This is a genomic window from Novosphingobium sp. FW305-C-30-35, from assembly GCF_058783135.1.
In genome coordinates this window covers 1-113,565 of record NZ_JBYSYJ010000002.1, presented here as the reverse complement: position 1 = coordinate 113,565, position 113,565 = coordinate 1, and the positions used below count along the sequence as shown (strand labels likewise).

Annotated in this window: 105 protein-coding genes (1 of these 105 only partly in view); 51 read left to right on the top strand and 54 right to left on the bottom strand. The window is 65.0% G+C overall.

Annotation, left to right across the window (positions count from 1 at the left end):
* The 6 genes from AC3WLM_RS17350 to AC3WLM_RS17325 all read right to left on the bottom strand — a co-directional run.
* A protein-coding gene (locus AC3WLM_RS17350) for a DODA-type extradiol aromatic ring-opening family dioxygenase (protein WP_231735401.1) crosses the window boundary here: on the bottom strand, positions 1-501 show its 5' portion. Its footprint begins 312 nt before the window's first position; 501 of the gene's 813 nt are visible here — the first part of the coding sequence; it begins with the start codon at positions 499-501; the stop codon falls past the left edge of the window.
* A gap of 64 nt (positions 502-565) precedes the next feature.
* On the bottom strand, positions 566-1,651 hold the full coding sequence (locus AC3WLM_RS17345; protein ID WP_492478219.1) for a DUF1214 domain-containing protein: 1,086 nt from the start codon (positions 1,649-1,651) through the stop codon (positions 566-568).
* 4 nt (positions 1,652-1,655) lie between these two features.
* Positions 1,656-2,408 carry an SDR family NAD(P)-dependent oxidoreductase gene (locus AC3WLM_RS17340; protein ID WP_492478218.1) on the bottom strand — a complete coding sequence of 251 codons (753 nt, stop codon included), beginning with the start codon at positions 2,406-2,408 and terminating at the stop codon, positions 1,656-1,658.
* The gene (locus AC3WLM_RS17335) at positions 2,408-4,789 is read right to left on the bottom strand and encodes a TonB-dependent receptor (protein ID WP_492478217.1); all 2,382 of its coding nucleotides are present in this window, start codon (positions 4,787-4,789) and stop codon (positions 2,408-2,410) included. The genes AC3WLM_RS17340 and AC3WLM_RS17335 overlap by 1 nt, the downstream gene beginning before the upstream one ends.
* A gap of 282 nt (positions 4,790-5,071) precedes the next feature.
* Positions 5,072-7,876 carry a DUF3857 domain-containing protein gene (locus AC3WLM_RS17330; protein ID WP_492478216.1) on the bottom strand — a complete coding sequence of 935 codons (2,805 nt, stop codon included), beginning with the start codon at positions 7,874-7,876 and terminating at the stop codon, positions 5,072-5,074.
* 61 nt (positions 7,877-7,937) lie between these two features.
* A complete protein-coding gene (locus tag AC3WLM_RS17325) occupies positions 7,938-8,687 on the bottom strand; it encodes a 3'(2'),5'-bisphosphate nucleotidase CysQ (protein WP_369820995.1) in 750 nt (249 codons plus the stop codon).
* A 107-nt stretch (positions 8,688-8,794) separates the two neighbouring features.
* Between AC3WLM_RS17325 and AC3WLM_RS17320 the strand changes: the two genes are divergently transcribed.
* Positions 8,795-9,904, top strand: coding sequence for a helix-turn-helix transcriptional regulator (locus tag AC3WLM_RS17320; protein ID WP_492478215.1), 1,110 nt, complete (start codon positions 8,795-8,797; stop codon positions 9,902-9,904).
* A gap of 13 nt (positions 9,905-9,917) precedes the next feature.
* A complete protein-coding gene (locus tag AC3WLM_RS17315; RefSeq protein WP_492478214.1) occupies positions 9,918-10,382 on the top strand; it encodes a nuclear transport factor 2 family protein in 465 nt (154 codons plus the stop codon).
* Positions 10,383-10,384: 2 nt separating this feature from the next.
* Here the strand turns inward: AC3WLM_RS17315 and AC3WLM_RS17310 are convergent, their stop codons facing one another.
* The 4 genes from AC3WLM_RS17310 to AC3WLM_RS17295 are packed head-to-tail and all read right to left on the bottom strand — an operon-like array spanning position 10,385 to position 12,896.
* Positions 10,385-11,062: an SDR family NAD(P)-dependent oxidoreductase gene (locus tag AC3WLM_RS17310; RefSeq protein WP_492478213.1), complete on the bottom strand. Its 678-nt coding sequence runs from the start codon at positions 11,060-11,062 to the stop codon at positions 10,385-10,387.
* A 16-nt stretch (positions 11,063-11,078) separates the two neighbouring features.
* A complete protein-coding gene (locus AC3WLM_RS17305) occupies positions 11,079-11,855 on the bottom strand; it encodes an SDR family NAD(P)-dependent oxidoreductase (protein ID WP_062343292.1) in 777 nt (258 codons plus the stop codon).
* Positions 11,852-12,421: a carboxymuconolactone decarboxylase family protein gene (locus tag AC3WLM_RS17300; RefSeq protein ID WP_039334557.1), complete on the bottom strand. Its 570-nt coding sequence runs from the start codon at positions 12,419-12,421 to the stop codon at positions 11,852-11,854. The genes AC3WLM_RS17305 and AC3WLM_RS17300 overlap by 4 nt, the downstream gene beginning before the upstream one ends.
* 13 nt (positions 12,422-12,434) lie before the next feature.
* Positions 12,435-12,896, bottom strand: coding sequence for a nuclear transport factor 2 family protein (locus AC3WLM_RS17295; RefSeq protein ID WP_492478212.1), 462 nt, complete (start codon positions 12,894-12,896; stop codon positions 12,435-12,437).
* Between the two features lie 410 nt (positions 12,897-13,306).
* On the opposite strand from AC3WLM_RS17295, the gene AC3WLM_RS17290 reads away from it, so the two are divergent.
* The 9 genes from AC3WLM_RS17290 (at position 13,307) to AC3WLM_RS17250 (ending at position 20,879) form a co-directional block, all read left to right on the top strand.
* Positions 13,307-14,518, top strand: coding sequence for an acyl-CoA dehydrogenase family protein (locus AC3WLM_RS17290; RefSeq protein ID WP_492478211.1), 1,212 nt, complete (start codon positions 13,307-13,309; stop codon positions 14,516-14,518).
* Positions 14,519-14,532: 14 nt separating this feature from the next.
* Positions 14,533-15,363 carry an alpha/beta fold hydrolase gene (locus AC3WLM_RS17285; protein ID WP_492478210.1) on the top strand — a complete coding sequence of 277 codons (831 nt, stop codon included), beginning with the start codon at positions 14,533-14,535 and terminating at the stop codon, positions 15,361-15,363.
* The gene (locus AC3WLM_RS17280) at positions 15,350-16,144 is read left to right on the top strand and encodes a fumarylacetoacetate hydrolase family protein (protein ID WP_492478209.1); all 795 of its coding nucleotides are present in this window, start codon (positions 15,350-15,352) and stop codon (positions 16,142-16,144) included. The genes AC3WLM_RS17285 and AC3WLM_RS17280 overlap by 14 nt, the downstream gene beginning before the upstream one ends.
* Positions 16,145-16,155: 11 nt before the next feature.
* The gene (locus AC3WLM_RS17275) at positions 16,156-17,097 is read left to right on the top strand and encodes an acetaldehyde dehydrogenase (acetylating) (RefSeq protein WP_492478208.1); all 942 of its coding nucleotides are present in this window, start codon (positions 16,156-16,158) and stop codon (positions 17,095-17,097) included.
* Between the two features lie 13 nt (positions 17,098-17,110).
* Positions 17,111-18,148, top strand: a complete 1,038-nt coding sequence (gene dmpG / locus AC3WLM_RS17270; RefSeq protein WP_039334695.1) for a 4-hydroxy-2-oxovalerate aldolase — start codon at positions 17,111-17,113, stop codon at positions 18,146-18,148.
* Positions 18,149-18,210: 62 nt separating this feature from the next.
* A complete protein-coding gene (locus AC3WLM_RS17265; protein WP_492478207.1) occupies positions 18,211-18,981 on the top strand; it encodes an SDR family oxidoreductase in 771 nt (256 codons plus the stop codon).
* A 14-nt stretch (positions 18,982-18,995) separates the two neighbouring features.
* Positions 18,996-19,526 (top strand): SRPBCC domain-containing protein, encoded by a 531-nt coding sequence (locus tag AC3WLM_RS17260; protein ID WP_082734451.1) that lies wholly within the window; start codon positions 18,996-18,998, stop codon positions 19,524-19,526.
* Between the two features lie 7 nt (positions 19,527-19,533).
* Positions 19,534-20,067, top strand: coding sequence for a nuclear transport factor 2 family protein (locus AC3WLM_RS17255; RefSeq protein WP_039334544.1), 534 nt, complete (start codon positions 19,534-19,536; stop codon positions 20,065-20,067).
* The gene (locus tag AC3WLM_RS17250; protein ID WP_193828681.1) at positions 20,064-20,879 is read left to right on the top strand and encodes a nuclear transport factor 2 family protein; all 816 of its coding nucleotides are present in this window, start codon (positions 20,064-20,066) and stop codon (positions 20,877-20,879) included. The genes AC3WLM_RS17255 and AC3WLM_RS17250 overlap by 4 nt, the downstream gene beginning before the upstream one ends.
* 9 nt (positions 20,880-20,888) lie before the next feature.
* On the opposite strand, the gene AC3WLM_RS17245 is transcribed toward AC3WLM_RS17250, so the two are convergent.
* On the bottom strand, positions 20,889-21,683 hold the full coding sequence (locus AC3WLM_RS17245) for an SDR family NAD(P)-dependent oxidoreductase (protein WP_492478206.1): 795 nt from the start codon (positions 21,681-21,683) through the stop codon (positions 20,889-20,891).
* A gap of 20 nt (positions 21,684-21,703) precedes the next feature.
* Positions 21,704-24,286 carry a TonB-dependent receptor gene (locus AC3WLM_RS17240; RefSeq protein ID WP_492478205.1) on the bottom strand — a complete coding sequence of 861 codons (2,583 nt, stop codon included), beginning with the start codon at positions 24,284-24,286 and terminating at the stop codon, positions 21,704-21,706.
* A 402-nt stretch (positions 24,287-24,688) separates the two neighbouring features.
* On the opposite strand from AC3WLM_RS17240, the gene AC3WLM_RS17235 reads away from it, so the two are divergent.
* Together AC3WLM_RS17235 and AC3WLM_RS17230 are read left to right on the top strand one after the other, a co-directional pair.
* Entirely contained in the window at positions 24,689-25,540 is an 852-nt protein-coding gene (locus AC3WLM_RS17235; RefSeq protein WP_492478204.1) for a hypothetical protein, read from the top strand.
* A gap of 49 nt (positions 25,541-25,589) precedes the next feature.
* On the top strand, positions 25,590-26,261 hold the full coding sequence (locus AC3WLM_RS17230) for a TetR/AcrR family transcriptional regulator (protein WP_492478203.1): 672 nt from the start codon (positions 25,590-25,592) through the stop codon (positions 26,259-26,261).
* 105 nt (positions 26,262-26,366) lie between these two features.
* On the opposite strand, the gene AC3WLM_RS17225 is transcribed toward AC3WLM_RS17230, so the two are convergent.
* The 20 genes from AC3WLM_RS17225 to AC3WLM_RS17130 are packed head-to-tail and all read right to left on the bottom strand — an operon-like array spanning position 26,367 to position 44,653.
* The gene (locus AC3WLM_RS17225) at positions 26,367-27,134 is read right to left on the bottom strand and encodes an SDR family NAD(P)-dependent oxidoreductase (protein ID WP_062343301.1); all 768 of its coding nucleotides are present in this window, start codon (positions 27,132-27,134) and stop codon (positions 26,367-26,369) included.
* Between the two features lie 29 nt (positions 27,135-27,163).
* Positions 27,164-28,687, bottom strand: a complete 1,524-nt coding sequence (locus AC3WLM_RS17220) for a FadD3 family acyl-CoA ligase (RefSeq protein ID WP_039334535.1) — start codon at positions 28,685-28,687, stop codon at positions 27,164-27,166.
* A gap of 6 nt (positions 28,688-28,693) precedes the next feature.
* A complete protein-coding gene (locus AC3WLM_RS17215; RefSeq protein ID WP_492478202.1) occupies positions 28,694-29,896 on the bottom strand; it encodes a thiolase family protein in 1,203 nt (400 codons plus the stop codon).
* 12 nt (positions 29,897-29,908) lie between these two features.
* Positions 29,909-30,286 carry a steroid Delta-isomerase gene (locus tag AC3WLM_RS17210; protein ID WP_039334531.1) on the bottom strand — a complete coding sequence of 126 codons (378 nt, stop codon included), beginning with the start codon at positions 30,284-30,286 and terminating at the stop codon, positions 29,909-29,911.
* A complete protein-coding gene (locus tag AC3WLM_RS17205) occupies positions 30,283-30,750 on the bottom strand; it encodes a MaoC family dehydratase (RefSeq protein WP_492478201.1) in 468 nt (155 codons plus the stop codon). Before AC3WLM_RS17205 ends, AC3WLM_RS17210 begins: the two co-directional genes overlap by 4 nt.
* 2 nt (positions 30,751-30,752) lie before the next feature.
* Entirely contained in the window at positions 30,753-31,538 is a 786-nt protein-coding gene (locus AC3WLM_RS17200; protein WP_052242381.1) for an SDR family oxidoreductase, read from the bottom strand.
* On the bottom strand, positions 31,535-32,713 hold the full coding sequence (locus tag AC3WLM_RS17195) for an acyl-CoA dehydrogenase family protein (RefSeq protein ID WP_492478200.1): 1,179 nt from the start codon (positions 32,711-32,713) through the stop codon (positions 31,535-31,537). Before AC3WLM_RS17195 ends, AC3WLM_RS17200 begins: the two co-directional genes overlap by 4 nt.
* On the bottom strand, positions 32,710-33,765 hold the full coding sequence (locus AC3WLM_RS17190; RefSeq protein WP_039334523.1) for an acyl-CoA dehydrogenase family protein: 1,056 nt from the start codon (positions 33,763-33,765) through the stop codon (positions 32,710-32,712). Before AC3WLM_RS17190 ends, AC3WLM_RS17195 begins: the two co-directional genes overlap by 4 nt.
* 50 nt (positions 33,766-33,815) lie before the next feature.
* Positions 33,816-34,733: an SDR family oxidoreductase gene (locus AC3WLM_RS17185; protein WP_492478199.1), complete on the bottom strand. Its 918-nt coding sequence runs from the start codon at positions 34,731-34,733 to the stop codon at positions 33,816-33,818.
* A gap of 21 nt (positions 34,734-34,754) precedes the next feature.
* Positions 34,755-35,195 (bottom strand): nuclear transport factor 2 family protein, encoded by a 441-nt coding sequence (locus tag AC3WLM_RS17180; protein WP_492478198.1) that lies wholly within the window; start codon positions 35,193-35,195, stop codon positions 34,755-34,757.
* Positions 35,196-35,197: 2 nt separating this feature from the next.
* Positions 35,198-36,349 carry an acetyl-CoA C-acetyltransferase gene (locus AC3WLM_RS17175; protein ID WP_492478197.1) on the bottom strand — a complete coding sequence of 384 codons (1,152 nt, stop codon included), beginning with the start codon at positions 36,347-36,349 and terminating at the stop codon, positions 35,198-35,200.
* Entirely contained in the window at positions 36,342-37,373 is a 1,032-nt protein-coding gene (locus AC3WLM_RS17170; RefSeq protein ID WP_492478196.1) for an acyl-CoA dehydrogenase family protein, read from the bottom strand. Before AC3WLM_RS17170 ends, AC3WLM_RS17175 begins: the two co-directional genes overlap by 8 nt.
* Before the next feature lie 14 nt (positions 37,374-37,387).
* The gene (locus AC3WLM_RS17165; protein WP_039334518.1) at positions 37,388-38,533 is read right to left on the bottom strand and encodes an acyl-CoA dehydrogenase; all 1,146 of its coding nucleotides are present in this window, start codon (positions 38,531-38,533) and stop codon (positions 37,388-37,390) included.
* Positions 38,533-39,288, bottom strand: coding sequence for an enoyl-CoA hydratase family protein (locus AC3WLM_RS17160; RefSeq protein WP_039334517.1), 756 nt, complete (start codon positions 39,286-39,288; stop codon positions 38,533-38,535). Before AC3WLM_RS17160 ends, AC3WLM_RS17165 begins: the two co-directional genes overlap by 1 nt.
* A 24-nt stretch (positions 39,289-39,312) precedes the next feature.
* Entirely contained in the window at positions 39,313-40,377 is a 1,065-nt protein-coding gene (locus AC3WLM_RS17155) for an NAD(P)H-dependent flavin oxidoreductase (protein WP_492478195.1), read from the bottom strand.
* Positions 40,377-41,276, bottom strand: coding sequence for an enoyl-CoA hydratase (locus AC3WLM_RS17150; protein ID WP_492478194.1), 900 nt, complete (start codon positions 41,274-41,276; stop codon positions 40,377-40,379). The genes AC3WLM_RS17155 and AC3WLM_RS17150 overlap by 1 nt, the downstream gene beginning before the upstream one ends.
* A 13-nt stretch (positions 41,277-41,289) precedes the next feature.
* Entirely contained in the window at positions 41,290-42,084 is a 795-nt protein-coding gene (locus AC3WLM_RS17145; protein WP_492478193.1) for a CoA-transferase subunit beta, read from the bottom strand.
* Positions 42,084-42,965, bottom strand: coding sequence for a CoA transferase subunit A (locus AC3WLM_RS17140; RefSeq protein ID WP_492478192.1), 882 nt, complete (start codon positions 42,963-42,965; stop codon positions 42,084-42,086). The genes AC3WLM_RS17145 and AC3WLM_RS17140 overlap by 1 nt, the downstream gene beginning before the upstream one ends.
* The gene (locus AC3WLM_RS17135) at positions 42,962-43,885 is read right to left on the bottom strand and encodes a VOC family protein (protein ID WP_039334512.1); all 924 of its coding nucleotides are present in this window, start codon (positions 43,883-43,885) and stop codon (positions 42,962-42,964) included. The genes AC3WLM_RS17140 and AC3WLM_RS17135 overlap by 4 nt, the downstream gene beginning before the upstream one ends.
* A 6-nt stretch (positions 43,886-43,891) precedes the next feature.
* Entirely contained in the window at positions 43,892-44,653 is a 762-nt protein-coding gene (locus AC3WLM_RS17130; RefSeq protein ID WP_193828663.1) for an SDR family oxidoreductase, read from the bottom strand.
* Between the two features lie 236 nt (positions 44,654-44,889).
* Between AC3WLM_RS17130 and AC3WLM_RS17125 the strand changes: the two genes are divergently transcribed.
* Both AC3WLM_RS17125 and AC3WLM_RS17120 read left to right on the top strand, forming a co-directional pair.
* Entirely contained in the window at positions 44,890-46,344 is a 1,455-nt protein-coding gene (locus tag AC3WLM_RS17125; RefSeq protein WP_492478191.1) for an FAD-dependent oxidoreductase, read from the top strand.
* Positions 46,345-46,438: 94 nt separating this feature from the next.
* Positions 46,439-47,401, top strand: a complete 963-nt coding sequence (locus AC3WLM_RS17120) for an aldo/keto reductase (protein WP_492478190.1) — start codon at positions 46,439-46,441, stop codon at positions 47,399-47,401.
* A gap of 28 nt (positions 47,402-47,429) precedes the next feature.
* Here the strand turns inward: AC3WLM_RS17120 and AC3WLM_RS17115 are convergent, their stop codons facing one another.
* On the bottom strand, positions 47,430-48,254 hold the full coding sequence (locus AC3WLM_RS17115; protein WP_492478189.1) for a sugar phosphate isomerase/epimerase family protein: 825 nt from the start codon (positions 48,252-48,254) through the stop codon (positions 47,430-47,432).
* Positions 48,255-48,451: 197 nt separating this feature from the next.
* On the opposite strand from AC3WLM_RS17115, the gene AC3WLM_RS17110 reads away from it, so the two are divergent.
* The 5 genes from AC3WLM_RS17110 to AC3WLM_RS17090 all read left to right on the top strand — a co-directional run bounded on the left by AC3WLM_RS17110 (position 48,452) and on the right by AC3WLM_RS17090 (position 54,946).
* The gene (locus AC3WLM_RS17110; protein WP_492478188.1) at positions 48,452-49,144 is read left to right on the top strand and encodes a hypothetical protein; all 693 of its coding nucleotides are present in this window, start codon (positions 48,452-48,454) and stop codon (positions 49,142-49,144) included.
* 16 nt (positions 49,145-49,160) lie between these two features.
* Entirely contained in the window at positions 49,161-50,756 is a 1,596-nt protein-coding gene (locus tag AC3WLM_RS17105; RefSeq protein ID WP_492478187.1) for a GMC family oxidoreductase, read from the top strand.
* A gap of 3 nt (positions 50,757-50,759) precedes the next feature.
* Complete coding sequence (locus tag AC3WLM_RS17100; RefSeq protein ID WP_492478186.1) at positions 50,760-51,848, top strand: zinc-binding dehydrogenase; 1,089 nt, start codon at positions 50,760-50,762, stop codon at positions 51,846-51,848.
* Between the two features lie 111 nt (positions 51,849-51,959).
* On the top strand, positions 51,960-53,135 hold the full coding sequence (locus AC3WLM_RS17095) for a sulfotransferase family protein (RefSeq protein ID WP_492478185.1): 1,176 nt from the start codon (positions 51,960-51,962) through the stop codon (positions 53,133-53,135).
* A 59-nt stretch (positions 53,136-53,194) separates the two neighbouring features.
* Positions 53,195-54,946: an N-acyl-D-amino-acid deacylase family protein gene (locus AC3WLM_RS17090; RefSeq protein ID WP_492478184.1), complete on the top strand. Its 1,752-nt coding sequence runs from the start codon at positions 53,195-53,197 to the stop codon at positions 54,944-54,946.
* A 19-nt stretch (positions 54,947-54,965) separates the two neighbouring features.
* Here the strand turns inward: AC3WLM_RS17090 and AC3WLM_RS17085 are convergent, their stop codons facing one another.
* Positions 54,966-55,619, bottom strand: coding sequence for a TetR/AcrR family transcriptional regulator (locus AC3WLM_RS17085; protein ID WP_492478183.1), 654 nt, complete (start codon positions 55,617-55,619; stop codon positions 54,966-54,968).
* Positions 55,620-55,727: 108 nt separating this feature from the next.
* Here AC3WLM_RS17085 and AC3WLM_RS17080 point away from each other — a divergent pair, with 108 nt between their 5' ends.
* Entirely contained in the window at positions 55,728-56,810 is a 1,083-nt protein-coding gene (locus tag AC3WLM_RS17080) for a hypothetical protein (RefSeq protein WP_492478182.1), read from the top strand.
* 80 nt (positions 56,811-56,890) lie between these two features.
* Here AC3WLM_RS17080 and AC3WLM_RS17075 read toward each other — a convergent pair whose 3' ends face one another.
* The gene (locus tag AC3WLM_RS17075) at positions 56,891-57,211 is read right to left on the bottom strand and encodes a hypothetical protein (RefSeq protein ID WP_322788212.1); all 321 of its coding nucleotides are present in this window, start codon (positions 57,209-57,211) and stop codon (positions 56,891-56,893) included.
* Positions 57,212-57,285: 74 nt separating this feature from the next.
* Complete coding sequence (locus AC3WLM_RS17070) at positions 57,286-57,963, bottom strand: TetR/AcrR family transcriptional regulator (RefSeq protein WP_052242377.1); 678 nt, start codon at positions 57,961-57,963, stop codon at positions 57,286-57,288.
* A 159-nt stretch (positions 57,964-58,122) separates the two neighbouring features.
* On the opposite strand from AC3WLM_RS17070, the gene AC3WLM_RS17065 reads away from it, so the two are divergent.
* Positions 58,123-60,342 (top strand): glycoside hydrolase family 3 C-terminal domain-containing protein, encoded by a 2,220-nt coding sequence (locus AC3WLM_RS17065; protein ID WP_492478181.1) that lies wholly within the window; start codon positions 58,123-58,125, stop codon positions 60,340-60,342.
* A 31-nt stretch (positions 60,343-60,373) separates the two neighbouring features.
* Positions 60,374-63,487, top strand: a complete 3,114-nt coding sequence (locus AC3WLM_RS17060; protein WP_492478180.1) for a family 78 glycoside hydrolase catalytic domain — start codon at positions 60,374-60,376, stop codon at positions 63,485-63,487.
* A 6-nt stretch (positions 63,488-63,493) separates the two neighbouring features.
* Here AC3WLM_RS17060 and AC3WLM_RS17055 read toward each other — a convergent pair whose 3' ends face one another.
* The 3 genes from AC3WLM_RS17055 to AC3WLM_RS17045 all read right to left on the bottom strand — a co-directional run bounded on the left by AC3WLM_RS17055 (position 63,494) and on the right by AC3WLM_RS17045 (position 66,614).
* Entirely contained in the window at positions 63,494-64,459 is a 966-nt protein-coding gene (locus AC3WLM_RS17055) for an acyl-CoA dehydrogenase family protein (RefSeq protein ID WP_492478179.1), read from the bottom strand.
* A 14-nt stretch (positions 64,460-64,473) separates the two neighbouring features.
* Positions 64,474-65,619, bottom strand: coding sequence for an acyl-CoA dehydrogenase family protein (locus AC3WLM_RS17050; RefSeq protein ID WP_492478178.1), 1,146 nt, complete (start codon positions 65,617-65,619; stop codon positions 64,474-64,476).
* Positions 65,620-65,738: 119 nt separating this feature from the next.
* Positions 65,739-66,614, bottom strand: coding sequence for a LysR family transcriptional regulator (locus AC3WLM_RS17045; protein WP_039334498.1), 876 nt, complete (start codon positions 66,612-66,614; stop codon positions 65,739-65,741).
* Between the two features lie 100 nt (positions 66,615-66,714).
* Here AC3WLM_RS17045 and AC3WLM_RS17040 point away from each other — a divergent pair, with 100 nt between their 5' ends.
* Genes AC3WLM_RS17040 through AC3WLM_RS17025 form a run of 4 tightly spaced genes read left to right on the top strand, consistent with a single transcriptional unit; the run spans position 66,715 to position 71,110 of the window.
* Complete coding sequence (locus AC3WLM_RS17040; RefSeq protein ID WP_193828649.1) at positions 66,715-67,521, top strand: crotonase/enoyl-CoA hydratase family protein; 807 nt, start codon at positions 66,715-66,717, stop codon at positions 67,519-67,521.
* Positions 67,518-68,756: a CaiB/BaiF CoA transferase family protein gene (locus AC3WLM_RS17035; RefSeq protein ID WP_492478177.1), complete on the top strand. Its 1,239-nt coding sequence runs from the start codon at positions 67,518-67,520 to the stop codon at positions 68,754-68,756. Before AC3WLM_RS17040 ends, AC3WLM_RS17035 begins: the two co-directional genes overlap by 4 nt.
* Positions 68,756-70,192, top strand: coding sequence for an aldehyde dehydrogenase family protein (locus AC3WLM_RS17030; RefSeq protein WP_492478176.1), 1,437 nt, complete (start codon positions 68,756-68,758; stop codon positions 70,190-70,192). Before AC3WLM_RS17035 ends, AC3WLM_RS17030 begins: the two co-directional genes overlap by 1 nt.
* An 18-nt stretch (positions 70,193-70,210) precedes the next feature.
* Positions 70,211-71,110 carry an NAD(P)-dependent oxidoreductase gene (locus tag AC3WLM_RS17025; RefSeq protein WP_062343335.1) on the top strand — a complete coding sequence of 300 codons (900 nt, stop codon included), beginning with the start codon at positions 70,211-70,213 and terminating at the stop codon, positions 71,108-71,110.
* A 49-nt stretch (positions 71,111-71,159) separates the two neighbouring features.
* Here AC3WLM_RS17025 and AC3WLM_RS17020 read toward each other — a convergent pair whose 3' ends face one another.
* Complete coding sequence (locus tag AC3WLM_RS17020; protein WP_492478175.1) at positions 71,160-72,014, bottom strand: SDR family NAD(P)-dependent oxidoreductase; 855 nt, start codon at positions 72,012-72,014, stop codon at positions 71,160-71,162.
* Between the two features lie 21 nt (positions 72,015-72,035).
* Positions 72,036-72,497 carry a VOC family protein gene (locus tag AC3WLM_RS17015; RefSeq protein WP_052242373.1) on the bottom strand — a complete coding sequence of 154 codons (462 nt, stop codon included), beginning with the start codon at positions 72,495-72,497 and terminating at the stop codon, positions 72,036-72,038.
* Positions 72,498-72,600: 103 nt separating this feature from the next.
* Here AC3WLM_RS17015 and AC3WLM_RS17010 point away from each other — a divergent pair, with 103 nt between their 5' ends.
* The gene (locus AC3WLM_RS17010) at positions 72,601-73,596 is read left to right on the top strand and encodes an alpha/beta hydrolase (RefSeq protein ID WP_492478174.1); all 996 of its coding nucleotides are present in this window, start codon (positions 72,601-72,603) and stop codon (positions 73,594-73,596) included.
* A 27-nt stretch (positions 73,597-73,623) separates the two neighbouring features.
* Here AC3WLM_RS17010 and AC3WLM_RS17005 read toward each other — a convergent pair whose 3' ends face one another.
* The 3 genes from AC3WLM_RS17005 to AC3WLM_RS16995 form a co-directional block, all read right to left on the bottom strand.
* Positions 73,624-74,736: an acyl-CoA dehydrogenase family protein gene (locus AC3WLM_RS17005; protein ID WP_492478173.1), complete on the bottom strand. Its 1,113-nt coding sequence runs from the start codon at positions 74,734-74,736 to the stop codon at positions 73,624-73,626.
* Between the two features lie 213 nt (positions 74,737-74,949).
* Positions 74,950-77,418 carry a TonB-dependent receptor gene (locus AC3WLM_RS17000; protein WP_492478172.1) on the bottom strand — a complete coding sequence of 823 codons (2,469 nt, stop codon included), beginning with the start codon at positions 77,416-77,418 and terminating at the stop codon, positions 74,950-74,952.
* A 395-nt stretch (positions 77,419-77,813) separates the two neighbouring features.
* A complete protein-coding gene (locus AC3WLM_RS16995; RefSeq protein ID WP_492478171.1) occupies positions 77,814-79,244 on the bottom strand; it encodes an NAD-dependent epimerase/dehydratase family protein in 1,431 nt (476 codons plus the stop codon).
* A 135-nt stretch (positions 79,245-79,379) separates the two neighbouring features.
* Between AC3WLM_RS16995 and AC3WLM_RS16990 the strand changes: the two genes are divergently transcribed.
* Together AC3WLM_RS16990 and AC3WLM_RS16985 are read left to right on the top strand one after the other, a co-directional pair.
* Positions 79,380-81,305: a flavin-containing monooxygenase gene (locus AC3WLM_RS16990; protein WP_492478170.1), complete on the top strand. Its 1,926-nt coding sequence runs from the start codon at positions 79,380-79,382 to the stop codon at positions 81,303-81,305.
* Positions 81,306-81,370: 65 nt separating this feature from the next.
* Complete coding sequence (locus AC3WLM_RS16985; protein WP_193828639.1) at positions 81,371-82,024, top strand: TetR/AcrR family transcriptional regulator; 654 nt, start codon at positions 81,371-81,373, stop codon at positions 82,022-82,024.
* Between the two features lie 27 nt (positions 82,025-82,051).
* Here AC3WLM_RS16985 and AC3WLM_RS16980 read toward each other — a convergent pair whose 3' ends face one another.
* On the bottom strand, positions 82,052-82,828 hold the full coding sequence (locus tag AC3WLM_RS16980; RefSeq protein WP_492478169.1) for an SDR family NAD(P)-dependent oxidoreductase: 777 nt from the start codon (positions 82,826-82,828) through the stop codon (positions 82,052-82,054).
* Between the two features lie 282 nt (positions 82,829-83,110).
* Here AC3WLM_RS16980 and AC3WLM_RS16975 point away from each other — a divergent pair, with 282 nt between their 5' ends.
* The 5 genes from AC3WLM_RS16975 to AC3WLM_RS16955 are packed head-to-tail and all read left to right on the top strand — an operon-like array spanning position 83,111 to position 88,585.
* Positions 83,111-84,019: a ThuA domain-containing protein gene (locus tag AC3WLM_RS16975; protein ID WP_230487936.1), complete on the top strand. Its 909-nt coding sequence runs from the start codon at positions 83,111-83,113 to the stop codon at positions 84,017-84,019.
* Positions 83,979-85,349 carry an MFS transporter gene (locus AC3WLM_RS16970; protein ID WP_193828873.1) on the top strand — a complete coding sequence of 457 codons (1,371 nt, stop codon included), beginning with the start codon at positions 83,979-83,981 and terminating at the stop codon, positions 85,347-85,349. The genes AC3WLM_RS16975 and AC3WLM_RS16970 overlap by 41 nt, the downstream gene beginning before the upstream one ends.
* A 3-nt stretch (positions 85,350-85,352) precedes the next feature.
* Complete coding sequence (locus AC3WLM_RS16965; RefSeq protein WP_492478168.1) at positions 85,353-86,210, top strand: sugar phosphate isomerase/epimerase family protein; 858 nt, start codon at positions 85,353-85,355, stop codon at positions 86,208-86,210.
* A gap of 60 nt (positions 86,211-86,270) precedes the next feature.
* Positions 86,271-86,885 (top strand): gluconate 2-dehydrogenase subunit 3 family protein, encoded by a 615-nt coding sequence (locus tag AC3WLM_RS16960; protein WP_492478167.1) that lies wholly within the window; start codon positions 86,271-86,273, stop codon positions 86,883-86,885.
* A 14-nt stretch (positions 86,886-86,899) separates the two neighbouring features.
* Complete coding sequence (locus AC3WLM_RS16955; protein WP_492478166.1) at positions 86,900-88,585, top strand: GMC oxidoreductase; 1,686 nt, start codon at positions 86,900-86,902, stop codon at positions 88,583-88,585.
* Positions 88,586-88,638: 53 nt separating this feature from the next.
* Here AC3WLM_RS16955 and AC3WLM_RS16950 read toward each other — a convergent pair whose 3' ends face one another.
* Both AC3WLM_RS16950 and AC3WLM_RS16945 read right to left on the bottom strand, forming a co-directional pair.
* Positions 88,639-89,418: an SDR family NAD(P)-dependent oxidoreductase gene (locus AC3WLM_RS16950; protein ID WP_492478165.1), complete on the bottom strand. Its 780-nt coding sequence runs from the start codon at positions 89,416-89,418 to the stop codon at positions 88,639-88,641.
* Positions 89,419-89,456: 38 nt separating this feature from the next.
* Complete coding sequence (locus tag AC3WLM_RS16945) at positions 89,457-90,536, bottom strand: 3-ketosteroid-9-alpha-monooxygenase, oxygenase component (protein ID WP_039334652.1); 1,080 nt, start codon at positions 90,534-90,536, stop codon at positions 89,457-89,459.
* 324 nt (positions 90,537-90,860) lie between these two features.
* Between AC3WLM_RS16945 and AC3WLM_RS16940 the strand changes: the two genes are divergently transcribed.
* The 10 genes from AC3WLM_RS16940 (at position 90,861) to estDL136 (ending at position 99,374) form a co-directional block, all read left to right on the top strand.
* Positions 90,861-91,622 carry an SDR family NAD(P)-dependent oxidoreductase gene (locus tag AC3WLM_RS16940; protein WP_492478164.1) on the top strand — a complete coding sequence of 254 codons (762 nt, stop codon included), beginning with the start codon at positions 90,861-90,863 and terminating at the stop codon, positions 91,620-91,622.
* A gap of 13 nt (positions 91,623-91,635) precedes the next feature.
* A complete protein-coding gene (locus AC3WLM_RS16935) occupies positions 91,636-92,364 on the top strand; it encodes an EthD domain-containing protein (protein ID WP_492478163.1) in 729 nt (242 codons plus the stop codon).
* A gap of 23 nt (positions 92,365-92,387) precedes the next feature.
* Positions 92,388-93,263 (top strand): SDR family NAD(P)-dependent oxidoreductase, encoded by an 876-nt coding sequence (locus AC3WLM_RS16930; protein WP_492478162.1) that lies wholly within the window; start codon positions 92,388-92,390, stop codon positions 93,261-93,263.
* Between the two features lie 295 nt (positions 93,264-93,558).
* Positions 93,559-94,977 (top strand): cytochrome P450, encoded by a 1,419-nt coding sequence (locus AC3WLM_RS16925; RefSeq protein WP_492478161.1) that lies wholly within the window; start codon positions 93,559-93,561, stop codon positions 94,975-94,977.
* 10 nt (positions 94,978-94,987) lie between these two features.
* Positions 94,988-95,320: a 2Fe-2S iron-sulfur cluster-binding protein gene (locus AC3WLM_RS16920; protein ID WP_039334472.1), complete on the top strand. Its 333-nt coding sequence runs from the start codon at positions 94,988-94,990 to the stop codon at positions 95,318-95,320.
* A 117-nt stretch (positions 95,321-95,437) separates the two neighbouring features.
* Positions 95,438-96,310, top strand: coding sequence for an SDR family NAD(P)-dependent oxidoreductase (locus AC3WLM_RS16915; protein ID WP_052242363.1), 873 nt, complete (start codon positions 95,438-95,440; stop codon positions 96,308-96,310).
* A complete protein-coding gene (locus AC3WLM_RS16910; RefSeq protein ID WP_492478160.1) occupies positions 96,307-96,732 on the top strand; it encodes a nuclear transport factor 2 family protein in 426 nt (141 codons plus the stop codon). The genes AC3WLM_RS16915 and AC3WLM_RS16910 overlap by 4 nt, the downstream gene beginning before the upstream one ends.
* Positions 96,729-97,535 carry an SDR family NAD(P)-dependent oxidoreductase gene (locus AC3WLM_RS16905; protein ID WP_492478159.1) on the top strand — a complete coding sequence of 269 codons (807 nt, stop codon included), beginning with the start codon at positions 96,729-96,731 and terminating at the stop codon, positions 97,533-97,535. Before AC3WLM_RS16910 ends, AC3WLM_RS16905 begins: the two co-directional genes overlap by 4 nt.
* Positions 97,535-98,434, top strand: coding sequence for an NAD-dependent epimerase/dehydratase family protein (locus AC3WLM_RS16900; protein ID WP_492478158.1), 900 nt, complete (start codon positions 97,535-97,537; stop codon positions 98,432-98,434). Before AC3WLM_RS16905 ends, AC3WLM_RS16900 begins: the two co-directional genes overlap by 1 nt.
* Before the next feature lie 13 nt (positions 98,435-98,447).
* Entirely contained in the window at positions 98,448-99,374 is a 927-nt protein-coding gene (gene estDL136 / locus AC3WLM_RS16895) for a chloramphenicol hydrolase (protein WP_039334463.1), read from the top strand.
* 3 nt (positions 99,375-99,377) lie between these two features.
* Here the strand turns inward: estDL136 and AC3WLM_RS16890 are convergent, their stop codons facing one another.
* The 4 genes from AC3WLM_RS16890 to AC3WLM_RS16875 form a co-directional block, all read right to left on the bottom strand.
* A complete protein-coding gene (locus AC3WLM_RS16890) occupies positions 99,378-101,348 on the bottom strand; it encodes a putative bifunctional diguanylate cyclase/phosphodiesterase (protein ID WP_492478507.1) in 1,971 nt (656 codons plus the stop codon).
* Between the two features lie 195 nt (positions 101,349-101,543).
* Complete coding sequence (locus tag AC3WLM_RS16885) at positions 101,544-102,314, bottom strand: TIM barrel protein (RefSeq protein WP_492478157.1); 771 nt, start codon at positions 102,312-102,314, stop codon at positions 101,544-101,546.
* Positions 102,315-102,317: 3 nt separating this feature from the next.
* Positions 102,318-103,316 (bottom strand): sugar phosphate isomerase/epimerase family protein, encoded by a 999-nt coding sequence (locus tag AC3WLM_RS16880; protein ID WP_039334458.1) that lies wholly within the window; start codon positions 103,314-103,316, stop codon positions 102,318-102,320.
* Positions 103,317-103,332: 16 nt separating this feature from the next.
* On the bottom strand, positions 103,333-103,719 hold the full coding sequence (locus tag AC3WLM_RS16875) for a C-glycoside deglycosidase beta subunit domain-containing protein (RefSeq protein WP_039334456.1): 387 nt from the start codon (positions 103,717-103,719) through the stop codon (positions 103,333-103,335).
* Between the two features lie 121 nt (positions 103,720-103,840).
* Here AC3WLM_RS16875 and AC3WLM_RS16870 point away from each other — a divergent pair, with 121 nt between their 5' ends.
* The 3 genes from AC3WLM_RS16870 to AC3WLM_RS16860 all read left to right on the top strand — a co-directional run bounded on the left by AC3WLM_RS16870 (position 103,841) and on the right by AC3WLM_RS16860 (position 106,903).
* Positions 103,841-105,460 carry a GMC family oxidoreductase gene (locus AC3WLM_RS16870; protein WP_492478156.1) on the top strand — a complete coding sequence of 540 codons (1,620 nt, stop codon included), beginning with the start codon at positions 103,841-103,843 and terminating at the stop codon, positions 105,458-105,460.
* Between the two features lie 205 nt (positions 105,461-105,665).
* Positions 105,666-105,965 (top strand): hypothetical protein, encoded by a 300-nt coding sequence (locus AC3WLM_RS16865; protein ID WP_492478155.1) that lies wholly within the window; start codon positions 105,666-105,668, stop codon positions 105,963-105,965.
* Between the two features lie 53 nt (positions 105,966-106,018).
* On the top strand, positions 106,019-106,903 hold the full coding sequence (locus AC3WLM_RS16860) for a hypothetical protein (protein WP_492478154.1): 885 nt from the start codon (positions 106,019-106,021) through the stop codon (positions 106,901-106,903).
* 77 nt (positions 106,904-106,980) lie between these two features.
* Here AC3WLM_RS16860 and AC3WLM_RS16855 read toward each other — a convergent pair whose 3' ends face one another.
* Both AC3WLM_RS16855 and AC3WLM_RS16850 read right to left on the bottom strand, forming a co-directional pair.
* On the bottom strand, positions 106,981-107,883 hold the full coding sequence (locus tag AC3WLM_RS16855; protein ID WP_492478153.1) for a PRC-barrel domain-containing protein: 903 nt from the start codon (positions 107,881-107,883) through the stop codon (positions 106,981-106,983).
* A gap of 248 nt (positions 107,884-108,131) precedes the next feature.
* On the bottom strand, positions 108,132-109,379 hold the full coding sequence (locus AC3WLM_RS16850; RefSeq protein ID WP_492478152.1) for a S8 family serine peptidase: 1,248 nt from the start codon (positions 109,377-109,379) through the stop codon (positions 108,132-108,134).
* 86 nt (positions 109,380-109,465) lie between these two features.
* Here AC3WLM_RS16850 and AC3WLM_RS16845 point away from each other — a divergent pair, with 86 nt between their 5' ends.
* The 3 genes from AC3WLM_RS16845 to AC3WLM_RS16835 all read left to right on the top strand — a co-directional run bounded on the left by AC3WLM_RS16845 (position 109,466) and on the right by AC3WLM_RS16835 (position 111,719).
* Positions 109,466-109,954, top strand: coding sequence for an RNA polymerase sigma factor (locus AC3WLM_RS16845; RefSeq protein WP_039335753.1), 489 nt, complete (start codon positions 109,466-109,468; stop codon positions 109,952-109,954).
* Positions 109,951-110,658 carry a hypothetical protein gene (locus AC3WLM_RS16840; RefSeq protein WP_492478151.1) on the top strand — a complete coding sequence of 236 codons (708 nt, stop codon included), beginning with the start codon at positions 109,951-109,953 and terminating at the stop codon, positions 110,656-110,658. Before AC3WLM_RS16845 ends, AC3WLM_RS16840 begins: the two co-directional genes overlap by 4 nt.
* 101 nt (positions 110,659-110,759) lie before the next feature.
* The gene (locus AC3WLM_RS16835) at positions 110,760-111,719 is read left to right on the top strand and encodes a hypothetical protein (RefSeq protein WP_492478150.1); all 960 of its coding nucleotides are present in this window, start codon (positions 110,760-110,762) and stop codon (positions 111,717-111,719) included.
* Positions 111,720-112,173: 454 nt separating this feature from the next.
* Here AC3WLM_RS16835 and AC3WLM_RS16830 read toward each other — a convergent pair whose 3' ends face one another.
* Positions 112,174-113,364 (bottom strand): replication initiator protein A, encoded by a 1,191-nt coding sequence (locus AC3WLM_RS16830; RefSeq protein ID WP_492478506.1) that lies wholly within the window; start codon positions 113,362-113,364, stop codon positions 112,174-112,176.
* Positions 113,365-113,565: the final 201 nt, after the last annotated feature.

Here is a 113,565-nt window from a genome sequence, read left to right as displayed (position 1 = left end):
CTCCTCGCGTAGCGGCGCAAGGAGGCGGCCCATGGCGATGTGTTCGGCGGCGTCGAAACTGGTCAGCACTGAAAGCTGGACAACTGGAATGTCCGCCTCGGGCCGGATCGGCTGCATCATCGAGAAGGTGCCGTGATCGAAGCCGCGCTTCGCGTCCCCGCGACAGTCCATGCCCCCGGCGCGTAGCAACTGGCTGACTCGACCGGCTAGCTCCGGACTCCCGGGAGCGGGATAGCGTATGCGATAGGTGTGTTCTGGGAAGCCATAGTAATCATAAAGCATCGGTGGCGCCGCGTTGGTCGAAACGTGCGGCACCGCCTCTTCCCAGTGTGCCGAAACCACGAGGATGGCCTTGGGCATGGCCCCCAAGGATGGGATGACAGCCTGCAGCGAACCTTCAAGCTGGTCGTATGCCCGGCGCATCGGGCCGTCCATCCATGGCCACGGGCCGCCGCCATGGTTGAGGAAGAACGTCGGAAGGCGGTCTGCAGTCTGGGTCAATTGTCATTCCCGGCGGTGTATTCAGTGGCCGAGATGGCACCTGCTGGGGCGCCCGACAAGATCGTCAGAGCTTCACCACCCGCATCCTGGGCACCACGTTCTCGGCTGCGTTGAACCAGCGCCACAGGCCTGTGCCGGAACGATGCCCGGCAAGATCGACCCAGTTGCCGAACCCCGGATCAGCATCGGCACAAACCACGATCACGCTGCCGTCCGGCTCCAGCCTGGCCATCGAATTGTTGAGCCACACCTTCTGGTGAACGTGGTCGAGCGATTCCATCCACCAGTTGTCGATCTGGACGTTCCACATGCGGCAGTCCGGCACCGGTGTTTCGATCACCAGCGCCTCGCCCGGCTGGAGGTCGAAGTAGAAGTGGCCGTACCAGATATTGGGATCGCCGCCCGCCTTCCAGAAAATCTCCTGCGGCGCATCGTAGAACTGGTTGGGATGCGCCTTGAACCATTCGGACCAGTTGGCGAAGGTATTGGCCGTGCCCCGCGCCCATGCGGCAGAGGCCATGAGTTGCTGTTCGATCAATGCGGGCGTGAGCAGCGCGGGCGCTGTCGGTCCATCACTGATCCGTTCCACCTTGATGTCGGCAGGGGTCTGCGTCTGCTTGTCGTCAAAGGTCTGGCGCACGATCAGCAAGGTGGTGTCGACTGCCATCGGCAGCCAGTTGCCCGGCTGCGGATCGCGGCTGACCACGATCTCGAAGGTGCCGTCAGGCCCGAACTCCATCTGCGCGAATTCGATCTCGCCAGTCGAAGCCATCGTCCCGTCGATGGCATAGCGGTTGGCCTTGCTGCCGATCGAGAAGTAGGGGACCGTATTGCGCTTGCCGGTGATGCGATAGGTACGATCGCCCCGCACCACGCACTGCTGGTAGAGGTTGTCGGGGTTGTCGGCGCCGATCTTGATCTTGTCGTCGCACAACAGGAACAGGCGCGGAAAATCCGGGTCCGCGCTGTCGACCAGCATGTTGAGCGCGGTGCGCGCCAGACGGCTGAGATACCGCAGACCCTCGGCCTGATCGAGTGCGCTGGTCGGGCTCGATGGGCGTGCCAGAACCTCCCCCGCCTCGGCCAGTTCGCTGCAGAACCGGCGCCAGACGTGGCTGAGGTTGCTGGCTTCGGCGGAAAGGTCTGTCATGCTGTCATCCTGCCAGTTGTCCGCCGTCGACGGTAAACAGCGATCCGGTGATCTTGCGCGCCTTGTCGCTGGCGAGGAAGGCGAACATTTCCGCGATGTCTTCTGGCGCGCACGAACCGTCGAGCAACTTGGGCGCGTTGCGCATCATCAGCGCCCAGTCCACGCCCTCGGGCGGAGGGGTGTTCTCCGTCATCGGCGTGATCACATGGCCGGGGCAGATCGCATTGATGCGAACACCTGCGGCAGCATATTCGATGGCCAGCCCCTTGGTGATCGCCGCCACCGCGTGCTTCGAGGCCGAATAGGCAGCGTTGTAGGGCTGGCCCTGCAGCGCGGCGGTGGACGCGGTGTTGACGATGGTGCCCTTGCTCTTGAGCAGGTGTGGCATCGCCGCCTGGCAGATCACGAAGACGCTCGTCGCGTTGACGTGCATGAGCAGGTCGAAGTCCTCTGCCGCAAAAGTCTCGGAGCGCCCCCACTTCAGCAAGCCAGCGATGTTGCAGACGATGTCGAGCCCTTCGCGCGCGGCGGTGTCCACCAGCGCGCGGCACGAGGCATAGTCGGTGGCGTCGTAGGCCTGCACCACCGGCGCCGTGCCCGAAGCGGCGGCGATCATCGCGGCCGTTTCCTCAAGCCCCGCAAGATTGCGATCACCGATGGTCAGCGACGCGCCCTCGGCAGCGAAGCGGATAGCGGTGGCGCGGCCGATGCCCGATGCCGCACCGGTTACCAGCGCCTTTTTCCCTGCGAACAGCATCAGAACTTCACGCCCAGCGTGAGGCCGTAAGTGCGCGGATCGGGGAAATACCCGACCGTCAGGCCGCCAAAGCCCGGGCCGAAGTCGATGAAGTTGGAAGGATCGCGCTCCTTGGTCAGGTTCTTGACCCACAGCGCGAGTTCAGCCTTCGCCCCGCCCAGCGGCACTTCGGAAACTGCGGCGCGCAGGTTCACGATGGTGCGGCCCCTGGACTTGGTGTTGTTAGCGTTCTGGTCCGAAGGGCTCGGCGGCACCAGAGCATAAGGGAAGGTAAAGTAGCTGGAGACGTAGTTGATGTCGCCGTTGATGTTCAAGCGACCCCAGTCACCCTGCGCCACGCGGAGATCGACGCCGGCCGCTGCGGTGGTCTTGGGTGTGTGCGGGAAGGCGCGGTTGTCGGCGACGTTGGTATCCACACCGCCCACTGCCTCGATATAGCTCTTGTACTTCGGGTCAAGGAAGGCGAGCGAGCCGTTGATCGTCAGAACGTCGACCGGACGGATCACCGTCTCGATTTCCAAGCCGCGGATGCGCGCGGCAGCTGCGTTCTTGACGACCGAGGCTGCCGCACCGTTGGCGGTGAAGACCGAAAGCTGGATGTCCTTGTGCTCGTCCCAGAAGCCGGCGACGTTGAAGATCACCTTGCCATCGGCCAGCTTGGTCTTGATGCCGACTTCGTAGCTGTCGACCGTTTCCGGGCGATAGGGGTTGCACAGCTCAAATGCGCCGGTCGGGCAAGCCGCCGTCGGCTGGCGGAAGTCGTTGGTTTCGCCATTGAAGCCGCCCGACTTGAAGCCTTGCGCGAAGCGAGCGTAGAGATTGATGTTCTCGTCTGCCTGATAGGCCAGCGTGATCGCCGGGTTGAAGCGGTTGTACTTGGCATCGGGCACGCCGCCATAGGGGATGTTCGCCGCGACGAACGGGGCGAAGATGCCGTTTGCCGGATCGAAGTTGATGCGCAGGAAGCGGCGCACATCCTTCTTCTCGTGCGTGTAGCGCCCGCCGAGCGTCAGCTTCAGGGCATCAGTGATGTCGTAATCGACCTGCGCGAATACGGCGAACGCCTCGGTGTTCGATCCGTAGTCGGACTGGTAAGACGCACCGCCGCCGAAGAAGCTTTGCGGCCCGAGCGTTTCGGCCTTTTCCTTGTAGTAGAACACGCCCGCGACGTACTTGAGCTTGTCGCTCATCGTCTGGCCCGAAACCTGCAGTTCCTGGCTCCAGCTGTGGAAGCTGGTATCGCGCTGGGTCAGCGCCACCGGCAGCGGCGAGCCATCAAGATCGAGCGAGTCCGCCCACTTGAGATTGCGGTAGGCGGTGATCGACTTGACCGTGGCGCCGCCGAGGTCGAGCGTGAGGGTCAGCGCGTGACCATAAGTGCGCGAACGTTCGTAAAGCGGGTTGGCGTCGAGCGATGCGGTCGACTGGCGGTCGGCCCGGTCATAGAGGTTGAGCGGGAAGAACGCTCCGCCGTTGGCATAGCCGGGCGAGTTGGGATCGAAGATGTCCTGGGGAAGGCCATTGCGGTTGACGCGGACCAGCTGGGCATAGTCCGGGCGCTGATCGAACTTCGAATAGTCGAACATGTAGTCGGCGGTGAAGTTGCTGCCTTCAGGCTTGAAGCGCAGCTGGACCATGCCGCTCTTGCCGTCGAGGTCGTTGGTGCGACCGGTGCGCGCAGGGCCCGCGGCTACCGCCTGGGGATAGGGATTGGGCGTCAGCCTGATGAAGCCGTCACGCTTCTGGATCTGGCCCGAAAGCTTGAGCGAGAAGGGCCCCATCGCCGGAAGATCGACCACGGCGCGCCCCTTCCAGTAATCGTAGTTCCCATAAGTCAGCTCGCCCTTCACGCCCAGTTCGCCGCTCGGCGCCTTGGGCACGAGATTGACGGCACCGGCCAGCGCGTTGCGGCCATAAAGCGTGCCCTGCGGACCGCGCAGGATTTCAACGCGCTCCAGGTCGGCCACGTCGAAGATCGAACCCTGCGCCTTGGCAATGTAGACGCCGCCCAGGTAAAGGCCGACGGCAGGTTCCCAGGTCACGGCCGGGTTGATCGTCACCGATCCGCGGATGGCGATCTGCGAAATCGTCTTGTTCGATGGCGCACGTTCGAACTTCACGTTCGGCGCGATCGAGCCGAGGCTGTCGATCGAGGTGATCCCGCGCGTCTCGAGGAACTGGCTGCTCACCGCCGAGATGGCGATCGGCACGTTCTGGATGTTTTCGGCCCGCTTCTGCGCAGTGACGACGATCTCGCCGATACCCGAGGTATTTTCGGCAGCAGTGTCTTGCGCGGAATCCTGCGGCAAATCTTGCGCGAATGCCGGTGCTGCAACAAAGGCGAGCGAGCTCAATGCCGTAGCGGCGAGCAGTTTCCTCACGATGTCCTCTCCCTCTCCAGGATACTTTCCGATGCGCTTTCGCGCAATCAATTCGGACTTAATCTACGCATATGCAGCGAGGATGGCAACTGGAAACTCTGTATTTCGGCAAAATGCGTCGCACTCGCTGGCGAGTGTTGCGCAAAGCACGCATTTTTGCAGTTCACGGCTTGCCCTACGTGCACGCGCGGTGACGCGCAGCAGCACTGCCGCTTTTCAAGGAGAAACGTAGGGAGGACTGCGCCTTGCCGGCATGACGCGGCACGGGGACAGGCTTGCGCGTTACTTCAAGCCGTAGCGCGCGTAATCCTGCACCAAACCCGGCGCGACCTTGCGAAAGTAGGCAAGATCGGCCTTCGCATCCGGCTTGCCCATGGCGTTGCCGATCCAGGCCCTCAGATAAAGCGACGCGAGTTGGGACGGCGAGATCTTCAGAGCAGCTTCGACGTCGGCCAACGCGTTTTGCAGGTTGCCTTGCGCCAACCAGGCCAGTGCCCGGCTGTCCAGCACGGCGGCAGCATTGGAAGCCCGTTCGACCGCCTGGTTGCAAGCCTTGATCATACCGTCGGAATCCACCCGGAAACGTGCCCGATACCAGCAAGCAGCATTGAGCAGCGACGTGTCTCCGGGCTTCTCCTCGATCAGCCCGTCGATCTCCTTCAAACCATCCGCCCCCTTCCCTGCGAAAGCCAGAATGTCCGCACGGGTCAGGACGACGCCGGTGTGTTCGTCGCCCATGTCGTCGTATTCGGTGAGCAGGGCCAGCGCCTCGTCAGTCTTGCCTTCGCGGCCGAGGGCACCAGCCAGTGAGATGGCGTTGGAGACCGATGGTGCCAGCTTCAACGCCTCACGATGATCCGCGATCGCATCGGCCCAACGACCCATCTGCCGCTTGGTGAAGGCGCGCCTGCCGTAGGTCCAGGCATCGGGCGCCATAGCGATTACCTTGTCCCAGTCGGCCAGCGCCCCATCCAGATCTTGCACGGATTCCCGCAGATCGGCACGGCGCGCCAAGGGATCGCTCTGCGCATCGCCGGTTTCCCGCGCCAGCGCCTTTTCGTAGGCTGCCTCGATCGGCGCGATGCGCGCCTTCAGCGCTGGCTGCTGATAGCGCCATGCGCGGGCTGCGGTCACAGGGGCAACAAGGAATGGCACCGTGTTGCGCAGGCGCAGCGCCTTTGCCTTTTCCACGGGTATTTCCGAAGCGGGCAGTTCACCGCCAAGCGAGGCGCGCTCTTCGCTGATGGTGAAGCGCTGACCTTCGAGCGCCCCCTTCCGGGTCACGGTCGTTCCAGCGAAAGTTGCCTCGTATTCGGCCCTTCCGCCCAACTTGAAACCCGGCTCGTCAGCCGGGAGCAGAACTTCGATCTCCTCTCGCACTCGTTCCGCGCGGCCAAGGTTGACGGGGATCGCCTTCCAGTTTGCCCGGCTGCGATCGTGGTCGAAGGAGGCGCTGGCACTGCCCAGGCCGCGCATGTCCATGCGCTTGGTGCCATCGCGGTCCAGGAAAAGGGAAATGACCATGCCATCGATGGTAACGGTGGCCGTCCCGGTCTCGCTGTCGAACGCGGTTGTCCCGCCAGTGATGATGCCGCCGTCGTCGGTCAGGTCCTTGAAGATCGAGTCCGCCAGGGATTTGATCATCTGCTTCTTCTGTTCTTCGCTGGCCTGCCCGAACGCGGCACCAAGGTTGCTGCCCAGCATCCCTGAAAAAGTCGAAGTCGCCGAGATCAAGGCCGGCATCTCGACCCCGGCGCGCTGATCGATCGTGATCTTCACGGAGGCCATCGGTGCCTGGGGCACGCGCGGTTCCATCGCCACGAGCGTTGCGCCTTCAGCCCGAATCGGCAGCGCATGACGGAACGGAGGGACATCGGCCAGCGTCTGCAGCCGCGTGCCGGTTGCAGTACCGTCGAGCCAATAGGTCGTCCCTGCGATCTCGGCGCGCACGATGACATGGTCGAACGCTGCGGGCATCGGCAGCGATTCCGGCACGGCATCGCCCGTCTGGCTATTGACGGCAACGACCTCTGCCTTGATCCCCAAGGCTTCAAGCAAGGAGAGCAGGAGCAGGGATTTCGCCTTGCAATCGCCGTAGCGCGAGGTCCAGGTCAGCGAAGGGGCTTGCGGCACGTAGTTCCCGCCGGCCATGCCGTTCAGCAGATAGCTGACCTGATCCTGTACCAACCGTGTGGCCAGAGCTGCGCGGGTCAGCGGGTCCGCGCTCTGCTTCTCGATCTTGGCGACTTCTGCTGCCAGCGGGCTGCCTGGCGCAATCGCGTCCTTCGTAGAATAGAGCGGTGCGAACACCCGCGAGACTTCTTCCCAGCTGCCGAACGTGGTGGCTTCCAGCGTGGGCGGCCGGGTAAAGCGCGATGGCACGCCTTGCGGCATCTCCTCTCGCTTTGCCAGTGGCAGCGCCACGTTCACGGTGTGCCAGCCGTCCTTGACACTTTCGGTCGGGCTGCCGGCCGACGGGCCCGCCTGCCACTTTACCGCGAGGCCTTCGGGCCAGGAAACGCTGGTGCGTGCAAAGCCTGCCTCGAGCGGCAGGGTCAAGAGACCGCTGTCGATCTGCACTTTCCCCTGCAACGCCTTGTCGCGCATGGTCTGGCTATAGGCAATCCGCACCACATCGCCGACCTGCAGCCCGGGAACGGCGAGAGTGGCGGTCAACATGCCGTCGATCTGGCGCTGCTCCAGCCCTCGCTCCCGTCGCAACACCTGATAGCGCGCGCCGCCCTTGAGCACGTCGATCACCTTGCCCGCGCGGAGAATCTCGACGCGATGAACTGTCAGATCGCCCTTGTCGGGCATCCACACCGCTGAACTCGTGCCGCTCTGTGTCAGCGATTCCGGGCTCCCCAGCTTGAAGGCCTGATCGACATAGACTCGCAGCGTCTCGCCTTCGATACGCTGCTGCACGTCGAGCAGGGCGATCGGGGTATTCGCCGCGGTGTCGATCTTTGCAGCATCGCGCACTTCGGCCCATTTCGGCGCTGGGCCGTAAAGGACGGTCTCTCCGGCAAGTGCCGGTGCAGTAGTGGCAAGAAGACCGACAACGAACAGCGCGAATCTATTGCGCACGCAAACCCCCTGAAATTGAGGGGATTACCTGCCTTCTATTTGGATGTCTGGCAATTGCCCATCAAGCGCGCTGAACAGCCTTTATCCGGGATAGGACCATTTCGGCATGTTCCTTACGGCAGATCAGCAGGTCAGGCATGTATGTGTCAGCCTGGTTGTAGACGAGCGGGCTTCCATCGATGCGGCTGCAATGCAGGCCATGCGCCAAGGCGACTGCGACGGGCGCGCAGGAATCCCATTCGAACTGGCCGCCCGAATGAAGATAGATATCGGCATCGCCAAGGATAACGGCCATCGCCTTGGCCCCGGCGCTGCCCATCGGCACGAGCTCGGCCCCGATGGCCTCGGCCACGGCCACCGCTTCGTGCGCCGGGCGCGTGCGACTGACGACCATGCGCAAGGTTTCGGGCGCGGGCGGCACTTCGCGAGGCTGGTCGGTGCGCAGGACGATCCCGGCCCCCCCGTTGGCGCCTGGCAACGCCACCGCGCCTGTGCTTGCCACGCCGTCAATGGCCAGGCCGACATGCACCGCCCAGTCGGTCCGCGCCTCGCCATATTCGCGCGTGCCATCGACCGGATCGACGATCCAGGTGCGCGAATACTGCAGCCGGTCAAGGTTGTCCTTTTCCTCCTCCGAAAGCAGGCCATCTTCCGGCCGCTGTTCGCGCAGGGCGTGGACGAGGAACTGGTTGGCCGTGGCATCGCCGGCCTTGCCCAGCTTCTTGAGGCTGAGCATTCCGCTTTCGCGCACCGTCAGCAGCAGCTTTCCCGCCACTTGGGCAAGATGGGCTGCAAGTTCTGCATCGGTCATCGCGGCAGAAGGCGTCACGGCATCAGTCATTCGGAGAAGCTCCCTCAGGCTCGGCTTGCAATTCAGCCCTTCGCCCCTAAACCAAAGCTCCCATATGGGAGGAAACGGTGGCATTCACGCATACGGACCAGCAGGAGCTTTTCCTGCCGCTTGTCGAGGGTGTTCACGAAACGCCGCCGTGGGGCGCGTTCATGCGCAATCTCGTCGCCCGCACATATGCGCGCCGCGCTTTCCTCATCATTACCCTGGCCAATGCCATGCCTTCGCAGGAGCCGACCGTCATCCATGTCACCGCGCCCCGCGCGGTGAGGGAGCGTCAACTCGACTTCCGCCGCATCAACGCACTCGGCCTGCACCCTTATGGCCAGCTGCGGCCAGGCCGTGTCTATGCGATCGACGAGATGCTCGATTTTGACGATCCCGCGCGCCTTGCCCTCCAGCGCAGCGCTCTGGCCGAGATGGGCATTCGCTACGGGCGCTGGCTCCGCGTAAGCGCCGGCGGTGCGGCCGATGCGTGGCTGCTGCTGGTGCGCGAGCGTGAGGATTTCAGCTCTGCTGCCGTTTCCACCCTTGCCGCCATCGGCCCGCACCTTGCCGCTTCGCTGCGCACGCTCGCCGCACTTGCCGAACAGCGCTTGCAGACCGCGATGGCACAAGCAGCCCTTGCTCGGCTCGGCGCGGGACAGCTGGCGTTCGATCCGGGCGGGCGGGTCATGGCAACCGACCCACAGGCCGAGCGGATGCTCACCTTTGCCCCTGCCCCGGATCCACGTGGTGGGCGACGGCTGCAGCTCCTGCCCGCTGCCAGCAGCGCGCTCGAAAAGGCTTGCAGCGCAATCGCCGAGGGCCATATCGAAGCGACCGCGATCCTGCTTGATCCTGCGCGTGACCTGCACATGCTCCTGCGCAAGTGCGACCTTGCCCTGCCCGAACCACACGCCCTGCCCGCCGTGATCGGTACGCTCCGCACCTCCGTCCGCGAGGATGAGCGCGCGGGAACCCGCATCCTGCGTGAACTGCACGGCCTGTCCGACCGCGAAGCCGCGCTTGCCGAGAAGCTTAGCCGTGGCGAGACGATCATCGAAGCGGGGCGTGCCCTGCGCCTGACCGACGAGACCGCACGAAACTATTCCAAGCGCATCTACGCCAAGACCGGGACGCGCGGACAGGGCGACCTTGTTCGCGAGGTGCTCGGCGGCCTCACTCCGTTTGCCTGAAAGCACCAAGCCAATGCCGGAAGCCACCGATTTCTCTGCCCGCCTCACTGCTCTTGAAGATCGCGAAGCTGTGCGAGAGCTTATCGCGCGCTACGGACCGCTTGCCGATGCAGGCGATGCCCAGGCCCTTGCCGAGCTGTGGACCGAGGATGGCGAATATGTCGTCACCGGCTTTGCCACGGCCAGGGGCCATGCCGAAATCGCCGCGCTGATCGAGGGCCCGGTCCACCGCCAGCTCATGGCCGATGGTTGCGCCCATCTCCTTGGCCCTGCTGCCGTCACTGTCGCAGGCGATGTCGCCACTGCGCGCTGTCATTCCTTGGTGCTGCGCCACGAAGCAGGCAGCTTTGTGGTCCACCGCGTCTCGGCCAACCGCTGGTTGTTCCGCCGCACCGCGAAGGGCTGGCGGGCAGTGCGGCGCGAAAACGCCCTGCTCGATGGTGCGCAGGCAGCCCGCGCACTCCTAGAGGGCGCGTAGGGTTAGCCCCCGCGCGATACCGGGATCAGGGCCCCGCTCAGGTTGCGTGCGCCGGGCGATGCCAGGAACACGATGACCTTGGCCAGCGAAGCCGGCTGCACCCACTGCGAAAAGTCGGCGTCGGGCATGTCGGCCCGGTTGGTCGGCGTGTCGATGATACTCGGCAGCACGGCGTTGACCGTGCAGTCCGTCCCGGCAAGCTCGGCGGCAAGGCTCTCGGTCAGCTTGTGGACGGCCTGCTTGGATGCGGCATAGGACCCCATCCCGCCGCCCGCCACCAGCGCGCTGCCCGCGCCGATGTTGACGATCGCCGCGCCCGGTGTCGCGCTCAGCGTGGGCAGTGCAGCCTTGGTCATGGTCACGCAGGTGGTCGCGTTCATTGCAAACATCCTTGCCCAGGTCTCGGGCCCACCATCGGCGAGCGTCTGCCAGACGAAACCGCCCGCCACGTTCACCAGAACGGCAATGCCGCCCAGCGCCGCCTTGACTTGCTCTACCGCCGCCGCTGCGGCAGCGGCATCGGTCAGGTCCACACCGCCGATGTCGAGCCCGCCAGGGTTCGCGTCCGGCGCCGAGGGCGCAAAATCGATCCGCGCCACCTTGTCGCCATTGTCGCGGAACGCCTGCGCCACGGCGCGCCCCAGCACGCCAAAGCCACCTGTAACGATTACCGAACGCATCGTGTCAAAAACTCCTTCAAGGCCGTTGCGAATGGCGGATGCCACCATCGACGACAATCTCCGTGGCGGTGATATAGCTGGCTTCATCCGACAGGAGAAAGCGGATCGTCGTCGCGATCTCTTCGGGCTTGCCGAACCGGCCAGGGAATATGCGCGGACCGTAGATCTGCGCCATCCCGTCTCGCATCTCGCCAAGGATCGGCGTGTCGATCATGCCGGGGCTCAGGGCGTTGATGCGGATGCCATCGTGCGCAAGCTCGTCGGCCATGGATCGCACCAGCGATATGACCGCGCCCTTGGCCGCCGTATAGATCGGGATCATTCCGTTGCCGAACCATGCGTTGATCGAAGAGATCGCCACCACCGCGCCGCCCGGATGCGCCTTCAGGTCATCGCGGAAAGCCTGCACCAGTTCGATCACCGCGCGCACGTGCAGCGCCATTCCGGCGTCGAAGTTCTCGGGCGTGACCCCGCCAATTCCGGTCTGCACCGCCGTGCCCGCACCGTGGACGATACCGCCGACGTTTCCGATCGCAGCGCGCGTTTCGATTGCGGCCGGGGCAACCCCCTGCGGATTGCGCAAGTCCACCGCGAGCCCCACCGCCGCCACGCCATATCGCGCCGCGATGTCGGCCGCGGCAGCCTGGGCGCCTTCGGCATTGATGTCCCACAGCGCCACCGGGCGCCCCACTTCGGCCAAGGCATGGGCGGTGGCCAGGCCGATGCCCGATGCCCCGCCGGTGATCACCACACCCGTCCCGGGCGTGCCCAGCCTCTCGTCACTCACGCTCATGCCGATTCCCTGCCTGATGGATTTGTGGCCAGGCACACCGTGTCAAACCCCAGGACATGCGCCACGCGGCCAAGACCGACCCATGCCGCCACGCAATGCGCCAGATCGACGATCTCGCCATCGCTGAAGGCTTCGTGCATCCCGGTCCAGAAATCCTCGTCCGCCGCCAGTCCTTTCGGGTCCGTGCCGAAGCGCTCGGCAAAGGCGATGGCCAGCCGCTCCCGCGGTGAAAACAACCCGGAGTCCTGCCAGTTCTCCACCGCCGCATAGAACGCCTCGTCGGGCGCCGGGCCGTTTGCCGTCACCAGCCGCTCGGGCGTCTCGCCACCAACCGAGAAGGTGATTTCCGCATCGCGCGCCGCGCGGAAGTCCTGGCAGATCATGCAACCGTTGATCTGCGCCGTGCGCATGCGCGCCGCCTCGAACTCGCGTAGCGAGAGCCGGGTCTCGCGATAGACGGCAAAGGAGAATCCGGCTGCAGCGGCCATGATCTCGCGCGCATGGGTTCGCGCGGCATGGCCATAGGGATCGCTGGCCGCTTCGGCGGGCACGGAAATGCGCAACATCGGCAGGCGCTCCTCAGTTTGCAGGGATCTCGGGCACGGGGCCCATCGGCGGCACGCTGTGCGACCACGCCATGTCCTCGTGGCGCTCGGCAATGCGCCAGCCATCGGGCGTGCGGACCAGCCTGTCACGATACCAAAGACCGATGAAGAAGACCTGCTCCTCGCCCACCGCGCTGCGATGGACCATCGGGTTGAACAGGATCGTGCGCGCCCGGGCGGTGTCGCCGTCAAGGTCAAGCTTGGTCGTCGCCACCATGTGCTGGAACATCGGAAAGCGATCCAGCGCCACCGGCAACCACGCCTTGATCTGCGCGAAAGTACCCGCGGCGCCTCCGGTTTCGGAGTAATCGATCTGCGCGTCTGGCGTGAACACACGGTCAAGCGCGTCCCAGTCCCGTTCGTCGATTGCGAAGCAATAGCGCGCGAAGAGGTCCTGTATTTCCAGCCTGTCCGAGATTTCCTGAAGCGACATCATCGCGCTGCCCCTCTCCGCCTTGCTTTTGGCTGCGAATCATACGCAACTGCTTTGCTGTTGAGATCATGCATGGCGCTTCTCGCAAAAATTATCTACATTGTCTGCGCAGTTTGTGTTGGTTGAGAAGGTCCATCGGCCGTCGGGCACTGGCAAGGCGGGGAGGGGCATCAGGAAGGACGTCTGCGGCCACAGCGCGACCTGGCACACACTTCCCGAGGTGATGCCCATGCACGCACGCCGTGTGGATGTCGCAAGTCCTCCATGTGCAATGAGCCGCAATTTTATCAATATCAAAAGCCGATATGCTTTTTGATTGACGATTTGCGTATCTGTTGCGATATCTTTTTACGAATGCATTGCCACGTAAAGCAGTGCGTGAGTCGAAAGTCGTACCGGAGGAGAGGCCGCTCATGGCCAGCGCAGCTGCAATTTCGCTCGAAAGCTCGATCCCGTCGGGCGAAGAGCTCGTCGCCCGGGCAAGGGCCATGATCCCCGCCTTGCGCCAGCGCGCGGCCGAATGCGTCGCCGGGCGTGACGTTCCGGCGCAATCCATTGCCGAATTCCAAGAGGCTGGTTTCTTCCGCATCCTTCAGCCCAAGCGCTGGGGTGGCTACGAAATGCACCCCAACGTCTTCTACGATGTGCAGCGGGCCCTTGCCGAAGGTTGCATGTCCACCGGCTGGATGTACGGCGTGGTCGGCTGCCATCCTTATGAAATCGCGCTCTTTCACGAAGAAGCGCAGGCCGAGGTCTGGGGCGAGGACACCTCCACCCTCGTGTCCTCCTCCTACCAGCCTGTCGGCAAGGTGACCCCGGTCGAAGGCGGTTATCGACTCTCGGGCCGCTGGGGCTTCTCGACCGGCTCCGTCCATTGTCAGTGGGTCGTATTGGGCGCGATGGTCCCGCCGCGCGAAGAAGGCGGCGTGCCCGACATGCGCGCGTTCCTGTTGCCCCGCGCCGACTATGCGATCGACACCGACAGCTGGCACGTCTTCGGTTTGCAGGGTACTGGCAGCCATGACATAATCGTCGACGACGTGTTCGTCCCCGAACACCGTACTCACCGTTCGATCGACGGATATCTCTGCACCAACCCCGGCCAGCAGACCAACACGGGGCCCCTCTACACCCTCCCCTGGGCCCAGGTTTTCATGCGCTCGGTCTCGACCGCTGCCTTCGGCGGCGCGCGCGCGGCGATTTCTGCCGCCATGGACATTGCCCAGAACCGCGTCTCGACCAACACCGGCAAGGCTTCCAAGAACGATCCGTTTCTTCTTGCCGCCATCGCCCGTGCGCAGGCCGAAGTGACGGAGATGGAGCAGACCCTGCGCCTCACCTTCGATGAATTGATGGCCCTGGCCGAAGCAGGCGAGCCGATCCCGATGGAGAAGCGCACCCTGTTTGCCTACAACTCGGCCAGCGTGGTGCGCCGCATGGCCGATCTGGTCGACGACATGGTCAAGCTGCTGGGCGGTCGCGCGATCTACACGTCCAGCGCGATCATCCAGCCCTGGCTCGATCTCAACGCCGGCCGCGCACACGTCGCCAATGACCCGGCCAATCGTACGCTCGACGTGGTCGGCGCGATGCTCGGTCAGGAACCGACCTTCACCTTCCTCTGATGGGAGCGCCACCCTTGGCTAGCCTGACCCAGACCACGCATCGCGTCTCCGGCGGATACGAAATTGTCATTGCCGAAGCGGGCGATCCTTCCGCGCCTGCCGTCGTCTTCCTGCACGGCAGCGGCCCCGGCGCCTCCGGTGCGTCCAACTTCCGCCAGAACATCGATGCTTTTGTGGACGCCGGTTACCGCGTGATCCTGCCCGACCTGATCGGTTATGGCGGCTCGTCCAAGCCAGAGGGGCTGGACTACACGCTGCAGCTCTTCACCGACACCGTGTACGAAGCGCTCGTCGCCCACGGCGTGACCAGCGCCAGCCTCGTCGGCAATTCGCTGGGCGGCGGCATTGCCCTGCTGATGACGCTCGACCACCCCGGCTTCACCCGCAATCTGGTGCTGATGGCCCCTGGCTGCGTGGCCGAGCGCGAGGCCTACTTCGTGATGCCGGGCATCACCAAGATGGTCTCCAGCTTCGGGGGGCCGGACTTCAACCTGGCCGAGCAGAAGCGCCTCGTCTCGAACCTCGTCCACCCGGACTTCGCCCCCAAGATCCCGGATGCCCTGGTGAAGGAACGCTTCGCCGTCGCCCGCACCCAGCCCAAGGACGTGCTGGTGCGCATGCGCACGCCCGACCTCTCGCCGCGGCTGCCGGAAATCACCCAGCCGGTCTTCGTGCTGTGGGGTCTGAACGACGAGTTCTGCCCGGAAGCCCACGCGCGCCTGTTCCTCGACCATTGTCCCGATGTCCGCGCGATCACTTTCGGCCGCACCGGCCACTGGGTCCAGGTCGAACGCGCTGCCGAGTTCAACGCCTTTGCCATCGAGTTCCTCAATGCCCGCCGATAAGATCCAGCACTATGGCGCGGCGCTTTACGAAGCCCTGCGCACCCGCAAGACCATCGCCCCGCTGATCGAGCAGGATCCCTCGCTGACGCTCGACGATGCCTATGCCATCAACCTCGATTTCCTTTCGCGCCGCGTCGCCGATGGCGAGAAGGTCGTCGGCAAGAAGATCGGCGTGACCAGCAAGGCCGTGCAGGACATGCTCGGCGTCCACCAGCCCGACTTCGGCTTCCTGACCGACTGGATGAATGTCGAAGGTGACATCGACATCGACGCCAAGGCCCTGATTGCTCCGCGCGCCGAGGCCGAGATCGCGTTCATTCTCAAGAGCAGCCTCAATGGCCCCGGCGTCACGGCCGCTGACGTTCTTGCAGCCACCGAAAGCATCGCCCCCTGCTTCGAGATCGTCGACAGCCGCATCGACAACTGGAACATCAAGATCGTCGATACGGTGTCCGACAACGCCTCATGCGGGGTCTATGTGATCGGCAAGGAACGTCTCGACCCCGCCGGGCTGGACCTGCCCAATCTGCACGTGGCCGTCACCAAGAACGGCGAACCGCTGTCCGAAGGCTATGGCCATGCCGTGCAGGGCGATCCGGCACAGGCGGTGGCTTGGCTCGCCAATACGCTCGGCGCCTATGGCGTGACGCTCGATGCGGGCGACGTGATCCTGTCGGGTTCACTCGTCCCGCTCGCGCCCGCCGTGAAGGGCGATCGCTTCGAAATGACACTCAGCAACGCTGCAGGGCCACTCGGCACCTGCGTCGCCAACTTCGTTTGAGGAATACCTGAATGGCACGCGTCAAGGCCGCGATCATCGGTTCGGGCAATATCGGCACCGACCTGATGATGAAGATGATCAAGTACCCGCAGAACATGGAACTGGCGATCGTTGTCGGCATCGACGAGAAGTCCGAAGGCCTGGCCATGGCGCGCGAGCACGGCATCGCCACCACGCACGAAGGCCTCGACGGCCTGCGCAAGCATCCGCTCTACAAGGACATCGGCATCGCCTTCGACGCGACCAGCGCCTACGCCCACAAGGTCCATGACGAGGCTCTGCGCGCCGATGGCATCCAGGTGGTGGACCTTACCCCCGCGGCCATCGGTCCCTTCACCGTGCCGCCGGTCAACATGGGCCAGCACCTCGACCAGCCCAACGTCAACATGGTGACTTGCGGCGGTCAGGCGACGATCCCGATGGTCGCCGCCGTCGCCCGCGTCTCGGACAAGCTCCACTATGCCGAAATCGTGGCGTCGGTCTCCTCGCGCTCGGCCGGACCCGGCACCCGCGCCAACATCGACGAGTTCACCCGCACCACCGCCCGTGCGATCGAACAGGTGGGCGGCGCCGCCAAGGGCAAGGCGATCATCATCCTCAATCCGGCCGAACCGCCGATGATCATGCGCGATACCGTGTTCACCCTGTCCGAAGGCGGCGATGAGGACGCCATTCGCCGGTCGGTGGCCGATATGGTGGCCGAAGTGCAGAAGTACGTCCCCGGCTACCGGCTCAAGCAGGAAGTCCAGTTCGAACGCTTCGGCGACAACAACCGCCTGAAGATTCCGGGGCAGGGGGAATTCACCGGCATCAAGTCGATGATCATGCTCGAAGTCGAGGGCGCAGGCGACTACCTGCCCAGCTACTCCGGCAATCTCGACATCATGACTGCCGCCGCCAAGGCCACCGGCGAACTGCTTGCCGCGCGCCGCATGGCCGCTGCTGCCGCCTGAAGGAGATCGGACGATGACTGCCACCTTCAACGTCGAAGCCGGCGACAAGCTCTACATCCAGGACGTGACGCTGCGTGACGGCATGCACGCGGTTCGGCACATGTACGGCATCGACCACGTCCGCGCGATTGCCTCGGCCATCGAGAAGTCGGGCGTCGATGCCATCGAGGTCGCCCATGGTGACGGCCTTTCCGGCGCCAGCTTCAACTACGGCTTCGGCGCGCACACCGATTGGGAATGGCTGGAAGCCGTGGCCGACGTGCTCGACAAGTGCGTGCTGACCACGCTGATCCTGCCCGGCGTGGGCACCGTCGAGGAACTGCGCCGCGCCTATGACATCGGCGTCCGCTCGGTCCGCGTCGCCACGCACTGCACCGAGGCCGACGTCAGCAAGCAGCACATCGGCATCGCCCGCGATCTTGGCATGGACGTCTCGGGCTTCCTGATGATGAGCCACATGATCGAGCCCGACGCCCTCGCCCAGCAGGCGCTCCTGATGGAAAGCTTCGGCGCACAGTGCGTCTATGTCACCGACAGTGGCGGCGCGCTTGACATGGACGGCGTTCGCGCGCGCTTTCAAGCCTATGACCGCGTGCTGAAGCCCGAAACCCAGCGCGGCATGCACGCCCACCACAACCTCGGCCTCGGCGTCGCCAACTCGATCGTTGCCGCGCAGTGCGGCGCGGTGCGCATCGACGCTTCGCTGACCGGCATGGGCGCGGGCGCGGGCAACGCCCCGCTCGAAGTCTTCATCGCCGCCATCGATCGCAAGGGCTGGAACCACGGCTGCGACGTGATGATGCTGATGGACGCTGCCGAAGACCTCGTCCGCCCACTGCAGGACCGCCCCGTCCGTGTCGATCGCGAGACGCTCGCACTGGGCTATGCCGGGGTCTACTCCAGTTTCCTGCGCCATGCCGAAAAGGCTGCCGAGACCTACGGCCTCGATACGCGCGCGATCCTCGTCGAACTCGGCCGCCGCAAGATGGTCGGCGGACAGGAAGACATGATCGTCGACGTCGCGCTCGACATGCTGAAAGCGCAAGCCTGACCTGAAAAACAAACGGCGAGAGGGCGATAAGACCCCCGCCCAACCCCCCGGGAGAAAATGCCATGATCCTCAAGGACAAGGTCGTCATCATCACCGGCGCAGGGCCCGGCATGGGCCAGGCCGCGTGCCGGGGTGCGGCGAAGGAAGGCGCCAAGGTCGTCGTCACCGCCCGCTCGAAGCAGGCCATCGAGGAAGTGGCGCACGAGATCGTCGCGGCAGGTGGCGAAGCCATCGCCGTGCCGCTCGACGTGACGCAGATGGATCAGTGCCAGGCCGCAGCCAAGGCCGCGCTCGACCAGTGGGGCCGCATAGATGGTCTGGTCAATTCGGCCTACTATCACCCTGATTGGGGCCCGCTGATCGAGCATGACATCGACCAGGTGCTGCAAGCGTTCGATGTCGGCGCGGCAGGCGCGCTGCGCATGGCCATGGCCGTGTTTCCCACGATGAAGGCGCAAGGCGCTGGCTCCATCGTCAACATCTCCACCCTCTGCACCCGCAAGCCGATGCCCGGCGAAGGCGGTTATGGCATGGCCAAGGGCGCGCTCAATCACATGACCCGCCACCTCGCGGTCGAGTTCGGCGGCACCGGCGTGCGCGTGAACACCGCGCTGATGGGCTGGATGATGGGCGCTCCATTGGAAGGCTTCATCCAGGGTCTCGGCGAAGGCGCCGAAGCGTTCCGCAAGCAGCGCGCCAGCGAGATCCCGGTGGGCCACATCCCGCCCGACGCGGATTGCGCCAAGGCGGTCTACTTCCTGCTCTCTGACTACGCCTCGGAAGTGACCGGCGCCATGCTCGACGTCAACGGCGGCGACTGGGTCGCGGCATAAGGGAGGGCACGGTCATGTTGCTTGACTGGATGAAGAGCCACCCCACCCTTGCCGACGATCCGGTTTCGGGCTTCGATCCCGATGCCGTGACCGTCAGCGAGACGGTGGAGATCGCAGCCCCCGCCCGCGTGGTCTGGGCCGTACTCACCGACATGCCGCGGTACAGCGAATGGAATCCGTTCTGCGTGCGCGCTTCCTCCACACTCGAAATGGGCGCGGCGGTCGACATGACGCTGGTCAACTATGCCGTGCCCGGCACGCTCGTGCCCAACTGCGAATACATCTGCGCTTTCGAGCCCGAGCGCATGATCTCGTGGGAGATGGTCCACTCCGATTTCTGGCCCTACCCCGCCCGCCGCGATCAGGTGATCGAACCGACCGGCGATGCATCATGCCGGTACTTCTCGACCGACGCCTTCCTTGGCGCCAATGGCATCCACGTCTTCCGCTTTGCCGGACCGTGGGTAAAACGTGCGTTCGACGATAGCGCCCGCGCGCTCAAGGGCCGCGCCGAAATGCTCTACGCACAAGAACAGAAAGCCTGATCCCGCAATGCCTTACACGCTCCAGCAGCTCTCCGACATGGAAGAGATCAAGGTGCTCAAGCACCGCTACTTCCGCGCTATCGATACCGGCGATTTTGCTGCCCTGCCGGCGCTGTTCACGGCCGATGTCGCCTGCACCTACAATGGCGGCACCTACAAGGTCTCGCTGTCAGGGCGTGACGCCATGGTCGAGTTCCTGTCCAATTCTTTCCACTCGGGCGCGCTGGCCATGCACATCGGCTCGATGCCCGAAATCAGCGTGACCGGCGACAACAGCGCCACCGGCCTGTGGTATCTGCAGGACGTGTTCATCGACCTCGAGAAGGACGCCCACACCTTCGGCACGGCGATCTATACCGACGCCTATCGCCGCGAAGGCGGGGTGTGGAAGATCGAGTCCACTTATTATGATCGCGTGATCGAAGTCTTGCGCAAGTTCAGCGAGATGAAGGGCAAACCTTCCGTCCAGCGCCTCGCGACCACCGGCCGCAAACCGCACGAACGCACCGACATCAGCCACCTCATCCACTGGGACGAATGAGCACTGCGCCGGTCAAGGTCATCGCCCTGCTCCGCAAGAAGGAGGGCCTTAGCCGCGAGGCATTCATCGCCTATTACGAGACGCGCCACGCCCCGCTGATCCGCTCGCTGCTGCCACACATTGCCGACTATCGGCGCAACTACGTCGACCGCGACGGCGCCTTCAGCAGCGCCGTTGCCGCAATCGACCTCGACAGCGTGACGGAAATGCGCTTCGCCAGCCGCGCGCATTACGACGCTTTCCTCGCCGTCGCGTCGGACCCGGAAGTTGCCGCCCGGATCGCGCATGACGAGGAGAACGTCTTCGACCGCGCCGCCACGCGCATGTTCGTTGTGGACGAGGTTCCGGCTGCGCCCCCGGCATCGGGAACCCTGGCTCAACTGACGGCCGAGCGCGCGATCCGTGAAGGCCTCGCCCGCTTCGCGCGCGTGATCGATGCAAAGCAGTGGGACGCCTTGCCAGATATCTTCGCCACTGACCTGACCTTCGACTACGGCCTGGGCGAACACTCCGGGATCGCCGCGCTGGAAGCCAACATGCGCCGCTTCCTCGATCTCTGCGGGCCAAGCCAGCACCTGATCGGCAGCATCACGATCGACGTTGCGCCCGGCAGCCTGACCGCAACCAGCCGCGCCTATGTCCAGGCCCGCCACCAGCGCCCCGGTGACACGGGCGGTCCAGTATTCGACACGAACGGCGAATACATCGACCGCTGGACCCTGCGCCCCGAAGGCTGGCGCATAACGCGCCGCGATGCCCTGTGGCACACCAACAGCGGGGACGCGGCAATCATCTGGAGTGGCGCCGACTGAGGCGACGCTTCAGTCGTCCCCGAAATCCGGCACCCACGGCACGCCATTGATATGGCCGCCACCGTCTACGAACAGGGTATTGCCGGTCAGATACCGCGCGTCCTCGCTGGCGAGGAACAGGGCGACGCCGCCGATGTCCGCCTCCGGATCGCCCATGCGACCCATCGGGTTTGCGGCGGCAGTCGCCTTCGCCACGTCGGGCGCCATTTCCGCAAAACGGCGATAGGCGGCCGAGACCGCTGCCGGGCAGATCACGTTGACGCAGATGCCATGGGGCGCCCATTCCCGCGCCGCCGTGCGCGAATAGGCCCGCACCGCTTCCTTGGCGACGTTGTAGTCTGCGCTGCCCATGTGTGCGTTGACGCCATTCAGCGACGCCATGTTGATCACGCGGCCCCAGCCCCGCGCCTTCATGTGCGGCAGTGCCCGCTCCATCGCCCACTTGGTCGCATAGAGGCACATCTTCAGCGCATCGTCGAAGCGCGCGTCGGTCTTGCGCTCGATCCGCACCGGCCCCTCACCGCGATAGGCGTTGTTGACGAGGATATCGACCGCACCGAACCGCTCGGCACACAGGTCCACCGCCGCGAACACATCGTCACGGGAAGAGACATCGCACTGGATGAAGACCGCCTGAGCCCCGCCTGCACAAATCTGCTCGACCACCGCCGGACCGCGCTCGACATCGTAGTCTGCGACGACCACGCTCGCCCCTTCCCTGGCGAAGCGGCGAGCAATGCCTTCGCCGATGCCATCGGCACCGCCGGTAATGACGGCGGCGCGCCCAGAAAGTCTTCCTGTCACGCCGCCGTCTCCTTCTCTCGTCAGTTGCCGAAGCTGTAGCGCAGGCGCAGGCCGAACATGCGCGGCTCGCCATAGATCACGCTCTGCGCGCCGATCGTCTGGAAGATGCCGGTGTTCGAGATGATGTAGTTCTTCTTGGTGATGTTGGTGGCGAACAGGCTCAGGTCCACCGGCGCGCCCATCACGCCCTTCCAGTCGATCGTGGCGTTGAGCAGGCCATAGCTCGGCAGCAGCACGCCCGGTTCGTTGATCGTCCCATCCGGGAAGCGCTCGGTCGAAAACGGCGCCGTCGGCTGCTTGTCGGTCCAGTTGTAGCTGAGGAACAGGCTGAAATTGCCCACATCTTCCGAAACCGGCAGCGAGAAACGGCCATAGACCGACAGGATGTTGGGCGAGAGGTACTGCAGTGGACGGCAGGTCATGTCCGCCCCGGCAAAGACCTTGGGCGAAGTGATCGACTGCGCGGTACAATCCCACACGCCGGAGCTCGAATCGAACTTGAAGGATTTGTACTTGGCGCTGAGGTGGCTGTAGTTGCCGCCCAGTTCGATGTTCTGCGTCGGCTGGATCATCGCCTCGACTTCGACGCCCTTGATCTCGGCCGAAGCGTTGTTCAGCGTGATCGCGCCATTGCCGCCGGTTGCGCGGTTGAAGTCCCCGGCCGCGCGCTGGATGTTCTTGTAGTCCAGCCAGAAGCCGTTGACGTTGAACCGCCCGCGCATGCCACCGGCGTTGAAGTCGGTCTTGAAGCCTGCTTCGTAGTCAGTAACGGTCTCCGGCCCGAAGGTGCGGGTGTTCTCGAACACGGCATAGCTGTTGAAGCCACCGGCCTTGTAGCCGCGCGTGACCTTGCCATAGACCATGATGTTGTCGTTCGGGCGGTAGTCGAGCCCGATGGTCCAGTTGGGCGACGAGCTTTTCAGCCTTGCACCGAACAGGCAGGTGTTGAGCGGATCGGCGATCGGCTGCGTGGGATTGGGATTCGATTTCCACGAACACGCCGTGACATACTTCGCCCCACCCGGCAGCGGGACATAGCTGAACGATGTGGTCGATCCGTCCACGGTGTCCCAGGTATAGCGATAGCCCGCTGTCAGTCGCAGGCGGTCAAGCGCAGGCGAAAACGCGCCGAAATCGAGCGAGCCCTGCGCATAGAGCGCCTTGGATTCGTTGGTCACGCTGATCTGGCTCTGGCCGATGGGGCAGCCCGTGACCGACTGCAGGCCGCAGACGTTGATCGAATAGGACACCATCGTGCCCCGGGGGCTCTGCTTGTAGTAGAAGCCGCCGACCGTATAGGTCAGCTTGTCGTTCAGCGCCGTGCCCTGGAACTGCAGTTCCTCGGTCACCTGCTTGTACCAGTCACGGGGGGCGGTGCGGCTCTCTACGGTCACGCCGGTATCATAGACCGGAGCGATCGTGCCATCCTGGTCGTTGGCGTAGTACGACTTCAGTTCTGCATAGCTGAAGATGTTGCGCAGCTTGAGAGTGCTGGAAAGTTCGATGTCGGTGGTGTTGTTGATGCCCCAGGATTCCAGCTTGGCGAAGCTGTCCATGCCATGCGCTGTCTGGCGGATGCCGCGCGCGTTCTGCTGATTGAGCAGGTTGGTGTAGTAGCTGCAATTGGCAGGGCCGGTCCCTGCACCGCAGAAATTGAAAGTCGGAGCGATTGCGCCCAGTGGCAGGGATACGCCCGGTGCAACCAGGATCGGCCGCGTGGCGAGGCCAACGAAATAGTTGGTATTGAAGTTCTTGGCGATCGAACCCGTGCCATTGCTGTGCGACTTGCCATAGTAGCCCAGCGTATAGTTGGTGACGCCCTCCACCGGCTCGATCCACAGCCCGACGCGGCCCATGCGCCAGTGCTGGTCGTCGCGATCCTTGTTCCAGTTCACATCATGCGTGAAGCCGTCACGATCGCGTGAGGCTCCGACAAGCCGCAGGCGAACCTTGTCCGAGATCGGCAGGTTCAGCACCGCTTCGGTCTCGACCATGCTGTAGTTGCCAAAGCCGGCCTGGACATAGCCTTCGAGCTTGTCGGTCGGCTTGGCCGGCGTCAGCAGGATCGCGCCACCAGTGGTGTTTCGTCCAAACAGCGTGCCTTGCGCGCCGGCCAGAACCTGCACGTTCTGCAAGTCGACGAAACTGCCGGGGCCACCCTGGCCGGAAAGCGTGATCGCCGAAACCAGCGGGACTTCGTTCATGTAGACGACGACCGCGGGCGATCCCTGGAACGATGCGCTCTGCCCGCGGATCGATGGCGACATCACGTCGCGCGAAGCCTGCCCGTTCGGGCCGACGACCAGCGACGGCACGGAAGCCTGCAGATCCTGCAACTGGGTAAGCCCGCGTTCGCGGATGCTTTCTGCGCTGATCGCGGTGATCGAGATCGGAACGTCCTGTGCGCGCTCTTCGCGGCGGTTGGCCGTGACGATGATTTCCATGTTGTTGGGCACGCTGTTTTCCGCAGCCTGCTCATCCGCAGCATCTTCTGCAGCAAAAGCGATCTGCGGCGCAGCAAAGCTGCCCAGCGAAACGCTTGCCAGCAACGCCCAAGCGACCCGTCGTCCCGTTTCCGAGCGTGCACGCATTGTGTCAGACATCGTTCTCTCCCTCCAAGATCGCACTTCCCATGCCTCTGCGGCGAAACACGGATCGACAGGATGAGCGGCATCCCCGCGCACGCCCCAAGCATGCACGACGACAATTCGCAGAAAGGCAGGGAGGCCCCTCATCCCGGTTTTCTTTTTCTCTATGAAGCAGCGTATCAACTACGCAAAATAAGTTCAAGAGACGATTTTAGCATCATGTTGCGTAGCCAAGGGCACATCTTTGCGCTTATGTGGGCTTGACGAATTTTTCTGGAAGTCCTCCTTTGGCGATGCACCGGACAATGCGGCCACACCGATTCTGCAATCGCCAGCGAACCCAAGGCGCGGCACGAAGTGACTGATTTTCAGGAACCTTCCACTGCGCACCGCTCAGAAAAGCAACAGGAGAAGTCGATGCCTGACCTGCCCTATCTCGCCCGCGGCGTCATGCCGGTCGAAACGCCGTCGAGCGTGCTCGTGTCCTCGTCGAAGTATCTCAACAACCCCCGCCTGCGCGATTGGCTGGCGATGATCCTCCTGCGCCGCAACGGCCCGGACCTGCCCCCGCCAGCCGAGATGTACGAGTTCCTGCCGATTCTCGAGGAACTGCGCGATCACGATGCCATAGAGGAGATGTTCACGGCAGAACGCCGGATCAATCCCGAACTCGATGCCTGGCTTTCCGAGGGCTTCTACTCGACCTACTCGATCGACGATTTCGCGCAGTACGCGCCAGGCTCGCTCGGCGGAATCTTCTACCAGTGGATCACCGAAGGAAACTACGAGATCCAGATCACGCCCTGGCGCGAACCGAAAAGCCAGCTGGAGTTCTACAACCTGCGCTCAGGCCAGACCCACGATTTCGAACACATCCTGTGTGGCGGCGGGTTCAACTTCATGGGTGAGCTCGTACCTTACTGGTACCGCCTGACCAACGTGTTCAAGCACATCCGCAATCCGGAACTGGCAGCCGAATTGAGCCTGATCCAGATCTTCGGATCGCTCCGCTACACCGTGCGGACGATACTGCATTATCCGCAAGTCTGGAACACCTGCACCGACGCTATCCAGCGCGGCATGGCGGTCGGCAAGGCCAGCGACGCCTTGTTCATGAAGAGGCTGGAGCCGTGCTTCCACCTCCCATTGGCCGAAGCGCGCGAGGCCTTGGGCGTGCGCGGCGCAGTCGATGTCGATACCGATCTCGAAGGCGCGTTCTGGGCGGAGCGGGTTCCCGCCTCGGCGCTGGTGAGGCCGGAACTGCAATAGCCTCGGCCCGATGATTGACTCACTCCGTCTGCCAAGTAAGTGAGTGATCATGACAAGGACCCGTTTACCGGGCGTGCAGCGCCGAGGCCAGATCGTTGCCGCCGCACGGCGGGTCTTTTCACAGCACGGCTATGACGGAGCCAAGACCCTGCAGATCGCGCGCGAGGCGAAGGTCTCGGAGGCGCTGGTGTTCCGTCATTTCCCCAGCAAGCTCGCCCTCTACCGCGCGGTCCTGCGCCAGGTATTTCTCGAGCAGGACGAGCGCTGGCGCGAACAGGGCGTGCACGGCGAAGGTGCGCGGGGCCTCGCCAGTGCGATCCACACTTTCATCTCCGCCTGCGCGACCGATGCAGATGATCCTGCCCGTCATGATACGCATCGCATGACCCTGGCCAGCCTTGCAGGCGATGGCTCCTACGCCAGCCTGATCTATCGCCGCTCGCAGCGGCGCAACGGGGCTGCCATGGACGCGGCCTATGCCTCTGCCCGGGCCGAGGGTGGACTTGAGGGCGAGCCTCTCGACGTGCCCGCCGCTGCCATGTTCGTCGAACATGTCGGGACGATGATGGCCGCAATCGGGGGATTGCCTTTGGCGGCAAGGCCTTACGGAGTCGCGGGGGATAATCTTGTCAGGCAGGCGACGTGGTTCTGCCTGCGTGGCATCGGCATGCCGGACAGGATCATTGCCGATTACTTCGCCTCCCTCGCTTCAGACACGTAAGGCAGATCAGCTGAATGATGGCTTCCGCAAGACCTATCGCTCGACCGGCAGCCCATGGTTCGTGCCGCTCAACAGGCGGCGTAATGGCCTGCGTGCCGGTCTATCTCACGGCCCGATGGGCAGCATCACCGGCGCGAAGGTCGAAAGCAGTCCCGCGTCAAGCACTTGCGCCTGGCCGGTGATGAAGCCCGAGGCCGGGCTGCACAGCCACAACGCCACTTCGGCAACATGCTGCGCCTGTCCCATGCCGCGCAAGGGCACGCGCGGCAGCTCCTGCCCATCAACGATCTCGACATCCGGCGCGCCGATCAGGGGGGTCTCCACTCCGCCCGGGCACAGCGCATTGATCCGGCAGCCGCGCGCCGCGAAGGCATCGACGCAGGACTTCACCAGCCCGACCACGCCATGCTTGGCAGCACTGTAGGCCGGGTTCGCCGGATGGCCGACCACGCCGGCCGCCGAAGCCGTGACCACGACCGCGCCGCCCTGCCCGATCACTGGCTGCACCGCCTTGATCCCGTTGAACGCGCCCTTGAGATTGACCGCGACCAGCTTGTCGAACAGCGCCTCGTCAACCGTGTCGAGGCCTTCGGCGGCGCCATAGAGCCCGGCATTGAGGAAGGCGAAATCCAGCTTTCCGGCTACGGCCAGAACTTGCGCCACCATCTCCTGGTTGCTGGCATAGTCGGCCACGTCGACCTTCACGGCGCTTGCGCGCTGACCGATCTCGGCCACGACGGCCTGCGCCGCCGCAAGGTTGAGGTCAGCGCAGAACACCCTCGCGCCTTCCTGCGCAAAGCGGATCGCCGCGGCGCGGCCGATGCCGGATCCTGCTCCGGTGACGAGGGCAACCTTGCCGACAAATCGCTGCATTACTCTCTCCGAAATAGCCCTCGCCTTGATCAGCGAAGTTCTGTCTTCAGCACCTTGCCCGCGGCATTGCGCGGGAGATCCTCCACGAGCACGAAGCTGCGCGGCACCTTGTAATTGGCCATGTTCTCGCGCGACCACGCGATCAGCTCGGCCTCGCTTGCGGTTGCACCGGGACGAAGCACCACGAAAGCGCGGCCCACTTCGCCCAGGCGCTCGTCCGGCACGCCGACGACGGCGGCCATGCCGATCGCCGGATGCTCCGCCAGCAGCTTCTCGACTTCGGCGGGATAGACGTTGAACCCGCCCGAGATGTACAGGTCCTTCATCCGGTCGGTGATGCGCACATAGCCGCGCTCGTCCATCGTGCCGACGTCGCCTGTGTGCAGCCAGCCATCGGCGTCGATGGTCTCGGCCGTGGCTTGTGCGTTGTCGAGATAGCCAAGCATGACGCCCTGCCCGCGCACCTGCACCTCGCCGGTCTGCCCGCGCGGCACTTCGTTGCCTTGCGCGTCGGCGATGCGAACTTCGTTGCCCGGAAAAGCCTTGCCACAGGTGCGGGCAATAGTTTCAGCGTCGTCTCCCGGAACGCAGGTCGTGATGTTCACGCACTCGGTCATGCCATAGGCGGTGATCAGATCCACCATGCCAAGGTCCTCGCGGATGCGTTCGACCAGCGCGGGCGGCACGCTTGCCGCGCCGGTGGTGCCGCCCCGCAACGATGAGCAGTCCCATTTGCGCTTGTCCAACTCTGCCAGCAGCATCTGGAAGATGGTCGGCGGCCCCGGCATGAAAGTGATGCGTTCGCGCTCGATCAGCTCGATTGCCTGGCCCACGTCGAACTGCGGCATCGGCACAGCCACCGCCCCCGAGAGGATGCACGCAACCCAGCCCACCTTCATGCCGAAGGAATGGAAGAACGGATTGGCAATGAGATAGCGATCGCCCTCGCGCAGGCCGGTATTCTGGCACCACACCGCAGCCTGCGGCAGGACCCGGCCGTAAGTCATCAGCACGCCCTTGGGGCTGCCGGTCGTCCCGCTGGTGAACAGGATGTCCGAGACAGTATCGGCGTCGATACCCACCAGCGCCCCGTCCACGGCCGGGTCGTCCGCCCCCTTGCCCCCTTGCACCAGATCGTGCTCGAGCAGCAACGTGCCTTCCAGCGCAGGCAGGTCCTCGTCCGCGATCAGGGCGCGGTAATCGATGCCGAGAAAGCCCTCGACCGTGAACAGCAGCTTCGCATTCGTGCGGCGCAGAATGTCTCCCGCCTCGCGGCCCTTCAGCCGGGTATTGAGCGTGACCACCGCCGCGCCGCAGCTCATCACCGCAATCGCCGCCACGATCCATTCGCGCGAATTGGGAGCCCAGATGGCTACCCGGTCCCCTGCGCCTATGCCCCGCCCCAGCAGTGCCGAAGCCGCCGCCCTGCTGCGCTGCCACAGCTCGGCAAAGCTCCACACCTCGCCGTTCTCAAGCACCGCCGGCGCATCTGGCCAGGTTCTTGCCGCAGCCTGAGCGGCGTGGGGTATCGTTGGCGGCAGGGGATCGAGCATCGCGCGTCAGGCCACTTCGAACAGGCCGGCCGCACCCATGCCGCCCGCCACGCACATCGAGACGACGACGTACTTCACGCCCCGCCGCTTGCCCTCGATCAGGGCATGGCCAACCAGCCTTGATCCGGTCATGCCGAACGGATGGCCGATGGCAATGCCGCCGCCGTTGACGTTGAGCGTGTCGGGATCGATCTCCAGCTTCTTCTGGCAATAGACAGCCTGACTCGCGAAGGCCTCGTTGATCTCGAACAGCCCGATATCCTCGATCTTCAGCCCTGCGCGGTCCAGCAGCTTGGGGATCGCAAAGACCGGCCCGATGCCCATTTCCTCTGCCCCGCAGCCCGCCACCTGGAAGCCGCGATAGATCCCCAGCACCGGACGCCCTTCGGCCTTTGCGGTATCGAGGTCCATCAGCACCTGCGCCGATGCGCCATCGGACAGCTGGCTGGCATTGCCTGCGGTAACGTGCTTGCCCTCGGCAATCACCTGCCCGTTCCTGAACACCGGCTTCAGGCCTGCCAGCGCTTCGTAAGTCGTGCCCGCTCGCACGCCTTCGTCACGGCCAAGCGTCACCTCCTCCTTGCCGGTCTCGTTGCCCTCCTTGTCGAACAACGCCTTGGTCACGGTGATCGGCACGATCTCGTCATCGAACTTGCCGGCTTCCTGCGCAGCCGAGGCTCGCTGCTGTGAAAGGGCGGCAAAGCGATCCTGCTCCTCGCGGGTCACACCATAGCGCTCCGCGACGATCTCGGCGGTTTCGATCATCACCATGTAGGCATGCGGGTCCGCAGCCTTGATGAATTCCGAACGGTTGCGAAACTGCGGCGCATGCTTGTTGATGGTCAGCGAAATGCTTTCCATGCCGCCCGCCACGGCAACGTCGATCTCGTTGCACATGATGCCACGCGCTGCGAGCGCGATGGCGTTGAGGCCGGACGAGCACTTGCGGTCGAGCGTGAAGCCCGCTGTCGTGTCGGGCAGGACCGAACCGTGGACGGTTAGCCGCCCGAGGTTGTAGCTCTGCGTGTTCCAGTGGTTGCCGACGCCGAGATAGACGTCGTCCACCCGTGCCGGATCGATCCCGGCCCGCGCAATCGCGGCATTGACCACGTGGCTCGACAGCACCGGAGCTTCGGTATCGTTGAAGGCCCCACGATAGGCCTTGCCCACGCCGGTGCGGGCGGTCGAAACGATGGCGGCTTCACGCATGTTTGCGTCCTCTCAGGAAAATCCGTGCATGTTGGTCGGCCCAAAATAGGCCCGCATCTCGACGACCTTGCCGTCGTCGTTGAACTTGAAGGTGTCGATCACATCGACGCGCATGTCCTTGCCGCCAAGGTTGAGCAGGACCGAGAACGCGAACGCCGCATAAGGCCCGCACACGCGCACCGGCCCTTCAAGCCTGAGCTTCGCGCCTGTCTGCATCGAGGCCGTATAGAATTCGAGGATCGCCGCCTGCCCGACCTTGGGTTCGGTCCCCACCGGGTCTTCGACCGTGGCATCTTCCGCAAACAACGCGGCAACCCGTTCGGGCGCGCCTGCATCGAACGCGGCAACATATTCGTGAACGGCGGCTTCCATCACCTTGGGATCGGTCATCGCACTTGCTCCGGAAAATAGCGGCTGATTGTATCGAGCACGCAGGCTGGCCTGTCCTGCCCCTCGATCTCGACGGTGACGCGCACGACTGACTGGATCGCGCCCTTGACCTCCTCGACCGAGACGATTTCGCCTGCACCCCGGATGCGGCTGCCAACCTTCACCGGCGAGAGGAAGCGCAAGCGGTCCGCGCCGACGTTCACCGCATGGGCAAACCCGCGCACCTCGATCAGCTGGGGGAGGAAGTAATTGACGAGGCTCATCGTCAGGTAGCCATGCACGATCGTCCCGCCGAACGGTCCGGCCTTGGCACGCTCGACATCGACGTGGATCCACTGGTGATCGCCCGTGACATCGGCAAACCCGTTGACCCGCTCCTGATCGACCAGAAGCCACTCGGTCGGCGGCAGTTCCGTGCCTTCCTTGCCAAGCAGGTCGGCCGGTTTCTCGAACACCACCGCCACGATCAGGCCCTCTGGCTCGATACCGGGACGATCTCGCCGGTCATGTAGGAGGAAAGGTCCGAGGCCAGGAACAGCATGACATTGGCCACTTCCCACACCTCGGCGGGGCGCCCGTAGGCTTCGGTCTTGACCAGCTCGGCAAGGCGCTCTTCTGTCGTCACCTTGGCAAGGAACGGATGCATCGCCAGGCTCGGCGCCACCGCATTGATGCGCACGCCGTGATCCGCCGCTTCCAGTGCGGCACAGCGGGTGAAGGCCATTACGCCCGCTTTCGCCGCGGCATAGTGCGCTTGGCCCCGCTGCGCGCGCCAGCCCAGCACCGAGGCGTTGTTGACCATCACTCCGCTCTTCGCCGCATACATCGAAGGCAGGAACGCCCGCGTCATGCGAAACAGACTGGTCAGCGTCACGTCAAGAACGCGGCTCCACTGTTCGTCGGTCATGTCGACCACGTCCACTTCGCCGCCAAGGCCGGCGTTGTTGATCAGCACGTCGACCGATCCCAACGCCTCCAGCGAGGCATCGCGCAGATCCTGAACCTGCGCCTCGCTGGTCACGTCACACACCTGCGTGAACGGGCGTTCGCACCCCACTTCGGCGGCAATGCGATCGGCCGCTTCGCCCAGACGACGCTCGTGAAAGTCGCTGATCAGCAGACGCGCGCCCTCTTCTGCGGCCCGCTTCGCCACCGCAAAGCCGATGCCGGTCCCGGCAGCGGCGGTGACGACCACCGTCTTGCCCTTCAGCATGCCCATGGGCGTCGGATAGGGAGGAACGGGAACGCTCATGCTTGACCTCTCGGTTCGCGCGGTAGCCCCAGACCGCGCTCGGCGATCAGGTTGCGCTGGATCTGGTTGGTGCCGCCGTAGATCGTGTCGGAGCGGCTGAAGAGAAACAGGTTGGGCAACGTCGGCCAGGAGTAATGGTCACCGGACGCAATTTCTCCGGCCTGTCCGAGCACTTCCATGCCCAGCTCGCCAAGGTCACGCCGCCAAGTCGCCCACTGGATCTTGTAGGTCAGCGCCGCACCGTCGATGGCCGCAAGGTCTGTGCCCGAAAGCATCCGCAGCGCGCCATAGCGCATCAGGCGAAGGCCGATTTCCGCCCGCGCGATCTTCTGGCGGATCACCGGATCGGCAGCCTTTCCGTTGGCCTTGGCCGCATCGATCACGGCGTCGAGTTCGTTCCTGAACTGCATCTGCTGGCCCAGCGTCGAAACCCCGCGCTCGAACGCCAGCAGCGCCATCGCCACCTTCCACCCCTCGCCCGCTGCGCCCAGCATGGCATCGGCGGCACAGCGCGCGTCGGTGAGGAAAGTCTCGTTGAACTCGGCCTCGCCGTTGATCTGACGGATCGGGCGGACCTCGATGCCGGGCTGGTCCATGTCCATCAACAGGAACGACAGCCCCTTGGGGCCCGCCGAGCCTTCTTCGCTACGCGCGACGACGAAGATCATGTCCGAATAATGCGCGAGGCTGGTCCAGACCTTCTGGCCGTTGACCACCCACTCACCATCGTCCAACCGCGCCTTGGTCTTCACGTTGGCAAGGTCGGAACCGGCATTCGGCTCCGAATAGCCCTGGCACCAGATCTGCCGACCTGCCGCGATTTCGGGCAGGTACCTCGCCTTCTGCTCCTCGGACCCGAAGGCAAGGATCGTCGGCCCGGCCAGTTCCACGCCGATGTGGTTGATCCGATTGGGGGCGCCAGCCCGCGCATATTCCTCGGCGAAGATCACCTGCTGGGCGATGGTCGCATCGCGCCCGCCCCACTCCCTGGGCCAGCCGATGCAGCTCCACCCGGCCTCGCCCAGCCGCTGCTCCCACTCCTTGCGGCGCGGGATTGCGTCGCACAGGTTGGGAATGCCGCGAATGTCGGCGAATTCCCCGGTCATTTCCGCCTGCAGCCACGCCGCGCACTCTGCGCGAAAGGCTTCGTCAGCGGGCGAAAAGCCGAGCTTCATGCAGCCGCCCCGAGAACCGCCGAGGCGACCTGCTCGCGATGCCACTGGCCATCGCCAAGCAGCGTCTGGATCGAACGGGCGCGCTTGAAGAACAGGTGCGCGTCATGCTCCCAGGTAAAGCCGATGCCGCCGTGCAGCTGGATCATGTTGCCCGCGCACATGAAGAAGGTGTCGGCGCAGAACGCCTTGGCCGAATGCAGCGCGACCTGCGCCTCGTCCGAACCCTCGTCCACCGCGCAGGCCGCCCAGTAGACCGCCGAGCGCGCCTGCTCGATCTCGATCATCATGTCGGCCAGGCGGTGCTTGTAGGCCTGGAACGAGCCGATCTGCCGCCCGAACTGCACGCGCTCCTTGGAATAGGCGACAGTGCGATCGAGCGTCGCCTGCGCCCCGCCGAGCGCCTCGGCGGCAAGGCAGATCCACCCGGCGGCCAGCGCCCCGGCAATTGCCGCATCGCCATCAGCAAGCTGCTCGCCCTGCGCGCCATCGAGCGTCGCCGTGGCAAAAGGCCGGGTCTGGTCCATCGTGACGTGCGCCTGCACACTCACACCAGCGCCCTTGAGGTCGACGATCCACGCATCGCTGCCCGAATGGACCAGCAGCAGATCAGCCGAAGCGCCATGCGGCAGGAACGGGAACGTACCCGAAATCCGGGCATCCTCCACGGCCAGCTGCGGAGCCCACGCCGCCGTCGCGATCAACTCGCCCGCAGCAAGGCGCGGCAACCATTCCGCCTTCTGCGCCTCGGAACCCCCACGCGCAATGGCCTGCCCGATCATCACGTGGCCCAGCAGCGGCAGCGCCGCCACCTGCGCCCCCGCAGCCTCGGCCACCAGCGCCATCTCGACCATGCCGAGGCCTGCGCCGCCATGTTCCTCAGGCAGGCCGATCCCGGCAAGGCCAAGCTCGGTCGCGAACGACGACCACAGCTCGCGGTCGATCCCGTCGGCCGCCATGGCCTTTCGCGTGCGCTCGCTCGTCGCGTTCTCGGCAAAGAAGCCGCGCACGGTCTCGGCGATCATCGCCTGTTCGTCGGTGAAGGCAAATTCCATCGTCTCTACTCCGTCCGGGCCTTCAGGCCGTGCCCCATACCCCGCGGCCTTTAGGCCGCACCCCACACTTTCCGCGGCGGCACGCGCGCTGCGATCAGCTTCGCCACGGCATCGCCAACTTCAGCAGGCTCCCACCGGGCGCCCTTGTCCACCACCGGACCCTCGCGCCAGCCGTCCTCCAGCATGATCTTGCCGCCTTCGAGTTCGAAGACGCACCCGGTCACATCGCGGCTTGCGCTGCTGCCGAGCCACACGACCGTCGGCGCGACATTGGCGGGGTCCATCACGTCGAAGGCCTGGCCCTCGGTCGCCATCTTCTCGGCAAAGGCCTGCTCGGTCATGCGGGTGCGCGCAGATGGGGCCAGTGCATTGGCAGTGATGCCATAGCGCCCCAGCTCTGCCGCCTGCACCAGCGTCAGCGAGGCGATGCCGCCCTTGGCTGTCGAATAGGCTGCCTGCGCGATCGAGCCCTGCAGCCCGGCCCCGCTCGAGGTATTGATGATCCGCGCATCGGGATCGCACCCGTCCTTCTGCTTGGCGCGCCAGTAGTTCACGGCGTGGCGCGCAAGGCAGAAGTGGCCGCGCAGGTGGACGAGCATCGTCGCGTCCCACTCTTCCAGCGTTGCCGAAACGAACATGCGATCGCGCACGATGCCGGCATTGTTTACCACCACATGCAGGTCACCGAACGCATCGAGCGCGGCCTGCACGATCCGTCCTGCCGCATCCCAGTCGGTAATGTCCTCGTAGTTGGCCACGGCCTTGCCGCCCGCCGCCACGATCTCGGCCACCACGCCATCGGCAGCGCTGGTATCGCGACCCTCGCCGCCCAGCGACGTGCCGATGTCGTTGACCACCACGTTCGCGCCCTCGGCGGCAAAGGCCAGCGCATAGGCGCGGCCCAGCCCGCGCGCGGCGCCGGTGATGATCACAGTGCGCCCATTACAGATACCGCCGCAGATGCCCACTTGTGTCTCCTGTGAAGTGCTTCAGCCAACCGGCAGCAGCAGGTGCTGCGAAAGGTCGCCGATGTAATCGAGCATGGAATAATCGCGCGTGGCGAAGCGCCAGGTGCCTTCCACGCGCTCGAACGTATCGTGATAGCGCCCCGATGCGATCGCCTGCAGCGGCAGTTCCGGGGTCTGCTGGAACACGGTGTAGACCGAACGGCAGCTCGCCGTGCCCGCCGCCTCGTGAATCTCGAGGATCGGGTTGGTGATCACGTGCCGCGTGCGCGGCGTGCCGCAAGGATGGATGCGCACGAAGGCGCGCCACTGCTCCAGCATGGGAGCCGCGCCCTCGACCACCGTGCCACCACCCAAAGTGACGCGCGCATGTTCGAACATCGCGGCGACCTCCTCGAGCTGGCCTGCGTCCATCAGTTCCGCGTAGCGGTAGAGCAGGTTGGTGATGGCGGCGGCGGCGTGCATGGTCAGAGCCGCTCGATGATCGTGACGTTGGCCTGGCCCCCGCCTTCGCACATCGTCTGCAGCCCATAGCGGCCACCGGTGCGCTCGAGCGAGTTGAGCAGCGTCGTCATCAACTTGGCCCCGGTCGAGCCGATCGGATGGCCCAGCGCAATCGCGCCGCCCGCCACGTTGACCTTCTCGTGCGGGATTTCGAGATCCCTCATCCACGCCATCGGCACCGAAGCGAAAGCCTCGTTGCATTCGAACAGGTCGATGTCGGAAAGCTTCATGCCCGATTTGTGCATGGCATAGCGCGTCGCCGGTATTGGCCCCGTCAGCATCCACACCGGATTGTCGGCCCGCACCGACATGTGGTGAATGCGCGCGCGCGGCTTGAGGTTGTGCTCCTTCAGCGCCCGCTCGCTGACGATCAGCAGCGCAGCCGCACAATCGGAATTCTGGCTGGCATTGCCCGCCGTGATCCGCCCGCCCTCGCGCACCGGATTGAGCGAGGCGAGGCCTTCCAGCGTCGTGCCCGGACGGATCGTCTCGTCGCGGTCCAGCCCCTCCAGCGGCACGATCTCGTTCCTGAACCAGCCCTGCTCGGTCGCATGCTGCGCACGGCGGTGGCTCTCATAGGCGAAAGCGTCCATTTCCTCGCGGCTGATGTTCCACTTCTCGGCAATCATCTCGGCCGAGCGGATCTGGTTCACTTCCTCGTCGCCATAGCGCGCGTCCCAGCCCCTGGCGCCGATGAACGGACTTTCGAAGCCATAGGCAGCGCCAGCGGTCATCGCCGCCATGATCGGAATGCGGTTCATCGCCTGGCTGCCACCGGCCACGACAATGTCCTGCGTGCCGCTCATCACGCCCTGTGCGGCGAAGTGGACCGCCTGCTGGGCAGAGCCACACTGGCGATCGATGGTCACGCCCGGCACGTCCTCGGCAAGGCCAGCGACCAGCCACGCCGTGCGGCCAATGTCGCCCGCCTGGCCGCCGATCGTTTCGGTGCAGCCCCACACCACGTCCTCGACCAGCGCCGGGTCGAAGTCGTGCCGCGCCATCAGTTCGCGGATGGGATGCGCGGCAAGGTCGGCCGGGTGGAGGTGGGCAAGGCTGCCCTTCTTGCGCCCGACAGGCGCGCGCACGGCATCGACGATAAAGGCTTCAGGCATGTTCTGTCTCGCGTGCAAAGGTCTGGTCGGCGCCAAGTGGCTGGGTGAAGATGCGCGTGGCAATGCGGCTGCGATGGAAGGCGGGCGTGCCCCACGCCGCCTTCAGCGCCAGCGCGCGCTTGAGGAACAGGTGCACGTCCACTTCCCAGGAATAGCCCATCGCGCCATGGACCTGGATCGAAGCTCGCGCGGCCTTCTCGGCCGCTTCCAGTGCGACGACCTTCGCCTCGGACACCCGCGCCCGCGAATGAATGTCAGCGTGGCCGATCTCGGCCGCAGCAGCGAGCACGACCGGCCGCGCGAATTCGATCGCGGTCTGCGCGCTGGCAAGATGGTGCTTCACCGCCTGGTACGATCCGATCGGCTTGCCAAACTGCATGCGATCCTTGGCATAGGCGACCGCCAGATCGACCGCCCGCTGCGCCAGCCCCAGCCCCTGCGCCGCCGCGAACAGCGACGCGCGGTCCAGCGCCAGCGTCCAGTCGGCAGGGCCGAGATCCTCGGCGTTGCTCTCATCCCATTCGATGCGGAACAGGCGGCGGAACGGATCGATGGTCTCGGCTGGCGTCAGCGTCACCTGATCCGGCGTCACCAGATAGGCCCGTCCGTCCTTCTCGATCAGGATCGCCGCAGCAATGCCGGCATTGGCGACGACCGGATTGATCGCCGGGGCCACCGCGATGATCGCCGCCGGATCGGCCAGGAGCGGATGATCCGGCGCAAGGCTGGCCAGCAAAGGCGCGCCAACACCGGCGCTTTCCGCCAGAGGTTCAGGCAGCGCCACATAGCCCGCCTCGATGGCGATAAGGGCAAGGTCCAGTTCGGTCAGCCCCATGCCGCCAGCAGCTTCGGGCAGGAGCAGCAGGGTAAAGCCGTTCTCGACGATCTGCGCCCAGCGCGCGGCATCGAAGGCCACGCCCTGTTCCATCATCTTGTGCCAATGATCCGGCGTGCAGGTATCGCCCAGAAGCGTCCGTGCCGTCTCGGCAAACATCAGCTGTTCGTCGTTGAGGGTGAAGTCCATGTGCCCGTCCCTCCTCAGCGCGGCAGGCCGAGCATGCGCTCGGCAATGATGTTGCGCTGGATCTCGTTCGACCCGGCATAGATCGGCCCGGCCAGCGAGAAGATGTAGTCGTCGAGCCATTCGTGCTCACCAGTAGGCGGCAGCAGCTCGGCCTCGGCCCCGAGGATAGCCAGCGCGGTCTCGTGAAGGTGGATGTCCATCTCCGACCAGAAGATCTTGTTGGTCGAAGCCTCCGGCCCGATCTTCGCGCCCGCCATCAGCCGCGATGCGGTCTGGTAGATGTTGAGCGCATAGGCCTCCGCATTCATGTGCGCGCGCACCACGTCCGCCTCCAGCGCTGGATCGCAGCTGTCCTTGCGGCTCTGCCACAGCGCCGCCAGCGCCGCCGCGGCTTCCTGAAACCGCGCCGGGCTACGCAGCATCAACCCGCGCTCGAACCCTGCGGTCGCCATGCAGATGTGCCAGCCCTGCCCCTCGTCGCCCAGGCGGTTGAACGCAGGCACGCGCACGTTGTCGAGGAAGATCTCGGCAAAGCCCACATGCCCGTTGATCTTGCGGATCGGGTTGCGGGTGACGCCTTCCTGATCCAGCCGGAAGAAGATCAGGCTCATCCCCTTGTGCCGCTCGCTGCCCGGCTCGCGGAACAGGCCGAAGGCCCAGTCGGCAAAGGCGGCGCGGCTCGACCAGATCTTGTGGCCGTTGAGCACGTATTCGTCGCCCTCACGAACGGCGGTCGCCCGCACTCCGGCAAGGTCGGACCCCGCCTGCGGTTCGGACCAGGCCTGCGCCCAGATTTCCTCGCCGCTCGCCATCGGCGGCAGGAAACGCTGCTTCTGTTCGTGCGTGCCGAATTCCATCAGCGTCGGGCCGAGCAGGAAAATGCCGTTCTGGTTGACGCGGCCCGGCGCTCCGGCACGGTAATACTCTTCCTCGAAGATCAGCCACTGGATCAGGTCGAGCCCGCGCCCGCCGTATTCCTTGGGCCAGGTCACCATGCCCCAGTCGCCGCTCTTCAGCGTCGCTTCCCATTGCCGGTGCGCCTCGAAACCCTCGCGCGTCGCGTCGTAATGCTCGAGCGGTTGCTTGGGCACATGCGCTTCCAGCCACGCGCGTACCTCTGCGCGAAATGCCTGCTGTTCTGGAGTGTACGTCAGGTTCATCAGAACTTCGCCGCCTTGCCGGTCTCGACGAAGGCATCCCGCGCGCGCTGGCTGTCTTCGTGCATGTACATTTCCAGCGTGAAGCCCTGCTCCCAGCGGTATCCGCGATCGACGTCACGCGCTTCGAGACCGTTCAGAGCTTCCTTGGCGATGACCAGCGCCTTGCGGCTCTTCGATGCGATCACGCTGCAGAAGGCGTGGGCCTCTGCCACCAGATCGGCACGCGGCACCACCTTCTCCACCGCACCCAGGCGATAGGCTTCCTGCGCCGGGATGTTGCCGCCGGTAAAGAACGCCGCGCGCACCTTGTGCAGCGGCAGCATGCGCGACATGTGGCTCGCCCCGCCCATCGCGCCGCGATCGACTTCCGGCAGCGAGAAGAACGCATCGTCCGCCGCGATGATCACGTCGCTCGCGCCGCAGATGCCGATGCCGCCGCCGATCACGAACTTGTGCGCCGCGACCACGACAGGAATCTCCGCCTCGTGGATCGCCTTGAACGTCAGGAAGTTGCCGCGATTGAGCACGGTGATGCGTTCCGGGTGGGCCTGCATCTCCTTGATATCGACGCCCCCACAGAACCCCCGCGAATCCTCCGCCGCGCGGATCAGCACCACGTTCGCCTCAGGGTCTGCCGCCGCCTTCTTGACGATGGCCGGCAGCGACATCCACGTCTCGCTGTCGAACGCGTTGACCGGCGGCACGTCGAACACGATCTCGGCGATGCGGTCCTTGACGGTAAGCGTGATCGGCATGGGGTGTCCCTCGTCCTCGAAATGTCAGCTTGCGCAGAGCGCGGAAAGGCGGGCCTCGGCCTCGGCCATGATGCGGTCGACCAGCTCCTGGCAGGTCGGAACCTCGGAAATGCGCCCGCCGACCACGCCCGTCGCCATCACGCCGTTCTCGATATCGCCATCGACCACCGCCTTCTGGATCAGCATGGGCATGGTCGCGGCCATCATCGCCTGCTTCAATGACACATCGCCGTGCCCGGTCATGCCCTTGGCCGCCTTGATGAAATGAAGCCACGAGGCGCCGGTCTGGCGCTTCATCGCCGCGCCTGCCTCGAAGGCGCGCAGCCACATGGCCAGGGAGCCGGACTTCTCGATGCGGTCCATCAGGCGCGTGCGCACCATCCGCTGCGGAATGCCGTCAAGCTTGGTCGTCACGATGATCTGGTCGGTCCCGGCCTTCAGGTACGCCGCCTTGGCGCTATCGGGCACCGGGCTTTCCTTGGTCAGCAGAAAGCGCGTGCCCATCGCAATGCCGACGGCGCCATAGGCCAAAGCCGCAACCAGACCGCGCCCGTCGGCAAAGCCGCCGCTGGCGATCACCGGCACCTTCACGGTATCGAGCACTTGCGGCAGCAGGATCGTCGTCGGCACCGAACCGGTATGCCCGCCACCCTCGCCGCCCTGGACGCTGATCATGTCGACGCCCAGCTCTTCCATCTTCCTGGCGTGCTTCACCGCGCCGACGGTGGGAATGCACAGAATCCCGGCATCCTTGAACCGCCCGATCATCTTGGCATTCGGCCCGCGCCCGAAGCTGACCGCGCGCACCTGATCGGCATTGGCCAGGATCAGGTCGACGATCTGCTCCGCTCCGGGCTGGAACGAATGGAAGTTCACCCCGAACGGCTTGTCCGTACCACGGCGCACGGCCAGGATCTTCTCGCGGCATTCATCGGGGGTCATCACCGCAGCGCCAAGGAAGCCGAACGCACCCGCATTGCAGCTGCCGATGACAAGGCTCGGCTCGGCCACCCAGCCCATCGCGGTCTGGATGATCGGAGCCTTGCAGCCAAGGCGCTCGGTCAGGACGGTGTGAAGCGCACCAGCCATCAGCCTTCGCCCGCGTCTTTCTTATTTGCCGCAGCAGCAGACGTCCCGCTCACGCCCGCAATCGAGTTGCCGGTCACGATATCGTTCTGCGCATGGGCAAAGTGGTGCATGTGGTAGACCGCATCCATCGCCGCCCGCTTGCCGCGCAGTTCCTCGACGTGATTGACGGACTGCTTGGTCAGCCAGTTGCCCAGCCGCCCTTGCCCCGCCAGCTTGTTCGCCCACGCAGCAGTCGCCTCGCGCAATTCGGCGCGCGGCACCACCTTGTTGACCATGCCGAAGCTGTAGGCCCGCGCCGCCGGCATGCGCTCGCCCAGCAGCAGGAATTCCTTGGCCACGCGCGTCGGCAGTTCATAGGCATGGGCAAAGTATTCGACACCCGGAATGCCCATCAGCGGGTTCACCGGGTCCTGGAAGAACGCGTCTTCCGAAGCCACGATCAGGTCACACACCCAGGCCAGCATCAGCCCGCCCGCCACGCAGGCGCCCTGCACCATGGCGATGGTCGGCTTGGAGATATCGCGCCAGCGGCGGCACATGCCAAGGTACTGCTCCTGCTCGCGGGTATAGAGCAGTTCGGCGCCCGGCTTGTTCGTGTGCGGCGGGAACATCAGCCGCTTGTCGAACTCATGGTGCAGGTCGCGCCCCGGCGTGCCGATGTCGTGGCCGGCCGAGAAGTGCTTGCCCTCGCCCGCCAGCACGATCGCGCGGACGTTGTCGTCCTGCACCGCGCGGCCAAACGCATCGTCGAGCGCATAGGTCATCTGCCCGTTCTGGGCATTGTTGAACTGCGGCCGGTTCATCGTGATCCAGGCCACGCTGCCTTCCACCTCGTAGCGGACAGGCTCTTGCGTCTCGTAGACGATGTCGACTTGCTTCGGCTCGACGAGGTCGGTCATGCGGTCATCTCCCTCAGGCGGCGGCGCGAATGGCGGGCGGGTTGTCCTTGAGCACGCTGGCGCGGACATTGTGCGGATCGAGGCCGGCAATCACTGCCAGTTCCTCTGCCGTCGGCAGCCGCGTCACTTCCACGTTGTCGGCCTGGGCCAGTTCGAAACCGGTTGCCGCCTGCACTTCCTCGAACGTCACGCCGGGGTGCAGCGAGATCACGCGGATCTGGTTGTCCGGCCCGCCGAAGTCCATCACGCAAAGGTTGGTCACGATCCGGCGCAGGCTCACGCCCGAGAAGTTGCCGCCCGGAACGCGCTTGGCCGCATTGTACCCCACGCCCGAGATCATATCGACCTGGGGCACGAAGACGCGCGGCCCATGCGCCGGGAAGAAGAACGAGTTGGGGTGGTAGATCGTGTTCCCCGGAAAGCCGCGCACGCCCAGCATCTGGGTCTTCGGCTTGTCATAGGTCCCGCCCATGTAGGACAGGTTGATCTGCCCGAAGCGATCAAGCTGCGTCGGCGTGACCATGGCATGCCTTCGCCCTGACCACACCGCACTGTCGAAGAAGCGCGAGAAGGGGAGGTATCCTGCAGGCTTGCGGTCGTCGTACTTGCGCGGCCCCAGCGGCACCGGCTGCTCGACCAGATAGGCCTCGCCGTCGGTCATCATCAGTTCGGGCGTATGGGTCAGCTTGGCCAGGCCCGCCGCCAGGCGCGGCACTGGCCCCACGCCGGTCGCCACGATTTCGCCATTGCCCCGGAACGCTTCCGAACAGGCGACGATGCACAGGTCTACGAGAGTGATGTCGCTCATCAGAAAATCGGCAGCGAAAGAGCCGCTACCGCCTCCTTTCCGCCAATGGATTCAAGATATTCGGCTTCAGAAGCGCCAACGAAGCGGTCCGCCACCGCAGACCAGTCGCCCGGATCGCGTGCCGCATCGGCGTAGGCCTTGAAGGCCTTCATGTCCCAGCCGTAATGCGGCGGCATCGAGCTTGGGTGCGCGCCGCAGGGCATTTCCACCACGCCCGAAACGAAGCAGCGCTCGAACAGGTTGTCCTGCGCGCCTTCGGGGTAATGGTCCTCCATCCGGTCGACCAGTTCCTCGCATGAAACGTAGGTCCTGGCAGCAGCCTTGGCGAACCACTCGTCGTAATAGACGTCCGGCCCAAACACCTGCACGTTGCCGCGCCAGTCGCTGCGGTTGACGTGGATCAGCGCGGCATCGAGCTTGAGCGCCGGCATGGCGATCAGCGTCTCGCCATCGTCATAGGGTGACTGCACGGTCTTGAGGCCGCCCAGCTCGGCAAGGTCCGTGCCGAGGCCAACCCGCGTCGGGAGGAACGGCAGGCCGAACGCCGCCGCCTTCAGGCCCCACTGGAACATGCCTTCGTCCAGCTCCAGCACCTGCAGTGCGCCGCTCTCGCGGGCCTTGCGAAACCACGGCTCCAGCGGGATCGCATCAAGGCTGACGAACGCGAAGACCAGCTTCTTCACCTTGCCCGCTGCGCACAACATGCCCACGTCAGCGCCGCCATAGGCGACGACGGTCAGATCCTTGAGGTCGGAACGCATGATCTCGCGCACCAGCGCCATCGGCTTGCGCCGCGGCCCCCAGCCGCTGATGCCGATGGTCATGCCATCGGACAGCTGCGCGACGATCTCCGCCGCGCTCATCCTCTTATCAAGGCTCACGCCTGTTCTCCTGCCTGCTCTTCAAGCGCCTTCTGCCATGCCCAGACATGGCCCCATTCGCTGGGGATCAGATGCGCGGTCGGTGTCCAGTTCGTGTAATCGATCACCAGCGGATCGGCCCCGATCTCGATGTCGAAGCCAGAGGGCGTCTGCATGTAGAAGCCGAAGGTCTGGTCGTTGACGTGCCGGCCGATCGAGGCGCTCTCGGGCACCTTGTTGATGCGCATGCGATCATGGCACTTGCCCACGTCGCTTTGCGTCTTCATCTCCAGCATCAGGTGGATGCAGGCAGAAGGCGGCACCGGCATTTCCGCAATGGCTACCGAATGGTGGCGGCCATTGTCGGCGTGCATGAAGGCAAAGCCCATGCCCGGATCGTTGGGATCGTCCGAAAAACGGAAGCGCGGGATGTCGGTGTCGCGAAAGCCGATGGCCTTGTAGAAGGCGTGCGCCTCGTCAAAGTTCGGCGTCGCAAACACGGCGTGCCCCATGCCCATGTCTCCGGTCACGAAGCCGCTCACGCCCACCGGCGAAACGAACGCCACATCGTCGCGGACATCGCCGTGGAAGAACTCGAGGCCGTTGCCCGAAGGATCGCTCGTCGCAAAGAACGCCGCCACGCCGCGCGCCTTTGCTGCATCCGCATCGCCATCGACAATCTCGCGCCCCAGCCCGGCAATCGTCTCACGCAGCGCCGCCAGTTCCGCCGCATCGCCGACTTCATAACCAGCAGCCACAAGCCGGTCGCTCTCGCCGCGCTCGACCCAGAAGCGGAACGGGCGGTCGTCGATCCGGTAGGCCGCCACGCCATCGCATGGCGCATCCGCCCGCATCGTGCCGACCACTTGCGTCATGAAGTGGTCCCAGGCCTCCGCCTTGGCGGTTTCGATCCTGACATAGCCCAGTGCCTTTATGCCCATGGCAGCTTATCCTTTCACGAGGTCGAGGAAGTAGGGCCGCTCGCCCCCGCCATCGACGTTGATGCGTGCGCCGCTCACCCATGAGGCGAGGCTCGAACTCAGCCACAGCACGGCTCCGGCGATGTCCGCGCCGGTGCCCATGCGCTGCAGCGGCAGCGATTTGGCAACCGCAGCCTGCGCCGCCTCGTCGCCATAGGTTTCCTCCGAAGTTTCGGTCTGCATCAGGCCGACGATGATCGCGTTCACGCGCACGCCATCGGGCCCCCACTCCTGCGCAAGGCTCTGCGTCAGGCTGAGCAGCCCTGCCTTCGCCGCCCCATAGGCCGCCGTCATGGGGGAGGGCCGTATGCCCGATACGCTGGCGATGTTGACGATGCTGCCAGCCCCGGCCTTCGCCATGTGGGCATAGGCATATTGCGACATGTACATCGCCGAATGCAGGTTCAGCTTCACGATGGAATCGAAGAAGCGCGGGCTCGCCGTGGCGGGGGCTTGCGGTGAACCCCCAGCGTTATTCACGAGGATGTCCAGCCGCCCATGGCGCTCCACCACGCCATCGACCAGTGCCTGCGCCTGTTCGGGATCGCGGATGTCAGCCGCCCGGAACGTCAGGCCTTCGGGCAGATCGTCAGGCTCGGTTCGGCCGCACACTGTCACCGCAGCCCCGGCGCGCAGCAGGGCTTGCGCAATCTGCCGCCCCAGCCCGCGCGTGCCCCCGGTGACGATCGCCACCTGGCCGCCCAAGTCAATGTGATCAGTGCCCTGCACCGCGGCTGCTCTCCCATCCCATGCCGCAGGTGCCGAAAGTTGCACCGCAGCAGATTCGAAATCGCCAATATCCAAAGGCGATTGCCTTTTCAATTGACGATTTGCGTATCCAATGCAATCTTAAATTACGAATGCGGCCCAGATTGACGCGAATAACGTCAAGCGGGCGTTCAAATGACAGCCACAGGCAGCGGACACTCGAGATCCGCGCACGGGCATGGGAGCGGAAGGCCGGAATGACAGGATATTCGCAGTATCGACCTTTGCCGATTACGCAGGTCGAAAAGTGGGATTTCGAAACGGACGTCGCCGTGATCGGCTTCGGCGCAACCGGGGCTTGCGCCGCGATCGAGGCCCGCGTTGCGGGTGCAGAGGTCCTGCTGTTCGAACGCAGTTCCGGCAGCGGCGGTGCCTCGGCGCTCTCCGGTGGCGAGATCTACGTCGGTGGCGGTACCGATGCACAGAAGGCCGCAGGGTTCGACGATACGGTCGAAGACTTCACCGCCTATCTCAAGCTCGCCGGCGGCCCCTGCGTCGATGAGGCCAAGTGCGAGATCTATGGCCGCGAGGCGCTGGCGCACTACCAGTGGCTGAAGGATCAGGGCGTGCCCTATCGCGGCAACTACCTGCCCGGCAAGGTGATCGAACCGACCGACGATTCCACCCTGATCTGGTCGGGCAGCGAGGCCGCCGCGCCGTTCTACCGACACGCAAAGCCCGCCCCGCGCGGCCACGTGATCCAGCACATGGGCTGGGGCGGCGGGCGTCCGCTGGTCGACATACTAGAACGCCGCGCCCGCGATCTTGGCGCCGAGATCCACGTCGACGCACGCGCCGTCGCGCTCATCACCGATGGTGACGCCATTGCCGGAGCCGTCGTCCGCATCGACAACAAGGACCGCTTCGTCCGAGCCCGCAAGGGCGTCGTCCTTGCCACCGGTGGCTTCGTCTTCAACGAGGCCATGCGCCGCAAATACTGCCCTGAAAGCTTCCGCGTGAACAGCCCGATCGGCGACAAGGACGATGGCATCGGCATCGAACTCGGCGTCTCGGTCGGCGGCGATGCGATTCACATGGACCAGTTCTTCACCACCTGCCCGTGGACGATCCCGGCCGAACAGGCCCACGGCGTCTTCGTCAACGTCGCCGGGCAGCGCTTCATCAACGAAGACTGCTACCACGGCCGCGTCAGCCGCTGCGCCGTCGACCAGCCGGGCGGCAAGGTCTACCTCCTGCTCGACAGCGCCCACTTCACCCAACCGCTCGACCTTGCCGGCATCACCATCGCCGGCACTGGCGAGACGTGGGAGGAAGTCGAAGCCGAACTCGAAATGCCCGCAGGCACGCTTTCGGCCACGATGCACTTCTACAACGAACACGCCCGCAACGGCCGCGATCCCCTGTTCGACAAGCAGCCCCCGATCCTGAAAGCGCTCGACCAGTCGCCGTTCGTCGCGCTGGAGTGCAATTTCCAGACAAGCTACTTCAGCTTCTTCACCTTGGGCGGGCTCAAGACCTCGACAGACGGTGAAGTGCTCGGCCGCTCCGGCGCGCCGATCCCCGGACTCTACGCCGCAGGGCGCTGCACCTCGGGCCTGCCGGCATGGGGCCACGGCTATTCCTCCGGCCTGAGCCTTGCCGACTGCACCTTCTTCGGGCGCCAGGCCGGCCGCCGCGCCGCGCGCGCCTGAACGGACGGAAGCACCTCGGGAAACTTCGCACCCGATGCTTCCTTTCCGCCCAAGTTTTGCTAAGTCAGCACTTACATTTACGAGGAAGCGCACAATGCTCAAGAAGGTTACGCTAGGCCACACCGACCTCACCGTGAGCCGCCTGTGCTACGGCACCAACATGCTCGGCTGGATGCTAGATCAGGGCAAGTCCAACGCCATTCTCGATACCTTTGCAGGCCTTGGCGGCAACTTCATCGACACCGCCCGCTCCTATGGGGACTGGATGCCGGATGCCCCCGCCGGCGCGAGCGAGCGCGCAGTCGGCGCGTGGCTCAAGACGCAGAAGCGCGACGATTTCGTGATCGCCACCAAGGGCGGCTTCTTCGACATGCGCGTGGGCGACTACCGCAACCGCGTGACCCCGGATGACGTCGCGGCCGACCTTGCCCAGAGCCTCGACCACCTCGGCGTCGATACCATCGACCTCTATTTCCTGCACATGGACAATCCGGAAAGCCCGGTCGAACCGATCATCGACGCGCTGATCGCCCACCGCGAGGCAGGACGCATCCGTCATTTCGCCGCATCCAACTGGGCAGCAGAGCGTATCCGCGCCGCCAACGCCTATGCCGCCTCCATCGGCAAGGAAGGTTTCGTTGCCTCGGAGACGTTCTGGGGCCTCGCCGTGCCCGATGCCGCCGCCGCCGCGCAGCAGGGCTACCAGCACTACTACGAAGGCGAATACGAAGATCTCCACGCTGGCGGCCTCCCCATCGTAGCCTATGCCGCCCAATCCGGCGGATATTTCACCAAGCTCGCGTCCGGCTCGGTCGGCGAACAACTCGCCGCCCGCTACGCCAACCCCGCGAACGAACGCCGCTTCGCCATCGTGCAGTCGCTGGCCGAAAGGCATGGCGTCTCGATCAACGAGATCGCCCTCGCCTATCTTCTGAGCCAGCCCAACCAGACCATCGCCATCTTCGGCGGCTCCTCCCCCGAACAGGTCCGCGACAGCGCCAAGGCCGACGCCCTGACTCTGTCGGCCGAGGAATTGAGCGCCCTGCGCAACGCCTGACGCTAGAGCACTTTCCGACCAATCTGGCTTACGCCCGATTGGAGGGAAAGTGCTCTAACCGATTGCCGCGCGCGCTGTTCACAGCGCGTTGCGCGCGCATCGCCGCCGTCTCACCGCCCACTGCATGGTTGCGCGGGATCTCGACGCTTATCGGGCACCCTTCCGGCAACGCGCGCACAAATCCCGCCACGTCGAACGCGCCTTCGCCGCACAGCATGCGCGCGGAAGAGGCCTCGAATTCGACATCTTCCGGCGCCGTTGCCGGCCCATCGGCAACCTGCCCATAGAGCACGTATTGCGCCGGAGCCGCCGCCAGTTCCGCCACTGATCCGCCTGACCGCATCAGGTGCAGCAGATCGGCATTGACGCCAACCTTGCCCGGTCGCCCGATAGCGCCCACCAGATCGAGCGCCGCCGCCAGCGAGCCCACCTGACTTGGCGGATAGAACTCGACGCCCACTCTCAGACCGAAACTGCCAGCCAAGTCGCAGAACGCCCCGAACCGCTCCAGCCGCCGCGCCGGATCGCGGTCATAGAGCAGCGCATTGATCAGCCCCGCCCCCAGCTCTGCGGCGCATTCCATGGCCGTGGAGAAAGTAGCCACTTCGGTCCGGCCCGACAGCGTGAACGGATAGGCAAGGTCCAATGCCACGCCCAGATCGCACATCACGCGCCGCAACTCCGCCCGCGCCACGCGGTCGGCGTAGATGTCGAACTTCGGCATCAGCGGCAGCACGTCCATCGGCTCCATGAACAGGCACATGCCATCGCAGCCGGCTTGGCGCGCAATCTGCGCAAGCTGGACCGGAGTGGTGTCGACGGCGGTGATATGATCCAGCGCAAGGCGTTGCATGGCCGCTTCTCCTACCCGCACAACGGCAAAATGGAATACGCAAATAACCCAGAGAGCCGGCCACGAACTTCACTCATACGAAAATATATCTCCGGTCTGATACGCGATTCGCCATAAGTGCCCACTTACAAATATTGCTCCTGGAACGCGACGCTGTTAGTCTGCCCCTGAACAAGGATAAGAGAGGACCGACTGCCATGGCGACAATCGCACCGGAAGCCGCAGTTGCCGCCATCTCCGATGGCGCGCTGTCCATGGGCCACCTTGCCCTGCATTACGGCAAACCCGACGACGGCCCACTCGCCTCGCGCCTGCTCCAGATCGCCGGACTCAAGGAAACCCAGGTCCTCCCGCTTCCCGGCGGCAATTTCTACCGCTTCGTGGTGTCCGGCAGCCACTTCGCGCGGGGCGACGGTATCGTCTACCTCTCCTGCCTGCCCGAACCGCAGCAGCAGCTCATCGCCGTGATCCACGCAGCGCTGCGTGTCGGCAGCGATGACGAGCACGAGGCGGTCAAGGCGTACCGCGGGATGATGGCGCAGGATTTCGAAGCCAGCTTCCACTTCGGCTTCCTCGTCGGATCGCTCGAGGAACTGGAACGGATGGTCCTGATCCTGCAGGATCTCAACGCGAACGATCCCGCCTTCCGGGGCCGCCTCAACATCGGCATGAACCGCGCCCGCCGTGGCGATGATGCCATCGACGCCCGGCTCGATGCTTCCCCCGTATTCGGCAAGGCCACCCGCTACGCCTATGGCGCGGCAGGCGTGCAGGTTTTCGTCGAGACTGACCTGATGTGCGCAGGCCAACTCGGCGAGAGCATGGTTCTCGAATTCGATTACGTCTTTCCGGACAGGCACAGCCACATCCTCTCGGTCGTCGAACTCTGACCGGCTCCGCCGCCGCATGGAGCGCCTCGAATTCGACTTCGTGATCGTCGGCGGCGGGGTGGCCGGATGCATCCTTGCCAATCGCCTGTCCGCCGATCCCAAATGCAAGGTCGCGCTGCTCGAAGCAGGCGGCAAGGACACGAGCCCGCTGATCGCCGCGCCGGGCGGCCTTCTCCCGATCATGATGTCGGGCGCCCATGCCTGGCGCTACATGTCCGCACCGCAGGCCCACCTCGATGGCCGAATGCTCTACAGCCCGCGGGGCAAGGTTCTCGGCGGCGGCTCCTCGATCAACGGCATGGCCTACGATCGCGGCTTCCATTCGGACTATGACCGCTGGGCCCAGGCCGGCAATCGCGGCTGGTCCTTCGCCGAGGTCCTGCCCTATTTCCGCAAGCTCGAAAGCTTCGGCCCGGTGCAGAACGAATGGCACGGCATTGATGGCCCGATCCAGGTCACAAGGGCCGCACAGAATCATCCCTTCGCCCAGGCCTTCCTGAAAGGCGGAGCGCAGGCCGGCTACCCCCTGACGAGCGATCTCAACGGCGCAACACGCGACGGCTTCGGCGCGGTCGACCTTACCGTGGGCAAAGGCCGACGCTCCAGCGCTTCATCGGCCTACCTGCGGCCTGTCCTCAAGCGCCGCAACCTTACCGTGCTGACCGCAGCGCAGGCCCGCCGCATCACTTTCGACGGCCCCCGCGCCACCGGCGTGATATTTCGCAGGCGAGGCACTGACACTCTCGCGACAGCCGCCCGCGAAGTCATCCTTTCCGCAGGCGCGATCAACACGCCGCAACTGCTGATGCTATCGGGCGTCGGCCCCGCCGCGCATCTGGCCGAGCACGGCATCCCCCTGATTCACGACCTGCCCGGCGTCGGCCAGGACCTGCAGGACCACCTCGCGGCGCACGTCAAGTTCCGCTCGACAAAGCCGTGGTCGATGCTGCGCTTCCTCAATCCTGTGCGCGGCGCCCTTGCCATGGCGCAGTACCTCGCCTTCCGGACAGGCCCTCTGGCAGACCCGGGCATGTCGGTCGCCTGCATGGTCCGCTCCGACCCGGCGCTGGACGAGCCTGACATCAAGATGCTGCTGGTTTCGGCCCTGTTCGGGCAGAATGGACGCAAGATGGTGCCGATGCATGGCTTCTATGCCCACATCAACGTCGCCCGCCCGGAATCGCGCGGGCGCGTCACGCTTGCCAGTGCCGATCCCGATGCGCCCCCGGTGATCGACCAGAACTACAATGCGACGGAGAACGACCGCCGCGTCATGCGCGAAGGCATACGCATCGCCCGCCGCGTCTTTGCCCAAAGCGCGTTCGACGAGATGCGTGGGCAGGAACTCGCACCGGGTCCGCACATCCAGTCCGACGAGGAGATCGACGCCTATATCCGCGCCCATGCCGAGGCCGATTACCACTCCACCAGCACCGCGCGGATGGGCTCGGATCCCATGGCCGTGGTGGACGATACCCTGCGTGTCCACGGCCTGCAGTCGCTGCGCGTGGTCGATGCCTCGATCATGCCGCACCTGCCCGGCGGCAACACTGCCATCCCCGTCGCGATGATCGCCGAAAAGGCCGCCGACATGATCCTTGGGAAAGCCTGAAAGATGAAAACCAGAGCCATGGTCTGCCACGCCCCCGGCACCCCGCTGGTCGAGGAACTGCTCGATCTCGCCCCGCCCGGACCCGGCGATGTGCTGATCGAAATCATGGCGAGCGGATTGTGCCACACCGACCTCAGCCAGATCGAAGGCAAGGCCGCGCCCTATCCCTTCCCGGTCGTCGTCGGCCACGAAGGCGCCGGCATCGTCCGCGAAGTCGGCGCGGCGGTCACGTCGGTCAAGGTCGGCGACCATGTCATTCCCGTCGGCATCGGCGAATGCGGCTCTTGCGGCAACTGCCGCTCGGGCAGGACCAACCTGTGCGAGGCGTTCCTCGGCGACATTGCCCTCCAGCCCAGCCCGTTCTCGCTCGATGGCCAGCCGGTCTCCGCCTATTCCGGCGTCGGCAGCCTCGCGCAGTTCATCGTCACGGCAGAGCGCAACGTCGCGGTGATCCGCAATGATGTACCCTTCCACCTCGCCTGCACCGCAGGATGCTGCGTGGCTACCGGCGTCGGCGCAGTCATGCACACCGCCCATGTCGAAAACGGTGCGACCGTCGCCGTCTTCGGCCTCGGCGGCATCGGCCTGAATGTCGTGCAGGGTGCGCGTCTTGCGGGTGCCGCGCGGATCATCGGCGTCGACATCAATCCCTTGCGCCACGAACAGGGCAAGCGCTTCGGCCTGACGGACTTCATCGACGCGCGGACGAGCGATCCCGTCACCGCGATCCAGGCGCTGACCCAAGGCGGGGTGGACTACGCGTTCGAGTGTGCGGGCAATGTCAGGCTGATGGCCCAGGCCTTCGAATCGACGCGCATCGGCTGGGGCTGCACCGTCGTCCTCGGCGTGCCGCCCGATGGGCAGGCGATGGAACTGGTCCCGTTCCAGCTTCAGCTCGGGCGGCGGGTGCAAGGCTCGTTCATGGGCAACGTCAAGGGCCGCAGTGAACTGCCCGACCTGCTCGATCATTTCGCGGCCGGTCGCCTCAACCTGGCCGATCTCGTCACCCATCGCCTGCCGATGCGCGAGGTCAACGCGGGGTTCGATCTGATGCGGCGCGGGGAGTCGCTGCGAACGGTGGTTTCGTTCTGATTTGTGTTTGCATTATCAGGGGCGTGGTGACAAAACATCGCCAATTGCGAACCAAACTGCTCCTATAATTACGCATGGAGCAAATTGGTCCTAGTGAGAGGCTACTCTACGATGGCAACCACCGCCACCCCCGTCGCCGACCCGGTGTTTGACCGCGAAACCCTGCTGTCTGCTGCGTGCGAACGCACCGGCCTGTCGGATTTCGGCGATACCTGGTTCTTCGAGCCGATGGACCATTACATCGCCGCCGCCAATGCCGAGGGCAAGCTGACGGAGGCCGGTTTTGCCGGGCAGACCGAAGCGATCGTCAAAGGCCTTGCCAGCCGCCTGCGCATGGTCGAGGACATCAAGCGCCATCCCGAAATCCTCGATGAGGACGTGGAAGTCGCCGCGATCATCCTTGGCCTGCCGCGCACCGGCAGCACGATCTTCCATCGCCTGCTCGCCAGCGCCCCGGGCATGACCGCGATCCGCTGGTACGAGGCGCAGAACTATGCCCCCCTGCCCGGCGACGAACCCGGCAATCCGAAGGCCCGCCGCGCCTATGCCGAAGCGATGATCGAAGGATGGCTCAACCTCTCGCCCGAACTCGCCTCGATCCACCCGCTCGATCCCGATGCGCCGGACGAGGAGATCATCATACTCGGCCAGCTGTTCATCACCACCATGGTCGAGGCGATGACCTTCATCCCCTCGTTCGCGAAGTGGCTCAACGATTACGACCAGTCCAAGGGTTACGAGGACCTCAAGACGATCCTGAAATACCTGCAGTGGCAGGACCCGACGCGGCGCGGCAAGAAGTGGGTCCTGAAAAGCCCGCAGAACCTGCCCTATACCGATGTCATCGCCAATGCTTTCCCCAAGGCGGTGCTGGTGATGACCCACCGCGATCCGCTGGAAGTCGTGCCAAGCTACGTCAGCATGGAGGCCGCGCTCTACAAGCTGAATTCGGTCCATTCGGACGAAGCCGTGGGCGCGTTCTGGTTTCCTCGCCTTGCCGAATGGATGCACCGCTTCGAGCAGGCACGCACCCGCATCGGCGAAGACCGCTTCATCGACATCGATTACCGCGAGGTGGCAAAGGAGCCCCTCAAGCAGGCGCAGCGCGTCTTGGCTCACATCGGCATTCCGCTGGACGACAAGATCGAGGCCGCGCTGACCGAGTTCATGGCCGGCAACAAGCGCGAACAGCGCCCGATGCACGACTACTCGCTCGAACGCTTCGGCCTGAACGAGGCTGACGTGCGCGAAGCCTTCGCCTCCTACCGGGCGCGCTACATCGGCTGAACCACCAGCGAAACAATGTTCGCTAAATGTTTCCCCGGGGAAACACGAGGAGAGAGTGCATGACCACGCAGGCAGACTTGCTGATAAAGGGCGGCCTGATCGTCGATGGCAGCGGCGCGGAGCCGCATGTCGGCGACGTTGCCGTGCGCGGTGATGCCATCGTCCACGTCGGCGGCACTTTCACCGGCACCGCCAGCGAAACAATCGACGCTTCGGGACACATCGTCACCCCCGGCTTCGTCGACATCCACACCCATTACGACGGGCAGGCAATCTGGTCCGATACGCTTTCGCCCAGTTCATCGCATGGCGTGACCACGGCGGTGCTGGGCAATTGCGGGGTCGGCTTTGCGCCATGCCGAAAGGCGGACCATGAAGCGCTGATCCGGCTGATGGAGGGTGTCGAGGACATCCCCGACGTGGTGATGGCCGAAGGCCTGCCCTGGGACTGGGAGACATTCCCCGAATACCTCGATGCTCTCGCCCGCCGTCCGCGCGACATCGACGTCGCCTGCCTCCTTCCGCACAGCCCATTGCGCGTGTGGGTCATGGGCGAACGGGCCATCGCCCGCGAGGCCGCGACCGAAGATGATCTCGCCCGGATGCGGACGATAGCGCGCGAGGCGATGGACGCCGGGGCCATCGGCTTTGCCACCTCGCGGCTGAACATCCACCGCACCAAGGCGGGCGACCTGATCCCGACCTTCGGCGCGGACACGCACGAACTCATCGCCATCACCGGCGCGCTGGCCGAGGCAGGTACGGGCGTGTTCCAGGCCGTGCTCGATGCGCCGTTCGAGACTTGGGAAAGCGAGATGGCGCGGCTGATCGCCGTCACCCGCGCTTCGGGCCGCCCGTCCACCTTCACGCTGGGCCTCGTCAACCATGGCCGCCCCAACTGGGAAGACGCGCTGACGTTGGTCGATCAGGCGCGGGCCGAAGGGCTGGAGATCTGGCCGCAGGTCCTGCCGCGCCCGATCGGCATGGTCTCCGGCTGGGCGCTTTCGACCCATCCGTTCTGCCTGTGCCCGTCCTATCAGCCGCTCGCCAATCTCCCGCTCGAACAGCAGTTGCCGCGCCTGCGCGATCCGGCATTCCGGGCGCAGCTGATCGGCGAGATGCCGCAGGAGGGCCACCCGCTGGCCATGCTCACCCGCATCTGGGACTGGATGTTCCCGTTCGGCGATCCCCCGCAGTACGAACCATCGGCTAGCAACAGCATCGGTGCCCTGGCCCGCGCGCAGGGGCGCACGCCCGAGGAAGTGGCCTATGACGTGCTGATGGAGCGCGATGGCACCGGCATGATCCTCAACACGCTGGGCAACTTCCACGAAGGCAGGCTTGATGCCCTGCTCGGCCTGATGCGGCGCGAGGATACCGTGACCGGCCTTGGCGATGGCGGCGCGCACTATTCGGCGATCTGCGATGCCAGCTACCCCACCTTCGTGCTGACCTGGTGGGTGCGCGACCGCGACGGCGAACGCATGGGTCTGGCCGAGGCGGTGAAGATGCTGTCGTCGCGCCCGGCGCGGGTCGTCGGCCTTGAGGACCGCGGCCTGCTGCGCACCGGCTACAAGGCCGATCTCAACGTGATCGACATCGACCGGCTGACCCTGCACGCGCCGGTAGTACGCCACGATCTGCCGGGCGGCGGGCGCAGGCTTGATCAGGCGGCGAGCGGCTATCGCGCCACCGTGGTCAGCGGGCAGGTGATCCGCCGTGATGACCAGCCGACCGCACTGCGGCCCGGCCAAGTGGTGCGCGGCATGCAGAAGGCGCGCGCAGGAGAAGTGCTGGCGGAGCGCCCCTAACCTGCCGCAACGGCCCGGTTCAGGACCGAGGGGTCTCGCCGGCAGCGCCGGAGAAGCTGGCAATGAACGTGCGCAGCAGTCCCTTCTGGATGGCCATGGCTTCAGGATCGGTTGCCTGCCGCCCGGACAGGCTTTCAATCAGGGGCGAGGCCCAGAAGAAGCCGAACAGCATGTTGAAGATCGCCACGATTTGCATCGCGAGGCTGTCATCCGATGAGGGCTTGCCCGCCTTCTCGTTCATTTTGCGGCCATAGCCGACCATCCGTGCCAGCCAGTCGAGTCCGATCGGGTCCGGCTCGCTGTCGGACGAAATCGCGGCGCGGATCAGGAGCCGGGCGATGTTGGGATGCTGCGCCAGCAGGTCGGTCATGCGATCGGTCAGGTCGGCGAAGTCGGCATCGGGGCGCGCCAGCACTTCGTCCATCAGATCGGTCATCGGCTTGAGCGCGCGCTCATAGACCTGTCGGTAGAGTTCGTCCTTGCCGGTGAAATGCTTGTAGAGGCCAGGCTGCTGCAGGCCGACCTTGGCGGCGATGTCGCGCAAGGAGGTGGCGCCATGGCCGTGCTGCGCAAACAATTCCTCGGCGGCATCGAGAATGCGGTTCGCGGTGCGCTGCCCCTTGGTGAGAGCGCCGGATGCTGCGGGCGCGTGAATATCGGAGTTTCCGTCCATCGCCCCTCCATAGCGGAGTTCGCCTGAAGTCGCTTGCCAAAAAAGTTATCGATCTATAACTTCTGTCGGGAAAGCCAGGAAGGCGCGAATCCCAGACAGGAGACAGTGATGCTCGATGAAGCCCGCAGGCAGTACCTTTCCGACATTCTCAAGCCCGCCTCGCCCCCGCGCGAGATCAGCAATCCGTTCACGGAAGCGCAGAAGCGGCTGATGCTGGATGTCGTCCACGATCAGGGGCCGTGGAAGCTGATCATCGCCCAGCACTTCCCCACCGTGGAATCGCTGATCGCGACGTTCGCCGGCGGTTTCCCCGAGGGCTTCACCCCCACGCTCGACATGTTCCTGACGCCGACGTTCCGGGGTTACCTCGCCAACTATTCCACGCCGCTTTACCCCGAACTGCATGATGTCTTCTACAACGAGGCGTTCCTGAACCACGCCAAATCCTACTGGGGCGCGCAGTACGCCAAGCCGCAGATGATGCTGTTCAATGTCAACGGACCTTGCGGCAACACCGACCCCGGCCACCTCGATTCCCCAAGCTTCCGCGGCGTGCGGCACGAGAATTCGCCCACCTGGCTGTGCTCGATCATGGGCCGGTCCGGCTTGTTCCAGGATTACCTGATCAAGATGGCGCAGGTGATCACCTGGTTCAGCCATGATCCGGAAAGCGGCTTTACCTATTGGCCCAACGGGCCGCTGGGCAAGCCCGCGCGGGTGCAATCGCCGATCTACAACCGCGCCGTCGTCGTGCAGAACGAGATGCTGGTGCACCGGGGCGAGGCGAACGGACCCGTCGAGCGGCGGCGGCCCGAGGGCCTCGGCTTCGACAGCGTGTTCACCGGCGATCCGGCTGACCGCGATGGCTGGCTGGTGAAGACGGGCGAGCAGGTGATCGAGCGCTATCACACCGACGACCTGAGGTTCCTCGTCCACTGGTCGGCCGAAGTGTTCAGCGACTATGCCGAACTCAAGAAGAACATGGACGGCAGCGACAACCTGACCCACGAGCAGGCGATCGACATGCTGATCAAGGACGTCCGTTCGCGCGGCATCGAGATCGCAACGCCGAGCGATCCGCTGAACGATCCGGTGTTCATCGCCGCATTGAATGCTGCCTACGACTACGGCGGTCCGGCAGAGTATCCCGCCGAAGCGCCGGTCGATGCGCCTTATGGCATGGCAGCCTGAGCCGGGCGGCAAACACAGGAAAGGGCCGCGTTCATTGCGATCGCGGCCCTTCGTTTGTCCTGCCCCAGTCGGCCGGACGCCTACTTCAGCTTGGCGAGATCGGCGTCAATCTGGGCAAGGCGTTCGTCGGTGACGTCGTCGGGCGCGTAGGTCTGCACGGCCTTCAGCGTCATCGAGCGGGCCATTTCGATCTGCTCGTTGCTGGTCATGCCGGGGATGTACTTGTCGATGATCGCCTTGGCAGCGGGATCATCGAGCAGGGTGCCGATGTCGGTTTCGGCGGTGCTGTACTTGGGCTTGGCGGCAGGCGCGGCAGCTTCGGGCCTGGCCGGTTCGGCAGCGCTGGCCGAGGCGGGAAGCGCGGCAGCGGCCAAGGCGACGATAAGGGCAGTGCGGATCATGGGCATCCTCTCAGAATACGACATGCGAGTCGTTCGCCCGAGCATTAATGCACACAGGTGTTCGAATATCAAGCCTACCAGGCGCTGGTGCCCCACAGGATCAGATCGACCGCGCGTTGTGCGAAGGCTTGCAGGTCCTCGTCCCTGGCCGCCAGTCCGCTCTGCAGTTGAGCCCCGCTGATTGCGGCGACCAGCAGACGCGCCACGGCACGAGCATCGCGCAGGTTGCGCCTGTCACGCGCAGCCGCTTCCTCGATGTCGCGGGCGATCAGGCCGACGATGTAATCGTTGCCCCGCCGCTGCATGACTTCGGAAAGCTCGGGAAAGCGTTCCTGGACCGACAGCAGGAGACGCTGCAGGGCAAGAACGTCCGGCCTTCCCAGCCATGTGGCAATGATCTTGGCGTGATGGCGCAGGCGCTGTTCGATATTGTCGGTAAGCGATGCGTCCTGCAACGAGGCTTCCGCCGACCAGTCAGCGATCGATTGCTCGATGACCGCCTTGAACAGCGCTTCCTTCGAGGGATAGCGGGCATAGAGCGTGCCCTTGGAAACGCGCGCGGTTTCGGCCACCTGCTTCATGCCGACAGCATCGAACCCGTGGACAAGGAACATCGTGCGCGCGGTGTCGACAATGGCGCGATCGATCGAGGTGACCTGATCAGCCGTCGGCCGGCCGCGCACCGGCTGATGCGGCGCGGGCGCAGCCTTCCTTGCTGCGGGACCGCGGGTTTTCTTGGGGCTGGCGTCCATCGCGGTGCCTTGTTCCACAGCAGCAGAGCCCGCGCAAGCGGTGTCGCATAATCGAACCTGCGTGATCTATTACTTGACTCGAAGGCGAGCTTCGTGAAGTCTGCCGGCTTGAAAGCACGGGGCGGGTGATGCCCCGCCGGATCACCTGAGGACCCTGAAATGAAGCCTGCCGCGCGCCTGTCCTGCTCTGCTGCAATACTTGCGCTCGGCTGTGTCCAGACACAGGCCAACCCTGTGCAAGCTTCCCGGGATACCGCCGAGGCGCGCGCCGAGCAGGCGCTTTCGCAGATGACGCTGGAGGAGAAGATCCAGCTGCTTCACGGCACGATGCCGCTGTTCATTCCCGTGCCCAAGCGCGCGCCGGGCATGCCGGTTGGCGCAGGCGTCATTGCCGGGATCGAGCGCCTGGGCATCCCGCCCCAGTATGCCACCGACGCCAGCCTTGGCGTTTCCAACATCATGGACATGCGCAAGGGCGATGTTGCCACGGCCCTGCCTTCCGGCCTGTCGCTCGCCTCCACCTGGAACCCGGCGCTGGTGCGCGAGGGCGGGCGGATGATCGGATCGGAAGCCGTGGCCAAGGGCTTCAACGTGATGCTGGCAGGCGGCGTCAATCTGGTGCGGGACCCGCGAGCCGGGCGCAATTTCGAGTATCTTGGCGAAGACCCGCTGCTCGGCGGCGTGCTGGCCGGGGCGCAGATCGAGGGCGTGCAGGCGAACGGCATCATCGCCACGATCAAGCACTTCGCGCTCAACAACCAGGAGATCGGGCGCTCGTCGGCCTCGGTCGAGATGGACGAGGCGACCATGCGCGAGAGCGACCTGCTGGCCTTCCAGATCGGCATGGAGCGCGGCAATCCGGGCTCGGTCATGTGCTCGTACAACAAGGTTGGCGGCACATATGCCTGTGAAAACCGCTTCCTGCTGACCGACGTGCTGCGGCGCGAGTGGGGCTTCAAGGGCTATGTCATGTCGGACTGGGGCGCGGTCCATTCGGCCGAGGCGCTGCTGGCCGGGCTGGATCAGCAATCGGGCGAGATGCTTGACCGCAAGCGCTGGTTCTCCACCGAACTGAAGCCGAAGCTGGCTGACGGCAGCATTCCGATCTCGGCAGTCGACACGGCGGCCAAGCGCATCCTCTGGGCGATCTATGCCAAGGGCGTGGACAAGACCGTGATCGCGCCCAGGGCCATCGATTATGCCCGCAATGGGGAAGTTGCGCTGCAGGCCGCACGCGAAGGCACGGTGCTGCTGCGCAACGAGGGCGGCATCCTGCCGCTGGCGGCTTCGGTCCGCTCCATTGTGGTGATCGGCGGCAAGGCCGATCTTGGCGTGCCATCGGGCGGGGGATCGAGCCAGGTCGTGCCGGTCGGCGGGTTCCGCGCGGTGGAGAAGATCGAGAGCGGGCCTGCCGCCACCTTCGCCCGCCGTGCGTGGGGCGGCACGCCGCCGCTTGAGGCGCTGCGCCGCACATTTGGCAAGGCGCAGGTGACGTACGTTGACGGCAGCGATGCGAAAGTGGCAGCAGACGCGGCCCAGGCCGCCGATGTCGCCGTGGTCTTCGCCACGAAGTTCGCGACCGAAGCCGAGGACCAGCCTGACCTGGCGCTCGATGGCCGGCAGGATGCGCTGATCGATGCCGTGGCCAGCGCCAATCCGCGCACGGTGGTGGTGCTGGAGACCGGCAACCCGGTAACGATGCCCTGGCTGGCCAAGGTGCCGGCGGTGCTCGCCGCGTGGTATCCCGGCCAGCGCGGCGGCGATGCGATTGCCGAAATCCTGTCCGGCAAGACCAATCCCTCGGGTCGCCTGCCGGTGACCTTCCCGGTAAGTGTGGATCAGTTGCCCAATCCCGTCCTGCCCGGATCGGACTTGCCGCCGCCGTCCAAGGAGGACAAGGCCACCTATGGGCTGCAGACCAACAGCCCGCCGTTCACGATCACCTATCCCGAAGGTTCCGACGCCGGCTATCGCTGGTTCGACCGCAAGGGCGAGAAGCCGCTGTTCGCGTTCGGCCACGGCCTGTCCTACACGACGTTCCGCTATTCGGCGCTCAGGGCCAAGGGCGGGCGCACGGTCAGCGTCAGCTTCACCGTTACCAATTCCGGCGCGCGCGAAGGGCCCGACGTGCCACAGGTCTATGTCACGCTGCCCGGCAAGGCGCGGCGCCTGATCGGGTGGGACAAGCCGGTGCTGAAGCCGGGGGAATGCCGGACAGTGACGATCACGGCCGACCCGCGCCTGCTCGCCAGTTTTGACGTGGCCCGCCAGCGCTGGGTTGTGAAGCCGGGCAGAGTGAAGATCGAGGTGGCCCGCTCTGCCGGTGACCCGGTGCTGGCCACGCAGGTTTCACTGGCCGCGCAGACGATCAAGCCCTGATGCCAAGAGCAAAGATACCGGGAGAAAGACGATGAAGGTCAACCGGCGCGAAGCCATTGCCTTGGGCATTGCCGGCGGCGGCGCAACCGCGCTCCCGCTGCGGGCGCTAGCCGCAGCTGAACCGGCACAGGTCGAAGGCCTGCGTGTGTGCGGTCTGGAAAGCCCGCTGGCGCTGGGCGATGCACCACCGAGGTTTTCGTGGAAGCTGGGCGGCGCGGAACGGGCAGGCCAGGTCGCTTACCGGATCAGCGTGGCGCGCAGTCCGGACGACCTCGCTGCTGGCCGCAACCTGGTCTGGGACAGCGGGCGCGTGGCAGGCACTTCGGCGGTCGACATCGCCTATGGCGGGCCGGCCCTGCCCTCGCGCAGCCGGGTGTGGTGGCAGGTGGAAAGCTGGACCAGGGGCAGCCGCACGCCGCTGCGCAGCAAGCCCGCAATGTGGGAAACCGGCCTTGCCCCGGCAGACTGGCAGGCCAAATGGATCGCCAGCGAAACGCTGGTCGCCAAGGCCGATCGCGAAGCCGGGCTGCACTGGCTTTCAGGGCCGGACAAGCAGAACGTGGGCCAGACCCGCGCCTTCCGCTGGACCTTTGACCATCCCGGCGGTGCGGCAGAATTCTGCGCCACGCTGCACGAATTGACCGGCGTGTGGATCAATGGCGAACCCGCGCCCGCGCCGCGCGATGGCCCAGCGCGTCACACCGAGATGGCAGTCTGGCCGATCATCCTGAAGAAGGGCCGAAATGTCATCGCCATCGAAGGGCGGCGCGTCGGCAGCTTTGGCCAGCCGCCTTGCGTGGCGGCGGCCTTGCTGCGCCATGGCGAGGGATTGATCCAGCGGATGACTTCGGCCAGTCCTGGCTGGAAAACCGTGGTGGCGGCGCCCCCCGGCTGGCATCTGCCCGCGTTCGATGACACGGCATGGCCCGCAGCCGAACGCGCGAAGGGCAGCCTCCCCATTGGCGAGCCCTGGCCGCTCACGCCTGCCAGCCGCCTGCGCCATGGCTTCACCATCGACAGGCCAATCCGCGCCGCGCGCCTCCATGCCGCGGCACTGGGCATCTACCAGCCATGGATCAACGGCGCGCCCTTGGCCGACCGCAAGCTGGCACCCGAATTTACCGATCCTTCGAAGCGGGTGCTTTACCAGACTTATGACGTCACCGCGCTGCTCAAGCCCGGTGCCAACATGCTGGGCATGGTGGTCGGCGATGGCTGGTACGGTTCGCGCTTCAGCACTTCGGCCCGCTTTGCCTTCGGGCCTGCGCCATGCCGCATGCTGTGCCAGCTCGAGATCGAGCATGACGACGGCTCGCGCACCGTGATCGGCAGTGGCGATGGCTGGGAGATCGCAGACTCGGCCGTGCTCGAACATTCGCTGTACGATGGAGAGATCCACGATGCGCGGGGTGAACAGCCCGGCTGGGCTGGCGTCGGCGGCGCTACTGCAGGGTGGCGTCCGGCCAGTGTGGTGGCTGCTCCCGCGATCCCGGTTCAACCACAGCGCTGCCCGCCGATCCGCATTCGCGAGACGCTGCAACCGAAGAGCGTCAAGCGCCTGGGGCCTGGGCATTATCAGCTCGACTACGGACAGAACTTTGCCGGCTTCCCACGTCTCACCGTGAGTGCCCCTGCCGGCACGCGCATCGAGATGCGCTTTGCCGAGATCCTCAAGGCCGATGGCATGATCGACCAGGCCAATCTGCGCACTGCCAAGGCGCGGGACATCTACATTGCCGCCGGGCGCGGGCGCGAGGTCTATGAGCCGCGCTTTACCTATCACGGCTATCGCCATGTCGAGATCACCGGTGTGCCCGATGATCAGACGGCGTGGAACCTTGTAGGTCTGGTGGCGCATCAGGACCTGCCACTGACCGCCGAGTTGCGCGTCGGCGATCCGGTGATCCAGCAGTTCTGGCGCAATTCGGTGTGGAGCCAGAAGGCCAACTTCTATGGCCTGCCGACCGACTGCCCGCAGCGCGACGAGCGGCTGGGCTGGATGGGCGATGCCGCCGTGTTCTGGCCAGCGGCGGCATGGAACATGGACGTTACCGCCTTCACCGCCCGCGTGATGGAGGACGCGCGCGTCTCGCAAAGCGCCAAGGGCGCCTTCCCCGACTGCATCCCGCCGTTCGTGCCGACGATGAAGCTGTCCTCGCCGGGCTGGGCCGATGCCGGGGTGATCCTGCCGCACACCTCGTGGATGCAGAATGGCGATACCGGCGTGATCCGCGCCAACTGGCAGGCGATGGAAGCCTACATGGCGTGGATCGAGGCGGCCAACCCTGACCATGTCTGGCGCAAGCAGCGCGGCGCGGACTATGCCGACTGGCTCTCGGTCGATGCGCCGACGGCCAATCCGGGCGCGGCGACCACGCCCAAGGACCTGCTCTCCACCGCCTATTGGGCGCAGGATGCGACGATGATGGCGGCGATGGCCGGGGCGATCGGCGACGCAGAGGCTGCCGCAAAGTATCGCAGCCTGTTCGAGGCGATCCGCAGCGCATTCAACACCGCCTTCGTCGTCGATGGCAAGGTCGGCAACGGGAGCCAGACCGGCAACGTCGTGGCGATCCGCTTCGGCCTGCTTTCGCCCGAAGCCATGCGCGCAGCGGGCGCGGCGCTGGCGGCGGACATTGCGCGGCGCGGCAACCACCTGTCCACCGGCTTCCTCGGCACGCCGCACATCCTCGATGCGCTGGTCATGGCCGGGCAGGAGCCAACTGCGATCACCCTGCTCACCCAGCGCAGCTATCCGTCATGGGGCTATATGGTGGAGCAGGGCGCGACGAGCATGTGGGAACGCTGGAACAGCGACCAGGGCGATGCCAGCATGAACAGCCGCAATCATTATGCCTTCGGCGCAATCGGCGATTTCCTGTTTCGCCGCATCGCCGGCATCGCGCCTGCGACGCCCGGCTTCGGCAAGGTCCGCATTGCGCCGATCATGAGCGAAGTGCTGGGCACTGGCGGCGCGACCTACCACAGCGTGCGCGGCACGATCCGCACCGACTGGACGGCCAAGGGCGGCAGGTTCCGGCTCGATGTAGAGCTTCCCGGCGGCGTGGAGGGTGAGGTCGTGCTGCCCGATGGCCGCAAAACCCGCGCGATGGCGGGGCCGAACCGGTTTTCGGGCAAGCTCTGAGGTGGATCAGGCGAAGACGCTTTGCCTGATCCAGTCCACGCTTGTCACGGTCGACGCGAGTCGGCTTTGCCCCAGCACTTGCGACCAGTAGCCCTCCGAACCATCTGCGAGGCGCCATTCGTGCAGGCGGCGGGTGAGGAGCTGGAGGTCGTATTCCTCGCTGATGCCAATGGCGCCGTGAACCGCATGAGCGGTGGCAGCGATGCGCGGGGCGGCCGACGAGGTGGCGATCTTGGCCGTGGCCGCGGCGGCGAGCGGCACGTTCAGACCATGCGAAGCGCCAAGCTGCGCAGCGATGCGGCAGGCGATCATGTCCTCGGCCATCAGCGCCAGCATCTGCTGCAGCGACTGCTGGCGGCCGATGGGCTTGCCGAACTGCACCCGCTCGGATGCATAGGCGGTGGTCACGTCGCACAGGCGGGCGGCGGCACCGGCGATCAGCGCAGCGCGCAGCACGGCGGCAATGGCGCGCAGGCCGGATGCAGAGCGGGGCAGACTCCTGCCTTCGGGCTTGCCGGAAATGCGTGCAGCCAATGAATTGGTGACGCCGGTCGGCGCGGGCGAAAGCTGCGCCATGTCGCACAGCACCAGCGCATCGCCGCAATCGACCAGCGCCGCTTGCGCCACCAGTCCGCACGGCACCGGCTGCGCCAGCGAGGTGACAAGCACGACCGGCCCATCGGGCGCAGCGATCCCGCTCTCGGCCAACAGCGCGCGGGCGACCATGGTTTCGGCCACGGGCAGGGGCACGGCGCGGGCCCCGAGTGCCTCGATCAGCGGTTCGATATCGGCAAGAGTCAGGCCCGCGCCGCCGTGTTCATCGGAAACCAGCGCATCGAGGAAGCCTGACCCTGCGATCTCTCTCCACAGAGCGTCGGCAGAGCCACCGTGTTCGATGGCACGGACCACTGCCGGGCTCGCTGCCGCATCGAGCATGCGGACGAAGGGTTCGAGCAGTTCGTTGATGTCCATCTGTTTCTCTCCCCTCACCGCAGGCCCATGCCGCGCGCGATGATCCCGCGCAGGATCTCGCGCGTGCCGCCGCGCAGGCTGAAACTCGGCGCGATGTGGGTGACGTAGAGCAGCGTGCGATACAGCTCCTCGCTCACCGCCTCATCGGGGTGCGCGGCGAGATCGTCGCCGATCACCACCGGCAATTCCTGTTCGAAGCCAGTGCCGCGATCCTTGACGATGCTCGCTTCGACCACCGGGCTTTCCCCCGCCACCAATCGCGCCGTGCAGGCAATCGACATGGCGCGCAGCGTGGCAAACTCGGCAGTCAGCCGCCCGACCAGCGCGGCGCAATCGCTGCGGCCCACCGCTTGCAGGTGCCGTATCCACGCATCCAAAAGCACGGCGCTGGAATAGATGCGTTCCGGCCCGGAGCGTTCGAACGCCAGTTCGGCGACAACCTGCTTCCAGCCCTCACCCTCTGCCCCCACCAGCGCATCCTCGCCGAGTTCGACGTTCTCGAAAAACACTTCGGCAAAGTGCGCATCGCCCGTAAGATCGACGATGGGCCGTACCGTGACGCCGGGCGCCTTCAGGTCGATGATCAATTGCGATAGTCCCGCCTGCCGGTCCGCCGAAGTGCCGGAAGTGCGGACCAGCGCGATCATGTAGTCCGAATGCATGGCATTGGTGGTCCAGATCTTCTGGCCGTTGACCACCCAGCCCCCGCCGCTGCGGTCGGCCCGCGTGCGCACGCTGGCAAGGTCCGAGCCCGAGCCCGGCTCGCTCATGCCGATGCAGAACAGCTGTTCGCCCCGGCAGATCGCGGGAATGTGCCTGCGGCGCTGCGCCTCGGTGCCGAAGTTCAGGAGCAGTGGCGCGCTCTGCCGGTCGGCGATCCAGTGCGCGGCGACCGGTGCTCCGGCGCAGAGCAATTCCTCGACCACCACGAAGCGCGCAAATGGGCCCTTGCCGTGGCCACCGTATTCCTTGGGCAGCGTGAGGCCGAGGAAACCCGCCTCCCCCAGTGCGCGGCTGAATTCCGCGCTGAAGCCCTGCCACGACCGCGCGCGGCGATCCATCGGGATGCCGGCAATGTGCTGTTCAATGAAGGTGCGGATGGCAGGCCGCAGCGCTTCGTCTTCGGGTGGCAACTGGGCAAGCGTCAGGGTATCGAACACGGAAAGGCGGCTCCTGTCCCGGGCGGCGCATCATGGCGCCGCTCTCAAGGGCAAAGCGATGCGCCCGGAGGCACTCTGCATCAAATATTTATTTTGCCGGGTTCGATAGTGATTGCATATCAGGCGTTCTCACAGGCCAGGGCAGTGCGCACGAAATTCCGTGCCAGCACAGATGGCTCGTCGGCCCGCGCAATGCCCATCGCGATCGGCACCGGGTCTGACAGGGTGACGATGCGCACCCCCTCCCCGGCAAAGCGCGCGCTGCGGCCGGGGATCAGCGCCACGCCAAGCCCGGCTTCGACAAGGCTGAGGATGGTCTGCACCTGCACCGCCTCCTGCGCGACGCGCGGGGTGAACCCGGCACGATGGCAGGCGAGCCGGATCGTGGCATGGAGCACGCTGACCGGGCTGTAGATGATGAAGCTGCGATCAGCCAAGGCGCCAAGATCAAGCGTCTTGCGCCGCGCCAGCACGTCGCTGGCAGGCAGCACCGCAACCAGTTCATCGGTCTCGATCACGTCGATGGCCACGGGCGCTGAGTCCATCACCGGCAGGCGCACCAGCCCCACGTCCAGGCGGCGCGCAGCAATGGCCCGGACGATCTCGACGCTGTTCATCTCCTCCAGCGCGAGTTCGACCTCCGGGTAGGCGTGGCGAAAGGGGGAGACGATGCGCGGCAGCAATTCTCCGATGGCCGAGCCGATAAAGCCGATCGACAGACGGCCACGCAGGCCCGCCGCGCCCTGGCGCACGGCCTCGCGCACTTTCTCGGCCGCCGCCAGAGCCTCGCGCGCCGGGGCAACCGCGGCAAGGCCTGCCGTCGTCAAGCGCACGCCACGCGGATCGCGCTCGAACAGGGCGACGCCGAGGTCTTCCTCAAGCTTGCGAATGGCGACCGTCAGCGGTGGCTGCGAGATGTGCAGGCGCTCTGCCGCGCGATGGAAGTTCAGCGTTTCGGCAAGGGCGTTGAAATAGCGCAGCTGGCGCAGGTCCACGATACATACTCACTATCGAATGTGGAAAATTCAATATTAGCCCGAAAGGACGGGGTAGCCTAACTGTTTCAGCCAACCAAAAGCCCATGGAGAGCGCGCGATGTCCGAAACCCCCTTCCTGCTGGTCGAACGCGATGGCCCGGTGGTCATCGCCACGCTCAATCGCCCGGACACCCGCAACGCCATTTCGGAAACCGCGCACAGCGAGGAGATCGCCCAGTTCTGTGCAGACGTGACCCGCGATCCTTCGGTGCGTGCGGTAGTGCTGACCGGGGCGGGCAAGGCCTTCTGCGCAGGCGGCAATGTCAAGCACATGGCCGAGAAAACCGGCATGTTCGGCGGATCGCCCTTCTCGATCCGCAACCAGTATCGCACCGGCATCCAGTTGATCCCGACGGCGCTTTACGATCTGGAAGTGCCGGTCGTTGCCGCTGTCAACGGCCCGGCGATCGGGGCGGGCCTCGACCTCGCCTGCATGACCGATATCCGCATCGCTTCGGACAAAGCGCTGTTCGCCGAAAGCTTCGTAAAGCTCGGCATCGTGCCGGGAGATGGCGGGGCGTGGCTGCTGCCGCGCGTGATCGGCATGGCCCGCGCCAGCCTGATGACGCTGACCGGCGACACCATCGACGCCGCCAAGGCACTGGAGTACGGCCTGGTCAGCGAAGTCGTGGCGCCTGACCGGCTCCTGCCGCGTGCCCTCGAAGTCGCCCACTCGATCGCCGCCAACCCCGGCCATGCCACCCGCATGGCCAAGCGCCTGCTGCGCGAAGGGCAGGACATGAAGCTGGCCCCGCTGCTCGAGCTTTCGGCCGCTTACCAGGCGCTGGCCCATCACACGCATGACCACCACGAGGCGGTCAGTGCCTTCCTCGAAAAGCGCAAGCCGGAGTTGAAGGGCGAGTGAGCGAACCGCAGGTTGCCGGCCCGCTTGCCGGGATTACCGTCCTCGATCTTTCGCGCGTGCTGGCGGGGCCGTGGTGTTCACAGGTTCTGGGCGACCTTGGCGCCGACGTGATCAAGGTCGAACAGCCGGGACAGGGCGACGACACGCGCAAGTGGGGGCCACCGTTCCTTGACGACGGTAGCCGCGATGCCGCCTATTACCTCTGCGCCAACCGCAACAAGCGCTCGGTTGCGATCGACATGGCCGAGCCTGCAGGCGCCGAACTGATCCGCCGGTTCGCCGCGCAGGCCGACGTGGTGATCGAGAACTTCCGCGTCGGCGGCCTTGCCAAGTACGGGCTCGATTATGAGTCCCTGCGCGAGGTCAAGCCGGACCTGATCTACCTTTCGATCACCGGCTTCGGCCAGACCGGCCCCTTGCGCAACAACGGGGGATACGACTTCCTCGTCCAGGGCATGAGCGGCCTGATGAGCGTGACCGGCCTGCCCGATGGCGAGCCGGGCGGCGGGCCGATGAAGGTCGGCATCCCGATCAGCGACCTGACGACCGGGCTCTACGCCGCAATTTCGGTGCTGGCGGCATTGAACCACCGCCATGCCACCGGCGAGGGCCAGCGGATCGACCTTGCCCTGCTCGATACGCAAGTGGCGCTGCTCGCCAATCAGGCGTCGAACTGGATGAACGGCGGCATGGTGCCGCGCCGCATGGGCAACCAGCACCCTAATACCGTGCCCTATCAGGACTTTGCCTGTTCGGACGGCAGCGTGCTCGTCGCACTCGGCAATGATCGGCAGTTCCGCGCCTTCACCGCGCTGATCGGCCTGCCTGACCTCGCTGACGACGAGCGCTTTGCGATCAGCGCGGGCCGTAGCGTCAACCGCGATGCCCTGCTCGCGCAATTGCGCCCGGCCATCGCCCGGTGGAAATCGGCTGAACTGATCGCGGCGATGGAAGCGGCGGGGCTGCCCGGCGGCAAGGTGAACGAGATTCCCGAAGTGCTCGACCACCCGCAGATCGAAGCGCGCGGCCTGGTGCACGAAATGGCGCGATCCGACGGGACGCCGGTCAAGGTGCTTGGCTTCCCGGCCCAGCTTTCGGCCTCGCCCGCAACATATCGCCACGCCCCGCCACGCTCGGGCGAAGATACCGTCGCCGTGCTCAGCGAAAGACTGGGGCTCGGCAAGGACGAGATCGAACGCCTGCTGGCGGCTGGCGTGATTGCGGAGACATTGTGATGCAGGGTGCAAACTACATCGACGGTCGCTGGGTGGACGGCGCAACGCCGTTCACCACGCAGAATCCGTCCGACCTTGATGAGACCGTGGGCAGCTATACCAAGGTTGGCGAGGCCGAAGTGCGCGAGGCCATGGCGGCGGCGCGCCGGGCGCAGCCGGCATGGGCCGCGTTCAACATGCAGGCGCGGGCCGATATCCTCTACCGCATTGCCGAACTGCTGAAGGCGCGCGCGCCCGAGATCGGCAAGCTGCTCAGCCGCGAGGAAGGCAAGACCCTGCCCGAAGGCATAGGCGAGGCCCTGCGCGCCGCACAGTGCTTCCAGGCCGCGGCCGGCGACGTGATCCGCGCGCAGGGCGAATGGTACAATTCGATGCGCGATGGCTTCAACGTGCTGGTCACGCGCGAACCGCTGGGCGTCATCGCCGCGATCACCCCGTGGAACTTCCCGATCGCGCTCCCTTCATGGAAGATCGCAGGCGCGCTCGCCTATGGCAATGCGGTGGTGCTCAAGCCCAGCAGCTTCGTACCAGGCTGCGCGGTGATGCTGGCGCAGATCATCGAGGAAGCGGGCGTTCCGGCGGGCGTGTTCAACCTCGTCATGGGTGATGGCCGCGCTACCGGCAACGTGATGATCGACGAGGCCGACGGCCTGACCTTCACCGGCGGCACCGCCACGGGCCGCGCCGTGCTGACCCGCGCCGCCGAGACGATGACCAAGTGTCAGCTCGAACTCGGCGGCAAGAACGCGCTGGTCGTGCTCGACGATGCCGACCTTGATCTCGCGGTCGAGATCGCCAGCAACGGCGCCTGGATCCAGACCGGGCAGCGCTGCACCGGGACCGAGCGCCTGATCGTGACGCGAGGCATCCACGATGCCTTTGTCGAGCGCATGGCCAAGGTGGCGGGCAGCTACCGCGTCGGCCACGCGCTCGATCCCGAGACCCAGATCGGCCCGGTCGCCAACGTTCAGCAGTTCAACGAGAACCTGCAGTTCGTGATCGATGCGCAGGCCGAAGGCGCGGAGCTTGCCGCAGGTGGCGGTGCCATGGAAGCGCGCACGCGGGGCCTCTACATGGCCCCGACGCTGCTGACCGGCACCAGGGCCGAATGGCGCTGCAACCAGCACGAATCCTTCGGGCCGATTGCTTCGGTGATCAAGGTCGAGGACCTCGACGAGGCGATCCACGCTGCCAATGCCTGCGAATACAAGCTGTCATCCGGCATCGCCACGACCAGCCTCAAGAGCGCGGAACGCTTCCGCAAGGCATCGAAGGCCGGCATGGTCATGGTCAACGCGCCGACGGCGGGCCTCGAATACCACGTCCCGCTCGGCGGGCGTTCGCCCTCTGGCTACGGCGCGCGCGAGACCGGCTCCACGGCCGCGGAATTCTTCACCGAGAGCAAGACCAGCTACATCAATCACGGCGCCGTCTGAGCGCTGTCGGAGAGAGATATGACGACTGTTGCATACATCGGCCTTGGCGCGATGGGCCTGCCACTGGCCAGACATTTGGTGCGCAAGGGCTTTGACGTCATCGCCTATGACATCGACCCGACCCGCGCTGACGAGATCGTGGCATTGGGCGGGCGCAAGGCGGGCTCGGTGGTCGAAGCCGCGAGGGATGTCGAGGTGGTGATCACCTGCCTGCCCGCGACGCCCCATGTGGAGGCCGTGGTGCTCGGCCCCGATGGCGCACTGGCTCAGATGAAGCCCGGCACGCTGCTGCTCGACATGTCGACCATCGATGCCAACGGCACCGACCGCGTCGCCAGGGCCTGTGCCGAAAAGGGCGTGGCCTTTGTCGACAGCCCGATCGGCCGCCTCGTGCTCCATGCCGAGCGCGGGGAATCGCTGTTCATGGTGGGCGCGAGCGACGAGGACTTCGCCCGCGTCGAGCCGCTGCTCAATGCCATGGGCAAGGACATCATGCGCTGCGGCGGGCAGGGCATGGGCAGCCGGATGAAGCTGGTGAACAACTTCCTGCTGCTGACCATCGCCGAAGTGAGCGCCGAAGCCGTCGCGCTCGGCACGCGTCTTGGCCTAGATATCGCGACGATCCTGAAGGTCACCGGCAGCACAACGGCGCAGAACGGCCAGTTGCACACGCTGATGGTCAACAAGGTGCTGAAGGGCGATACCACCCCCGGCTTCACCATCGACCTTGCCTTCAAGGACATGACCCTGGCGATGACGGCTGCGGCGGAATACCGCATGGGCCTGCCGGTCGGCGCGGCCGCTCACGCCGTCTATGGCGGAGCCCGCGCCATGCCGGAATTCGCGAAGAAGGATTATTCGGCTCTGCTCGAATGGGCCTGCCGCAACGCCGCGGTGGAAACCCCGCGCACAAGCTGAAGTCTGCCGGAAGAGCAGCGCGCGGAAAGGCGCGCCGCTGCCGTGCCTCTCAATCCGCCGCGATCTGGCGGGCGATGTCCGGCATGACCGGCGGGGTCTGCTCCTGCATGAAACGGATGCGGCTGCCGAGGGCCTGCTCGCTCATCTCGGGCTGGCTGTGCACCCAGAACTTCTTCTCGGCCATCTGTTCGAGGAACAGGCGGCAGCCCTCGTCGAGGTCCATGCCGTAGTCGCGCATCATCTCGAACATCGCGCGGCGGTGGCCGCTGGCGTTGGCCGGTTCCCCCTCGCCGCCTTCCACATTGAAGATGTTGGTGCGCATCATGCCGGGGATGATCGCCGATACGTGGATCGGCAGCTTCTTCAATTCCATCTCGAGATAGAGGCATTCGCTGAACGCCTGCACCGCGTGCTTGGTGACGATATAGGCGGTCTGCGCGGGCATCTGTCCGAAGGCGCCAACGGAGGAAAGGTTGCCGATCCAAGCTTCCTGGCCGCTGGCGATGATACGCGGGACGAAGGCGCGCACGCCGTGGATCACCCCATGGAGGTTGATGTTCAGCGCGGCTTCCCAGCGCGCCGTGGGCACTTCCCAGGTGTAGCCGACGGTCTCGATACCCGCGTTGTTGATCAGCAGGCGCACTTCGCCATGCCGGGCGAACACCAGTTCGGCCATGCGATCGAGCTCTTCGGGAATCGACACGTCGACCTTTTCGGCTTCGGCCTTTCCGCCAGCCGCCTTGATCGCGGCGACAGTTTCAGCGGCGGCGGCCTCGTTGATGTCGGTCACCACCACGGTCATGCCGAGCGCGCCGGCGCGACGGGCGAGCCCTGCGCCAATGCCGGAACCGGCACCAGTTACGACGGCCACGCCGCCTGCAAATACGTCCTTGTCCAAGGCCATGAACTTACTCTCCGCTGCGGATCAATGGGCCAGCATCTGCACGTTTTCGCACAGCGCGCCTTCGGGATCGGTCGAGAATACCACGCGCACGCCGTGATCAGCCTCCTCGCGAATCGGGCCGACCAGCTTGCCGCCGTTCGCCGTGATCTTTTCGACAAGTGCGTCGAGATCCTCGACCACGAAGCCGAGGATGACCTGCTGGTCGCGGGGAGCAGCGCGCTCGGTAAAGTTGAACATGACCAGCGAGCCCTTGGTCCAGTCACCCCCCGGAGCGAGGATCACTTCGCGGAACGGCTCGCCATCGCTTGAGCCAGCCACCCTCTGGACAATGCCGTAGCCGTAGACCGCCACGTAGTAGGAGGCCATCGCCTCCTCATCGCGGCAGATCAGCTTCGTGAAGCCGGAAATTGCGGTCATCGTATCGTTCTCCCGTTCGCGCTGCGCGATGTCGTGACTGGCCTTGCGAGCCGGCCTCTCGGACATTCCGCAAGGAAAGTGAATCAGCACTCACTATCATTGATTATCGTAGCCTCTTCGCGCATATGTTACGCAATGACAAGCCGAAAGGCCGGAAGGAACAAGCCTGATGCGCAGCTATGATGTTGAAAACGGGGTCGTGGATCTGGGCCGGATCAAGCTCGACGTGCCCGATACGATCAGCGAGGAGGCCAAGGCCTATCTGCGCTTCGATCCCAACCAGCAGATGCCCGAGGACGCGCCCCCGGTGCCGATGTGGCTGATGCGCGAACCGCTGGCGCCGATGTTCGAGTGGCTGAACCAGCAGGCGTTGGAAGCCTATCCCTGCACGGTCGAGGAGACCGCGATCGGCGGCGTGCGCTGCCATCGCATTGCGCCCAGGGACGGCGTGCGCCATGCTGGCAAGCTTCTGATCAACCTGCACGGTGGCGGCTTCGTCATGGGTTCGGGCTCGCTGGTGGAAGCCATCCCGATGGCTGCCGAAACCGGGTGCGAAGTCATCGCCGTCGATTATCGCCTCGCGCCCGAGCACCCCTTCCCCGCTGCTGTTGACGACATCGTGGCGGTCTATCGCGATGCCCTGAAGACGCATGCGGCAAGGGACGTGATCCTGTTCGGCACCTCGGCTGGCGGCTTCCTCACAGCCATGGCGATCATGCGGTTCAAGAAAGAGGGGCTTCCACTACCGGCTGCCTGCGGCGTGTTCACCGCCGGCGGCGACGTGACGCAGCTGGGCGATACCTTCAATTACCTGACGCTGTCGGGCTTCTACGGCCACGTCGGCGCAAAGCTGGACGATCCGCTGTGCGAACGCGGTGTCTTTGTTGGAGCGGCGGACCGCAACGATCCGCTGCTAGCCCCGATCAAGGGCGACCTTTCGGACTTCCCGCCGACGCTGCTGGTCACCGGCACGCGCGATGCGGTGCTGAGTTCGGCGGCAATGTTCCACCGCGCCTTGCGCAAGGCTGGGCGCGATGCCGACCTTCACGTGTTCGAGGCCATGCCGCACGGCTTCTGGTTCAGTGTGGCCCTGCCGGAATCGCGCGAGGCAATCGACCTCATGGCGCGCTTCTTCGAACGCCACCTGGGCATCGGCGCAACATAGATCAGCTGCGCCGACAAGAACCGCGACTTACAGGAAGAAGTCGCGGTTCTCGGCGCCCATCAGCACGCTGGCATAGTTGCGCGCAAAGCCGACCGGATTGTTGGCAACATGCGCGCGCGACATGCGCACGTCATGCCACAGATCCTGGAAATCGCTGCCGAGATAGATCGAGCGGCCACCGGCCACGTCCATCAGCAGGTCCATCGCCTCGATGCAGCGATCCGCCACGAGGCTGGCCTGATAACGATAGCGGACGCGGTCCTCGATGGTCGGCTTCCAGCCCGCCCTTTCCATCGCCTCGAAGTTGCTGACCATCACCGTCAGGCATTCCTCGGCAAGGTTGGAGGCGCGGGCGATGCGTTCCAGCACATCAGGGTCGGCGGCGGACTTGGTCATGTCGGTGGAGCTGAGGCCGACGCGATCCCTGAACAGCGCGATGGCATGGCGCACTGCGCCGATCGCGGCGGTGTTGACCACGCGGATGAACACTTGCGCCCATGGCAGGTCATAGACGCCGCTGCCCTGATGGTGGACCGAATTGAACCCGTCCATCTGCTTGTGGCTGCGGCGCTCGGGCACGAACACCGGTGTGTCGATCACGATATCGTTGGAGCCGGTACCCTGCAGGCCCATGGTGTGCCAGGTATCGTCGATGCGGTAATCGCCGGCGGGCACGAGGAAGGTGCGATGGCCCTCTTCGGCCACCATCCCGCCCAGCAGCACCCAGTTGCAGTGCAGGCTCCCGCTCGACCAGCCCCAACGGCCCGACAGCAGGAAGCCGCCTTCGGTGCGCTGCACTTTCGCGCCCACCGGATTGTACGAGCTGGAGATCATGGCGTCCGGGCCATCGGCGAAGACCTCGGCCTGTGTCTCAGGGTCCATCATCGCGATCTGGTAGTTGTGAACCGCGACGATCCCCAGCGCCCAGGCGGTGCTCATGTCGCGTTCGGCAATGGCGATCTGGTCGAGGAAGAAGTCCTGCGGCGTCCCTTCGCGTCCGCCGTGGCTGGCGGGGGTAAAGTGGCGGAAGAAGCCCTCTTGCCGCAGTGCTTCCACGACCTTGTCGGAAATGCGCCGCGCCTTGCGCCCTTCTTCGGCATGAGCCGCGACGAGATCGAGCGTGGCTGCTGATATCGACATTTAATACCCCTCGAAACCTAGTGCGTAGCCATGTGAATCTTATGATACGCATTTTGCGCCTTGCAAAGCATCTAGACAAAACTTTGCCGCAAAAACACTGGTGAAATTGTCTATTTGCACCAAAGTGCAGCGCATCTACGCCGCACACCCGTCTACGACACAGGGGCCGCCTTGCGAGCGGCCCCTGCAGATTTCGCCAAGCGCGACAGGCAATTACCAGTTGAACTTCAACGTGGCGCCGAATTCGCGCGGGTTGGTCAGGCTGACCTGCCGAAAGCCCGAATTGAAGGTGCCTGCAATCAGGGAATCCACCGTCCCGTTGCCGAGGCCACGGTTGGTGATGCGCCGCTGGTCGAGCAGGTTGCGGGCGAACACGTCGAACTCCCATTTGCCGTCGTCGGTGCGCACGCCGAGGAACATGTTGAGCAGTTCGCGCGACTGATAGGTGTACTGCGCCCGCTCTGAATCAAAGCCCGGACGATAGGTGAACAGGGCGCGCACGAACGGCGTCACCGAGCCCATCGGCAGGCGCAGTTCGGTGTTGGCAGTCAGGCTGAAGTCCGGAACTTCGGCGAGGCGACCATTGGCCACGCAATAGCTGACATTGCCCGTGCCGGTAACCTTTGGCGTGCCGTTGCGGTTGGGGACGCCGGTGCCGGCAAAGTCGGTGCACGGCACGCGGGCATTGTCGAACCGCGCCTTTGTGTATGCGGCCGACACGCCCAGGTCCCAGTTGTCCGAAACGCGCCCGTCGAACGAGGCTTCGACGCCCTTGATCGTGGCATCGGCATTGTAGTTGAAGTCAAAGAACCCGGTGGCCGGCTGGTTCGCGGGAGCGTTGTAATAGATGTCGGTGAACCGCGACAGGAAGTTGTCGATCTTCTGGTAATAGCCCGAAAGCGAATAGCTGACGCGGCGATCGAACATCGTGCCCTTGATCCCGCCCTCGAACGAATCGCTCTTTTCCGGATTGGTGCGGATCAGGTCGTTGGAAATGCCGGCCGGCACGGCAACGCCCGTGCTGCCGGCGCGGAACGAATGGCCATAGGCGGCAAACACGTTGAGGTTCGGCGTGATCTCGTAGGAGATATTCACGCCGCCCGTCACCGGCTTGTTGGTATTGCGCTGCAGGGCCGGCGGGATGATCTCGGTCGGGCCGCTATTGACGGCGCCGCTCAGCGTCAGTTGTGTGGTCTGAACGCTCTTGATGATCGAATAGCGCACGCCACCCTCGATCGACAGCGGGCCGGAGCGGTAGCGCAGGTTGGCGTTGAACGACCAGGTCTGGTTGTTGACCGGCACGTTGACGCGCGTTGCGATGCCCAGTGTGTTGGGCAGCGTGAACGGCGTGAAGCCTGGGATCGGCAAACCGATCGCGGCGAATGGCAGGTTGACTTGCGCATTAGGGCTTACCGCATACCAGAACTGCGATGCATCCTGGTTGACCACCGTCGTGCCGGTCTGCTTCGTGTAGAACGCGCCAAGACCCCAGCCGAGACCTTCCCTGTTGTTCGAGGTCAGGCGCAATTCGGCCGTATCGACCTTGTAGGGCGTCACCACATCGGAATACTGCACATAGCCTGGCAGCGCATTGGTCACATCAAGATCGCGCTGGATGTCGAGCCTGCTGAACTGGTGCGCCCCCACGAAGGCGATTGTCGCGGGCCCGAGATCGTAGTCCAGGTTGAGGTTGACGATGTGCGACTTGTTGATGTTGCGGAAGGCACCATCCTGCACCGAGGCATAATCGTCCGTGGTCAGCGCCGGGCCCGACCGCGCAGTCGTATCGGGCACGAACACACCGGCGAGCAGCGCCGGAAGATCGCCCACACCCGGAACCGGAATCGTGAAATACTGGCTATAGGGCGTATTGCCCGCGCCGATGACCTGCTGGAACTGGCGGTTGTCGGCTTCGAGGTACTGATAGGTCAGGTAGCCGGTGAAGTTGTCGGTCGGCTTCCAGCCCAGCGTGATGCGCGCGCTTTCGGTGGTGCTCTTCGAGCGTTCCTTGCGGGTCACGTTATAGACGTTGTTGAGGCGGTTGCCGTCGACCAGCGCGGCAACGCGGATCGCGAACGTGTCGGAGAACGGCAGCGAGGCCCCCATCTGCGCGTTGTAGCCCGCACGGGTCGTGCCGGTGATCTGCGCGTAGCCCTCGGGCTTTTCGAAGCTGGGGCGACGGGTGGCGATGGTGATCGCGCCAGCCGGCGCCGAAAGGCCGCGCAGCAGCCCCTGGGGCCCGCGAAGCACTTCGATCTGCTGCACGTCATAGATCGCGGTGTAGACCGTCTGTGCGTCGGTCGGGATCTCGTTGAGGTAGACCTGCACGGCGGGCGAGGTGCCCTGATCGGGGTCGAACGAAATGCCGCGCAGCGTCGTGGTGTTGTTGCGGCCGCTGACGTTGGTCAGTTCCAGGCCAGGAGCGAGTTGCTGCACGTCCTTGACGTCGAAGATCTTGAACTTCTCGAGCTGTTCGCCGGTGGCCACGTTCACCGTCATCGCCACGTCCTGCAGCTTCTGCGACTGGCGGGTGGCGGTAACGATGATCTCGTTGCTCGGCGCTTCCTCTGCCGCCTGCGGCGCGGCGTCGGCCGGCTCGGCCGCCATGGCTGCACCTGGCAGCTGCATCGCGATTGCACTGGCGCCGAGCAGTAGCGCGAACCTGGTGTTGTCGGACTTCATGTTTCCTCCCCTCGTTGGCCGAAAGAGCGAGGTGGCCCCGCCTGCGTTCGCGCCTGGATTTGTGCCGATCGCTCGGTCCGATTCCGGCGGGATCGTGCGGTGACTTCAGGGGAGCGATAGCGCGCCTACCGTCCATCGTGCTGGACCGTCCCATGCGCCCAAATTCAGAATCACTCCCCCTCGGTCCTTGCATTCGATCACGCCGAAGTTAGTCTTAACTAACAAACCATGCCGGGTGCGTCAAATCAGATTCGCTCAATAGCGATCTTATTCGGTCGTAATTGGCCTGCAGCGGGGTATTTGCGTAAGAATGTGCCATTTTCGCAACGCAATAACCAAAAGGGCGAAAGCGCCTTACGCACACCCGCTACAGTCGCCCGCCTGACTCCCCGGGCTCAATCCATGTCGGGCCAGACTTGCGCGAAGAACGGATTGGCGGCCCTGTTCGCATCGTAGCTGTCCTGATCGACCATGCAGGTCGAACACCAATGGCCGCCCTTGAGGTAGAGCCGGGGCGTCATCGTGAAGTCATGGCCCATGGCGCAGCGGATCTGCGTCGGCTCGTCGGCACCGCCCATCGAACCAACATGCTTGCCGCCCCGGAACGCGACGGCAGACTTGAGATCGTCGCCGGTCCAGTCCTGCTCGTGCTTCTCGGTGTCATAACCGTGGTCGAGCAGCGAGACCTCGCGCGAGGGCTGGCGAAACTCGAAGTCGGCCCAGGTGCGCGGCAGCCGCTCCCACGCCTCGCGCGATCCGAAATAGGCATCGATGTGCTCGCGGTCGTCATTCGCGATCCAGTTGAGAGTGCCCCCCGGGCCCTTGGCCAGCTTCTCCATCCGGCTGCGCCCCGCGCCCGGAAACCACCGGGCGACAAGCCGCACCGGCACCGGCATGCTGGCGACCATCGCCTGTGCCCAGTCCTCCAGCGTCTCGGAGCGGAACGGCACCATCTCCTCGAGCCGGTCCGAATCCGCATACCACTGGCCATGGAAGTTGCGCGTCGCCGACCAGTGCGGGCGAAAGCTGGCGAATGCATCCTTCTGCCCCAGCGCGCGTGCGGTGATGCGGGCGAACTCGTGATTGGTGACCCGCAGCTTCTCGCCGCCGCCGATGTTGTAGAATCGCTTCCAGAACGTCTCGGGCACGGCATCCTCGCAGGCATTTGCCGCAAGCCGGGCCGAATCGCCCACCGTTACCCATTCGAACACGCCGTTGAATGGGTTGTGGAAAATGATCGGGTCGAAGATCTTCCAGATGCCCGGATGCGCAATGCCGGTCTGGCGCAGCGAGACCCAGCGCTTCAGCCCGCTTTGCGCGACGATGGATTCAGCCTGGGTCTTGCTCACTGCGTACTGGTCGAACCGGCTGATCTTGATCGGATCGCCGGTGCGGCCCCAATGCACAGGCGCATTGCGATGCCCCGTCTGCGCCACCGTGCCGATATAGACGAGGGCCGTAGTCTCTGCCTGCCCTGCCGCCTTGATCGCCTCGACGATGTTTCGCGCCCCGCCGACATTCACCTTCATGGTCAGTTCGGGGAACTGGTCGGCAAGGGGCGAGACCATGCCGCCGATGTGCAGCACCTGATCCACGCCGTCGATACCGCGGCGCATGTCCTGCGCGCTGGTCAGATCGCCACTGAGCCACTCCACCGCCGGATGCTTTGCGAACCGCTTCACCACCGGGTGGCCCTGCTCCTCCGGCCGCACCAATGCGCGGACCCGGAAGCGGTCTGCCCTGCCCGCCAGTTCGGCAAGGGTCGCGCTGCCCATGTTGCCGGTCGCACCGGTCAGAAAGATCGTCTTCTTGGTGGAAATCGCCACGTCAGGCTGTCTCGCAGGTTAAAATCGTCCTCGTAGGTTCGATTAAATCAAGCTGGCAGTCAACCGCTTGCACAGACCTCTTTGCCAATCCTGATTTATGATGTAAGTGCCCACTTATCAAAACGGAGAGGCGAGATGAACGCGATTCTGGCTGAGCGCACCAACTATACACCACTGGCCAATGGCCCGGACCTTGCCCGCGCGCTCGATGAAGCGAACGTGCCGACCCTGCTTGCGGCCTATGTCCATCTCTCGCACGATACCGATCTGCTCGAACAGTTCGCGCCCCATATCCGGCCCGCGTTCTCCTATCCTCCGACGGAAATTCCCGACGAGCTGGCCGACGCGCTGCGCCTCAAGCTGCGGCACCTGCTCACCACCGGCGAAGGCCTCGCCAGGAGCGAACCCTCGGACGCGCTCGTCCAGCGCATAATGTCGGTGACCGTGGGCGAACCGGTGGACACCGAGTTCGTCGACCTGGTGAACGACCAGTGCGGCTTCCGTCCCTGGATAGACCGCAGCAAGCTGCCCGATCGTCCTGCCCCCGAGGCCGGCTTCAAGGTGCTCGTCATCGGCGCGGGCATGACCGGCATGGCCGCCGCCACCAAGCTGCGCGAGGCGGGCTATGAATTCGTCGTGATCGAGAAGAACCCCGAAGTGGGCGGCACCTGGTACGAGAACCGCTACCCCGGCGTCGGCGTCGATACGCCCAGCCACTTCTACAGCTTCAGCTGGGAAATCTGGCCCGATTGGCAGCACTACCACCCCCACGGCGCCGACATGCAGCGCTACATGACGGGCGTTGCCGACAAGTACGACCTGCGCCGCGACATCCGCTTCGACACCACGGTCGAAAAGCTGGTCTGGGACGAGAAGTCCTGCACCTGGACCGTCACTGTCCGCCGAGCCGATGGTCAGACAGAAGACCTTGTCGTCAACGCGGTGATCAACGGCCACGGTCCGGTCAACCGCCCGAAGATGCCGGACATCCCGGGCCTGTCCGGCTTCAAGGGCCCCGTCGTCCACACCGCCGCCTACCCCGCCGATCTCGACCTGAAGGGCAAGCGCGTCGCCGTGATCGGCACCGGCGCCAGCTCGGCCCAGCTCTGCGGCGCGATCGCGCCCGAGGTGGCCGAACTCACCGTCTATCAGCGCACCAAGCACTGGGTGCTCTACAATCCGGAAATCGCCCACGAGGTGAGCGAGGGGATGAAGTGGGCGCTGGCCAACATCCCAACCTTCAAGGAATGGTTCCGCTTCCGCGTCTACTGGGCCGCGGCCGACGGACTGTTCTCGAACGTGCTCAAGGACCCGGCGTGGGAAGGCAACATGCTGGCCGTCTCCGAAGGCAACGAGATGACGCGCCAGTACGCGCTCGGCTACATGCAGCAGCGCTTTGCCGACCGGCCCGACCTGATCGAGAAGCTCACCCCCGATTTCCCGATCTTCTCCAAGCGCATTGTCCTCGACAATGGCTGGTTCGATGCGCTCGCCCGCCCCAACGTCCACCTCGAAACGCAGGGCATTGCCCGCATCCTGCCAAATGGCATCGAGGCGAAAGACGGCTCGGTGTTCGAGTGCGACGTGATCATCTGCGCCACCGGTTTCAACGTCGCGCAGATGGTCGGCAACCTTGTGATCAGGGGCGAAGGCGGGCGTGAACTGGGCGAGGAATGGGGTGCGGAAGACCCGCGCAGCTACCTTGGCATGTGCGTCCCGGGCTATCCCAACTACTTCCACACCGTTGGCCCCAACAGCGCGCCCAATCACGCCGCCGGCCAGAACCTTATCTCCGAAGCGCAGGTCAACTGGATCATCGAGGCGCTCGATCGCATCACCGAAGCCGGCGCCCGCGCCTTCGAGGTGGAGCAGGACGCATTCGATGCCTGGAACCGCAAGGTGGACGAGCGCATGCCGCAGATGATCTGGACCCACCCGCGCGCCAATTCCTACTACAACAACTCCAAGGGCCGCGTCTTCCTGTCGTGGCCCTGGCGCCTGGTCGATTTCTTCAACGCCACCCGCCGCCCGGAACCGGGCTGCTATCGCCTGATCGATTGACACCGCCAACCCGGTTCCATGCATCTCTCTTGCGCGGGACCGGGGTTTCGCCCTAGTCGGGATGCGTGACCAAACGCACCCGCCTCCCCGCGAAAGACCGCAAGGCGCTCATTCTCGCCAACGCCCGCGCAATTTTCGCGCAGAACGGCTATGAAGCGGCGCGCACGCAGGAGATTGCCAAGCGGTCGGGCGTATCCGAAGCGCTGATGTACCGGCACTTCCCCTCGAAAGAGGCGCTCTACCGCGCCGTGCTGCGCGAAGTGATCCGCGAACAGGATGCCAGCTACGAGATCCTCGGGCTCCAGGAACTCAACGGGCGGGCGCTGGTCCGCAATCTCCATGCCTATTTCAGCCTCGTCATCGGGCCGTCCCAGGTGCGCTTCAAGGAAGGCTTCCGCCTGCTGCTTGCCAGCCTGATCGGCGACGCGCGGTTTGCCACGCTGGTCTATCGCCGCGCGCACCGGTTGATGAATCATCGCCTCACCGCCGCCTTGCGCCAGGCGCGCGACGCTGGCGAGGTGGTGGGCCGGGAAATCTCGGTCGCCAACACCTCGCTGTTCACCGAACACGTCGGCACCGTGCTCAACGTGCTGGCTTCGAACGTCGAACGCTCGCCCTACCACGGCAACACCGAGGACCTCATCCGCGACGCCGTATGGTTCTGCTGCCGCGGGGTGGGCTTCACCGACGAAGCGATCGAGCGCCACCTGCGCGATTGAGCGCTGCCGAAAGGCCTACGCCGGCATTCAGGCGCGCATCAGCGAGCCGCCGTTGACATCGAAGATCCCGCCATTGATCCAGCGCCCGTCCTGCGACAGCAGCATGGCGACGACGCCGGCATGGTCTTCGGATGTACCGAGGCGCGTGTGGGGGGTGCGGGCCATGTAGTAGTCCGCCCACTTCCTGGCCTCCTCGGCATTCGCGTCCATCTGCGCCTTCATCTCGCCCGTGACGGTGAAACCGGGCGCGAGGACATTGGCCGTGACCCCATCCTTTCCCCAGCGTGCCGCGACATGGCGCATCAATGCGTTCAGTCCGGCCTTGGCCATGGCATAGCAGGGACGTGTTGGCTCGGCGCCGTGGGCAGCGCCCGAACTGGTATAGACAATCGCGCCCTCCCCACTGGCAACGAGGTGTGGCAGGACTGCGCGGGTACACAGCAGGTGGCCCCGCAGGTTTACCGCGATAGTGCGATCGAAGGTGGCGAGGTCGATTGCCAAGGCATCGGAATCTTCCATGATCACGCGCAGGTCGGCCGCGTTGATATGCGCTCCATCAAGCCCGCCGAACCGATCCACCGCGGCCGCCGTCGCCTGCTGGACGGAGGCTTCGTCAGCGATGTCGACATGGACGGCGAATGTGGCACCACCGGCGTCCTCGGCAACCTTCGTCGCACCGGCGATGTTGATATCTGCTGCGCATACCTGCGCGCCCTCCTCGGCAAGGCGGCGAACGGTGGCTGCGCCAATGCCCGTCGCACTGCCGAAAACGATGATGCGGCGGCCGGCAAGTCGGTTGGTCATGATCGTCCCTTCTTCACGTCAATCGAGTGCTCATCAGGGGCCAGAGCCCACGCCATACGCATCACAGGATGCGCAAAGGTGAAGCATGCCTCGCCGACTTGCCAGGAATGCGTAGACATATACCCATCATGGTGCGTAAAGGAACTAAGTTTTTACTCACCATCCTCGTGAACTGCCATGCCCTTGCGCTGGCCGGGCATGCGGGTTACCAACCACATTGACAGCGCTATCTAGTTGGGGTCCAAAAGGATCGACGGCGCGGGGAGAGCGATATTGCGCAAAGTGCTGAAGGTGCTCGGCCTGCTGTTGCTTGCGGCCGCGGTAGTCATGGCGATCCTGGCGTGGCGCAACTGGGACCTGATCCAGCGCGTGTTTCTGGGCGGTGTCAAAGTCTATGAGACGGTCCCGCCGCAAATTCCCGCCAACATTCCGCGCCCCGCCGTGCTGGTCTTCTCGAAGACCAATGCCTTTCGCCATGAAGAGGCGATTCCCGCTGCTGCGAAAATGTTCGACGCGCTGGCCAAGCAGAATGGCTGGGGCCTCTACCAGACGGAGAACGGAGCGGCCTTCAGCCCCGAGATCCTGTCCCGCTTCGATGCCGTGGTGTTCTCCAACGTCACCGGCGACGTCTTCACGCCCGAACAGCGCGCTGCGTTCAAGGCCTATCTCGAAAATGGCGGTGGCTATGTCGGGATCCACGGCGCGGGCGACAATTCGCACAAGGCGTGGGACTGGTATGTCACCTCGGTGATCGGCACGAACTTCATCGGCCATCCGATGGAACCGCAGTTCCAGAGCGCTGCCGTCAACGTCGAAACCCATGCGCACCCTTCGACCGCGTCATTGCCTGACAGGTTCGATCATGTCGACGAATGGTATTCCTTCGACAAGTCGCCGCGCGGCATCCCCGGGCTGACCGTTCTCGCCACGATCGACGAGGGCAGCTACAAGCCGGGTTCGTTCATGGGCACCGAACTTGCCATGGGCAAGGACCATCCCGTGGCGTGGTGGCGATGCATTGGCCAAGGGCGCGTGTTCTACGCTGCGGCAGGCCACACTGCACAGACTTACGACGATCCCCAGTACCGCCAGTTCCTTACGGGTGCGGTACAGTGGGCGATGAAGCGCGCCGGCAGTGGCTGCGGCGGCGATGCTGCCAGCGCCACCGGGTCAGCGCAAGCAAGCAACTGACATAGAGCAACTACAGGAACGGGCGGGGAATTCTTTCATGGCAACCACATCCCAGAACAGGAAATCGATCTTCTGGATCTGCGTCCTTGCCCTGTTCTGTGCGGCACTGGCGAACGCCGTGCGCGCAGGCGCCGCCGGGGCAATGAAGACAGCCCTGCTCGATCCGATAGACCCGCAGCATTCGGGCGAGCTTATCGGCGTCGTGCTCGGCAACTCTTTCCTCGGCTTTGCCATCAGCTTGCTGGTCATCTCGCCGCTGCTCGACAAGTTGGGCGCAAAGAAGGTGATCCTGTTCGCCTCGGCCTGCTTCATCCTCGGCCCGCTCCTTGTCCTGCTGGCGGGGAACGCTCCACCCGCCTCGATCATGCTCGTGCTCAACCTGGCCATGGTTCTGTGGGGCTGCGGCTGGGGAGCGACCGAGGCCTCGATCAATCCCGTGGTGGCCACGCTCTTTCCCGACGAGAAGACAGGCAAGCTCAACGAGCTGCACGCCTGGTGGCCGGCAGGCCTGATCCTCGGCGGTCTGCTTTCGGTCCTGTTCTTCAAGTCGCTTGACCTGCCGTGGCAGGCGCTGGTGGGCCTGTGCCTCATTCCCGGCGTGGCTCTGGCAATCTGGGCAGCCCGCCACCAGTTCCCGCAGACCGAAAGCGCCGTGGCAGGCGTCTCCTTCGGCGAGATGATGACCGAGCCGTTCAAGCGGCCGAGCTTCTGGGTATTCTTCGCCATCATGTTCCTGACCGCGTCGAGCGAACTGGCGCCTGGCGCATGGGTCGATGTGACGCTGACCAATACCGTCGGCATGCCGGGCATTCTCGTGCTGGTCTATGTCTCTGCGATCATGTTCGTCATGCGCCATTTCGCCGGCGCGCTGGAACATCGTTTTTCCGACATGGGCCTTCTGCTGATGTGCACGGTGCCTGCGGCCGTGGGCCTGTACCTGCTGTCGGTGGCGAACTCACCCGTTACCGCGGTACTGGCGGCAACGGTCTGGGCGTTCGGCGTGTGCTTCATGTGGCCGACCATGCTGGCGGCAGTTTCGCGGCGATACCCGCGTTCTGGCCCATGGGGCATTGGCCTGGTCGGTTTTGCCGGCGCGCTGGCGATCTACTTCGTGCTCCCCGAACTCGGCGCGATCTATGACAGGGCCAAGCTGGAGAAGGCCGGGGGCGAAGAAGCCTTCGCCGCATTGCAGCCCGGCAGCGATGCCTTGCAGCAGGTTCTTGCCTACGCTGCAGAGAAGAGCTTCCAGACCATTGCCATCATTCCGGTGGTGCTCTTCTTCATCTTCCTCGCCGTGCGCCTCGTCGAACGGAAAAGCGGAAAGGCCTGATCCGTGAAGGTCGGCATCAACCTGATGCTGTGGACGGGGCATGTCACGCCCGCTGATGCGCCGCTGCTCGCAGCGCTGAAGGACACCGGGTTCGACGGCGTGGAAGTCCCGCTGTTCGACGTTTCGAGCAGCGCGCACTTTGCCGGGCTGGCCGACATCCTTGACGGCATCGGGCTCGAACGCACGGCAACGGCCATTCTTCCGGACGAAGCGCACAATCCGATTTCACCCGATCCCGCAGTCCGCGCCCGTGCGGTCCAGCATCTCGAGCGCGTGATCGATTGCGCAGCAGCGCTCGGCGCGCAGGTTTTGGCCGGACCGTTGTTCCAGCCGCTCGGGCTGTTCAGCGGGGCCGGGCCGACCGAGGCCGAGCTTGAGCGTTGCGCCGAGGTGCACCGGGCAGTTGCCGAACGCGCCCGCGCGGCAAACCTGCCTTTGGCGCTGGAACCCCTGAACCGCTTCGAGTGCTACCTGCTCAACACCTGCGAACAGGCGAGCGCCTATCTGGACCGTCTCGATGCACCCGGGTTCGGCATCCTTTACGATACGTTCCATGCCCATATCGAGGAGAAGGACCCGGTGGCGGCGCTGCGCAAGGCACTGGCGCGCGGCCACGTGGCCCATGTCCACATCAGCGAGAACGATCGCGGCACTCCGGGGCGCGGGCATGCCAGGATTGCCGAGGCCATCGCCGCACTCAAGCAGACGGGGTACGATGGCTGGCTGACCATCGAGGCCTTCGGCAAGGGCCTGCCCGAGCTCGCCGCCGCAACCCGCGTATGGCGCGATTTCTTCAGCAGCCCGGAAGAGGTCTACACCGAGGGGCACCACTTTATCCGCGCATGCTGGGGCCAGGCATGATGTCCACACCGGCCATTTTTGCCCTGCGCCAAGAAGCAAGCCAGAACACGGAGACTGCCGATGATTGATCTTCCCGAAACCGATCGCCGTGGCATCTTGGCCGGCTTCGCCGCCCTGCTCGGCGCGGCAGCACTTCCAATCGAGGCACTTGCGGCACCGGCCGGCAAGACCACGCCCTTCCTCCCCGCCCCACGCTTTGCGCTGCTTTCAAGCGTGGCCGACACGATGCTGCCCGTCACCGACACGCCGGGCGCGCTTGCGGCGCAAGTCCCCGCCCGGCTTGGTGCGATGCTGAAGAACTGGGCCGCGTCGGCCACCCGGGCCGAGATCCTCGCGGCGCTTGACCGGATCGATGCCTCGGCCAAAGCTGCCAAGGGGCGCAGCTTTGCCGCGCTTTCCGCAAAGGAGCGCGAAACGGTGCTGCGCGCCCACGATGCCGCCGCGCTCAAGCCGACAGCCCCGCTCGATGCCAACAAGGCGGGGTTCCTGCAGACGGGGACCGTACCTACCGATGCCGGTTACAAGCGGCTGAAGGAGCTGGTCATCGGCCTCTACTACTACAGCCCGACCGGCAGCGAGCACGAGCTGGTCTATGATCACGTGCCCGGCCCCTACCAGGCCTCGGTCAAGCTTACCCCGAAATCCCGGCCTTTCCTCGGCCTCGGTCCGTTCTGAGCGGAGATAGATTCATGTTTGACGCCATCGTTATCGGCTCGGGTATCAGCGGGGGCATTTCCGCCAAGGAATTGACCGAACGCGGCCTGAAGGTCCTGGTGATAGAGCGCGGCCGCAAGGTCGAACACGTCAGCGACTACAACGACACCCAGATGCCGTGGGAGCTGCCCAACAACAACGAGATTCCCGAAGAGGAACTGGCGCGCGACTATCCTGTGCAGCGCCAGTGCTATGCCGTGAATGCCGCGACCAAGCAGTTCTGGGTCAAGGACAGCGAACATCCCTACACCACGCCAGAAGACCGCCCGTTCAGCTGGATTCGCGGCTATCACCTCGGCGGGCGCTCGATCATGTGGGGCCGCCAGGCCTATCGTCTTTCGCCCATGGATTTCGAGGCCAACGCCAAGGACGGTCACGGCGTCGACTGGCCAATCCGCTATGACGACCTCGCGCCGTGGTACAGCCATGTCGAGAAGTTCATCGGCGTGGCAGGGTCAAAGGAAGGCCTGCCGCAACTGCCAGATGGCGAATTCCTGCCTCCATGGGAAATGAACGATGCCGAAAAGCTGTTCAAGGCATCGGTCGAGGAGAAGTTCTCGGGCCGCAAGGTGATCATCGGGCGCAATGCCAACCTCTCGGTCGCCCAGCCACACCACGAGGAACTGGGGCGCACCAGCTGCCAGAACCGTTCGATCTGCGAACGCGGCTGCAGCTTCGGGGCGAACCACACCAGCCTGTCCTCATCCTTCCCTGCGGCAGAGCGCACCGGCAACCTGACCATCGTCACCGATGCGATCGTGCACAGCCTGGTGCAGGACCCGGCCAGTGGCAGGATCACGGCCGTGCGGGTGATCGATGCCAAGACCATGGAGGGGCGGACCCATGAGGCAAAGGTCTTCTTCCTCAACGCATCGACCATCGGATCGGCGCAGATCCTGCTGAACTCGGCGAACGAGGCAAATCCGCGCGGCCTGTGCAACAAGTCCGATCAGGTCGGCCGCAACATCATGGACCACATGTATGCGCTGGCGACAGCCGGCGTGATGCCGCATTATCCGGCCGACAGCTATTATCACGGCCGCCGTCCCACCGGCATCTACATCCCGCGCTATCGCAACGTGACAGAGGACGCCGACGGCTTCGTGCGCGGCTACGGCTATCAGGGCGCAGTGACCCGGCAGGGCGGAAAGCCCGATGCTTCCGCAGGAATCGGCCAGGAGATCAAGGAGCGGAACCGCAAGTTCGGGCCGTGGGTCGCCTATATCTCGGGCTTTGGCGAAATGCTGCCCCATCCCGATAACCGGATGACGCTGCACCAGACGCGCAAGGACAAGTGGGGCATTCCGCTGCTCCACATCGACGTTCAGCTGCGCGAAAACGAGAAGAAGATGGCCAGGCAGATCCAGGCCGATGCCCGGACCATGATCGAAGCCGCCGGCGGCACTGTCGTCTACCAGCGGACCGAACCGGGACCGCCGGGTCTGGGCATCCACGAGATGGGCAGCGCCCGCATGGGCCGCGATCCGATGACCTCGGTGTTCAACGGGCTGAACCAGGCGCACGAGGCGCCGAACCTGTTCTGCACCGATGGCGCGGTAATGACCTCGTCGGGCTGCCAGAACCCGTCGCTCACCTACATGGCGATGTCGGCCCGCGCCGCGCATAATGCGGTGCTGATGTTGAAGGAAGGCAAGATCTGAACCGCTCGGGGGCTGCCTGCAAGGGCAGCCCTTCAAGCAGGAGACCCCCGGATTTACATTCCCGGCGATCCGGGGAAGCCCATGTAGTAGCTGCCGGTGGTCATTCCGCCGTCGACCACGATCTCTGCGCCATGGATGTAGGACGCCTCGTCGCTGGCAAGGAAGGCGCTGGCTGCGGCCACCTCTTCCGGCCCGCCGATGCGCTGCAACGGCACGTTGCCATAGCCCTTGTCCACTTCCTCGCGCGGCGCGCCGGAGTGGTTGGACATCACCGTGTCGACTCCGCCGGGGTGGACGGAGTTCACCCGAACGCCCTTGTGGCCCAGCTCCATCGCCGCCACCTTGGTCAGCCCGCGCACGCCCCACTTGGACGAGGCGTAGGCAACCAGGCTGTTCGCGCCCTTCATCCCGTCCACGGAAGAGACATTGACGATCGAACCGCGCCCACGCGCGATCATGCCCGGCGCCACCGCCTTGATGCCGAGGAACTCGCCGACGAGATTGACGCCCAATATCTTTTCGTATTCGGCCTTGGTCGTCTCGAGCAGGCTCTTGAACAGCAGGATGCCGGCATTGTTGACCAGCGCGTCGACCGGTCCCAGCGTTGCTTCAACTTGGCCGACAACGGCAGCCCAATTGGCCTCGTCGGTCACGTCTAGATGGAAGAACCGCGCCGCATCGCCAAGCTCTGCGGCCAGTGCTTCACCGGCCTCGTCCAGCACATCGGCAATCGCCACTTTCGCGCCCTCGGCCACGAACAGCCGGCTCGTCGCCGCGCCCATGCCCCGCGCGCCACCGGTGACGATCGCCACCTTGCCTGCAAGCTTTCCCATGATCTCTCCCTTGGCCCCTGCGTGGGAGCCTTATGTCCTCAGGCCACCTTCTGCCCCGGCCGCTTGTCGAGCGTGACGTGCAGACCATTGACCCGGCCCTGTATCTCGGGCGCCTTGTCACGCGGGTTGTAGAACTGGCGGTACCACAGGCGCACCTTGGCGTATGGCCCATCCTTGGGGATCGCCAGCGGGTTGATGCAGGCGCGCTTGTTCGCCCAGATTTCCACGTCCTGCGCAAAGGCAAGGCGGCTTGCTTCCTGATACATCAGCGCAGTCTGGCGGTCCTCGGCGGTCGTCTCGCGGCTGCCGTCGTGAACCTTGACCATCAGCGCGTGCCATGACCGCGTCACCCCGTCCTCGATCGGCGTGTTGGCGATCATGATGAAGCTGTCGAACGTGCCGGCCATTTCCGATTGCAGGAAGCCGGGCCCCTCGTACCAGGTATCCAGGACCAGCGCGTCTTCGGGGTTGGCGGTCAGCGTGCGGTGCCCGGCGCTGTAGTACTGGTGCAGGTGCGGCCCCATGAACTCGTTGGCAAAGTACTGCCAGTCGGTCGCCCCGTGGATCGGCACGAAGTGGCCGAAGTCTGCCATGTTGTCGACGATCTCGATGCCGTGGCTGTTAAGATCGCCCATGTAGTCGATCTTCCATTCGACCCAGCCCGGCTCGCCATAATGGCCGCCGAAATTGGCCAGCTCGACGTCGGGCTCCAACCCTTCCGGATCATGCCACATCCAGATGATCCCGGCGCGTTCGAGCACCGGATAAGTGCCGAGCTTCGCTGCCTTGGGGATGAAGTCGGAATAGGGAATGTGGTTGCACGCGCCATCGGTGCCGAAGCGCCAGCCGTGGAACGGGCAGCGGATCGACTCGCCCTCGACATGCTCGCCATCGCGCACGATGTAGGACGTGCTGTTCTTCGCCAGGTGCGCGCCCATGTGCGGGCAATAGGCATCGACCACGTAAGGCTTGCCGCTCTCGCCCCGGTAGATCACCAGATCCTTGCCGAAGTAGCGGATCGGCGCGGGAGTGCGCGTGGCATCGGCAGCAGTTCCGATCATGAACCAGCCGCGCGGAAAATCGAACTCACCCAGGCCATACTCTTTCGAGGTTGCCATCTGCATCACTCCTTTTGATCACCGCGCCGTTCTGCCTTGGTGACGACAGCGCATTCGTGATCCCGAAAACCGAATCGCGAACGATTTGCGGACCGATCGCGATCTTCTCCCACGCCCTCAGCATGGCACGCCCAAGAGCATTGGGCAAGCCCAAGCGGACCACACTTTGCGTTGCCATAAATGCCGCATCTTACGCAAAGGCAGCAATACTCCACGTTTTCTCTGTAACCTGCGTTCAGATTTTGGTTTGCAGTTTGCATGAGGCCGTGGCAACAACCCGATCAGCGAGAGGCCGCAAGACGCTTCACGCCACTGGAGAGAAGCATGACCGATCTTGACCGCAAAGTCGTCCTGATAACCGGAGCCGGGCAGGGCATCGGACAGGGCGTGGCGCTGGCAATGGCAGGCGCTGGCGCATCTGTCGTCGTCACCGGGCGGACGCTCGCCAAGGTCGAGGCAACGGCGCGGATGGTCGAGGAACGCGGCGGCCAGGCGCTTGCCGTCGCTTGCGACGTGAGGTCCGCCGCCGACCTTGCCGCGACGGTGGAGCGCACCGTCGCCACCTTCGGCGGGCTCGACATTCTCGTCAACAATGCCCAGGAAGTGCCGCTCGGCAAGCTCGAGGACGTGACGGACGAAGCCTTCCTTGCGGGATTTGAAAGCGGGCCGCTGGCCACGCACCGCCTGATGAAGCTCGCCCGCCCGCACCTCGCCGCGCGCGGCGGCGGCACGATCTTCAACTTCTGCTCGTCGGCGGGCATCCGCTGGGACATGACCGGTTACGGCTGCTACGCCGCGGTCAAGCAGGCGATCCGTTCGCTCACCCGCGCCGCTGCCGCCGAATGGGGCGGCGAAGGCATCCGCGTGCTGACCATCGCGCCGCACGCGGAATCGCCCGGGCTCAAGTGGTGGATCGAGAACAATCCCGAAGAGGCGCAGGCCTTCTTCCGCACGATCCCGCTGGGCCGGGTCGGCAGCCTGGAAGGCGATATCGGCCGCGCGCTGGTGGCGCTTGCGGGGCAGGACCTTGCCTACCTGACCGGGGCGACAATCCCGCTCGACGGTGGACAGGCCAACTTCGACTGAGGAGGCGCAGCCCATGGAAAAGGTCATCGCTGCCCTCTGGGCCCCGCCGCAGCAATCGCGCGAGGAGTTCGGCGCCGCACTGCTCGGCACCCTGCCCCAGGCGCTCGTCGCTGCGGGAGCGAGCCGGGTTCGGCTCAACCTGCGCGATGCCACGGTCGCACCGGGCGAAGCGCTGGTCCAGCAGTGGCAGGCGCCGCAGCAGGCTGCCGTCGTGCAGTTCTGGATGCCCTCGGCAAACGCCCGCTTCCGGACTGAGGTAGATGCCGCGCTGGCCGCGCATTCGGCCTGGTTCGCCGCATGGCTGGTCTGCGAATCCGAGATCATCCCCAACACCGCGCATCCGTGTTCTGCAAATGTTTCCCCGGGGAAACACCGCACCTGGGGCTGGAGCCAGGCCAGCTTCATCACCTTCCGCCCGGACATCACCCGCGAAGAGGCCGTCGCCCACTGGCATTCGCACCACACGCGGGTGGCCATCGAGACGCAATCGAATTTCGAATACGTCCAGAACCTGATCGTCCGCCCCCTCACCGAAGGCGCGCCGGCCTACAGCGCGTTCGTCGAGGAATGCTTTCCCCTGGAAGCGCTCGAACAGCCCGAAGTCTTCTTCGATGCCGTGGGCAACCCGGAAAAGTTCAAGGCCAATCTCGACGCGATGATGGCCAGCTGCCACGCCTTCATCGACTTCACCCGCAACGATATCATCCCCACCAGCCAGTTCGATTTCGCCCACCTGGGCTGAAGATCGCGCAAGAGGAATCCACCATGTCCGAACAACCGAAAGTGGCTCTCGTAACTGGCGCCAGCCGGGGTGCAGGCGCCGGCATAGCGCGCGGCTTTGGCGAGATGGGCTACACCGTCTACGTCACCGGGCGCACCGTTACGCCGGGTGACGCGAAGGGCTGGGACGGCACCGTGCTGCCCGGCACGGTATCCGAAACCGCGCAGAAGATCACCGAGAACGGCGGCAAGGGCATTCCCGTTGTCTGCGACCATGCCGACGATGCCAGCGTCGCCCGCGTATTCGAACAGATCATGGACGAGCAGGGCCGCCTCGACGTGCTGGTCAACAATGCCGCCTACATGCACCACCAGCTGATCGAGAAGGCGCCGTTCTGGGAAAAGGAACTGGATGCGCAGAAGATCATCGATGTCGGTCTGCGCAGTGCCTACGTCGCCAGTTGGCACGCGGCGAAGATCATGGTTCCGCAGAAATCGGGCCTGATCGCGATGACCTCGTCGTTCGGCGCGACCTGCTACATGCACGGCCCCGCCTACGGCGCGCAGAAGGCCGGGCTCGACAAGCTGGCGCACGACATGGAGCACGATTTCCGCGGCACCGGCGTGATCGCCGTCTCGCTCTGGCTCGGCCCGCAACTGACCGAGCGCGCGCTGATCGCGGCCAAGACCAACCCGGAGCAGTACGAAGGCTTCCTGTCGATGGCCGAGAACCCCGAATTCTCCGCCCACGTCCTTGCTGCCATCGACCGGGCGCCGAACCGCGACGAGCTTTCCGGTCAGACGCTGATCGTGGCGGAAATCGCCAAGGAACTGGGCGTGAAGGACAGGGGCCACGACCGCCCCTCGCACCGCGAAATGCTCGGCAGCCCGCGCCCGAAGAACCCGGCGGCGGTCTATTGAAGGGTAGCGCCGAAGCACCTTCGCCTAATTGCTTCGTCAGCCTGAACTCGTTTCAGGGTCCATTTCTCGACATCCACGGACAGTGTTCGGTGAGAGATAGATGCTGAAACAAGTTCAGCATGACGGGGCTTGTGGTTGAAGGCTTGTTCGGCAAAGCGCTCAGGGACGTTCGCTCAATGATCCCCGCCGGATCATCCTGCGATACCGAGATCCGCGAACCCCTTGCACCAGCCCCCCCGCCCCATACCCTTCGCCCGTTGGAGCCGGAGCAACCGGCCAGACGGGGAGATGATCGATGGCAAGTGCAGCAGCGGGTGCAGACGGCCTTCCCTTGCTCGATGGCGGCGTGCCGCTGCTCGGGCACCTCGCCCAGTTCTTTCGCGATCCGGTTTCCGTCCTGAAGCGCGGCTATCGCTCGAAGGGCCGGCTCTTCGCGATGAACTTCATGGGCCAGCGCATGAACGTGATGCTGGGGCCGGAACACAACCGCTTCTTCTTCGAGGAAACCGACAAGCTGCTCTCGATCCGGGAGTCGATGCCGTTCTTCCTCAAGATGTTCTCGCCCGAGTTCTACTCGTTTGCCGAGATGGACGAATACCTGCGCCAGCGCGCGATCATCATGCCCCGGTTCAAGGCGGCATCGATGAAGCAGTACGTGCCGGTGATGGTCGAGGAATCGCTGAACCTCGTCGAACGGCTGGGTGAGGAAGGCGAGTTCGACCTGATCCCGACGCTGGGCCCCGTGGTAATGGACATCGCCGCGCACAGCTTCATGGGGCGCGAATTCCACGAGAAGCTTGGCCACGAATTCTTCGAGCTGTTCCGCGATTTTTCAGGCGGCATGGAGTTCGTGCTGCCGCTGTGGCTGCCGACGCCCAAGATGGTGAAAAGCCAGCGCGCCAAGAAGAAGCTCCACGCGATCCTGCAATCGTGGATCGACAAGCGCCGCGCCAGTCCGCTCGATCCGCCCGACTTCTTCCAGACGATGATCGAGACGAAGTATCCCGATGGCCGCGCCGTGCCCGACGAGATCATCCGGCACCTGATCCTGCTGCTGGTCTGGGCGGGCCACGAAACCACCGCCGGGCAAGTCAGCTGGGCGCTGGCCGACCTCCTCCAGAACCCCGGCTACCAGCAGGTGCTGCGCGAAGAGGTCGCCGGCCTGATCGGCGGCGGCAACGGTGCCAGCCTGGGGTGGGAGCAGGCCGTGGCGATGGAGAAGATGGACCTCGCCCTGCGCGAGACAGAGCGGCTCCACCCCGTCGCCTACATGCTCAGCCGCAAGGCCAGTGCCGATATCGAGCGCGACGGCTATCGCATCCGCAAGGGCGAATTCGTGCTGCTCGCGCCCTCGGTCAGCCATCGCATGGAAGAGACCTTCCGCAATGCCGATGCCTATGATCCCGAGCGCTTCAACCCGCAGAACCCGGACGCGCAGATCGAGAGCAACTCGCTGATCGGCTTCGGCGGCGGGGTGCATCGCTGTGCGGGGGTAAACTTCGCGCGCATGGAAATGAAGGTGCTGGTGGCGATCCTGCTGCAGAACTTCGACATGGAGCTGATCGACGAAGTGCGCCCCATCGCCGGCGCATCGACCTACTGGCCCGCCCAGCCCTGCCGCGTGCGCTACAAGCGGCGCAAGCTGGATGGCGCGGGTGGAAGCGCGGACGTGGCGGCGCTCGCCAAGGCGGCCGGTTGCCCGGCCCATGCATGAGGCGCACTGAATGGCCAAGGTGACTTTCGTCCAGCCGGACGGCTCGGCGCGGACTTGCGTGAACTTCGAGGGCATGACCCTGATGCAGCTTGCGGTCGGCAACCTTGTCGACGGGATCGACGCGCTGTGCGGCGGCATGATGCAGTGCGCCACCTGCCACTGCTACATCGACCCGGACTGGCTTGACCGCACCGGCCCCGCCCGGCCGGAAGAACGCGAGATGCTCGAGGCCATCGATGGCGTCGAGATCCGCCCGAACAGCCGCCTGTCCTGCCAGGTCCAGCTTGGCGAGGAGTTGGACGGGCTGGTGGTGCACATTCCGGCGGAGCAACCGGGAATCTAGCAACAGCAGTGCCCTCTCCCTGCGCATTCGGTTGACATGTGCTCTTCCGGCAAACAGTATGCGTAGAAATAAAAACAACTATTGCCGAATCATCGGCATGGAGAGGGAAGTTGCCGTATGACTGCGGTGGATAACGCAAAGCTCGCTGCGCAGGCGCTCGATTTCGCTGGCAAGACCGTGCTGGTCACCGGCGGTGGCGTTGGCATCGGCCGCGCCATTGCCGAGGCCTTCGCCGGAGCCGGCGCGCAAGTGGTGATCGCCGAGATCGACCCCGCCAATGCCGATGCAGCCGAAGCCGCCATGCCCTCGGCCCGCGTGATCCGCTGCGACGTGCGCCAGCGCGGCGTCGGCGCAATGCTGGCCGAGCGGATCGCCGCCGAGACCGGCCGGCTGGACGTGCTGGTCAACAATGTCGGCCACTTCGTCCACGCCCGCCCCTTCGCCATGCTGGAGGACGAGGAGGCCGAGGAAATCCTCGACGTGAACCTTGGCCAGATGCTGCGCATGACCCGCGCGATGATCCCGCTGCTGCGCAAGGGCGCGCCCGGCTCCTCGATCATCAACGTCACCTCGATCGAAGCGCATCGCGGCATCCCCTATTGCTCGGTCTATGCCGCCGCGAAGTGGGCCGTCACCGGCTTTACCAAGAGCCTCGCGCTCGAGCTTGGCCCCGAGGGCATCCGCGTCAACACCATCGCGCCCGAGACGACCGACACCCCGCAAGTGGCGCTCGATATCATGATCCCGCCGGAAAACCGCGCACACGAGGAGCGCTGGATTCCGCTGGGCCGCTTCGGCCGCCCCAGCGACTGTGCAGGCGCGGCGCTCTACCTCGCCAGCCCGCTGGCGGCATGGGTAACGGGCAGCGCGATCAACATCGATGGCGGCGCACTGGCAGCAGCAGGCTGGTATCGCACGCCGCAGGGCGAATGGACCAACGTGCCGCTGATTTCGGGCAATGGCCTCGTTGTTCCGGGCACCGTGGCATGAGCGACCTTGCCGCCCTGCGCCGCACCGCCGAGCGCTATGCCCTCGGCGCAGACCGGCGCGACAAGGCGCTGTGGCGCGAAGTGCTGGCCGACGATGTCGAGATCAGCGGCCCTGGCTTCAGCATCACCGGGCTGGAAGCCAACCTCGGCTCGATCGACCACCTCGCCCACGCCTTCACCATGACGCGCCACATGGTGCACGACATGGACGTGACCGTGGACGGTGACACCGCGCAGGGCGAGACCCGTTCCACGGCAGAGCACCGCATTGCCGCGCCGGACGGCGACAAGCTGCTGGTCTGGGCGATCCGCTACCAGGACCAGTGGCGGCGCGAACAAGGCACATGGAAATTCACCCGCCGCACCCTGATCGTCGATTGGGAAGAACTGCGCGCCGTCTCCAATCCGGGCGGCGCGGCGTGAGCGGTCTTTCCGGCCGTACCGCCTTCATCACCGGTGCCACCGGAGCCATTGCCGAGGCCTGCGCGCTGCAGCTGGCGCGTGACGGGGCGCGCCTCGCCCTGATGGCGCGGCGGGCCGACGGGCTTGCCGAAACCGCTGCGCGCATCCGCGCGCACGTGCCGGACGCGCAAGTCCACACCTTCATCGGCGATGGCACCGAATATCAGGCCGTGGCCGCAGCGGTACGCGGCGCCCACGCCTTGGCCGGCAGGCTCGACGTCGCCTTTGCCACGGTCGGTGGCGGCGGGTTCCGCCCGCTGATCGAGACCACCGCCGCAGACCTTCGCGATGCCTTCGAGAGCAACGTCGTCTCCGCCTTCCACGTGATCCGCACTGCTGCGCCGCTGATGCAGCCAGGCGGGTCGATCGTCTGCCTGTCATCGGGCGCGGCGGTCCTCACTTTCCGCCATCTGGCCGCCTACCACATGGCCAAGGCGGCGCTCGAAGGACTGGTGCGCGCGGCGGCGGACGAGCTCGGCCCCTCGGGCCTGCGCGTCAATGCCATCCGCCCGGGCCTCACCCGTTCGGGCGCGACACAGGGCATGTTCGAGGGCGGAGCGGCCGAGGCCTTCCTGCCCGAATACCCGCTCGGCCGGCTGGGCGAGGCCGACGACATGGCCGGCGCGGTACGCTTCCTTGCCGGCGACGAAAGCGCCTGGGTGACCGGGCAGTGCATCGCGGTCGATGGCGGCAACCTGCTGCGCCGCAGCCCCGATCTTGCACCGCTACCAGTGGTGAACGCGAATTCCGAAGGGAGAGAATGATGAAAGTACTGGTCATCGGTGGCACCGGGGCCCTTGGCGGCCACGCCGCGCTGCATCTGGCGCGCCAGGGCCATAACGTGACGATCACCGGCCGCTCGTCGGCGCCGCAGGGCACGCCGCTGACAGGGCTCGGCTTTCTCAAGGGAGATTACGTGGCGGGTGATTTCACCGCTGCAACGCTTTCCGGCTTCGACTGGATGGTCTTTGCCGCAGGCAACGACCCGCGCCACGTGCCGCAGGGCGAAGACTTCGGGGCATGGCTGAAGAAGGCCAACCACGAAGCGCTGCCGGCCGTCTTCGCCGCCGCGCGCGAAGCCGAGGTCAGCCGAGCCATCCAGCTCGGCAGCTTCTACCCGCAGGCCGCACCGGAGCTGATTGCGGGCAACGTCTATATCCAGTCGCGCCTTGCCGCGTGCCAGCTTGCCCGCAACGAGGGTGCCGAGGGCTTCGACGTGATCAGCGTCAATGCCCCCTTCATGGTCGGCGCCGTTCCCGGCCTGCCCAGCGCGATCTTCGAGCCTTACGTGGCATGGGCCAAGGGCCAGATCCCGATCCCGTTCTTCGCTCCCACCGGCGGCACCAACTTCATGTCGTTCCGGTCACTGTCCGAAGCCATCGAGGGTGCGTTGTTGCGGGGCGAGCCGGGCAAGGCCTATCTGGTGGGTGACGAGAACCTGACCTTCCGCGAATACTTCCAGCTGTTCTTCGACGCAGTTGGTAGTGACGTGAAGCTGGAAGAGCGCGACGAGGAATTGCCGCTCCTGCCAGACGTGGCCATCCCGCAAGGGCGCGGCAACACGATCAGTTATGAAACCGACGCTGGCGAAACCGCGCTGCTCGGCTATCGTCGCGGCGACGTGGCTGCGGCCGTGGCCGAAATCGTCGCCCAGTACGGGTAAGGGAGAGATACCGATGACGCTCAATCCGCAGGTCGAGGCGCTGCTCGGCTTCTTCGCGCAGATGCCGCCGGTCGATTACGAGACGATCACGCCCGAGGCCCTGCGCGAGGCGAACCGGCCGATGCAGATGGGCCCGCCCCCGGCCGTGGCCGAAGTGCGCGACCTGACACTGGACCTGCCCGGCCGCTCCATCGCCGCGCGGCTCTATAAGCCCGAGGGCGCGGGAGAGAACGCGCCGCTGGTGCTGTTCTACCATGGCGGAGGCTGGGTGATCGGCTCGATCGAGACGCACGATGCCTCGGCCCGTGCCCTTGCCGTGGCGAGCGGCGCGGCGGTGCTGTCGGTGGACTACCGCCTCGCCCCGGAAACGCCCTTCCCCGGCCCGCTCGACGATTGCCATGACGCCCTGCTGTGGGCGGTGGACCACGCGGCAGACCTTGGGATCGACAAGCACCGCCTGGCCGTGGCCGGGGACAGCGCGGGCGGCAACCTCGCCGCTGCCGTGGCGATCCGGGCACGCGATGCCGGCGGGCCGAAGCTCGCCCACCAGCTGCTGATCTACCCGGTCACCGACACCAACTTCGAGAACGGCTCCTATACCGAGAATGCCGAAGGCTACTTCCTCACCACCCGCATGATGCAGTGGTTCTGGGCGCATTACGTGGGCGATCATGCCAACGCGCACCCGGAAGCAGCGGTGCTGCAGCACGCGGACCTTTCAGGCCTGCCGCCCGCCACGGTGCTGGTGGCGCAGTACGATCCCTTGCGCGACGAAGGGCTGGACTATGCCGAGGCACTGAAGCAGGCCGGCGTGCCGGTCGAGACCGAACTCGCGCCCGGCATGATCCACGGCTTCTTCTCGATGTTCGAGGCGGTGCCCGATGCCATGCCCTATATCGAACGGGCGGGCGCGCGGTTGAAGGCAGCGTTCGCGGCCTGACCGCTAACCGGCGAAGCGCGCCGAGGCTTGCAGCACGGTGCGCTCCGACCGCTCCCAGGCAGCGACGAAATCGGCAAGCGGCATGGGCTTGCCGAACAGGTAGCCCTGCAGCTTGTGGCATCCGGCCTGCCGCAGCAGCTGCGCCTGTTCCTCGGTCTCGACCCCCTCGGCGATCACGCGCATGTCGAGCCCGCAGGCCAGCATGATCGCCCCGGTCACCAGCATCGCGCCCTTGCTCCCCGGTGCCAGGCCGTCGAGCAGCGGCTTGTCGATCTTGATGTGGCTGAAGCCATAGCTGCGCAGGTAGTGGATGCTGGTGAAGCCCGTGCCGAAATCGTCGAGCGCGATCGACATGCCGCGCTCCTTGAACGTCTCGACTGCGCGCACCACGCGCTCCGGATTGGCGAGGAGATAGCCCTCGGTGATCTCGAACTGCAGCCGCTCGGGGGGAAAGCGGGTCTGCTCCAGCACATGGGCAACCTGCCGTTCGAAATGCGAATCCCGAAACTGTGCCGGGCTGACATTGACGCTGAGCCGCAAGTCGCCCAGCGGTGCAATATCGCGGCAGGCGCGTTCGAGCACGAACATGCCGAGCGGATGGATCTGCCCGGTGGCTTCGGCAATGTCGATGAAATCATCCGGCGGCAGCGGGCCCTCGGGGCGACGCGGCCAGCGCAGCAGGGCTTCCACCGCCACGATCCGTCCCGTCTGGGCATCTACCTCGGGCTGGTAGTAGACTTCGAACTCATCGCGGGCGAGGCCGCGACCGATCTGCGTTTCGACGGCCAGGCGATGTTTTCGACCCTCATCGAACGCGGCATCATAGACGGCGACCTGGTTCTTGCCGCCGGTCTTGGCGTGATACATCGCAGTGTCGGCGCGGCGCAGCAATTCGCGTGGCGTTCCGGCCGCATCGGTATTGGCGGCAACGCCGATGCTGGCGCCCACCTGCAGCACGTGGCGTTCGACCAGCACCGGCAGCGAGATCTCCTCGAGGATCGTTGCGGCCAGACGTTCCGCCTCGGCCTGCGCCTTGGGCATTTCCAGCAGCACCGCAAACTCGTCGCCGCCGACCCGGGCAAGTCGTGCATGCGCAGGGCAATGCTGGCCCAGCCGCAGGCAGATGCTGCGGATCAGGGCGTCGCCGGCCTGGTGGCCGTGCTCGTCGTTGACTTCCTTGAAGCCATCGAGATCGATGAAGATCACCGCAAGGCTATCGGGCAGGGGATCAGCCCGCGCCTCGAGTCGATCAAGCCGCGTCAGGAGTTCGCGGCGGTTGGGCAGGCCGCTCAGCGGATCGCTGAACGCAATGCGCCGGTTTTCCTCGGAGAGCTTTTCGGCCTCCATCTGCCGCGTGCGGAGGGTGCGCTGGGAGCGGACCAGTTCGGAGAACGAGATGTTGTAGCGGTGCGTCACCACGATCATGCCGATGCACACCAGAGTCAGCACCACCGATTGACCGAGCAGCTTTCCGCCATCCACCCACGAGAAGTAGAACAGGAACGACAGCGTGCTGACCAGCGCCACGCGCATCGCGGCGGGACGCAGGGTCATCAGGCAGAAGACAGTGCTGACCTCGGTCAGACCAAGGAAAAACGTCAGGTTGCTGCGCGCATAGGCATCGCCATCGGGATAGACCCAGATGCACCACGCCTCGAACGCCATGGTCATCAGGATCGCCAGCCAGCAGGTGCGCCGCAGGCAGGCCGCGATGTATTCGTCAGACAGCTTGGCCGGATCGCCCTGCTGCCACCACCAGATGCCGCGCCACACGGCAATGCCGCATGTCACGAGTGGCGTCACGACGGTCTTGATCGGGCGCGCCGGGTCGAAGAACGACAGGGCGATGGCAAAGGCATTGCACACCAGAATCGCATAGAGCAGCGGCATCTGGCGCGAAAACGAACGAAACTGCGCCCGCGTCAGCTCCGGATCGCTGGTATCCAGCCTGAGGATGTTCGCAAAGGCCTGCATCCCCACCGTGTTTCGCCCTAAGTCCTTGAATCTTGGTTAAGATGCAGAACTTAGGCGAAAACCTTGAAGAGGCGGTATTATCGGGGACCCCGTAGAATTGCTTAGTCCGCCGCCGAGGACTGCCGCACCCTCCCCATTTTCACGCAGTGCAAATGGGGAGACGACAGTCGCATCAGCGGCTGACGGAAGGGTAACTCAGGCGCACAGCCCGCGGATATAGCCGAACGCCTCGACCGAAGGCTTGGTCGGCTGCAGTTCCAGGCCGATCGTGCCCTTGTAGCCCAGACGCTCGAAGCGGGCGAGCGCCCCCGGCCAATCGATCTTGCCCGATCCCGGTTCGCCCCGGCCCGGCGCGTCGGCGATCTGCACGTGCACCACCTGGTGCATCGCCGCGGCCAGCGCCTCGTCCGGGTCCTCGCCTTCCACCACCGAATGGTAGAGGTCGTAGAGCACCTTGACGCGAGGGCTGTCCAGCATGTCGGCCACCACCACGCTGTCGTGCGTGGTCGAGCACAGCACGCCGGGGTGATCGTGGCGCGTGTTGGCGGATTCGAGCAGGATCGTCACGTCCAGCTCCTCGGCAATCGGCAGGATCTTGCGCAGCGCATCGGCGAAGATCGAAAGCTGCACCGGCCGCTTCAGCCACGGCACGCCGCGCCCTGAAGTGACCACCACGTTCGAGCAGCCGAGGAACTTGGCCGCCGAGGCCGCCTCGCGGAACACCTCGCAGAAGCCCTCGTGCGTGGCGGGATCGACCAGCTGCGTCACATAGTCCGCCACCGTGCTGATCAGTTCGACGCCGTTGGCATCGAGCGCCGCCTTGATCGCATCAAGATCGCGCCCCTTCAGCAGGAACAGCTCCACCTTGCGGAAGCCTGCCGCTGCAGCCGCCGCGATGCGGTCCTCGATCTTGTCGCCCGCTTCGGTGAAGCCGTATTCGAGGTTTACCGAGAGTTCGAAAGCCATGGCTCAATTCCCCCAGATGCGGCGGGCCATCGCCTGGTGGCGGCGGACCTGTTCGAAGGCATCGCGCATGTCATAGGCATGGCCTTCCCATTCGGAGACCATCGTGCCGGTGAACCCGCCATCCTTGAACAGCGGCAGGATCGTGTCGTAATCGATCGCTTCCTCGACCAGATCCTCGCTCACGCCATAGAACTTGCCGTGGATGTGGATGGTGCGATCGACCAGCGCCGCCCAACTCTTGGGATCGTGGTTCGAAAGGATGAAGAACGCCAGGCACGCCGCCTGAACTTCCAGCGGGCCATGGCCCTTGGGCAGAGCCCACTCGCGCAGGCGCCCGGCCTTCTCGTGGCTCATGCCGTCTTCGAGCCAGACTTCCTTGAGCTTGTCGAGCAGGTCTTCCTTGGCCCCCTTGGCGCGCGCAGCATCGAGCATCGATTCCGGGATGCGGCTTGCCGTGCCGCCGAAGTCGGGAATCCAGCCCAGGTACGGCGTGTTCAGCTTGTCGTACATCTCGCCATAGGCCTGCACCGCGGGGTGCCCCGCCCACATCGGCGCGTGGACTTCCACGCCCATGCGGATGTCCAGCTCCTCGGCATAGGGTGCGATTTCCGGCAGCAGGTGCACCGGCAGCGCGAACTGGTAGCGCACCAGACTGAAGCCCATCTTCTTGGCCGAACGCAGCTGGCGCTTGTGGTATTCCACCAGCGCGGCGTCCTCGATCGGCTGCGCGCCCGGCTTGAGGAAGCGGTCGGAATTGATCGCGCAGGAAACCGGGTTCAGGCCCGTCTCGGCGATCATCTGCTTGAACTCTTCGGCGAACTTGTCCGAAACGTCGGGGAATTCACGGAAGTTCTGGAAGCCGATGATCTCGATGTTCGGACCCAGGTTGCGCTTGGCCACTTCGGCCAGCAGCGTATCGAGCTCGAACTGGCGGGTCAGGTACTCGTTGGTGAAGGAATAGAGCGTAACGCCGGTCTGCGGACCAGTTGCGGTAGTAGCCATGATTGCCGGTCCTCTCTCAGGCAGCTTCGACAGTGAGCGTGGAGGTCTGCGGATTGGTCCGCTTCATCCCCGGAATGTAGGGCGGGCTGATGAACAGGTTCAGCGAAACCTCGCGGGTTTCACCCACCTCGGCGCTGAGCGAAGGCAGCACCAGAAACGCCGAATCGCGGATGAACCAGAAGGTGTCCACCTTCTCGCCATTCTCCGAAAGCGGCCATTGCTGGCCGTTGTATTCGATCAGCGCGTCGGACAAGTCGACAGCTTCGCCACCCACCGACAGCGGCCCCACTTCCACCACCGAAAACGGCAGCGAGCGATACCATGGCAGGCGCATCGCCAGCTTCAACCCGCCTGCCGTAGCAGCAAGTCCTTCTTCTCCGATCACCCGTTCGACTGGCAGCACGTTTGCTCTCCCGATAATTAGAATGCTTCTTCTAATCATCGCTTGACAGCGGGTCAAGGCCTGTGCAGATAAAAAGAGAACTTCAGTTCTATTCTAATTCAGGGACAGGTGCCAGAGGGTCATGGCGGAATTCGATTACATCATCGTGGGCGCGGGCTCGGCAGGCTGCGTCCTGGCCAACCGCCTCAGCGCCAATCCGCAAACCCGCGTCCTGCTGATCGAGGACGGTGGCGACAACCAGCACCCCTTCATCAAGATGGCCGGCGGCTTCATCAAGATGATGGGCAACCCCGATTACTTCCGCGTCTACCAGACCGAACCGCGCCCCGGCATGCGCGGCGGCATCCACACTTACGGGCGCGGCATGGGTGGCTCCTCGGCCATCAACGGCACCTGGTATCTCACCGGCATGCCCAAGGACTTCGACAGCTGGACCGACCACGGCCTGTCGGGCTGGGGCTGGGATGAAATCGCCCGCTGCTACAGGAAGTTCGAGGACTATCGCGATCCCGGCGCGCATCCTGGTCGGGGCCAGGGTGGTGAACTGCAGGTCACTGCGTCGACCTACCAGTCGCCGGTGCTCGATGCACTGGTCGCCGGCTTCGGCACGCAGGGCATGCCCTGGCTCGACGATATCACCACGCCCGGCAAGCAGGGCGTCGGCCGCAGCCAGTACACCGTCGATCGCAAGGGCGTGCGCGAAAGCTCGTACAAGGCCTTCGTCATGCCGATCCTCGGCCGCCACAACCTTACCATTGCCCAGCACACTGCGGTAAAGCGCATCACCATCGAAGGCGGCCGCGCCACGGGCGTCGTCACCGAAGCCCATGGGGAAGAGCGCAGCCACACCGCCGCGAAGGAAGTCATCCTTTCCGCCGGCGTCTATGGCTCGCCGCAGCTTCTCCAGCTGTCGGGCGTCGGCCCCGGCGCCACGCTGCAGGCGCTGGGCATTCCGGTGATCAAGGACCTCGCCCGCGTCGGCCAGAACCTGTCCGATCACACCAAGTTCGGCGTCTCGTTCGACCTGACGAACCACCCCGGCACCAACCGCGAGTTCTTCGGTTGGCGGCTCTATCGCAATGCCCTCCAGTATTTCCTCACTGGCACCGGCCACCTTGCCCGCGTCGGCATGCCGATTACCGGCCTGGTCGCCAGCGAAGGCACGCCCGAGGACTGGCCCGATCTGCAGGTCGGCGCCGCGCCCTTCGCCATGCGCACGGTGAACGAGATGGCCGCCCGCCCCGGCAGCCCGCTCACGCCCAATCCCGGCCTCACCTTCTCCGGCTATCACCTGCGGCCCAAGAGCCGCGGCTCGATCCGCCTCACTTCGCCCAACTTCCGCGACGCGCCGATCGCCGACGCCGCGATCTGGTCCGATCCCTCGGACCGGGCCAAGAGCCTCGAACTCTTCCGCCTGTTCCGCGCCATCGCCGGGTCCGAACCGCTGAAAGCCTTCATCGGCACCGAACGCATGCCCGGCCCCGACGTGCAGGACGAGGCCGCGATCCTGGCCGAGCTTGCCAAGATGGTCGAAGTCGGCCTCCACGGCACCGGCACCTGCGCCATGGGCACCGATGAAGCCACCTCCGTCACCGACACCCGCGCCCGCGTCCACGGCATCGGCTCCCTGCGCGTGGTCGACTGCTCGATCATGCCCACCCCCGTCTCCGGCAACACCAACGGCCCGGCAATGGCGGTAGCGGAACGCGCGGCTGAGCTGATTTTGGAGGATGCCAGGTAGAGCGGCGGAAAGGGAGGGACATATCAGCCCCTTCTCTTCTGGTCCAAATTTACTCCGGATCGGTCTGATTCAAGAAAAACCAGCACTCGACTGGTTTACGGCAAAGTAAAACCGTGTCACCTTCCCGATGGGGGTGTAAAGGGTGGCACGGACTTCAGTCTTCGCTGCGATGTGTCTTGCACAGTTTCTGTGCTCTTGCACGATCGTGAGTATTGAAGACGCTTCTGGCCGCCGGTCGACCGCTCATGTGGGCAAGCCGGCCGTTCTTCCTCAATCCGCAAGCGGCATAACTGCATACAGGACCACGGTTTTTGGTCTTGGTCTACTGCCGAATGGCCTCGTGCTCGGATATGGAAGTGCCGATACTGTTCAGGCAAAAGACCTGTCGCAATGTCGGATCATAATCTTCGAATTGCCCAAAGACCCCCAAGAGGCCCGTATATGGCAGGATCTGATCGGCCGACGGACCGATATTTGTACGCTGGACAAGGGGGACAAGCAATGAGGCGCAATAACATCTGGCTGGCGGCCACTCTGATCCTTGGCGGATGCGGGGCGATGGAACAGGCACCGCTGGTCTATTCATCCACCAAGCAGCTGGGTCTGGGTGTCAAGGCAGGTGCTCCCGAAGCGCCGGGCCTTGATGTCAACATCGGTTTCCGTGCGCTTGATATCGCCTATGTTCCCATTGCCGTAGCGAAGCAGTGCAGCAAGGCGGACGGTTGCTCATCCGATTACAACCTGCAGCGGGTTGAAGGCCACAGTGACCAGAACGGCCGCAGCCGTGTCGACCGAAACCGGATGAGCGAACTGCGCTCGATCATCAGTGAAGGCATGGAAGCCAACGCCCAGCGCTCTCGGCGCCTCGTCGAGATCAAGTCCCAGCTCGCTGAATTTGCGAACCTGTCTAAAACTCAGGCCAGCATTGCTGCGCTCGAAAGCGCCCCCGCAGGGGTGGCACGCGTTCTTACCCCCACGGAAGTTGAGCAACTGGCGACACTCAAAGCGACAGAAACCCGCGTCCGCAATCTGCCTGTGCAGGCACTTAACGCAGAACTCGGCACAATCGAGGGGCAGATGGCCAATACCGCCGGACGCATCGACAAGGCTGAAAGCGAGTTGAGAATTCTCATCGCCCAGAAGGAAGAGGAAAGCGGCGACACCAAGACAGATGCGCTCTCGGTCTTCGGCACGTTCAACGGCGACACGTCCGGTGGTACGGAAGGCGGAGGCATGAAGCTCGGCAACACCTTCTCGACTGGTATCGCCGCACAATTCATTGCGCAGGGGATCAGGGAAGCAGCACCCACCAAAGCCATTCAGGATTGCATTGCAGTTGGCAAAGCCGCGATCGACGGCGGCAAGATTCCCCAAGGCCAAGAGGCCGAAGTCCTGAAAGCCATCGCCAAGGCCTGCGAAACCAAGGAACGCAAGGACCCTTAAGAGGCAGAGCCCCGAAAGCGAAAAGGCGCGGTCCTTCCCCGGGACCGCGCCTTCAGCGTGTTTTGCCGGCCTTTACATCAATCCTCCGCAGCGGCTTCCTGCTGCTGGGCCACGCGCTTGATCTGGCCTTCGCCCATTGCCGAGACGACAGCCTTGCCGTTGCCGCTGCCGCTGAAGTTGGCGGCGGGCAGCAGGGCCTTTTCACCGTCGACCTTGACCAGCAGGGATTGCACCCGCCCGCGGCTGTCGGCGATCACCTCGCGGATCTTGCCGATCTTCTCGCCATCGGGGCCAAGCACGTTCATGCCCTTGCTGAGCGAGAAGGCACCTTGCGCCGAAGACGCTGCGCTGCCGGCCAGGGCCAGCGATCCCGCACCGGCCGAAAGCGCGCCATTCGCCGAACCGCTCGCCATCCCCGCGCCAGAGCCAGCGACGGAACCTGCCACGCTGCGCCCACTGGTCGCCAGCGCACCGGCAGTGCTGCGAGTGCCGTCAACCGCCCCGCGCGCCGTGCTTCGTGCCGTTCCGGCGACTTCGCCAGCGGTAGACCGCACCGCATCGGTGCCGATCAGCTGCGCATTGGCGCCACCCGAAGCCCCGCCCGAAGCCGCGCCAGAGCCGCCTGCGCGGGTCATGCCGGTCGGGGTGGAAAGCGTCTGGCCAAGGCTGCCGGTCAGCGAACCGTCGGCACTGCCCTGTGCGCCCACCTTGCCGCTCTTGCGATCGACCGACTTGCTGGCCGAAGCGCGGCCCGTGGCGTCCGCCGAGCCGCGTGTAGTGCTGCGAACGGTGCTGCGCGTCGTGCTGTCGACGCTGTCCATGGTCCGGCCGATGGTGCTGCCCCCAATCGAACCACCAAGCGTGCCGCCCAGCGATCCACCAAGGCCGCCGCCGATGCCGCCACCGCCCAGGATCTGGGCCTGTGCAGCCGGAGCCAGCGCGATCAGCATGGCGGTCGAAGCGATAAGGATCTTGCGCATCGTGAATTTCCTTTCCTCAAAGTGGGCAGGGCCGCCTTCGCAACGGCCTCTCACAAAGGAAAACGGATGGGCTGTCCGGTTTAATTCACGCGCCCCAGAATTTTTTCGGAAATCACCCGGGTTGCGAACGCCAGCGCCAACGGCCCACCCCGCTGCGACTAATCTCGCCTTCGGCTCGCCAAGTCTCGCTCCCCTCCCGCAGGCGGGAGGGGTTGGGGGTGGGCATTCAGCGCCCATCCCTCGTCACCCTACCGCGCAGGTCTGCAGATCGTGCACAGCAGCCCGCGGCCATACGTGCCATCCGGGCCCCGTGCGCCCAGATCGATCGCCTCGGCATCAAGCTTCGGCCCCAGATTGGCGCCCCATTTCAGCGCCACGCGCGATGCCACCAGCGGCGTTGCAAAAGATGTGCCGCGCACTTTCACCCGCCGCCCCGCAGCATTGGTCGCCGCGATATCGGCCCCCGGCGCGGCATAGTCGAGATGCAGCGCCCGCCCCGCCTCGATCAGCGCCCGGTTGCGCCCGTCCACTGCCGTCACCGCGATCACGCCGGGGTAGGAGGCGGGATAGGAAGGCGGCGCCGCCGGGCCATCGTTGCCCACCGCCGCCACGATCACCGCGCCCTTGCCCTGCGCCGCCTTCACCGCCCGCGCCAGCAGCGGATTGGGCGGGCCGACGAGGCTGACCGATACCACCTTCACGCCCTTGCCCACCAGCCAGTCCAGCCCCTTGGCCACCGCCAGGGCATTGCCGCCTGCCGGGTCGCTGCCATAGACATCGGCCACCAGCACGCGCTGCACCCCGGCAAACTGCAGCAGCGAGGTAACCGCGCTGCCATGATCGCTGGCCTTGGGCGCACCACGGGCAAAGCCGCGCGTTTCGGCAGGTTTGAGCCCCGGCATGGGCGCGCCGTCGATAACGCCAACCGGCGTTGCTATCGGCGGCATGGCCCCTGCCCTGCCCCCTGCCGCGCCCCCTGCCCTGCCTGCAGAACCCGACGCCGTGCCGCCCTGGAAGTTCAGCGTATCGGCAGCAACGGTCGCTCCCGGCAGCGCCTGTGACAGCACGTCCTGCGCCTTGGCCAGCCCCATGCCCGAAGGCACGCCCAGCCGCACCACTTCAACCCCCAGATCGCCCAGCCGCTCGCGCGAAAGCACGACGAAGCCCGCCCGCTGCGCCGTGGCGATGTCGTCGGCAGTGGAGTCCATCACCAGCAGTTCGCCGCGCCGGGCAAGCGCGCCCGCAGCATCCTTCTCGATCAGGTTGCGGTTGGCACGCGCCAGCCTGTCGAGCCGGACCAACCGCGCCTCGGCAAGGCCCCGAACGGTCCGGGAGACATTGCCCCCCAAGTCGCCCAGCGTATCGCCCAGTGTGCCGCCAATGCCTCCCAGCGTCCGCCCCGCCGCCCCCTGCCCCAGATCGGGCAGCGCCAATTGCGCGCACAGCGGGGTAGCCATGGCACCAAGCGCGATCAGGGGGATGGCTAAGCGTTTCATGTTCATAAAAATATTGCCATATCTTCGCTGTCTCACGGATTAAACGAACGAGGCCGTCCGTTCTATCCATCAGAAAGGTAACGACACTGGCCGATCCCTTCGCCGATGGCATCCTTGCACTGCTCCCGCGCTTGCGGCGCTTTGCCGCCGGGCTTTCGCGCGATGCGGGCGAGGCCGATGATCTTTGCCAGACCACCATCGAACGCGCCCTGCGCTCGCGCAGCAAGTGGCAGGAGGGCACGCGGCTCGACAGCTGGATGTACAGGATGATGCGCAATATCTGGATCGATGAAATCCGCGCCCGCACCCGGCGCCACGAGACCTTCACAGACGAGGAAGCGGGCCTCGGCGTCGGCGCATCAGGCGGACAGGAAGCCCGCGTTGCCCTGGCCGACATGGACCGCGCGCTTGCCCGCCTGCCCGATGAACAGCGCGAGGCCGTGCTGCTGGTGATGGTCGAAGGCTGGTCCTACAAGGAAGCGGCCGAAATCGTCGGCTGCCCGGTCGGCACGCTCAATTCGCGCCTGGTGCGCGGACGCGATGCCCTGATGGCCCTGCTGGGAGAAGCGGCATGACCCCCACCCACCAACAGCCCACCCCCGAACAAATCGCCGCCTTTGCCGATGGCCAGCTTGAAGGGGCCGAACTCGAGCGCATCGCTGCGGCCATTGCCGCCGATCCGGCGCTGGAGAAGCAGGTTGCCGCGCATCGCGCCCTCGCCCAGCGCCTCGGCGCCCATTTCGCGCCCATTGCCGCAGAACCGGTGCCCAATCATCTCGCCGCGCTGCTCAAGGCCCCGCAGGACAATGTGGCAAGCCTTGCCGATGCGCGCGCCCGCCGCAAGGGGCCGCCGCGCTGGACATGGCTTGCCGGCCCGGCGCTTGCCGCCTCGCTGGTCCTTGCCCTCACCCTGCGTCCTGCCAGCGATGCCGGCTATGCCGATGCCCAGCTCGCCAGCGCGCTCGATAGCCAACTCGTCGCCGGGCAACAGGCCGATGCTCCGGTGCGCGTCCTGCTCAGCTTCCGCGATGCAGGCGGCGCCTATTGCCGGGCGTTCGAACGCGCTGCCAGCGCCGCCATCGCCTGCCGCGATGCGCAAGGGTGGCAATTGCGAAGCCACAGCGCGGCCAGCAGCGGCGGCGCACCGGCGGGGGAATACCGCCAGGCCGGCAGTGCAGGCGATGTCCTCGCCGCCGCGCAGGCCATGGCCGCAGGCCCCGCGCTTACCGCAGAAGAGGAATTGGCCGCGCGCCGGAACGGATGGCGCGAGACGCCCTGATCCGCCGCCCGTTTCGATCATCATGATAGGATACCAAAGTGGCAGTTAGGTATCCCAATCGTTGACGGTGCGGGGCAATGCCGGTATGCGTGGCGGCTCCCGTGGCCTACGATCCCGCCCCCCTCACCCTCGCTTTCCGCCGCGGCCAGCTTGATGCGCTGGTCCGCACGCACCTCGATCCTGCCGGGCTTTTCACCCCGGAAATGCAGCAAACGCTGGCATTGCGCCAACTCTCGCAGGCCTGGGCCGCCTATCGCGAGGACCGCGGCATCACGCTTGGCGCAAGGCTGGTCGGGGCCGAATGCGCGGCAGAGCGTGACGCTTTCCTCGCCCTCCTCACGGCCATCCTCCCTTCCCCCGCATCACCGCTGGCAGAGGCCGTGCGGACCGTCCGCCGCATTGCCGTTGCCCCCCTTGCCGCCGAAGCCCGCCAGGCCGCCACGATCGCGGCACAGAGCATGGTTCAGCTCGAAGCGGTCATCGCCACCCTCGCAGGGGAACGCCTGCCCACAGACCCGCTGGAGCGGCTTCTGGCACTGATTGACCAGCACCGCTACTCGCTGGGCCCCGCAGGCGATGACGCGCTCGGCGCCACGGCGCTCAGTCCGTGCTGGGCGATCAACCTCCTCGCCCTCGCCCGGCCCCAAGCCTTTGCCCTCACCGCTCCGCCCCTGCCCTTGCCCGCGCTTGCCCGGCGCCGCCTGTTCCGCGCCGATCTTTCCCCGGCGAAACGCCGCGATGGCGCGCGTGAATGCCTGCTCCGCGCCATGCTGGAAGTGGCCCGCGATCTTGACCGCATCTGGCGGGCAACGCGACGCTTTGCCGCCGAATTCCCGCAGCAGCGCTCCCACTCGCGGCTCGGCAGTGCGTGGCTCCTCCTCGTCGGTCTGGAAGACCTCACCCCCGCCCAGCTCGGCCGCGCCCTGGGCGTGACCAAGGCCGGCGCGGGCAAGCTGCTGCGCCAGCTCGAAAGCGGCGGTCTCGCCCGCTCCAATGGCATGTTCGAGCCCTTTTCCTGCACGCCCATCGCCGCCGCCCCCTTTGCTGCCGACCTCTATTGAGGCCTGCCCCACAAGACCTCATCCCTTCATTTCCCAAGAAAGCGAAGCTTCCCGAGGGTTAGAGGCCTTTAGATAGGGTTAGACAGGTTAAGCGCCCCGCGCCCTGCCCCGACTCGCCAATTCTCCGCGATTCGCGCCATTCCGCCTGTTCCCGGAGTGTCGGCCAATCGTTCCCGATGGATCGACCCGGTGTTCCTGAAGGATCGACGGGGCGTTCCTGATAGGTCGAAACCCCGGATCAGACCGTTCCCGATGGATCGATGGATCGGATCAGGGGTGCGATGGGGTGGGACGATTGAATCACTTTCCAACAGAACTCCAACAAGTAGGTTCAAATTCGGTGGATAAGCACGCCGCTGCAAAATCCGTGGGAAACGTCGCCCCACCAAGCCCGACACTTCAGGAACGGGCACTCTCTGCAAACACGACATTTTCGGAACGGAGAGCGCGAAGTTCAACGGCGCAGGGTGTGGCCGTGCTTCTCGTGGTGGCGCTTGACGAAGCCGATGAAGGCCTTCTGCCAGTTGGCGGGCAGCCGCGCCGCGTCGGCATTCACCCAGCCTTCGAACTCGGCATGGAGCGCGTGGAGGTCCCAGCCCGGGCAAGTTTCGCGCAAATAGGCGATGGTCTCGTCGGCCATGAACCCGCGGGTCGCATTGTCGCTCAGGCCCTTCACCGCCTTGCGGATCAGCGCCGAGGCGTCAAAGGTTTCGGTCGGAGAAGAATGTTTCCCCGGGGAAACACCCGAGGGCGAGGTACCGCCGACAGGTGCGGGCTCAGCGGACTTGCTGCTGGTGGACGGTGCCGAAGCGCGCTCTGCCTCGGGCTGTCGTACCACGCCGCCAGTCCCCTGCCCCACGACGCCCGCGCCATCCTTGCCGTCGATCCGGCGCATGCGCAGCATCGGTTCGCCGCCCTTGGCGGTCTCCACGCTGAGGCCATAGCCCGGCAGCGCGTCCTTTTCGGCAAGCTTGAGGATCTCGAACTTGAAGCGGCGGTATTCGCCCTCCGCACCGGACTTCTCGAACAAGGTCGGCATGGAGATGGCAAAGCCCTCTTCCCCTGCCCCCCCGGCATGCTTGCGCGCCACCTTGTAGAGCCAGCGTTCGCGTCCGCCGGTAATGTCGAAATAGGCGCGGTCGATCGAGAGCACGCCGCCCTTCATCATCACGCCTTCCCAGAACCAGTTGGACAATTCGATGGTCATGCCGCGCGATCGTTCGGTCTTTTCATCGACCAGCTGGGTCCAGCCATCGAGCCATGAAAAGGTGGCCTCGCGTCTGTTTTCCGCGCGGATGTTGGTCTTGATCGTCGTGGCGACAAGGCGGTCCAGCGCCTGGCCGAGCAGCTCGTAGGCGCGGCCCGTGGTCGGCCTGCCGATGGCGCGGAGCAGGTCGTAGGGCATCAGGTTCAGTTTGCGCGGCACGTCGTTGACGCCGCGTCGTGCCATGTCGGCAAGCACGCTGGCGCAGTAGATCAGGATATCGGCATCCCAGATCGTCGCCATGCCGTATTCCGGACTGGCCGAAACGTGGACCCACAGCTTGCCGTCGGGCGAGGTGTAGTCGATCGGCTTGACGCGTTTCGACTTGGCGAGGCTGAAGAAGGGGCGCTCCATCATCTCGCGCTGATCGCGCATCGGCATGTCCGCCACGTAGGGCAGGAACAGATCGAACTGGTCGCCCGACGGACCCTTGCGGTTCTGCGGTTGCGACGGTGCAGGGCGGGCGCGGGTCAAGGTGAGGAGGCTTTCGCGGGTGTTTCCCCGGGGAAACATTTTTGAGTGAGGATCGCTGTGGCTCGTTTCCCCGGGGAAACACGCGTGCTGAGAGGTTGCGCCAAGCAT

Excerpts from the sequence above, each read along its gene's own strand:
- AC3WLM_RS17345 (WP_492478219.1), bottom strand. The coding sequence starts at position 1,651 with ATGACAGACCTTTCCGCCGAAGCCAGCAACCTCAGCCACGTCTGGCGC.
- AC3WLM_RS17340 (WP_492478218.1), bottom strand. The coding sequence starts at position 2,408 with ATGCTGTTCGCAGGGAAAAAGGCGCTGGTAACCGGTGCGGCATCGGGC.
- AC3WLM_RS17325 (WP_369820995.1), bottom strand. The coding sequence starts at position 8,687 with ATGACCGATGCAGAACTTGCAGCCCATCTTGCCCAAGTGGCGGGAAAG.
- AC3WLM_RS17315 (WP_492478214.1), top strand. The coding sequence starts at position 9,918 with ATGCCGGAAGCCACCGATTTCTCTGCCCGCCTCACTGCTCTTGAAGAT.
- AC3WLM_RS17310 (WP_492478213.1), bottom strand. The coding sequence starts at position 11,062 with ATGCGTTCGGTAATCGTTACAGGTGGCTTTGGCGTGCTGGGGCGCGCC.
- AC3WLM_RS17305 (WP_062343292.1), bottom strand. The coding sequence starts at position 11,855 with ATGAGCGTGAGTGACGAGAGGCTGGGCACGCCCGGGACGGGTGTGGTG.
- AC3WLM_RS17300 (WP_039334557.1), bottom strand. The coding sequence starts at position 12,421 with ATGTTGCGCATTTCCGTGCCCGCCGAAGCGGCCAGCGATCCCTATGGC.
- AC3WLM_RS17295 (WP_492478212.1), bottom strand. The coding sequence starts at position 12,896 with ATGATGTCGCTTCAGGAAATCTCGGACAGGCTGGAAATACAGGACCTC.
- AC3WLM_RS17290 (WP_492478211.1), top strand. The coding sequence starts at position 13,307 with ATGGCCAGCGCAGCTGCAATTTCGCTCGAAAGCTCGATCCCGTCGGGC.
- AC3WLM_RS17280 (WP_492478209.1), top strand. The coding sequence starts at position 15,350 with ATGCCCGCCGATAAGATCCAGCACTATGGCGCGGCGCTTTACGAAGCC.
- AC3WLM_RS17275 (WP_492478208.1), top strand. The coding sequence starts at position 16,156 with ATGGCACGCGTCAAGGCCGCGATCATCGGTTCGGGCAATATCGGCACC.
- dmpG (WP_039334695.1), top strand. The coding sequence starts at position 17,111 with ATGACTGCCACCTTCAACGTCGAAGCCGGCGACAAGCTCTACATCCAG.
- AC3WLM_RS17265 (WP_492478207.1), top strand. The coding sequence starts at position 18,211 with ATGATCCTCAAGGACAAGGTCGTCATCATCACCGGCGCAGGGCCCGGC.
- AC3WLM_RS17260 (WP_082734451.1), top strand. The coding sequence starts at position 18,996 with ATGTTGCTTGACTGGATGAAGAGCCACCCCACCCTTGCCGACGATCCG.
- AC3WLM_RS17255 (WP_039334544.1), top strand. The coding sequence starts at position 19,534 with ATGCCTTACACGCTCCAGCAGCTCTCCGACATGGAAGAGATCAAGGTG.
- AC3WLM_RS17250 (WP_193828681.1), top strand. The coding sequence starts at position 20,064 with ATGAGCACTGCGCCGGTCAAGGTCATCGCCCTGCTCCGCAAGAAGGAG.
- AC3WLM_RS17240 (WP_492478205.1), bottom strand. The coding sequence starts at position 24,286 with ATGTCTGACACAATGCGTGCACGCTCGGAAACGGGACGACGGGTCGCT.
- AC3WLM_RS17235 (WP_492478204.1), top strand. The coding sequence starts at position 24,689 with ATGCCTGACCTGCCCTATCTCGCCCGCGGCGTCATGCCGGTCGAAACG.
- AC3WLM_RS17230 (WP_492478203.1), top strand. The coding sequence starts at position 25,590 with ATGACAAGGACCCGTTTACCGGGCGTGCAGCGCCGAGGCCAGATCGTT.
- AC3WLM_RS17225 (WP_062343301.1), bottom strand. The coding sequence starts at position 27,134 with ATGCAGCGATTTGTCGGCAAGGTTGCCCTCGTCACCGGAGCAGGATCC.
- AC3WLM_RS17220 (WP_039334535.1), bottom strand. The coding sequence starts at position 28,687 with ATGCTCGATCCCCTGCCGCCAACGATACCCCACGCCGCTCAGGCTGCG.
- AC3WLM_RS17215 (WP_492478202.1), bottom strand. The coding sequence starts at position 29,896 with ATGCGTGAAGCCGCCATCGTTTCGACCGCCCGCACCGGCGTGGGCAAG.
- AC3WLM_RS17210 (WP_039334531.1), bottom strand. The coding sequence starts at position 30,286 with ATGACCGATCCCAAGGTGATGGAAGCCGCCGTTCACGAATATGTTGCC.
- AC3WLM_RS17200 (WP_052242381.1), bottom strand. The coding sequence starts at position 31,538 with ATGAGCGTTCCCGTTCCTCCCTATCCGACGCCCATGGGCATGCTGAAG.
- AC3WLM_RS17195 (WP_492478200.1), bottom strand. The coding sequence starts at position 32,713 with ATGAAGCTCGGCTTTTCGCCCGCTGACGAAGCCTTTCGCGCAGAGTGC.
- AC3WLM_RS17190 (WP_039334523.1), bottom strand. The coding sequence starts at position 33,765 with ATGGAATTTGCCTTCACCGACGAACAGGCGATGATCGCCGAGACCGTG.
- AC3WLM_RS17180 (WP_492478198.1), bottom strand. The coding sequence starts at position 35,195 with ATGCACGCCGCCGCCGCCATCACCAACCTGCTCTACCGCTACGCGGAA.
- AC3WLM_RS17175 (WP_492478197.1), bottom strand. The coding sequence starts at position 36,349 with ATGCCTGAAGCCTTTATCGTCGATGCCGTGCGCGCGCCTGTCGGGCGC.
- AC3WLM_RS17170 (WP_492478196.1), bottom strand. The coding sequence starts at position 37,373 with ATGGACTTCACCCTCAACGACGAACAGCTGATGTTTGCCGAGACGGCA.
- AC3WLM_RS17165 (WP_039334518.1), bottom strand. The coding sequence starts at position 38,533 with ATGAACCTGACGTACACTCCAGAACAGCAGGCATTTCGCGCAGAGGTA.
- AC3WLM_RS17160 (WP_039334517.1), bottom strand. The coding sequence starts at position 39,288 with ATGCCGATCACGCTTACCGTCAAGGACCGCATCGCCGAGATCGTGTTC.
- AC3WLM_RS17155 (WP_492478195.1), bottom strand. The coding sequence starts at position 40,377 with ATGGCTGGTGCGCTTCACACCGTCCTGACCGAGCGCCTTGGCTGCAAG.
- AC3WLM_RS17150 (WP_492478194.1), bottom strand. The coding sequence starts at position 41,276 with ATGACCGACCTCGTCGAGCCGAAGCAAGTCGACATCGTCTACGAGACG.
- AC3WLM_RS17145 (WP_492478193.1), bottom strand. The coding sequence starts at position 42,084 with ATGAGCGACATCACTCTCGTAGACCTGTGCATCGTCGCCTGTTCGGAA.
- AC3WLM_RS17135 (WP_039334512.1), bottom strand. The coding sequence starts at position 43,885 with ATGGGCATAAAGGCACTGGGCTATGTCAGGATCGAAACCGCCAAGGCG.
- AC3WLM_RS17125 (WP_492478191.1), top strand. The coding sequence starts at position 44,890 with ATGACAGGATATTCGCAGTATCGACCTTTGCCGATTACGCAGGTCGAA.
- AC3WLM_RS17120 (WP_492478190.1), top strand. The coding sequence starts at position 46,439 with ATGCTCAAGAAGGTTACGCTAGGCCACACCGACCTCACCGTGAGCCGC.
- AC3WLM_RS17115 (WP_492478189.1), bottom strand. The coding sequence starts at position 48,254 with ATGCAACGCCTTGCGCTGGATCATATCACCGCCGTCGACACCACTCCG.
- AC3WLM_RS17110 (WP_492478188.1), top strand. The coding sequence starts at position 48,452 with ATGGCGACAATCGCACCGGAAGCCGCAGTTGCCGCCATCTCCGATGGC.
- AC3WLM_RS17105 (WP_492478187.1), top strand. The coding sequence starts at position 49,161 with ATGGAGCGCCTCGAATTCGACTTCGTGATCGTCGGCGGCGGGGTGGCC.
- AC3WLM_RS17100 (WP_492478186.1), top strand. The coding sequence starts at position 50,760 with ATGAAAACCAGAGCCATGGTCTGCCACGCCCCCGGCACCCCGCTGGTC.
- AC3WLM_RS17095 (WP_492478185.1), top strand. The coding sequence starts at position 51,960 with ATGGCAACCACCGCCACCCCCGTCGCCGACCCGGTGTTTGACCGCGAA.
- AC3WLM_RS17090 (WP_492478184.1), top strand. The coding sequence starts at position 53,195 with ATGACCACGCAGGCAGACTTGCTGATAAAGGGCGGCCTGATCGTCGAT.
- AC3WLM_RS17085 (WP_492478183.1), bottom strand. The coding sequence starts at position 55,619 with ATGGACGGAAACTCCGATATTCACGCGCCCGCAGCATCCGGCGCTCTC.
- AC3WLM_RS17080 (WP_492478182.1), top strand. The coding sequence starts at position 55,728 with ATGCTCGATGAAGCCCGCAGGCAGTACCTTTCCGACATTCTCAAGCCC.
- AC3WLM_RS17075 (WP_322788212.1), bottom strand. The coding sequence starts at position 57,211 with ATGATCCGCACTGCCCTTATCGTCGCCTTGGCCGCTGCCGCGCTTCCC.
- AC3WLM_RS17070 (WP_052242377.1), bottom strand. The coding sequence starts at position 57,963 with ATGGACGCCAGCCCCAAGAAAACCCGCGGTCCCGCAGCAAGGAAGGCT.
- AC3WLM_RS17065 (WP_492478181.1), top strand. The coding sequence starts at position 58,123 with ATGAAGCCTGCCGCGCGCCTGTCCTGCTCTGCTGCAATACTTGCGCTC.
- AC3WLM_RS17060 (WP_492478180.1), top strand. The coding sequence starts at position 60,374 with ATGAAGGTCAACCGGCGCGAAGCCATTGCCTTGGGCATTGCCGGCGGC.
- AC3WLM_RS17055 (WP_492478179.1), bottom strand. The coding sequence starts at position 64,459 with ATGGACATCAACGAACTGCTCGAACCCTTCGTCCGCATGCTCGATGCG.
- AC3WLM_RS17040 (WP_193828649.1), top strand. The coding sequence starts at position 66,715 with ATGTCCGAAACCCCCTTCCTGCTGGTCGAACGCGATGGCCCGGTGGTC.
- AC3WLM_RS17030 (WP_492478176.1), top strand. The coding sequence starts at position 68,756 with ATGCAGGGTGCAAACTACATCGACGGTCGCTGGGTGGACGGCGCAACG.
- AC3WLM_RS17025 (WP_062343335.1), top strand. The coding sequence starts at position 70,211 with ATGACGACTGTTGCATACATCGGCCTTGGCGCGATGGGCCTGCCACTG.
- AC3WLM_RS17020 (WP_492478175.1), bottom strand. The coding sequence starts at position 72,014 with ATGGCCTTGGACAAGGACGTATTTGCAGGCGGCGTGGCCGTCGTAACT.
- AC3WLM_RS17015 (WP_052242373.1), bottom strand. The coding sequence starts at position 72,497 with ATGTCCGAGAGGCCGGCTCGCAAGGCCAGTCACGACATCGCGCAGCGC.
- AC3WLM_RS17010 (WP_492478174.1), top strand. The coding sequence starts at position 72,601 with ATGCGCAGCTATGATGTTGAAAACGGGGTCGTGGATCTGGGCCGGATC.
- AC3WLM_RS17005 (WP_492478173.1), bottom strand. The coding sequence starts at position 74,736 with ATGTCGATATCAGCAGCCACGCTCGATCTCGTCGCGGCTCATGCCGAA.
- AC3WLM_RS17000 (WP_492478172.1), bottom strand. The coding sequence starts at position 77,418 with ATGAAGTCCGACAACACCAGGTTCGCGCTACTGCTCGGCGCCAGTGCA.
- AC3WLM_RS16990 (WP_492478170.1), top strand. The coding sequence starts at position 79,380 with ATGAACGCGATTCTGGCTGAGCGCACCAACTATACACCACTGGCCAAT.
- AC3WLM_RS16980 (WP_492478169.1), bottom strand. The coding sequence starts at position 82,828 with ATGACCAACCGACTTGCCGGCCGCCGCATCATCGTTTTCGGCAGTGCG.
- AC3WLM_RS16970 (WP_193828873.1), top strand. The coding sequence starts at position 83,979 with ATGCTGCCAGCGCCACCGGGTCAGCGCAAGCAAGCAACTGACATAGAG.
- AC3WLM_RS16960 (WP_492478167.1), top strand. The coding sequence starts at position 86,271 with ATGATTGATCTTCCCGAAACCGATCGCCGTGGCATCTTGGCCGGCTTC.
- AC3WLM_RS16955 (WP_492478166.1), top strand. The coding sequence starts at position 86,900 with ATGTTTGACGCCATCGTTATCGGCTCGGGTATCAGCGGGGGCATTTCC.
- AC3WLM_RS16950 (WP_492478165.1), bottom strand. The coding sequence starts at position 89,418 with ATGGGAAAGCTTGCAGGCAAGGTGGCGATCGTCACCGGTGGCGCGCGG.
- AC3WLM_RS16945 (WP_039334652.1), bottom strand. The coding sequence starts at position 90,536 with ATGGCAACCTCGAAAGAGTATGGCCTGGGTGAGTTCGATTTTCCGCGC.
- AC3WLM_RS16940 (WP_492478164.1), top strand. The coding sequence starts at position 90,861 with ATGACCGATCTTGACCGCAAAGTCGTCCTGATAACCGGAGCCGGGCAG.
- AC3WLM_RS16935 (WP_492478163.1), top strand. The coding sequence starts at position 91,636 with ATGGAAAAGGTCATCGCTGCCCTCTGGGCCCCGCCGCAGCAATCGCGC.
- AC3WLM_RS16930 (WP_492478162.1), top strand. The coding sequence starts at position 92,388 with ATGTCCGAACAACCGAAAGTGGCTCTCGTAACTGGCGCCAGCCGGGGT.
- AC3WLM_RS16925 (WP_492478161.1), top strand. The coding sequence starts at position 93,559 with ATGGCAAGTGCAGCAGCGGGTGCAGACGGCCTTCCCTTGCTCGATGGC.
- AC3WLM_RS16920 (WP_039334472.1), top strand. The coding sequence starts at position 94,988 with ATGGCCAAGGTGACTTTCGTCCAGCCGGACGGCTCGGCGCGGACTTGC.
- AC3WLM_RS16915 (WP_052242363.1), top strand. The coding sequence starts at position 95,438 with ATGACTGCGGTGGATAACGCAAAGCTCGCTGCGCAGGCGCTCGATTTC.
- AC3WLM_RS16910 (WP_492478160.1), top strand. The coding sequence starts at position 96,307 with ATGAGCGACCTTGCCGCCCTGCGCCGCACCGCCGAGCGCTATGCCCTC.
- AC3WLM_RS16900 (WP_492478158.1), top strand. The coding sequence starts at position 97,535 with ATGAAAGTACTGGTCATCGGTGGCACCGGGGCCCTTGGCGGCCACGCC.
- estDL136 (WP_039334463.1), top strand. The coding sequence starts at position 98,448 with ATGACGCTCAATCCGCAGGTCGAGGCGCTGCTCGGCTTCTTCGCGCAG.
- AC3WLM_RS16890 (WP_492478507.1), bottom strand. The coding sequence starts at position 101,348 with ATGCAGGCCTTTGCGAACATCCTCAGGCTGGATACCAGCGATCCGGAG.
- AC3WLM_RS16885 (WP_492478157.1), bottom strand. The coding sequence starts at position 102,314 with ATGGCTTTCGAACTCTCGGTAAACCTCGAATACGGCTTCACCGAAGCG.
- AC3WLM_RS16880 (WP_039334458.1), bottom strand. The coding sequence starts at position 103,316 with ATGGCTACTACCGCAACTGGTCCGCAGACCGGCGTTACGCTCTATTCC.
- AC3WLM_RS16870 (WP_492478156.1), top strand. The coding sequence starts at position 103,841 with ATGGCGGAATTCGATTACATCATCGTGGGCGCGGGCTCGGCAGGCTGC.
- AC3WLM_RS16860 (WP_492478154.1), top strand. The coding sequence starts at position 106,019 with ATGGAACAGGCACCGCTGGTCTATTCATCCACCAAGCAGCTGGGTCTG.
- AC3WLM_RS16855 (WP_492478153.1), bottom strand. The coding sequence starts at position 107,883 with ATGCGCAAGATCCTTATCGCTTCGACCGCCATGCTGATCGCGCTGGCT.
- AC3WLM_RS16850 (WP_492478152.1), bottom strand. The coding sequence starts at position 109,379 with ATGAAACGCTTAGCCATCCCCCTGATCGCGCTTGGTGCCATGGCTACC.
- AC3WLM_RS16840 (WP_492478151.1), top strand. The coding sequence starts at position 109,951 with ATGACCCCCACCCACCAACAGCCCACCCCCGAACAAATCGCCGCCTTT.
- AC3WLM_RS16830 (WP_492478506.1), bottom strand. The coding sequence starts at position 113,364 with ATGCCGATGCGCGATCAGCGCGAGATGATGGAGCGCCCCTTCTTCAGC.